The sequence below is a fragment of the Rhodanobacter fulvus Jip2 genome (genome assembly GCF_000264315.1).
Taxonomy (GTDB): Bacteria; Pseudomonadota; Gammaproteobacteria; order Xanthomonadales; family Rhodanobacteraceae; genus Rhodanobacter; species Rhodanobacter fulvus.
Genome location: NZ_AJXU01000029.1, coordinates 1 through 111823 on the forward strand (window position 1 = coordinate 1; position 111823 = coordinate 111823).

Below are 111823 nucleotides of genomic sequence, written 5' to 3' on the forward strand. Positions count from 1 at the left end.
GTCAAAGATCGTTCGCTTGGTACCGGTTTTCCCGGTACCGCCCCAAGACGTTTCGTCCTAGGTGAGCCGCCCATCTTACATCGATTTTCCTGACCGTCAACACCCTTGAAACAAAATCTTTCGCGGTGATTTGTGTTGCGGAAGGCCTTCGCGAATGGCGTCTCGTCGAAGGGGCGTGAATCATAGCGCCGTGCCGCCCATCTGTGAAGGGGCCGGTAAACTTTTCTTCCGAATCGTCGTTCGGCAGCACTGCTGTGCACCGCTAGACTGCCTGCTCTGCCTGCGCGAGCGAAGCGATGAAAACATGGTTTTTTGCGGTACTTGTCCTGCTTGCCGGTTGCGCCAACGCGGCGTCATCCGTGCACACGTCTGTCACGGTGGCGTTGCACGGACAGCGTTTCTCGGTGGAACTGGCCACCGACAACGCGCAGCGGCAACGAGGACTGATGATGCGGCAGTCGCTTCCTGCCGATCGAGGCATGTTGTTCGTGTTTCCGCGTACGGAGCCGCAGGCGTTCTGGATGAAGAACACGCTCATTCCGCTGGACATGCTCTATTTCGATGCCGCGCGGCAGCTGGTGTCGATGCAGTTGAACGTGCCGCCGTGCCGGGCAGATCCCTGCCCGGTCTATCCCAGCGAGGGCCCGGCGCGCTACGTGCTTGAGCTTTCGGGCGGGACGGCGCGACGGATAGGGGCGCAGCCTGGCGATGAACTGAAGATCGAGGGCGAGATCGGCCCCGTGCGTTGATCTGAAGGCCGCGAATCCAGCAGCCCGACGCGGTAGGGGATCAGATCCTCCGGCCGCAGTGTTTCCAGCATGTCCCATTCATCTTCGAACGGTATGAACTGTTGCATGGGGATGCTCCCGGCAAAGTCGTACGCGGCGCGTACTTGAGGAACATCAGAGCAGGCGGCCCGGCGGTTTTGCTGTCCGGATCGGGCCGATTGCTGGCAGAACGCGGACGTCAGTCCAGCTCGATCATCTCGAAGTCGTCCTTGGTGGTGCCGCAGTCGGGACAGGTCCAGGTGTCCGGCACGTCCTCCCAACGCGTTCCGGGGGCGATCCCCTCCTCCGGCACACCCTCCGCTTCGTCGTAGATATAGCCGCAAACAACGCACATCCATTTGCGCAAGGCCGTGGCCTGGTTGGAACTGGCACTCATGATAGGAATTCTTCGATCGTGACTGGATTCGCCATTCTCGCAACTCGTCCCACGATGCGAAAGCGCACTGCGGCCCGATTGCATCGACGGGTCGCCTGCGTTGCGTGTCAAAACGTCACGCCAATGGCACGGCGGCTGGCGATGGATCGCCGCACAACGGAGAATGGTCGGCCTGATGGCCGCTCCGGCGGCATGTAGCGCCTCCCAGCGCATCGCCCTGCTCCCCACTTTCCGGAATTTCACATGACCACCAACCAAGAGCTGTTCCATCGTGCCCAGCGGCTGATGCCCGGCGGCGTGAATTCGCCGGTGCGTGCGTTCAAGTCGGTGGGCGGCGAGCCATTCTTCACCGCAAAGGCCGACGGCGCCTATCTGTGGGATGTCGAAGGGCGGCGCTACATCGACTATGTCGGTTCCTGGGGTCCCATGATCGTGGGCCACAACCACCCGGCCGTGCGCGAGGCGGTGGAACGCGCAGTAAAGGATGGGCTGTCGTTCGGCACGCCCTGCGCGGCCGAGGTGACCATGGCCGAGACGATCACCCGGCTGATTCCCTCGATCGACATGGTGCGCATGGTCAACTCCGGTACCGAGGCCACGATGTCGGCGATCCGGCTGGCACGTGGCGCCACCGGCCGCAGCAAAATCGTGAAGTTCGAAGGCTGTTACCACGGGCACGGCGACAGCTTTCTGGTGAAGGCCGGTTCGGGCGCGCTCACTTTCGGCGTGCCTACCTCGCCCGGTGTGCCCAGTGCGAATGCCGATCTCACGCTGACCTTGCCGTTCAACGATATCGATGCGGCGCGGACACTGTTCGCCGAGCACGGCGCCGATGTCGCCGCGCTGATCATCGAGCCGGTCGCCGGCAACATGAACTGCATCCCGCCGAAGGACGGCTACCTCGCCGCGCTGCGCGAACTGTGCACGAATCACGGCACGGTGCTGATCTTCGACGAAGTGATGACCGGATTCCGCGTGGCGCTTGGCGGCGCGCAGGCGCATTACGGCGTTACGCCCGATCTCACCACGTTCGGCAAGATCATCGGTGGCGGCATGCCGGTGGGTGCGTACGGCGGCAGGCGCGACCTGATGGAACAGATTGCCCCCAGCGGTCCGATCTACCAGGCCGGCACCCTGAGCGGCAACCCGGTGGCGATGGCCGCGGGCCTGGCGATGCTGGAGCTGATCCAGGCACCAGGCTTCCACGAGCAACTCGCCGCCCGTACCCGCCTGCTCACCGATGGCTTCCAATCCGTAGCTGATGGCGAAGGCGTGCCGTTCAGCACGAATCGTGTCGGCGGCATGTTCGGCTTGTTCTTCAGCGCGGCCAAGGTCGAGAGCTACGCACAGGCGACGGCGGCGGACAGCGCCCTGTTCAACCGCTTCTTCCACGGCATGCTGGAGCGCGGCGTGTATCTGGCACCTTCGGCGTTCGAGGCCGGCTTCATGTCCAGCGCGCACAGCGACCAGGACATCGCCGATACGCTGGAAGCCGCACGCGGCGCGCTACGCCAGGCGCGCGGCTGACGAAGACGCGCGCCGCATGGGCGTCACCAGACGCCCGTGTTCGGCATGGATGCCCACGGTTCGCGCGGTTCCAGGTGTCCGTCCTGCAGCAACTCGATCGAGATGAGGTCGGGCGAGCGCACGAAGGCCATGTGGCCGTCGCGGGGCGGGCGATTGATGGTGTAACCCATTGACTGCAGGCGTTCGCAGGTGGCGTAGATGTCGTCCACGCGAAACGCCAGGTGGCCAAAATTGCGCGCGGAACCGTAGTCGTCGTCCACGCGAAACGCCAGGTGGCCAAAATTGCGCGCGGAACCGTAGTCCTCGTCGGCATCCCAGTTGTAGGTCAGCTCCACTTCCGCGTCCGGGCTTTCGGCCGCCGACAGGAACACCAGCGTGTAGCGCCCGGTGGGCACTTCCATGCGGCGCACTTCGCGCAGGCCCAGCCCTTCGCAATAGAAACGCAGGGAGGCGTCGAGGTCGCGTACGCGAACCATGCTGTGCAGATATTTCATCGCAGCTCCGTAGGGTGATGAAAAAAACCATGGTGCAACGCGGCCGGTGAGCGGCCGGTGCAGGTGTCGATCAATGATCGAGTCGCGCCTTGAGCGTGCGCGCGATGGCGGCGCGCTGATCCGCATCACTCTGCGGCGGCACACCCTCAGGATACACCCGCAGCAGACCGTCGTCGACCCGGCGCGGGTGCACGTGCAGGTGGAAATGGAAGACCTCCTGCCCGCCCGCTTCGCCGTTCGACTGCCACAGGTTCAAGCCCGGCGGGTCGTACGCGGCACGCAACGCGCGGGCCACCCGCACGGCCGCCTGCATCACCGCCGCGGCCTCGTTGTCGGCCAGCGCGTAGATATCGGGCACATGCCGGCGTGGTATCACCAGCACGTGGCCCGGCACCGCCTGGCGCCAATCCATGAAGGCCAGCACCTTGTCATCGTCCAGGATCACGCTGGCCGGCGTCGCGCCGGTGGCAATCGCGCAGAACGGGCAGGCGTCATCCATCAGGCGGACGTCAGCTCCCGCACGGCCAGGCGCAAGCGCGACAGCCCTTCGACCACGTCGGCGCCGCCGATGTTCAGCGGGGGCACCAGCCGCAGGACATCCGGCCCGGCCTGCAGCAGCAGCAACCCATGTTTCGCCGCGCATTCCAGGATTTCGCCGGCGCGGCCCTTGTAGGCGTCAGCCAGGACCGCACCCAGCATCAGCCCACGACCACGGATGCTGGCGAACAGGCCGCTTTCCTCGCCGATCGCGGCCAGACCCGCACGGAGCGCCGCACCCTGCTTCTCCACATTGGCCAGCAACACCGGCGACGCCAGTTTGCGCAGCGCGACGCGCGCCACCGCGGCCGCCATGGGGTTGCCGCCGAAGGTGGTGCCATGTGCGCCGTACTGCATGACCTCGGCCACCTTGGGCCCGGCCAGCATCGCGCCGATGGGGAAGCCGCAACCCAGCGCCTTGGCCAGGGTGACGATATCGGGTGTTACGCCGTCTTGCGGGTGGGCAAACAAGGTGCCCGTGCGACCCATGCCGCACTGGATTTCGTCCAGCACCAGCAAGGCGTCGTGCGCGTCGCACAATTCGCGCACCCGCTTCAGGAAGCCCGGTGCGGCGGGCATGACACCGCCCTCGCCCTGCACCGGCTCGACCATCACCGCAGCGATGTCATTGGCGGCAAATGCCGCCTCCAGCGCCGACGCGTCGTTGAAATCCAGGTAGCGGAAACCGTCCGGCAACGGCTCGTAGCCCTGCTGGTATTTCGGCTGCGCGGTGGCGGTAACGGCGCCCAGCGTGCGGCCATGGAAGGAGCCGCGGAAAGTAACGATCACCCGCCGCTCCGGTGGCCGGCCTTGCGCGGTGGCCCACTTGCGCACCAGCTTGATCGCCGCCTCGTTTGCCTCGGAGCCGGAGTTGCACAGGAACACGCGCTCGGCGAACCCCGACGCCGCCACCAGTTCCTCGGCCAACCGCAGCGGTGGCTCGGTATAGAACACGTTGCTGGCGTGCCACAACTTGTGCGCCTGCGCAGTCAGCGCGGCCAGCAGGTCCGGGTCCTGATGTCCCAGCGAGTTCACCGCGATACCGGCGCCGAAATCCACGTAATCGTTGCCGTCGGTATCCCACAGACGCGAACCCCTGCCGTAGTCGAGCACCATGGCGCGCGGTCGATACAGCGGCAACCAGTAGTGGGCGAGGTCGATCAGGGATGCCGTGTTGGGGCTGGGCGATTGCATGAGTGGCTCCAGACTTCGCCATCGGCGAAGCCTCGTGGAATCGGAAGGGAAAGGTGTCGGTCCACCCGCAAGCGGGTGGCTTCCCGTCAATTATCCACGTACGGCGCCGGAACCTGAAGCCGTGGCCCGCAAGGTCACCCGTCGCGCCCCCGCACACCCGCTCGCGGCCAGCGGATCAGCGCATGTCCTCCAGCTGCAGCTGGTGCTTTTTGCACAGCCGGTAGACGGTGACCCGGGAGATGCTCAGCCGGCGCGCGCATTCGCTGATGTTGAACTGGCTCTCGCGCAGGCAGGCGACGATGGCGTCGCGTTCGGCCGCCACGCGTGCCAGGCCAAGACTGCGATGGATCATGCCGACGTTGGTGCGCAGATCCAGATCCGCCGGGCCGATCAGTGCATCCTCCGCCACGACGGCGGCACGCTGCACCCGGTTCAGCAATTCACGCACGTTGCCGGGCCAGGAGTAGCTGCGCATCGCACGCCGCGCGGCACTGCTGAAGCCACGCGCGTAGCTGCAGTGCTGCTCGCGGAAGTGATCCAGAAAATGCTGCGCCAGCAGTTCGACATCGCCACCGCGTTCGCGCAGCGGCGGCATGTGCAGGCGCAGGACATTGAGGCGGTAGTACAGATCCTCGCGGAAGCTGCCTTGCGCCACCGCCTTTTCCAGGTCGACATGGGTGGCGGCCAGCACGCGCACGTCGATGCTGATCGGCTGGCTGCTGCCCACGCGCTCCAGCGAGCCTTCCTGCAGAAAACGCAGCAGGTTGGTCTGCGCTTCCAGCGGAAGATCGCCCACCTCATCCAGGAATACGGTGCCGCCGGCGGCGCTCTCGATGTGTCCGATACGCCGCATGTTGGCGCCGGTGAACGCGCCGCGCTCATGGCCGAACAGCTCCGACTGCACCAGGTTGGGCGCCAGCGCGCCGCAGTTGATCGGCACGAACGGCCCGGCGCGGCGGGCCGACATGCGATGCAGCGCGGCGGCGGCCACTTCCTTGCCCGTGCCGGTCTCGCCGGTGATCAATACGGGCAGCTCAACGGGGGCAAACTTGTGCACGCTGGCCACCGTGGTGACCATCACGGGGCTGCGACCCACCATCTCCGCCAGATGATCGCCGCCGGTGACGTCCTGCCGCGCCGCGTTCCCTGCCCGCCGCAACGCTTCCAGCAGCCGCGGCATGTCGACCGGCGCCATCAGGATCTCGCGGCCGCTTTCCAGCACGCGTTTCGCCGACGGCTCCCGCGCGGGTGTTTCCGGTGCGCGCAACACGATCCAGGGGATGCCGCTGTGCTCGGCCATCAGTCGATCCATCGATGCCAGCGCCGGCGCGTCGCAGTGGCGCATGTCGGCCAGCGCGACGACGCCGTCACCCTGGTGCGCCCCCGTATCCACGCCAATCGCGGTACCGACCCGGCGAATCTGCCAGCCGGCCCGGATCAGGATGTCACGCTCATGTTCGGCGGGGTGGCCGAACCACACCACACAACCCCGGCTGCCATTGACCATTTGCCGCTCCCGCCCAGGCTCTGGCGTGCACCAGAAACCTCGGTTCAGGCAACCCGGCCCCCTTCCGCAGCTGCTCCATGTCCTTGTCGCATCCGTGATGCGCCCCGCACGCTATCCAGCCGTTCGGAACGCACCACACCGAGCGCCAATAATGCACCCTGGTGGCGTGAAGAATCAGTGTGCTTTCAGCCAGTTGGACACTGGCCTTACGGCCTGCCCCAATCGGCCTACGTGGCCTAGGATTTCTGGAACCGGGGCAGCACGTCGCGCAGTTCGGCGAGCCGCTGCAAGGGGTCGGTCAGTTCCAGCATGTGCTGCTGCTCCTCCACGTCCAGCGGCAGCAGTTCGGCAAGGCGGAACCCTACCCAGCCGGCATCGTCGTACATCGAACGCGGCGCGTGGCGGGACTGTGGCGTCATCGTTTCCACCAGTCGCTCGGCGATGCTTTGCAACAGCGCGAATTCCACCGGGACCTCCTTTCGCGGTTCGGGCGGCCACATCGCCACGCTGCCACGCAGCAGCCCGTCGGAGCGCGCGCGGGTGCGGTCGACACGGAAACGCGCACCGCCCTCGACCACGATCGTCAGCAGCCCGTCGCCGCCGGTATGGAAATCGGTGATGCGAGCAATCGTGCCCACCGCAGCGGGAATCGCCGGCGCGCCCGTCTCGCGCCCCTGCAGGATCAGGCAGATGCCGAAGCCGCTGTCCTGCCGCGCACATTCGCGCACCATGTCCAGATAGCGCGGCTCGAAAATGCGCAAGGCCAGCTGCCCGCCGGGAAACAGCACGGTGCGCAGCGGAAACAACGGCATATCGGGGAGGGGAGCGGGGCCGGCCATGCGTTCGAGTTAGTCACAAGCCATCGCGTGAACGCAAGCCACGGGCACGCGGAGGCGCGGGCGAAAGTTACTGCCTCGCCATCCGCTCGACAAAGCGGTGCGGCGCGTTGTCGAAGCCGCCGTTGGACATGAACACCACCTGGTCGCCAGGTCGCGCCAACGCCTGCAGATCCGCCAGCAGTGCGTCGACGCTGGAAGCGGTGGTTCCGCGGCCCTGCAGCGCGTCGGTGACCTCGGCCGCATTCCACGGCAGGTCGGGGCGCTGCAGGAAAACCACCGCGTCGGCATCGGCCAGCGACGGTGCCAGCGCGGCGGCATGCGCGCCCTGGCGCATGGAATTGGAGCGCGGCTCCAGCGCCACCAGAATGCGCCCTGCGCCGACCTTTGCGCGCAACCCCGCCAGCGTGGTGGCGATGGCGGTGGGGTGGTGGGCGAAATCGTCATAGACGTGCACGCCACCGGCTTCACCGACCAGCTCCATCCGCCGTTTCACGCTGCGGAAATCGGCAAACGCCGGCAACAGTGCGCGTGGATCGGCACCCGCCGCCGTGGCGGCAGCCAGCGCGGCCAGCGCGTTCATCACGCTGTGGTTGCCCAGCAGGGGCCAGCGGATTTCACCGATCAGTTCGCCTTTTCGATGCACGGCAAACGCCGAGCCGTCCGCCTCGATCAGGCTGGCCTGCCAGTCGCCGCAACCGATGCCGAAGGTTTCCACCGGCGTCCAGCAGCCCATCGCCAGCACGTCGGCCAGGCGTTCGTCGGAAGCGTTGACGATGAGCCGACCGTTGCCGGGCACCGTGCGCACCAGGTGGTGGAACTGGCGCTGGATCGCGGCCACGTCGGGGAAGATGTCCGCGTGGTCGTATTCCAGGTTGTTGAGGATCGCGATGCGCGGCCGGTAATGCACGAATTTGCTGCGCTTGTCGAAAAACGCGGTGTCGTATTCGTCCGCCTCAATCACAAACGGCGCAGCCAAAGGCTGCTCCACCCTAACGTCCCCCGCTCGCGGGGGAAGGAGACGCGCAGCGCCGGAAGGGGGGCTCTGGGCGCCGCGCGGCTCCATCCCGCCCAGCCTCGCCGAGACCCCGAAATTCCCCGGCACCCCGCCCACCAGAAATCCGGGCGCCATTCCCGCGCTTTCCAGCAGATGCGCCAGCAGGCTCGTGGTGGTGGTCTTGCCATGCGTGCCGGCTACCGCCAGCACGTCGCGCCCGGCCAGCACCGTCTCGCCCAGCCATTGCGGGCCGGAAACGTAGCGCAGGCGCTGGTCGAGCATGTATTCCACTGCGGGGTTGCCGCGGCTCATCGCGTTGCCGACCACCACCAGATCAGGCGCCGGCTGCAGATGCTTCGCGTCGTAGCCACGCATCAGCTCGATGCCGAGGGCTTCGAGCTGGTCGCTCATCGGTGGGTAGACGTTGGCGTCGGAACCCTCGACCGTGAGGTCGAGCTCGCGCGCCAGGGCGGCGACACCGCCCATGAAGGTGCCGCAGATACCGAGAATATGCAGACGCATGCCGGGCTTCCTGAAAACCCTTCCCGACGGGAAGGGGAAAACTCAGCCGTTGGCCACTACCGGGGCGCGGTGCAGTGCCTGCTTGATGCGCACGGTGACTTCGTCCAGCTCACCCACGCCATCGACCACCTGCAGCTTGCCGCGGCGGGCGTAGAAATCGGCGACCGGCGCGGTCTGCTCGGCAAAGATGCCCAGCCGGCGGCGCACGGTGTCGGGGTTGTCGTCGGCGCGGCCCTCGGCGGCGAAACGGATTTCGCAGCGACGAATGATGGCTTCGTTGGGCACTTCCAGCTTGATCACCGCATCCAGCGGCTGGCCGATCTTTGCCAGCAGCTGATCCAGCGCATCGGCCTGGGCCAGGTTGCGCGGGTAGCCGTCGAGGATGAAACCCGCCTTGGCATCAGGCTGGGCCAGGCGGTCTTCCAGCATGCCCAGCAGGATGTCGTCGGAAACCAGCTGGCCGGCGTCCATCACCGCCTTGGCCTTGAGACCCATCGGCGTGCCGGCGGCCACGGCCGCGCGCAGCATGTCGCCGGTCGAGATATGCGGCACACCAAGATCCGTCTTCAACCGGGCGGCTTGTGTACCTTTGCCCGAGCCGGGCGCACCAAGTAGGACGAGTCGCATAATGCTCCACAAGTTCGACGGGCCGCCGCACACTGCCGCCGCCCGAACGTATCCCGAAAACCAACCGTCAAATTAACGTCTGCACCCGTTTCCGTCAAACCGTGCATGCTGCCGCGTCACGCCGCCGGGCGCTGGCGGCCCGCACCGGTTGCCGCCTTGAAGTCACCCGGCGACACTCCGCTTTTGCCGTTTTCCGAGGACAGCCATGAGCCCCGCCCGTCGTTCCTCCGCCACCACCGGAAACCTGTTGTACGCCCAGTCCGGCGGCGTCACCGCCGTCATCAACGCCACCGCCGCCGGCGTCATCGAGGCGGCGCGTGCCAGGGGCGTCAAGGTTTACGCCGCGCGCAACGGCATCCTGGGCGCGCTGCGCGAGGATCTGATCGACACCACAAAGGAAACCGCCAGCGCCATTGCCGCCCTGCGCCATACGCCGGGTGGCGCGTTCGGCTCGTGCCGCTACAAGCTGAAGTCGCTGGAGGACAACCGCGCCGAGTACGAGCGGCTGATCGAGGTGTTCCGCGCCCACGACATCCGCTGGTTCCTCTACAACGGTGGCAACGACTCGGCCGATACCGCGCTGAAGCTGTCGCGTATCGGCAAAACCCTGGGCTACGACATCCGCTGCATCGGCGTGCCCAAAACGGTGGACAACGACCTGGCCGTCACCGACTGCTGCCCGGGTTTCGGCTCGGTGGCCAAATACACCGCCATCTCCACCCTGGAAGCCAGCCTCGATGTGGCCTCGATGGCGGAAACTTCGACCAAGGTGTTCATCCTGGAAGTGATGGGCCGCCACGCCGGCTGGATCGCGGCCGCCGCCGGGCTGGCCGGCGAAGGTCCCGACGCGGCGCCGCATATCATCCTGTTTCCGGAAAACGCGTTCGACGAGGCGGCGTTCCTGGCGCGGGTGAAGGCCACGGTGGAACGCGTGGGCTGGTGCACCGTGGTGGCGTCCGAGGGTGTGCGCAACGCGGCGGGTCAGTTCCTGGCCGAAGCAGGCACGCGCGACGCGTTCGGCCACGCGCAGCTGGGCGGCGTGGCGCCGGTGCTGGCGGCGCTGGTGAAGGAGAAGCTGGGCTACAAGTATCACTGGGCGGTGCCCGATTACCTGCAACGCTCGGCCCGGCATGCGGCCTCGAAGGTGGACGCCGACCAGGCTTTCGCGGTGGGTCGCGCCGCGGTCGACTACGCACTGGCCGGCATGAACGCGGTGATGCCGGTGATCGTGCGCAGCGCCGACGCGCCGTACCGCTGGAAGATCGAACCGGCACCGCTGGCGAAGATCGCCAACCGCGAAAAGAAAATGCCGAAAAGCTTCATCACCCGCGACGGCTTCGGCATCACTGCCGCCGCGCGCCGCTATCTGTCGCCGCTGATCCGTGGCGAGGCACCGTTGCCCTATGGCAAGAACGGCCTGCCCAACTACGTGAGGCTGAAAAACACGGCGGTGACCGCCCGGCTGCCCGCGTTCAAGCCCTGAGATCGACGACCGAGCGCTTGCTGAGTGCCGGCTGAAAAGCCAAAACCCCGCACGTGCGGGGTTCAGCTGCGCGTTTCTACGATTCACCCATCCGCTGCGACAGCCATCGTGCGTCGAGCGCTTACCGAGGGAGAACGCCATGAAACTTGTCAGTCGTTTGCTTATTGCCGTGGCCCTGCTGGCTACCGGCAACCTGGCGCTGGCCCAACACGGCCCTCGTGACCATGACCGGCGCGGTCAACATCATGAACGCAACGACCATCGCTACGACGGGCGCCGCGGCGGTCATGACCGCCATGATGTCCGCCGTCACGACGACCGCCGCTACAACCGCACGCGCGTGGTCATCCACGAAGATCACCGCCGCTATGGCTACGACCGTCCGCACTACCGTCATCGCTGGCAGCGCGGCCATCGCTATGGCGGGCCGATTTACGTGGTGCGCGATTACCGCCACTACCGCCTGCGCCCGCCGCCGCGTGGCTATCACTGGGTGAGGGCCGACAACAGCGATTACCTGCTGGTCGCCATCGCCACCGGCATCATCATGGATGTGGCGTTGCACTGATCACACGCCGTTGCGATAACCGAGGCCGTGCATTCGTGCACGGCCTCTTCGTTTCCGCCCCCGGAAAGACGCTGCGCCGCACAACGCTCCGCGCGCCAACCTCTGCCTATACTCGATGCGACCGCCCGTCCGGACGGCCACTGACAACTCAAGGGGAGGCTCCGATGCTGCAGCAGTATGGCTGGTGGATCGTTCTGGGGTGTGCCGTAGTGGCGGTGTTGTACGGCGCGTTGTCGGCACGCTGGATCCTGGCGAAATCGCCAGGCAATGAACGGATGCAGGAAATCGCGGCGGCAATCCAGGAAGGCGCCCGCGCCTACCTCAACCGCCAGTACACCACCATCGCGATGGTCGGCGTGGTGCTGCTTCTGCTGATCGGTTTTTTCCTCAGCTGGCCGACGGCGATCGGCTTTCTGCTGGGCGCCGCACTGTCCGGCGCGGCCGGCTATATCGGCATGAACGTTTCGGTACAGGCCAACGTGCGCACCGCCGAGGCGGCGCGCGGTGGCTTGAGCAAGGCGATGGATGTGGCGTTCCGCGGCGGCGCCATCACCGGCATGCTGGTGGTGGGGCTGGCGTTGCTGGGCGTAGCCGGTTACTGGCTGATCCTCAACCGCATGGGCATCACCGGCGAGCCGGCGCTGCATGCGCTGGTCGGCTTTGCCTTTGGCAGCTCGCTGATCTCCATCTTCGCGCGGCTGGGTGGCGGCATCTTCACCAAGGGTGCGGACGTGGGCGCGGACCTGGTCGGCAAGGTCGAGGCCGGCATTCCCGAGGATGACCCGCGCAACCCCGCGGTGATCGCCGACAACGTGGGCGACAACGTGGGCGACTGCGCCGGCATGGCCGCCGACCTGTTCGAGACCTATGCGGTCACGGTGATCGCCACCATGCTGCTGGGCAGCCTGATGGTGAGCGAAGTCGGTGCCAACGCGGTGCTGTATCCGCTGCTGCTGGGCGCGGTGTCGATCATCGCCTCGATCATCGGCACGCTGTTCGTGAAGGTGAAACCCGGCGGCTCGATCATGGGCGCGCTGTACAAGGGCGTGGTGGTGTCGGCGGTGCTGGCGGCGGTGGCGTTCTACCCCATCACCACGCGCCTGATGCCCGATTTCAGCCACGGCGCGATGAACCTGTGGGGCTGCACCCTGATCGGCCTGGCACTGACCGGCGCCATCGTGTGGATCACCGAGTACTACACCGGCACGCAGTACAAACCGGTGCAGCACATCGCGGCGGCCTCCACCACCGGCCACGGCACCAACATCATCGCCGGCCTGGGCGTGTCGATGAAATCCACCGCGTGGCCGGTGATCGCGGTATGCGCCGCGATCTGGGGTGCGTTTGCGCTGGGTGGCCTGTACGGCATCGCGATCGCCGCAACGGCCATGCTTTCCATGGCCGGCATGATCGTGGCGCTGGATGCCTACGGCCCGATCACCGACAACGCCGGCGGCATCGCCGAGATGGCCGACCTGCCACCGGAAGTGCGCGGCGTCACCGATCCGCTCGATGCGGTCGGCAACACCACCAAGGCGGTGACCAAGGGTTACGCGATCGGTTCAGCGGCGCTGGCCGCGCTGGTGCTGTTCGCCGATTACACGCACAACCTCAGCCAGCACTTCAATGGCGCCATCGTGAGTTTCGACCTGTCGAACCACTACGTGATCATCGGCCTGCTGATCGGCGGCCTGATCCCGTACCTGTTCGGCGCGATGGCGATGGAAGCCGTCGGCCGCGCGGCCGGTGCGGTGGTGGTGGAAGTGCGCCGTCAGTTCCGTGATATCCCGGGCATCATGGCCGGCACCGCCAAGCCGGAATATTCGCGCGCGGTGGATATGCTGACCAAGTCGGCGATCCGCGAAATGATCGTGCCCTCGCTGTTGCCGGTGCTGGTGCCGGTGCTGGTGATCTTCGGCTTCAAATGGCTGGGCGGCCCCGAAGCCGGCGCGCAGGCGCTGGGCGGCGTGCTGATCGGCACCATCGTCACCGGCCTGTTCGTGGCCATCTCGATGACCACCGGCGGCGGCGCCTGGGACAACGCCAAGAAATACATCGAAGACGGCAACCACGGCGGCAAAGGCTCGGAAGCGCACAAGGCCGCCGTCACCGGCGACACCGTGGGCGACCCGTACAAGGACACCGCGGGTCCCGCGGTGAACCCATTAATAAAAATCATCAACATCGTGGCGTTGCTTCTGATTCCCTTGCTGTAATCGAAGCAACGCCTGCCCGGCACCTTCGCCCCTCTCCCGCTTGCGGGAGAGGGGTTGGGGAGAGGGAACTCGAGCGCGTATCAGCTCCCAAACATCGCGTCTCCCGCTACCAATCCAGCCAATCTCCAAACGAACCCCGCCCATGCGGGGTTCGCCTTTTTCCGGCCGCGCCCACTCACCGCACTGACTTTAGTCACGCGTGCCCGGCGGGGCGCAATGGCACACTGGCGACGGATCACTTATCGCAGGACCTCCCATGACAATGAATCGATCGGTCTGGCTGATGCTGGCGCTGGGCGTCACACTGGCGGGCATGAACGACACCCATGCCCGCGACAAGACCACCGCCCAGCCCGCCACCGCGGCGGCCACCGACGATCCCTTCCTGTGGCTGGAAGACATCCACGGCACGCGCCCGCTGGCGTGGGTGGAAAAGGAGAACGCGAAGACCGCCGCCCGGTTCGCCGACGGCGCCAGGTTCGAGAAAACCCGCGACAGCATCCTCGAGGTGCTCGACTCCGACGCGCGCATCCCCGACGTCAACCGGCGCGGCGACTACCTGTACAACTTCTGGCGCGACAAGGCGCACCCGCGCGGCGTATGGCGGCGCACCACGCTGGCCGAATACCGCAAGGCGAACCCCGACTGGGAGGTGCTGCTGGACGTGGACGCGCTGAACCGGGCCGAAAACAAGCGCTGGGTGTTCAAGGGCACGCAATGCCTGAAGCCGGATTTCAATCGCTGTCTGATCTCGCTGTCGCCCGACGGCGGCGACGCGGTGGCCGTGCGCGAATTCGACATCCCCAGCAAATCATTCGTGAAAGGCGGCTTCGACCTGCCGGTGGCAAAAACCGAAGCCGGCTGGATCGACGACGACACGCTTTACGTCGGCACGGATTTCGGCCCTGGCACGATGACCGAATCGAGCTATCCGCGCATCGTCAAGGAGTGGAAGCGCGGCACGCCGCTGTCGGCCGCCACTATCGTGTATGAAGGCAAAGCCAGCGACCTGGCCGTTGGCGCCTACCACGACCGCACGCCGGGCTTCGAGCGCGATTTCGTCTCCGTGGCGAAGGACTTCTTCCACAGCGAGCTGTACCAGCGTATCGACGGCAAGCTGGTGCGCGTGGACGTGCCCACCGACGCCAGTGCCGACGCGCATCGCGAATGGCTGCTGGTGCAGACGCGCTCGCCATGGACGGTCGGCGGCACCACCTATCCGTCCGGCGCGCTGCTGGCGGCGAATTTCGATGCGTTCATGGCCGGCAAGCCGCAGTTCACGGTCTTGTTCAAACCCGATGCGCACACCTCGCTGGCCTCGTACGACTGGACCCAGCACCACCTGATCCTCGACATCCTGGATGACGTGAAGAGCCGGCTCGAAGTATTGACGCCGCAGGCGGGCGACTGGAAACGCGAAAACCTGCCCGGCGCGCCGGCCATGAGCACCATCAGCGTGGTCAGCACCGACCCCGACCACAGCGACGAATACTGGCTCGACGTCACCGGCTTCCTGGCGCCCACCGCGCTGCAACGTGGCGTGCTGGGCAGCGAGCCGGCCACCACGATCAAGCAGGACCCGGCGTTCTTCGACGCCTCGGCGTTCACCGTGAGCCAGCATTTCGTGACCTCGAAGGACGGCACCCGCGTGCCGTATTTCGAGATCGCCCCGAAAAACATCAAGCTCGACGGCAGCAATCGCACGCTGCTGTATGGCTACGGCGGTTTCGAAGTCTCGCTGCAGCCGCACTACAGCGGCAGCATCGGCCGCGCCTGGCTGGAACGCGGCGGCGTCTATGTGATCGCCAACATCCGCGGCGGCGGCGAATACGGCCCGCAGTGGCACCAGGCCGCCTTGAAGGCGAACCGCCCGCGCGCCTACGAGGATTTCGCGGCGGTGGCCGAGGACCTGATCAAGCGCGGTGTCACCTCGCCCAAGCACCTGGGCGCCGAGGGCGGCAGCAACGGCGGCCTGCTGATGGGCAACATGCTCACCGTGTATCCGCAGCTGTTTGGCGCCATCGCCTGCGAAGTGCCGCTGCTGGACATGAAGCGCTACTCGCACCTCTCCGCCGGCGCGTCGTGGATGGCCGAGTACGGTGACCCGGACACCGCGGACTGGGACTTCATCAAGACCTTCTCGCCGTACCAGAACGTGAAAAAAGCGGTCGACTACCCGCCGGTGCTGTTCTACACGGCTACCAGCGACGACCGCGTGGGTCCGGTGCAGGCGCGCAAGATGGCCGCGCGCATGCAGGCGCAAGGTCACCCGAACGTGTGGTTCTACGAGAACCTCGAAGGCGGCCACGGCGCCGGTGCGGACAACCGGCAATCCGCACACATGCACGCCATGGCCTACGATTTCCTGTGGGATCAGTTGAAGTAGCGGAAGGCCAGCGCCGGGGTATCGCGACCTGCCGGCGGTCTGGCGGGTAAGCTTTGCGCCTCCTCGATCAGCCCGACTGCCATCCCATGTACCCACGCGTCACCATCACCCCTGAACTGCGCGAATGGATTCTCGCGACCACCCGGGCCGGCCATGGCGTCGACGACGTCCTGCGCCTGATGAAGGAGAACGGCTACGACCCGCGGCAGAGCCGCAGCATCGTGGCCGAGGTGATGAAACTGCCGCTGGCCGCCCTGCACGCCAGCACCGGCAAGCCGGGCGGCTTGCGCACGACGCACCCGGAGGCACCGGAAGTCGTCGTCGACGGACGCACCATCGGCATCCCGCTCAGCGTCGACGCGCCGGCGTTGCGCGTGCTCGACGGCCTGCTGTCGGAACGGGAATGCGCCGACCTGATCGAGCTGGCACGGCCGCGCCTGCAGCGCGCGCTGACCGTGGACAGCGACGGCAAACAGCAGATCGATCAACGGCGCACCAGCGAGGGCATGTTCTTTCGCGCGGGCGAAACGCCTCTGGTCGCCGCCATCGAGCAGCGCCTGGCGCAGTTGCTTGGCGTGCCCGCCAGCCACGGCGAGGGCCTGCAGATCCTGCATTACGGCCCCGGGCAGGAATACGAGCCGCATTACGACTGGTTCGATCCGGCCCTGCCCGGCTACGACAAGCTCACCGCCCGCGCGGGGCAGCGCATCGCCAGCGTGGTGATGTACCTCAACACGCCCGAACGTGGCGGCGGCACGGCATTCCCCGAGATCGGGCTCACCGTGACGGCGCGGCGCGGGGCGGCGGTCTATTTCGCTTACGAAGGTGGCGATCAAAGCTCGCTGCACGCCGGCTTGCCGGTGCTCCAGGGCGAGAAATGGATCGCCACCCACTGGCTGCGCGAACGGCCCTTCGGGCAGGGTTCGAAGCGCTGATGCGGCGCCCGCCACGCCCCCTGCGGCAGCCTCGGTCGCTGCGATGCAGCAAGGTTTGGCGTATCCTAGGCGGCTGACTTTCCCCTCTCTTGCCTAGGACACCCCATGGGTCTGCATCTCGTCCCCGCCGGTCGCAACGTGCCGGAAGAAATCAACGTCATCATCGAAATCCCCAAGGATGCGGAGCCGGTGAAGTACGAGGTGGACAAGGAAAGCGGCGCGATCTTCGTCGACCGCATCCTGTCCACGCCGATGCGCTACCCGTGCAACTACGGCTACGTGCCCGGTACCCTGGGCGGCGACGGCGACCCGCTGGACGCGGTGGTGATCCTGCCGATGCCGCTGACCGTGGGCTCGGTGATCCGCTGCCATCCGGTCGGCATGCTGAAGATGACCGACGAGGCCGGTGCCGACGAAAAGCTGGTGGTGATCCCCTCGCCCAAGGTGTTCCCGGGCTACGCGCACATCAACGACATGAAAGGCGTCTCGCCGCATTGGCTGGAGCGCATCGGCCACTTCTTCGAGCACTACAAGGATCTGGAAAAGGGCAAGTGGGTCAAGGTCGAAGGATGGGCCGGTGCCGAGGAAGCGAAGGCCGAAATCGTGGCCGGCATTCAGCGCTACAAGGCCAGCCAGCCCAACAAGGCCTGATCAGCTGACACATCGACGGCGCGTCGCCTTGCGGTGACGCGCCGTTTTCATGTCCGCGCCATGCGCAATGGTTCAGCCGCGCTTGAGCAACTCGCGCAAGTCGATCAGCGCCGCATTCGCGCGCGACACGTAGTTCGCCATTACCAGTGAATGGTTGGCGAAGAAGCCGAACGGCGAACCATTGAGAACCATCGGGCTGTGCAGCGGACGCTGGGCATCTTCCAGCTCGCGAATCACCTGTTGCAGGCTCACATCCGCATGCTTGCTGCGCAGGATGGGACCGAAATCGTGCTGCATGGCCTTGAGCTGCTCCAGCAGCGTCCAGGTGTAGCCGCGCGCCTCGTAGAAGTTGTCGTCGATCTTCGTCCAGGGCGTTTTCACCAGCTGGCTGCGGGCGGGCGCACGCGTGGCGCTGCTGCTGGCGCTGGCCGGCTGGTCCGCGCCCGCCTCACCGATGCGCATCTGGCCCACGCTGGCCGACAACCGCTGCGACAACGAGCCCAGTCGCGACGACACCAGCTGCAGGTAATCAGCCAGGTTGTCGGCGCGGGCGTAGAAATGCGCCGACGCCCCCTCGTCGTCGCCCAGGCGCGACAGATAGCCGTCCAGATGGCCAATCGCCTTGCTGTACTGGCTCTCGGAACCGGGCAGCAGCCAGCGGTCGTTCGGGCTGTTGAGCAGCGGATCGGCTTCGGCCAGGTCCTTGTCTTCGGTGGACTGCGCCTGTGAGCGGCTGAAGTCGTTGCGCAGTGCGCGCACCAGGTCACGCGAGGCGGTGAGCGAGCCGAATTCCCAGTTTGGCACGTTGTCCATCCACGCGCCCGGCGGCAGCTTGTCGTTGCTGAGATAGCCGCCGCGCTTGTCCAGCAGGGTGCGCACCGATTCGATCAGGGTGGCGGTGGTGGTGGCGCCGACGCTGGCGGGCCGCTTCAGATCCCGCAACTGGGCCTGGGTGACGGCGGGTGGATCGAACAGCGGCGGCTCGGCGTCCCACCACCACATCAGCGCCAGCACCAGCAGCAACACCAGCGCAATGGCGGCGGCGATACCGCGCAACAGGCCGCGGCGCGGCGGATTCGTTGTGTCCGGAGTGGGCATCGGGATTCCTGTGGCTGGGCGGGGATACCGCAAGCTTACAACGCCGCTCAACACTCCCACGGCGGATGGTCGCCGAACCGTCCGGCCAGGAAATCGATGAAGGCCCGCACCCGCGGCGGCACCAGCCGGCGCTGCGGCATCACCGCGTAGATGCCGGTGGCATGGATGGGATAGTCCGGCAACAGCAGCTGCAACCGGCCACTGCGCAGTTGCTCGTGCACATGCCACAGTGAATGCATCGCGATGCCCAGCCCGGCTACCACCGCATCGCGCAACAGCGCGCCCTGGTTGCTCTCGAAACGGCCTTGCACCCGTTGCGCGATGTCGCGCCCCTTGCGGTCGGTGAAGTGCCACACATCCTGCCGGCCCTGGCTGCCGACCAGCAGCAGGCAATCGTGCCTGGCCAGATCCGCGGGCGTGCGTGGCAACCCATGCGTCTGCAGGTACGCCGGCGAGGCGCACAGCACGCGCCGATTGCTGGCCAGCCGGCGCGCCACCAGCGACGAGTCGCCCATTTCGCCGACGCGGATGCCCAGGTCGAAACCGGAGCCGACCAGATCCACGATCTGGTCATCGAGGTTCACGCTCAGCTTCACCCGCGGATGCAGGCCAAGAAACTCCGGCAGCAGCGGCGAAACGTATTGGCTGCCGAACGCAGCAGACATGGTGACCCGCAGCGTTCCGCTGACTTCGGTGGCGCTCTGGCGCAGTCCGCCGGTGAGCGATTCCAGATCCTCCACCAGCGCACGGCCCTGCTCGGCCAGTTGCATGCCCTCGGGCGTGGCATGCAGCTGGCGCGTGGTCCGGTGCAAAAGGCGCACCCCCAGTTCGCGCTCCAGCCGCTTCAGACGTTGGCTGGCCACCGCCACCGAAAGATCCAGGCTGCGCGCGGCGGCGCTGATCGAACCCAGGTCGAGCACGCGCAGAAACAGGCTGAGGTCGCCGATGCGGTCCATGACTATCAATTATTTGTTGAAAATGATTAGCCATCTTGATGGTTACGGAATAAAACGCAACTGCCTAAGCTGCCGCATCGTTTCTTCAGGACTGTCGCCATGCGCTCCCTTTCCACCCGGCCACGCACGCCGCTGGCGCTGTACGCGCTGACCGCCGGCGCGTTCGGTATCGGCACCACCGAGTTCGTGATCATGGGCCTGCTGTTGCAGGTGTCCGCCGACCTGCACGTGAGCATCGCCACGGCCGGCTTGCTGATCTCCGGTTATGCGCTGGGCGTGTTCGTGGGCGCGCCGCTGCTGACGGCGGCAACCAGCCGGCTGCCGCACAAGACCGCGCTGATCGCCTTGATGATCATCTTCACCCTCGGCAACCTGGCCAGCGCACTGGCGCCGAGCTACGTGATGCTGATGATCGCGCGGGTAATTACCTCGCTGGCCCACGGCACCTTTTTCGGCGTCGGCGCCGTGGTGGCGACCGGGCTGGTGGCGGAGGATCGCAAGGCGTCGGCGATCTCGATCATGTTCACCGGGCTGACCGTGGCGACCCTGCTCGGCGTGCCGGCCGGCGCGTGGCTTGGCCTGCACTTCGGTTGGCGCAGCACGTTCTGGGCGGTCAGCGCGATCGGCGTGCTGGCCACGGTCATCATCGCCACGCTGGTGCCCGCCGACCGCGGCGAGCACGCGCCGATGAAATTCGTCGAGGAACTGAAGGGCATCGCGCATCCGCAAGTCCTGCTCGGCCTGCTGATCACCGTGCTGGGCTTTGCCGGGGTGTTTGCGATGTTCACCTATATCCAGCCCATCCTCACCCGGGTCACCGGCTTCGCCGACAGTGCGGTGTCGCCGATCCTGCTGGTGTTCGGCGGCGGCATGGTGGTGGGCAACCTGCTCGGCGGCAAGCTGGCGGACAAGCATCTGGTGATGACGCTGCTGGGTTCGCTGGTCGCGCTGGCGATCGTGCTGGGCGCAATGACGTTCGCGCTGCACAGCAAGCCGGCGATGATCGCGTTCAGTGCGTTGTTCGGCATCGTGGGGTTTGCCACCGTGGCGCCGCTGCAGTTGCGCGTGCTGCAGAAGGCCACCGGCGGCCAGGTGCTGGCGTCGAGCTTCAACATCGCCGCGTTCAATCTCGGCAACGCGATCGGCGCCTGGCTGGGTGGCGTGGTGATCAGCCACGGTCCCGGTCTGGGCGCCGTGACCTGGGCCGCCGCGTTGCTACCTTTGCTCGGACTGGCCGTGGCGGTTTACAGCGTGCGGCTGGACGCAAGGCCATCGCGACGGATGGCCACCGCGGCGTGCGTGGAAGTTGCGCCCTGACTTTCCAGAGGACATCACCGTGGAATACCGCTATCTGGGCAACTCCGGCTTCAAGGTGCCCGCACTCGGTTTCGGCACCGGCACATTCGGCGGCACGGGCCCGCTGTTCGGCGCCTGGGGTCGAACCGACGTGGCCGAGGCGACCCGGCTGGTCGACATCTGCCTCGACGCCGGCGTCAACCTGTTCGACAGTGCGGGCGTCTATTCCGCCGGCGCTTCGGAATCGATCCTGGGCGCGGCGCTGAAAGGCCGGCGCGATCGCGCCATCATCTCGACCAAAATCAGCCTGCGCGCAGGCGATGGCGCCAATGATGTCGGCGCCTCGCGCCACCACCTGATCGGCGGCGTCGAGCGCGCGCTGAAGCGGCTGGACACCGACTACATCGACCTGCTGCAACTGCACCATTTCGATGCGATGACGCCGGTGGAACAGGTGATGTCGACGCTGGATGATCTGGTGCGCGCGGGCAAGGTGCGCTACCTGGGCGCTTCGAATTTCTCCGGCTGGCAGCTCATGAAATCGCAGGCAATCGCCGACCGCCATGGCTATGCGCGCTTCGTGGCGAACCAGGCCTACTACTCGCTGATCGGCCGCGACTACGAGTGGGAACTGATGCCATTGGGGCTCGACCAGGGCGTCGGCGCCGTGGTGTGGAGCCCGCTGGGTTGGGGACGTCTCACCGGCAGGATCCGCCGCGGCCAGCCCTGGCCCGAAGGCAGCCGCCTGCACGACACCGCGGGTTTTGCGCCACCGGTGGAAGAGGAACGGTTGTACCGCGTCGTCGATGCGCTCGACGCCGTGGCCGCGGAGACCGGCCGCAGCGTGCCGCAGATCGCGTTGAACTGGCTGCTGCAGCGGCCCACGGTGTCCAGTGTGCTGATCGGCGCCCGCAACGAAACCCAACTGCGGCAGAACCTCGATGCGGTCAGCTGGCAACTTGCGCCCGAGCAGATCGCCGCGCTCGACGCGGCCAGCGCCGTCACGCCACCTTACCCTTATTACCCCTATTGGAATGGTCCGTTCGCCGAACGCAATCCGCCGCCGGTGTGAACCGCGCGCCGCACGCCGAATCCTCACACCCGAATCACTGGAGCCCCGCATGAAAGCCGTTGCCCTCACCCGCTACCTGCCCATCGACGACCCCGCCTCCCTGGTCGACGTGGAGTTGCCCATGCCCGAACCGGGCGAACACGACCTGCTGGTGCGGGTGGAGGCGGTGTCGGTGAATCCAGTCGATACCAAGGTGCGCTCGCCCAAGCCACAGGTGGAGGCGCAGCCGAAAGTGCTGGGTTATGACGCGGCCGGTGTGGTCGAGTCGGTGGGCGCCAGCGTGGAAGGGTTCCGCCCCGGCGACCGCGTCTACTACGCCGGCGACGTCACCCGCGCCGGCAGCAATGCGCAATACCAGGCGGTGGACGCACGGCTGGTCGGGCACGCCCCGACATCGATCGAGCTGGCGGACGCAGCGGCGCTGCCACTGACCACGCTTACCGCGTGGGAGTTGCTGTTCCAGCGCATGCCGTTCGACAGTGAGCGCGGCGGCGAAGGCAAGACCCTGCTGATCATCGGCGGCGCCGGTGGCGTGGGTTCGATGGCGATCCAGCTGGCGCGGCGCGCGGGCTTCTCCGTGATCGCCACCGCATCGCGCGACGAAACCGCGGCGTGGTGCCAGACGATGGGCGCGCAGCATGTGATCAACCATCGCGAACCACTGGCGCCGCAGTTGAAGGCGCTGGGGATGAGCCAGGTCGATGCGGTGTTGAACCTCGCCGATACGGATCGCTACTGGGAAACCGTAGGCGAGCTCATCGCCCCGCTGGGCCATGTCGGCCTGATCGTGGAGCCTGCCGGCGCGCTGCGAATCGGCGACCCGTACAAGGCCAAGGCCGTCGGCATCCATTGGGAAATGATGTTCACCCGGTCGCGTTTCAAAACCGCCGACCAGGCCGAGCAGGGCCGTATCCTCGACCGCGTGGCCGCCCTGATCGATGCCGGGGAATTGCGCGGCACCCGCACCGAAACGCTGACGCCCATCCATGCGGCCAACCTGCGCGAGGCACACCGCCGCCTCGAATCGGGCACCACGGTAGGGAAGCTGGTGCTGGCCGGCTGGTGAACGAATGAGGGGTGGCAAGCGCCACCCCTCGAAGCTCAGCCACGCTTGCCGGCGGATTTCCCGGGCGACGGCTTGGCCGGCTCGCCTTTCTTGCCGAAATCCTCCATCAGCGTCTTCATGTCCTCGGCATGCTCCTCTTCCACCGCCAGGATGCCCTCGAGCATGCGCTTGGTGGTGGTGTCCCGATCGCCCACGTAGTTGATGATTTCGCGGTAGCTGTCGATCGCGATGCGCTCGGCGACGAGGTTTTCCTCGATCATGCCGGCGAGGTCGTCCGGCACCACGAACTCGGCGTGGCTGCGGGTGGACAGGCCGTCGGGCTCGAAGTTGGGCGTGCCGTCGAGCTGGGTGATGCGCTCGGCAATCTGGTCCGCATGGCCCTGCTCCTCGTTGGCATGTTCGAGGAACTCGGCCGCCACGCTTTTGGCATTGATGCCCGACGCCAGGTAAAAGTGCGCCTTGTAACGCAGCACGCAGACGATCTCGGTTGCCAGCGCCTCGTTCAGCAGCTTCAGCACTACATCGCGATCAAGCGTGTAGCTGTCGGTGACCGCGCCCCGCTGCATGTGCTCGCGCGCACGCCTGCGGATGGTCTGGATATCGGAAAGAAAGGGTTGGTTCTTGGCGGCCATGCAGGTTTCCTCGTTGCGTCGAAACGCGTATCCGGGGAGATTACGCCCCGCCTGCGTGGTGATCGTGTAAACGCGGCCGGACGCATGCCGCGATGCGCCCAACCAGTGACTGACCACGCCCGGTCCAAAAACAGGGCGCGCCAGGGGCAGCGCACTCAGCGCGGAACGTACGCGCGCAGGAAGGTATTGACCCCGGTGCGCGCCATCGCCTCGATCTCGGCGGCGGCGGTCTCCGGGCATTCGTCGCAGCCGAACAGCCGGCGCAGCAGCATGTCGCCCTTGATCAGCGAGAAGAACTGCACGCTGGCGGTTTTCACCACCGGAATATCCAGCGCGCCGTGGTCGACCGCCTGTTGCAGCAGGTTTTCCATCAAGCGGTGCATGCGGGCCGGACCCTCTTCCCACAGCAGCTTGCCGTAGCGCGGATTGCCCTGGCGGCAGTCGCTGAGGATCGCGCGGAAGGTGCCCACGTGCTCGGCCTGGCAATCGATGTGCATGTGCGCCTGGGCGATGGCGTGCAGGGTCTGTTCGATACCCACATGGGGGTCGAACTGGTAGATGTCCTCGGGCAGCAGGTCCTCGATGCGGGAGCGGATCACTTCGCGAAAGAGGTTGTCCTTGTCACCGAAATGGCTGTACACGGTCAGCTTGGAAACCTTCGCCTCGGCGGCGATGGCATCCATGCTGGTACCGGCAAACGCATTGCGTATGAACAATGCCTTCGCCGCAGCGAGGATCGCCGCCCGTTTTTCCATGTCCTTGGGGCGGCCCGGTCCCTGTGGCTTTATTTGCGCGCCGCTAATCATGCCCGCACCTTCACAAATGAGAGTCTGCCCTTTATTATACGCGGCGGTACAATTATTTTCCAGACGCCATTCTCCCGCGTATGTCATATGCGCTCAATGACGTGCGTCAACCATTCGCGATGACTTCCGGCACTACGTGGCGGCGGGCGACGCCGTCACGCTGTGATTGTCGGAATGCGGCCAGACGCTTATTCTTCCTCACCTTTTCCGACTCACGGGACACCAGTTGAAATGGCAATGAACTTCGAGCAGGCACGACTGAACATGGTCGAGAACCAGGTCCGCCCGTGGGAGGTGCTGGATGGCCGCGTGCTGGACGTCATCGGCCGCGTGCGGCGCGAGGATTTCGTGGCTGCCGAACACCGCCAGCTGGCGTTTGCCGACCTGTGCCTGCCGCTGGGCCATGGCGAAGTGATGATGAAACCCGTGGTCGAGGGCCGCGTACTGCAGGCGCTGGAATTGCTGCCCACCGACCGTGTGCTGGAAATCGGCACCGGCTCGGGCTTTCTCGCCGCCTGCCTGGCCGGGCTTTCGGCGCATGTCACCAGCGTGGATATCCATGCCGATTTCACCGCGGCCGCCACCCGGCGGCTGCAGGCGGCGAACGTGACCAATGTCAACCTGGCCACGGGCGAGGCCGTTGTCGACTGGCAGCCCGATGAGCAGTTCGACGCACTGGTCGTCACCGGTGCGGTCGCCACCATCCCGCCGCGCTGGCTGGGCTGGCTCAAGCCCGGCGGCCGCGCGGTGATCGTGCGGGGCAAGTCGCCGGTGCAACAAGTCGTATTGCTGACGCTCGAGGGCGAAGGTCGTTTTCGCGAGGAAATCCTGTTCGAGACCGACCTGCCCTACCTGAAGCACGCCGAGCCGCTGCAACCTTTCGTTCTCTGAATTTCCGCCCCCGACTTCCCCTACGAGGCAACCCATGCGTTTGAAGCTGCTCACACTGGCCCTGGCGATGGCCGCCGTTTCACTGCCCAGTCATGGCGAAGACCTGCTGGATGCCTACCGTGAAGCCCGCGCCAACGACCCGGTGCTGATGCAGGCAGACGCCCAGCGGCTGTCCATCGGCGAGAATGTCGACCAGGCGCGCGCGTTACTGCTGCCGCAGATCTCGGCGGGGCTGACGCTGCAGCAGACCAACGGCGGCAACCACGAGGTGGTGCAGGATCCATCGAATCCCAACCAGACGATCAACACCAGCCAGTTCGGCCACACCCGCACGCGCAGCGTGAACGCCCAGCTCAGCCAGACGGTGCTGGACTTCAGTGAATACGCCAACCTCAAGGCCGCGCATTCCGCCGCCCAGGCGCAGGACGAGCTGTACCAGTCCGCGCTTCAGCAGCTGTACGTGCGCGTCACCGAGGCTTATTTCGGCGTGCTCACCGGCGAGGACCAGCTGGCCTACGCCAAGGCCAACGAAGACGCCTACCGCCAGCAGTACGAGCAATCCAACCAGCGCTTCAAGGTCGGCCTTTCGGCGATCACCGACGTGTACCAGGCCAAGTCGTATTACGAGGCAGCCAAGGCCAACACGATCGCCACGGAAAACGCGCTCAACGATGCCCGCGAGGCGCTGACCGAGATCACCGGCAAGCCCACCGGCGAGCTGAAGAAGCTGCGTGAAGACCTGCCGATGCAGCCACCCACCCCGAACGACCCGGACACCTGGGTCAAGCAGGCACTGGAAACCAACCCCGACCTGCTGGCCCAGCGCAGCAACGTGGAAACCACCGAGCACAACATCAGCGCGGCGCGTGCCGGCCACCTGCCCACCATCACCGCCAACGTCAGCTACGGCAAGAACACCAGCTGGTACCAGAACATCGGCAGCGGTCGCCAGGACAACCGCGGCGCCACCACCATCGGGCTGACCTTGAACGTGCCGATCTTCTCCGGCGGCGCCACCCAGTCGCGGGTGCGGCAGTCCATCTACCAGCGTGACTCGGCCCAGGACGCGCTCGAGTCGCAGCGCCGCCAGGTGGTGCGCACCACGCTCAACAACTATCGCTCGGTGATCGCCGGCATCTCGCAGGTCGAGTCGACCCGCGCGGCGGTGGATTCGGGCAAGAAGGCGCTGGAAGCGACTCGCGCGGGTTTCGACGTGGGCACGCAGACGATGACCAACGTGCTGATCCAGATCCAGAACCTCACCCAGGCCGAAAGCGAGTACTCGCAGGCGCGCCACCAGTTTGTGCTGAACAAGCTGATGCTGAAGCAGTCCTCGGGCACGGCGGACATCAAGGACATGGAAGCGATCAACACGTTGCTGCAGTAAGCCGCGGCAAGGTCACGCAAAAAAACGGCCGCATGCACGGCCGTTTTTTTGTGTCCGCCGCCGTCGGATGCGCGACGCAATTCACTCCTGCAGCAAGGCGTCCACCATCTGCGTGACGCGCCGCACGGCGCCACGCTCGCGATCGAATACCTGGTGCGCGACGCGCCCCATCTGGGCGCGCTTCTCGTCATCGAGCAACAGCCGCAGCACATCGGCGCCAAGCTGGTCGCTGCTGTCCACGCATTCGGCGCCGCCCTCGCGAATCAGGGTGAGCGTGATCTCGGCGAAATTGAACGTGTGCGGCCCGACCAGGACCGGCCGGGCCAGCGCGGCCGGCTCCAGCACATTGTGGCCGCCGATGGGTACCAGGCTGCCACCCACGAAAGCCAGGTCGGCCGCCGCGTAGAACGGCATCAGCAAGCCCATGGCGTCGATCAGGAACACCTGGTGCGACGCCGCCGGCAGCCCGTCGGCACTGTGCGTGGCCATCGAAAAACCCAGCGTGTGCACGGCATGCTCCACCAGCTTGAACCGTTCCGGATGGCGCGGTGCGATCAGCAGCAGCGCGTCGGGAAACTGCTTGAGCACCTGCAGATGCGCATCCAGTACCGCCAGCTCCTCGCCCTCGTGCGTGCTCGCGGCCATCCACACCGGTCGTTCGCAGCCCCATTGCCGGCGCATGCTGGCGCCTGCAGCGGCGGCATCGGGTGGTATGCGCATGTCGAACTTCATGTTGCCGCTGACCACGATCTGCTGCGGCTCGGCACCCAGCAGGCGATAACGCGCTGCATCGGCCACCGACTGCGCCGCGATCACCTGCACGCAGCGCAACGCCGAGCGCACGGTGCCGCGCAGGAACCGGTACCCCCGCAGCGAGCGATCGGACAGGCGCGCGTTGACGATCATCATCGGCACCCCGCGCTTGTGGCAGGCGTGATACAGGTTCGGCCAGATCTCGGTTTCCACGATCAATGCCAGCTGCGGCCGGATCCTCTGCAGGAACCGGTTCACCGCGAACGGCAGGTCGTAGGGCAGATAGACGTGAAACACCGCGTCGCCAAACAGCTGGTGCACGCGCGCCATGCCCGTCGGGGTGACGGTGCTGATGACGAGGGGCGCGTTGGGGTAATCCTTGCGCAGCGCCTTGATCAGGGGCTCGGCCGCATTGACCTCGCCCACCGACACGGCGTGCACCCACAGGCTGCCGTTGAAACCCGGCGCATCGAAAAAGCCGAACCGCTCCGACCAGCGTCGATGGTAGGGCGGCGAGCGCACCCCGCGCAGCAACAGGCGCAGCACGATCAACGGCATCGCCAGGTACATCGCGAAGGTGTAGAGATAACGCACGCGCAACTCCGTGGTAGCGCCGCAGTATACGAGAGCGCGGAAGGGCGCGAAGGCGAAAGCGACCATCAGCCGTTCGGGCTGGGCGTGGCCGGCCAGCGGCGAAGTCGAAGCCGCGCCGTGTACACCCTTCGACTCCGCCGCTGCGCGGCTACGCTCAGGGCGATCGGTGGAAGTGCGCGATGCCTTCCCGATTCCCGATTCCCGATTCCCGATTCCCGATTCCCGCTTCCCCTTTCCCGGCCAATTACACTAGCGCCAATGCCTGGTGCTTCCCGACCTCCCTTTACCCGCTCCCTGCTGTCGCCGCGTCACTGGCCGGCATGGCTCGGTGTGGGGGTGATCCGGCTGATCGCGCGCCTGCCCTATCCCGCGCTGCTGTGGCTGGGCCGGCGCCTGGGCGCGCTGGTGCAGTGGCTGCCCTCGCCGCGGCGGCACATCGTGCAGGTCAATATCGGGCTGTGCTTCCCCGAACTGGGTGCGGCCGAGCAGGCGGCATTGATCGACGCCAACCTGCGCGACGTGGGTCTGATGCTGGTGGAATTCGCACTGGGCTGGATGGGCAGCGACCGCCAGATCGCGCGGATTCCGCTGCAGGTCGAAGGACTGGAGCATCTCGCAGCGGCACGCGCCCAGGGCAAGGGCGTGCTGCTGGTGGGCGGCCACTTCTCGCATCTGGAACTATGTGCGCGGCTGGTATCGCAGCGTATCCGCATTGCCGGCATGTATCGGCGCATGGATTCGGACGTGTTCGAGTGGAACGTGCTGCGCGCGCGGCTGGATTATGCCGATGCGATGTTCGAGAAGGAGGACCTCCGCGGCACGGTGAAATATCTGCGCAACGGCGGCACGCTGTGGTACGCGCCCGACCAGGACATGCGCAGCAAGGACAGCGTGTTCGTGCCGTTCTTCGGCGTGCCCGCGGCCACCATCACTGCCACCCATCACCTGGCGCGGATGTCCGGCGCGCTGGTAATTCCCTTCTTCCACCGTCGCCTGCCGGGCAGCGAGGGCTACGTGCTGCGGCTGGGTGCACCGCTGCGGGATTTCCCCGGCGCCGACGTGCACCACGACACCGCCCGCATCAACGGTTGCATCGAACAGATGGTGCGCGAGGCGCCGGCGCAATACCTGTGGGCGCACAAGCGCTTCAAGACGCGCCCGCCGGGGCAGCCACCGGTCTACTGATTGGGGCGCTGGCGCCGCGACTCGTACAGCTTGGCGTATTTCAGAAACGCATAGAAAGCGTGGATGCGCGCGGCAATGAAACCGGCCCAGCCCGAGCGCCAGTGCCCGCGCAAAAGATAAAAGCGCAGAAAGGCCACCGTGGGATACGCCACCATGCGCAGGTGCAACCAGCGCACCCGCCGTCGGGCGAGGTCGCCCAGTTGCAAGCTCGAATAGCGATCCGCCTTGGCCACGCGCCCCGCGATATCGCGCTCGCCATGGTGATCGATGGTGACGTCGAGCACGCCGACGGAGCCGTCGACACACACTTCCTCATGCACCGCGTGACCGCTCATGCGCGCGTGTTGCCGATCGAACAAACGCACGTAGTGGTTGAGCCGCGCACGGCCCGACTGCCAGCGCCAGAACTGCCACTCCCGCCGCCACAACTGGTACGCCACGTGCGTCGGCGCACGCAGCGCCTGCTGCAGCGGCGCGGCAGCGGCCTCGTCCAGCGACTCGTCCGAATCGAGCAGCAGCACCCAGCGGTGGCTGGCCAGGTCGATCGCCGCCTGCTTCTGCGCGCTGTAGCCGGCAAACGGCTGCACGTGCACACGCGCGCCGTAATGCGCGGCGATCGCCGTCGTGGCGTCGGTGGAGCCGGAATCCAGCACCACGATCTCGTCCGCCCAGCGCACGCCGCGCAGACAGGCATCCAGCGTGGCGGCGCTGTTGAAGCTGGTCACCACCACCGACAGCGGTTCGCGCGCGGCCGTCATCGACGGCTCGCCCCGTCGACGTCCGCCACCACGTACAGCGCCGCGCACCAAAGCCCCAGCAACCAGGCAAACAGCAGCCCCCACCAGGCCGAATAGAAGGCCAGACTGGTGTTCAGCGGAAACAGCATCACGCCCAGCGCCAGCGTGACGGGGAAGGCCCGCGAGCGCGCCGCCGCACCCACGCTGCGCCATGCACGCCACGCCAGGGCCACCGCCGCCAGCCACAGCAGCAGGCCCAACGCGCCGGTTTCGGTGAGGATCTCCAGCACGATCTGATGCGCATGGCAGGCGCCCATGCCGGCGCCACAGGGTTCGGCCACCAGGAAGTGGTCGTCGGGTGGTGCGTAATGCGGGTAGGCGTAGCGAAACGCACGCACGCCCACGCCATTGATCGGATGATCCGCGATCATGCGCGCGCTGGTTTCCCAGATATCCAGCCGGCCGCTGAGTGCGGCATCCAGCGAACTGTCGGTGCCGTGCAATGCGAGCAAGGTGCGATCCATCCGCACCTGGAACCGCGGTGAGGTTTTCCACGCCACCCCACCGGCCAGCGCCAACAACGCCGCGCCCAGCAGGCAGAACAGCGCAAACCGCCGCAGCGAGCGCGCCTCATGCCAGGCAAAGCCCAGCGCCACCAGCGCATAGCTCAACCACGCGGCACGCGAACCGGCCAGCAGCACCGGGCCGAGCACCAGCGCGAAGGCGATCAACAGCCCGCGCAAGCCCCAGCGCCGCCGCGCCGCCCACAGCGCAAACGGCGACAGCACCGCCAGGGTCGGGCCCAGCTTGAGATTGTCCGCACCGAAGATGCCCGACACCCGTTCGGCCTCGGCACGGCCGCCCAGACTCCAGCCGGTCAGCGCCTGCACCCAGGCATCCAGCACCCACAGCGCCAGCACCAGCGCCACGGCGACAAACAGCGATTGCAGCTTGCTGTCCCGCCGGATCGCGAAACAGGCGTACAAGACCAGCGGAACATAGCGCAGCTGGCCCGCCACCGTGCCCCAGCTTTTCCCCGGCGCGTACGAATCGAACGCCGACAACAGCGCCGCGGTGATGAACGCCCCCAGCAGCCACAGCGACATCCGGGCACCCGCATGTTCGCGCAACGCATCGCGCTGGCGCGCGAACAGCAGCACCACGCCGAGCAGGCACAGGAACGTCCCCAATTCCGCGCTGCGGCCAAACGGCAGCAGCGCGATCACCAGCCAGAACGGCAGCAAGGGCGAGCGCAGCGCGGCACCCAGCGTGGTTCCAAGGGAGGTCATGCGCCAGCCTGTGCGAGAGGGAAAACGCATTGTAGGCGAGCGCGTCGCGGCGGTGGCGTGCGCGCACCCTCCGTGGGAGCGGCTTCAGCCGCGATGCTCCTGGCTTTGAGGTGATTCGGGGGGAAAAGCATCGCGGCTGAAGCCGCCCCCACAAGAACACAGGCCGCTTAGCCGGCCACCTCGTGGTACAGCGCCAGCGTGGTTTGCTGCATGTCCACCAGGCGGTAGCTGTGCAGCAAGGGGATGGGCGGGGCCACCCGCAGCAGTTCGGCGGCGCGTTCGACCAGGCGTTCACGGTCACCCGGCGGCACGCGGCCGGCGGGGTACAGCTCGGCCAGCAGCTCGCCCACGCCGCCGTGCGCATAGCCGAGCACCGGCCGGCACAGCGACAAGGCCTCGACCACGGTGCGACCGAACGATTCGGGCTGGTTCGACAACTGCAGGATCAGGGTGGACACCGCGTAGATGTCACGCACGTCGTCACGCTGCGGGGTCAGCACCACCTGGGCGCCGACGCCGCGCGCGCGGATCAGCTCGTTCAACTCCGCCACATAGGCTTCGCGGCCCGGCTCGATCACGCCCAGCAACAGCAGGCGGGTGTCGATGCCGCGACCTTTCAGGTCGGCGACCAGCTCGATCGCATCGTGATGCCCCTTCAGGCGCGTGCCGCGGGCGGGCAGCGTCAGCAGCGGCGCACCCATCAACGAGGGGTATTCGGAGAAGAACGAGGTCTTCCAGCCGTCGTCGGCGCGATGGCCGTAGGGGAATGCCTCCGGGTCGATACCGCGCGGGATCACCCGCACCCGGCCCGGCTCCAGCCAGCGATAGTGGCTGAGCACGTAATCGCGCAGCGTCTGCGAAACCGCCACCACGCGTTCGCCGCGCAGCAGGATGGCGCTGTAGCGCGAGGGCGAGTTGAGCCCGTGCACGGTGGTAATGAAATGCGGGCGCGGCGACAGCCCCTTCATCGCCCACCAGCCCAGCCACGCGGGCAGGCGCGAGCGCGCGTGCACGATGTCGGGGCGAAGCTGGCGCAGCACGCGCCGCAGCTTGCCCAGCCGCAGCAGGGTGAGCAGCGATTTGCGGCCGATATCCAGGGTGATGTGCTCGCCGCCCTCGGCCAGCAACTGCGCCACCAGCCGGCCGCCGGCGGAAATCACCACCGAGCGGTGCCCGGCCTGTACCAGGGCACGGCTGATCTCCAACGCCGACCGCTCCGCGCCACCCGCGTGCATGGCGGGAATCAGCTGGACAACGGTCAGCAGCTTGTCGGGCGCGGCGGTGCTGGACATGGGCTCATGTTTCGGGGCGTTGATCGCAGGAGACAAGCAGAAACCATGCCGCCGATCGCATCACGCCGCGCCCGTGGTCAGTCGCGCAACACGTAATGGGCCGCGCAGTAGGCGCAGGTTGACTCGCCGCCGTCATCGACGATCGGCAGGTACACCTTGGGATGCGAATTCCACAACGCCATGCCGGGCATCGGGCAGGACAACGGCAGGTCCGCGCGCGTCACTTCGTAACGATTTTCGGCATTTGCCGGTATCAGCGGGACGGCCGCGGAAAGGGGGCGCGACATGGACGAAACTCCAGACAGACCATCAAGCCGCAAATGGTAGCAGGCACGGCCAACCACAGGCTGACCGGCATGCATTTGGGGCGGCCATGCGACAAGGGCGGCCGAAGCCGCCCCGTCACTGGCCCATCGCTGCCGGCTTATTTCGCCTTCGGCACCGAGCCTTCGGTAGTGATGCGGATGGTGATCTCGTCGCTGACGCTGGGCACGTAGGCGCCCACCCCGAAATCGGAGCGCTTCAGGCTGGCAGTGGCGTCGAAACCGATCGACTGCGCCTTGCTCATCGGATGCACGCCGACCTTGTTCAGAGTGGCGTCCAGCACGATCGGGTGGGTCACGCCATGCACGGTGAGATCACCGGTGACCTTGAACTTGTTGCCGCCCAGCGGCTGCACCGCCGTGCTCTTGAAGGTCACCGTCGGGTATTTCCCCGCGTCGAGGAAGTCCGGCTTCTTCAGGTGCTCGTCCAGCGCCGGCACGAACGTGTCGAGCCGATCCAGCGGCAGGGTCACCTGCACGCTCGATTGCGCCGGGTGCTGCTCGTCGTACACCAGGGTGCCCTCGCCCAGGCCCAAATTGGCGGAGGGGTCGGAGAACCCGAAATGACTCCAGGTGAACAACACCATCGTGTGGTCAGGATCGAGCTTGTAGGTCACCGGGGCAGCCTGTGCCGACACGGCGGCGCCGAGCAGGCAGGCCACAACGAGATAACGAAATGCGCGCATGGTGAATCTCCAGGTAGGTATCAGATGCAAGGGAAAGGATCAGGCGATCCGGCAGGCCTCGTCGAACGACAGCCGCGGGCTGCGCGGAAACAGGTTGCGGCTGCCATCGCCGTAGCCGATGGCGATCAGGAAGTTGGATTTGACCGCGGTGCCCGCAAAGAAAGCCGCGTCCACGCCGGCCTGGTCAAACCCCGACATCGGGCCGCAATCCAGCCCCAGCGCCCGCGCCGCCATCAGCACGTAGGCACCCTGCAGGCTGGCATTGCGAAAGGCGGTGGTATCGATCAGCGGCTGGTTGCCGACGAACCAGCTGCGCGCGTCGGCGTGCGGAAAGAGTTGCGGCAGACGCTCATAGAATTCGTGGTCGGTGCCGATGATGGCGGTGACCGGCGCCTCCATCGTCTTGGCGCGGTTGCCGTCGGACAGGTGCGGCGCCAGCCTCGCCTTGGCTTCCTCGGATTTCACGAAGACCACCCGCATCGGCGAGGCGTTGGCGCTGGTGGGGCCGAACTTGGCCAGCGCGTAGAGCTGATGCAGTTGTTCGTCGGTCACTTCCTGCGGCGACCAGGCGTTGAACGTGCGCGCCTCGCGAAACAATTGATCCAGCGCCATCTCCGAAACCGAATCACTCATGGGTATCCTCCAAGGCATGCGCACGCCAACGGGGCGGCGCGATCGCGAATAAAGAGTGTAATGGTGGCCTGGCGCGATCGGACCACGGCCGAGGGGAACGCACTGTGTACGCCAGCGAAACAATCTCCCACAAAACGCCGCCATGCTGACGCCAGGCGAATGCTGGGTGATCACGGACAACGCCGCCGGCAACCAGCGCCAGGCGCTTGCGCTGGCCGAACACATGCAGCGGCCGGTGCGCCACCTGCGCCTGCGGCTGCGGGCGCCGTGGTCGTGGCTGTCGCCGCGTTTCACGCTGGGAAACACGCGGGCCTTGCCGGCGGCACAGCGATCGCTGTTCGCGCCACCGTGGCCCGAGCTGGCAATCGGCTGCGGCCGCTCCGCGGCGCTGCTCACGCGGATATTGCGGCCGCTTTCCGCGGGGCGCTGCTACACGGTGCAGATCCTGGACCCGCGCATCGACCCGCGCCATTGGGATGCGGTAATTGCGCCACGGCATGACGGCCTCGACGGCGCCAACGTGCTGCGCCCGCTGGGTTCGCTCAACACGGTGGACGCGCGCTGGCTGGCCGACGGACGCGACGCCTGCCCCCTGCTGGGCGAGCTGCCGCAGCCACGGGTCGGCGTGTTGCTGGGCGGGCCACGTCGCGGCATCGATCTGGATGATGACTACGCCGGCCGCTTGCTGGGCCATCTGCTGGCCCGCCACCGGCGCGAGGGCGGCAGCCTGCTGGTGCTCGCCTCGCGCCGTACGCCTGCGGAACTCATCGAGCTTTTCCGCGCGGCGTTGCGCGACGTGCCCGGCATCGTCTGGGCCGGCGCCGACGATGGCCGCAACCCGTTCCCCGGCGTGCTCGGCTGGGCCGATCGGCTGGTGGTAACCCCCGATTCGGTAAACATGCTGTCCGAGGCCTGCGCCGTGGGCTGCCCGGTGCACACCCTCGCCACGGCGCCCTTGCCGGCCAGGATCGCCCGCTTCCATCAGGCATTGCGCGCGGCGAACCTGCTGCACGACATCGACGACACCACCGCATCGACGCAACCACCACTACGCGAAACGGCCGCCCTCGCCGGGCAGTTGCTGGCGCGCATGGCGCAACGCCGGGGCGACTGAGCCCTACTTCGGACGACTGGCGCCGCGGATGGCGCTGCCCAACTGGATCGCCGTGACACCCGCCACCTCGCGCAGCGCGTCGGTCAAAGCGGTCATCCGGGTACTGTCCACGCCATGTTCGAAGATCAGGATGAGCTGGTCGTCGGCATCTTTGCGGCAATTCAGGATCAGCTTGAACAGCGGCAGCTGTTGCGCCGCCACCACGGCTTCCACGCCGGCCACCGCACCATCGTCAGCCAGGCTGAGCAGCACCCGCGGACGCAGGTTGTGGCGCGCAAACAAGCGTCGCTGCAACGGTTTGAGCAGTACCAGGATCACCCAGATCAACGCGGTGGTCATGGCTGCCGCCGCATACAGGCCGGCACCCGCGGCCAGGCCGATCGACGCCACCGCCCACAACCCGGCGGCGGTGGTCAGGCCACGCACCACCTGTTCGCGCTGCATGAACAGGATGGTGCCGGCGCCGAGGAAGCCGATGCCGCTGACTACCTGCGCCGCCACGCGCGACGGGTCCAGCACCACGCGCGGGTTTTTCAGCGCATCGCCGAAACCGTAGGCCGACACGATGATCGCCAGCGCCGCGCCCACGCACACCAGCATGTGCGTACGCAGGCCGGCGGCCCATTCACGCCGCTCGCGGTCGGCGCCGATGACCGCGCCGAGCACGGCCGCCAGCACCAGTCGCTGCAGTATTTCCCACGTATCAAGCATGCCCGCCTCCCGTGATCCATCGGACGTCGCGACCCGCACCGATCCCACCCAGGTCGGCGGTCATTCGTCGAAGCTGAAACCCAGCGCCGCGGTGACCTCGCGCACGCTGGCGCAAAGCGTCGCCAGCGCCTCGTCACGCGGCGCGATGCGCGAGCGCAGGTCCATCGTGCAACGCAGCGCGCGATGCAGCAGCTCGGCATGGGCGGCACCGAGCACGGCGGCCTGGTTGGCATTCACCAGGCCGGCGTCGTGGCAGGCGCCGATCACCGAGGCATTGGCGGTGATCTCAAGCAGGCCCGGCCGCTGGGCGTGCGCCAGCACCAGTCCCTGCAGCGCGAACTCGATGTCCAGCAGGCCGCCGTGGCCCTGCTTCAGGTCGAATTGCGCCGCATCGGAGCGGTCGCGTTCGGCACGCCAGCGCTGGCGCATGCTGCTGACCTCGGCCAGTACGGCGACCGGATCGCGCGGCACGGCAAGGATTTCGCGACGGACTTCGGCGAGCTGAGCGGTGAGCGCGCGGTCGCCGGCCACGGGGCGCGCACGCAGCAAGGCCTGGTGCTCCCAGGTCCAGGCGCGGCCGCGCTGGTAGGCCACAAAGCCGTCGAGGCTGCTGACCAGCAAGCCCTTGGAGCCGTCCGGCCGCAGGCGCGTATCGACCTCGTACATGCGCCCGCCGCGGGTCAGCACGGTCAGCCAGTTCATCACCCGCTGCGCCAGGCGCTGGTACCAGCGCGCGCCTTCCAGCGGGCGCGCGCCGTCGCTCATCGCCTGCGCGCGGCGACCGTCATAGACGAAGACCAGGTCCAGATCCGAGGCGAAGCCCAGCTCCTCGCCGCCCAGGCTGCCATAGCCCAGCACGGCAAAGCCGGAGCCCTCGCCCGGCAGCCGGCCGTGCTGCACGGCCAGTTCGCGCTCGGCCAGCGAGGTGACCGTGGCGACCACCGATTCGGCCAGCGCGGCCAGCCGGCGCGCGGTGGCCACCGCGTCGGCGCGGCCATCGTTGAACGCCAGCCCCAGCCGGAAGGCGGTGCTGGCCTTGAACTCGTTGATGCGCTCCAGCTCCGCCTCGGCCTCGCGCTCGTCCAGCGTACCCAGCACGCGGGTGATCTCGGCGCTGATGTCGGCGCGCTTCAGCGGCAGCTGATCGATACGCGGATCGAGCACGTCGTCCAGCAGCAGCGGCTGCATGATGACCCGCTCGGCCAGGAACGCGCTGTCGCCGAACAGCCGGGCCAGCCGCTTGCGCGCCAGCGGTTGTTCTTCCAGCAACGCAAGATAGGCGGAGCGGCGCGCCACCGCCTGCACCAGGCGACACAGCCGCAGCATGCACGCCACCGGCGCGGCGCTCTCGCGCGCCACACCGAACAGCTGCGGCATCAGCCGATCCAGCCGTTCGCGCGAGCGCGCCGACATCGCACGCACCGGCGAGGCTTGCGGCAGTTTCAGCAGCGCGTCGGCCAGCTCGGCGCCGGGCACGAAACCCGATGCCTCCAGCGTGCCCGCCTCCAGCGACTCGTCGCAGGCGCGCTGCCACAGCACGTTGTCGGCCGCGGGCACCTTGGCGGCGCGCCCGCCCTGCGGCATCAGCACGGCGGCAAACTCCTCGCTGACATGGGCGCGGTGGTGCGCCAACGTGGCGTTCAGGGTGTCCCAGTCGGGATGGCCCAGACCCAGCGCGATGCGCTCGCGGCTCAGCGCGTCGTCGGGGATGTCGTGGGTCTGCGCGTCGCGCAACATCTGTACCCGGTTTTCCAGCCGGCGCAGGAACAGGTAAGCCTCGCGCAGCATGCGCGCCCGCGAGGCGCCGATATGCCCGCGCGCCTCGCAGGCGGTCAGCGCCGGCAACAGGCCGCGCACCCGCATCGAGGGTTCCCGGCCGCCGCGGATCAGTTGGGTCAGCTGCACGATGAATTCGATTTCGCGGATGCCGCCGGGGCCCAGCTTCAGGTTGTCGGCCAGGTCCTTGCGCGCCACCTCGGCGTCGATCAGTGCCTTCATCTCGCGCAGTCCGGCGAAGGCGGTGTAGTCGAGGTACTTGCGATAGATGAACGGCCGCAACAGCTCCTGCAACTGCTTGCCGGCCTGGCGATCGCCGGCCACCGGGCGCGCCTTGATCCAGGCGTAGCGCTCCCAGTCGCGGCCCTCGTTCTGGTAGTACTGCTCCATCGCCGCGAACGACAGCGCCAGGCGCCCGGCATTGCCGAACGGGCGCAGGCGCAGGTCGACGCGGGCGCAGATGCCATCCATGGTCGGCTCGTGCAGCAGCCGCACCAGTTGGCGTCCCAGCCGCACGAAATACTCGCTGTTGTCGAGCGTGCGCGCACCGTCGCTTTCACCGCCGTGCGGATAGGCCAGCACCAGGTCGATGTCGGACGAGAAATTCAGCTCGCTGCCGCCGAGCTTGCCAAAGCCCACCACCACCAGCCGCTGCACGGCGCCGTCGCCATCGCGCGCCTGGCCGTAGCGCGCCGCCATCCACCGTTCCGACCAGCCCAGCGCGGCACTCAGCAAGGCCTCGTACAACACGCTGGTGGCCGACAGGGTTTCGGGCAGTTCGTCCAGGTCGTTGACGTCGCGGAACACCAGCCGCAAGGCCTCGGCGTGACGAAAGCGCCGCAGCGTTTCCATGCAGGCCGCTTCGTCGTCGGGCAACTTCAACGCGGCAATGCGCGTGGACGCATCGCCGCCTGCACGCAGCCGTTGCAGGCCCGGCGCCAGCAGTTCCGGCTGGTGGCACCACACATCGAAGGCGAAATCGCTGGCCAGCAAAGTGTTGCGGATGCGCTCGGCCACACCGGCATCGTCGTGCAACGGGATGCCGGCGGCGCGGCAACGGGCCGCCAGGTCGCCATAGCGGTCGTCGATCAGCGCGCGCAGCGCGGGGGAAGGTTGGACAGGCATGCCCGCATTGTGCCGCAGTGCGGCGTGCAGCCGACACCGTTCCGGGCGAACGTGGTGAACCCATTGAAGCGCGCCCGTGCAGGCCCGAAACTGCGCGATCCGACCAACGTGCGGTTCATGTTGGCTTGATTACATTCGCTGCCCCCGCGATGACAGCAACAGGACTGCCATGTCGTTGAAACCCACCCGCCCTCCGCGCCGCTGGCATGCCCCGGTCTGGCGCACGCTTGCGCTGCTGGCCGTGGTGCTGGGTTTCGTGCTGCTGACCGGACTGATCGACGGCGGCGTCGGCGTGGTGCCCAGGCGCCTGCTCGACCAGGCCCGCTTCCCGTTCGCCAATGCCCTGCCCGGCCTGCTGCTGGCGGGCGTGCTGCTGCTGCTCACCCGCCGGCTGCTGCTGTCGTTCGGCATGGTGCTGCTGGTCGAAGGCGTGGTCTACGGGGTCAACGCGCTGAAGGTGGCGAACCTGGGCACGCCGCTGCTGCCGGCCGATTTCCAGATGGTGGGCCAGTTGCGCAAGGGCGGCATGCACCTGCTGTCCGGCTACCTGCCGCACAGCCCGTGGCCGTACCTGGGCTTGCTGGCCGCTCTGGCGCTGGTGATCGCGATGTGGCGTTTCGAGCCGCCGCTGCTGCCGCGGCGCACGGGCGGCAAACGCCTGCTTGCCGGCAGCGTGCTGGCGGCGGCGCTGCTCAGCCTGCTGCTGGGCGTGACCGCGTGGGAGCGTCTCTACAACGGTCGCGTGCTGTGGCTGGAGCCGTGGTCGGCGATGTCCACCGCCAACCACTCGGGGCTGATCAGCGGGCTGATCATGTTCGACCTGCACTACGGCCACGGCAAGAAGAAACCCGACCTCGCCCTGGCCAGGCAGCTGATTGCCGATTACGACCACCCGCTGCGGCAGCGCCTGCTGCAGCCCTCGGCGGGCGGCGCGCTGCCCGACATCGTGGTGGTGCAGAGCGAATCGTTCTTCGACCCAACCATCATGAAGGGTTACGAGCACAGCCACTTCACCCCCAACCTGCGCCGGCTGGCGCGGCAGGGGACCAGCGGCGAGCTGCACGTGCCGACCTTCGGCGGCGGCACCATCCGCACCGAATTCGAGATGCTGACCGGCCTGTCGTTGCGCTATTTCGACAACCTGCAATTTCCCTACCTGCAGCTGAGCCACGCCACCGTGCCCAGCCTGGTTCGCGTGCTGAACCAGCATGGCTACGACACGATTGCGCTGCACGGCAACGACCCCGCGTTCTGGAACCGCAGCGCGGCATTCAAGGCGCTGGGCTTCGACAGCTTCGTGTCGCAGGCGTCGTTCCCCGCCGATGCGCCAATGGATGGCAAATACATGGCCGACAGCGCCATGACCGACGAAATCCTGCGCCAGCTGAAGGACAGCGGCCCGCCGCAGTTCATCTTCGCCATCAGCATCGAGGCGCACGGGCCCTACGACATCGAGCCGGCCCACACTGCCGAGCGCGACGCCATCGCCGTACCGCAAGGCATCGAAGGGCGCGACAAGCTGGAGCTGCAGACCTACCTCTATCACATCGGCCACGCCGACGCCGAGCTGGGTCGGCTGGTGAAACAGCTGGCCACGCGCCGCCGCCCGAGCCTGGTGCTGTTCTACGGCGACCACCTGCCGGCGCTCAGCAACAGCTACCAGATCGCCGGCTTCGTCGACGGCAAGGACATGCTGAGCCAGGCCGGTACCTGGCTGTTGATCGAGCCGCAACATCCGATCAAGCCGGTGCACCTGGACACCGCCTCCTGGCTGCTTCCCGGCCTGCTGCTGGAACAGGTGGGCATCCACGATGACGCGTACTTCGCACTGACCCAATTGGTAGGCCCGGAACTGGCGGCGCTCACCGAGGCGCCCGGTGCACCGCCACCGACGGAAGGCACCGAGCAGCGCAAGCTGGACCAGGCCATGTCCAGCATCGACCAGCTGCGCATGGACGGGACACTCGACAGCCTGCTGCCGAAAGTCCTCGCGCCGATCAGCGGTGTTGCCCACGATGTCGCCCCGGCGCCGCCGCAGGCCGCCGCCGTCGGGTTTTAAGGTCCAGCCCACGGGCGGCCACCTCGCCGCGCCGCGCCGCCGGCTGGCGACGCGCCGGGCGGCTGAACACGGCTGGAATCCCGCCCACGACGTGCTTGCGCGAAGCTGCAAAACCGGGGATGGCGTTGTATCATCGCGCCTTTCTTTATCTTTCTATCCGTACAAAGGGATATAGCCGCGATGTCCAACTACCTGTTCACCTCCGAATCGGTCTCCGAAGGCCATCCGGACAAGGTCGCCGACCAGATCTCCGATGCCGTGCTCGACGCCATCATCGCGCAGGACCCGCGCGCCCGCGTCGCCTGCGAAACGATGGTCAAGACCGGCGTGGCGATCGTCGCCGGCGAAGTCACCACCAACGCCTGGATCGACCTCGAGGCGCTGACCCGCAAGGTGATCCTGGACATCGGCTACGACTCCTCCGACGTCGGTTTCGACGGCGCCACCTGCGGCGTGCTGAACCTGATCGGCAAGCAGTCGCCCGACATCAACCAGGGTGTGGATCGCAAGAAGCCCGAAGAACAGGGCGCCGGCGACCAGGGCCTGATGTTCGGCTACGCCACCAACGAAACCAAGACCTTCATGCCCGCCGCCATCCACTTCTCGCACCGCCTGGTCGAGCAGCAGGCCAAGGTGCGCAAGAAGAAGAACTCGCCGCTGCCGTGGCTGCGCCCGGACGCCAAGAGCCAGGTCACGCTGCGCTACGAGAATGGCGTGGCGGTGGCGATCGACGCGGTGGTGCTGTCCACCCAGCACGATCCGGGCGTCAAGCAGAAAGACCTCATCGAAGGCGTGCGCGAGCTGATCCTGAAGCCCGTGCTGCCGGAGAAGTGGCTGCACAAGGGCACCAAGTTCCACATCAACCCGACCGGCAAGTTTGTCATCGGCGGACCGGTGGGCGACTGCGGCCTCACCGGCCGCAAGATCATCGTGGACACCTACGGCGGCTGGGCGCGCCACGGTGGCGGTGCGTTCTCGGGCAAGGACCCGTCGAAGGTCGACCGCTCGGCTGCCTACGCCGCGCGCTACGTGGCCAAGAACATCGTGGCCGCCGGCATCGCCGACCGTTGCGAAGTGCAGGTGAGCTACGCCATCGGCGTGGCCCATCCCACCTCGATCTCGGTCACCACCTTCGGCACCGGCAAGATCAGCGACGAGCAGATCGAGAAGCTGATCCGCAAGCATTTCGACCTGCGCCCGTTCGGCATTCTGAAGATGCTCGACCTGATCCACCCGATGTACCAGCAGACCGCCAGCTACGGCCACTTCGGCCGCACGCCGCAGGAGCTGACCGACGCGAACGGCAACAAGTTCACCTCGTTCTCGTGGGAAAAGACCGACCGCGCCGAGGCGCTGCGCAAGGACGCGAAGCTGAAGTAAGCGTCTGCGCAGACTTGCCACTTCGACGAAAGGCCCCGCACATGCGGGGCCTTTTGCGTTTCGTGTTCGCGACAGCCGAGCCGCATGTCTCCTTCCCACCTGCGGGGGAAGCGCCCGAAACTCAGGGCGTGAGCATGCGGATGGCCTCGTCGCGCACGCTGCGCATGCTGGCGTTGAGGTTGGCCGGGTTCATGGCGATGACGGGATCCAGATACTCCTGGCGGACATTTTCGGCGGCATGTTGTGCGCCCAGTTCGGCAAGCGCGTAATGCAGGCGCGACGCACTCTCGATCGTATGCGCATCGCGCGGCCCAAGCAGCTTCTCGCGCCCGGTCAACGCCTGCCGGTAGGCCACGCGCGCCGCCTTCCAGTCGCCCGCATCGCTGTTGATATCGCCGATCAGTGTCAGCGTGCCGAAGATGATCGGATGATCGTCACCCAGCGCACGGCGCTGCCCCGCCAGCGTGAGCTCGGCCTCGGCCAGCGCCTTCCGGTGCTGACCGGCGGCGTTCAGCAGGCTGGCCAGGCTGCCGTGGGCCATCAGCGTGTGAGGGTGGTTCGGCCCCAGCATGCGTTCATGCGACGCCAGAATCCTGCGCTCCAGCGCAATGGCTTTCGCGTAATACCCCTGCGCGATCGCCGGGTCATCGGCAAAATGCCCCTGTTTGGCCACCAGCCGCACCATCACCGTGAGTGACGCCATCGTGTCCGGATGATCCGGGCCGAGCAGTCGCTCGCGCGTGGCCACCACCCGATCCAGCAGCGCATGCGCCTGCTTGAACGCGGCCGGATCCTGCGCCAGGTAGACCTCGTCGGTGGCGACCATGTTCTGCGCGCGCAGCGTCTCGGGGTGATCCGCGCCCAGCTTGCGCTCGCGGATGGTCGCCACTTCGCGCGCCAGCTCCAGTGATTTCTCGTACTCGTGGCGGTAGTGCAGCAATTTGGCCAGCACCACCATGGCCTTGAGTGTTTCGGGGTGCTCCGCGCCCAGCTTGCCGCGGTCCAGCGCCACCAGCGCCTCGGCCTGCTTGCGCGCTTCGTCACGCATGCCCAGGCCGATGAGGGTGGTCACCAAGTCCTGCCGCAGTTCCATCACACCGCTGTCGGTGGCCGGCAACGGCAGCTGCAGTTGCGCATACAGCTTCTGCTGCAGCGCCAACGCCTGCTGCAGATGGCCTTGCGCCGCCAGCACCCGACCGCGCCCGGCTTCCGCCGCAACGCGCAACGGCGCGGTCACCGGCAGCGAGGACGATTCCCTGCCCGATTGCTTGAACAGTTGCGCCGCGGCATCCAGGTCGCCCTTGCGATACAGGGCCTGCGCCAGGTCGATCTGCGTCGAAAGCCGCGCCTGGTCATCGGCGGGCGCGTCGTGGTCGCGGGTCGCCAGCACCTTGCGCAATTCGGTGACGGCGTGCGGGTAACTGCCGATGTTCACCAGCACGCGGGCCAGGGACTGGCGCATGTCGGCGGCGAGTGTCGGTGCATCGGCAAACGCCGCGTCCAGGCTGTCCAGCGCGTGCGTCACCACGTAGGTATCCAGCACGTTGCGGGCGGTGTCGGTCGCCGAGATGCCGGCGAAGGCGCGCTGCAATTCCTCGACCGCGCCCTTGTCCGGCGCGGGCCCGTCCTTGCCGCTCGAGAGCATGGCGGTCAGTTGCCGCTCCTGATCGCGCTTGATCGCATGACCCATCGCGTCGATGTCCACGCTGTCGAACATCGACTGCTGGAAGTGCACGATGCGCTCCAGTTGCTGTTGCCGATGTTCGGCCAGCTGCTGCTGGGTGCGCGCCTGGCCAAGCGCATACAGCGATGAGCCCAGGCCGGACAGCACCGCGATCAGCAGCACCGACGCGGCCGCCAGCGGCCAGCGGTTGCGCTGCACGAAGCGGCGTACGCGATACAGCCGCACGCCGCGCCGCGCGTGCACCGGGTGGCGCGCCAGAAAACGCCGCAGGTCCGCCACCATTTCGCCCACGGTGGCGTAGCGTTCAGCCGCATGCCGACGCAGTGCTTTCAGCACGATCGCATCGATATCGGCCGGCACCGAGAACCCGGGCGTCTTCTCGCCGTTGAACTCTCTTGCCGCCGCCTTCGCGACACGGCTTGGCGCCACCACGGCGCCGCTGATGATGGCGTTGGTCAACAGGTGCGGCGTCACCAGATGCTGGAACGGCCGCCGCCCGGACACCAGCTGGTAAAGCACCACGCCCAGCGAATAGACGTCCGCGGCGGTGGTCAGCGGCTGGCGTTCGATCTGTTCCGGGCTGGCGTAGGCCAGGGTCAGCGCGTGGGCGCCGGTGGCGGTGTCGGCGACCTCAACGTGCTCGTCGATGATCCGCGCGATGCCGAAATCCAGCAGTTTCGGCTCGCCATATTCCGTTACCAGGATATTCGCCGGCTTGATGTCGCGATGGATGATGAGGTTGCGATGGGCGTATTCCACCGCCGCGCATACCTTCAGGAACAGCAACACGCGCTCGCGCAGGTCGGCCCCATGGTGTTCGCACCAGGCATCGATGCGCTCGCCCTCGACGTACTCCATCGCCAGGAACTGCTTGCCATCTGTCAGCACGCCGCCATCGAGCAGATGCGCAATGCCCGGATGCTCCAGCCGCGCCAGCACCTGCCGCTCGCGGGTGAAGCGCTCCAGCAGCACCGGCGAGCCTTCCGCCGACGCCTGCAGGAATTTCAGCGCCACCTGCTGCACGAAATCACCGTCGGTGCGCTCGGCCAGGTAGACCGTACCCATGCCGCCTTCACCCAGGCGGCGCAGCAAGCGGTATTGCCGCGGCGCCGAGGCCTGCGCGTCGTGGCCGCTGAGGTCGGCCGTCTGCATCTGGTCGCCCGGCATCGGCGCGGTGTGGCTGCTTTCGATGGCGCTGATCATCCAGCGCACTTCGCGGCCGAGCTCCTCGTCGCCGGCCACCGCCGACGCGATCATTTCCTCGCGCGCATCCATGCCAAGCTCGATCGCCGCCATGGCGATAAGCTTCGCCTCGCGATAGCGATCCGTCAGTTGCCTGGTCATCCCCCACCCCCGTGTTGGCCAGTCAGTATAGACGCCTGGCGGTCGACAGCGCTTAGCGGGTGCGGAGGGGAACGGCCCAGCCAGCGCCTGCGATCAAACGGGCCCGACGAAACCCGGCCAGTGGCACATCACGTCGCGACAGGACTTTCGCGACCAGGGGATTTGCCGCCATCGCTATCGCGCCGCGCCCTTATCCACCGATGGCCTTGCGCAACTGCGCCGCAACCGATATCCCGGCGGTTGCCGCATCCGTCGCCATCACGAACACGCAGCGTCCTTCGCTGGCGGCGGCCCAAACGGCGCCGATGTCGCGCTTTTCCTTCGAGTCATCGTTGCTGTAACGATCGCCGCCCTTGTACTCCAGCGCGAACAGACGGCCGTCGGTGAGCTCGGCGACAAAGTCGGGGTAGAAGCGGTCGGTGGACGTCGGCAGCCAGAACGAGGCATCGGGCTGGCGTTCCAGGTTGCGTACCCAGTGCTTCACGATTCCCGCCTTCGCAGGAATGACGAGACGGGTTGTTCTTCAGCGCTGCTCATCGCGTTCCTCGGATGGGCTCTCGATCGCCTTCAGCACGCCGCGCGCAAGGTACTGGCGACCCCACTGACGGCCGCTGGTCTCGGCGATCAGGCCCGCGCGTTCCAGCTCGGCCAACGCCGCGCGGGCGGTGGGGTCGGAGACGCCCAGCAACCCTTTCACCCGCGCCGCATTGATATGCGGGTTGGCGAACAGTTCGTCGACCAGCGCCAGCGCCTTGGGTGACTCGGCCACGTTGCGGCGCATGCTTTCGCGCAGATCCATCAGTTCGCGCGCCTGCCGCGCAGCGCGGCGGGCGCTCCATTGAACGCCCGCCAGGAAGTAATGCAGCCAGCCGCTCCAATCGCCGTGGGTGCGGATGCGCTGCAGGCTTTCGTAGTAGCCGCGCCGCTCGCGCTCGATGTACTCGGATAGGTACAGCAACGGCTGGGTCAATCGTTCGCGCTCGATCAGGAACAAGGTGATCAGCAACCGGCCGACACGGCCATTGCCATCGAGAAACGGATGGATCGCCTCGAAGTGTTCGTGCACCAGCGCGCACTGGATCAGATCGGGCAACTCGTCGCGCCGGTGCATGAAACGCTCCCAATCACTGAGTGCCTGCTTCATCTCCTCCACGGGAGGCGGCACGTAAAAGGCGCTGGCAAGCGTGCTACCTGGCGGACCGATCCAGTTCTGGCTGCGGCGAAAACGGCCTGGCGTGGCGGTTTCGCCGCGCACCCCGTGCAGCAGCTTTTCGTGCAGCTCGCGCACCAGCCGCAGCGACAACGGCAACGAATCCAGCCGTTGCACGCCGTACTCCAGTGCGGTGACGTAATTGCGTACTTCCAGCACATCGTCGGCTGGTGCCTGCGGCGATTGTCCGGCTTCGTCAGCCAGCAGATCGGTGATGCTGGCTTGGGTGCCTTCGATGCGCGACGACAACACGGCTTCGCGGCGCAGATAAGGCGCGATCAGCAGATGCGGGTTGGGCAGTTGTCGACCAAGCCCGGAAAGTTCGCTGAGCGCGGCATCAGCGCGCGACAGCGCCAACACCAGGGCATGGTCGAAGATCACCGATGGCGGCAATGCCGCCGGCACGAACGCCAGAGGTCCCTGTGGTGTACGCACCAGCCGACCAGCTTCGGTGGATAAAAAGTCTGCGGTGTCCACGATCTCCATCCCTTGGACAGGCGTTAGCCGAGCCTCGACTTTAGTTAGCTTTGAAAGAAATCGCAATAAACTTTCAAAAAAAGAAGAACTCCGAAAGGCGGCTTTCAAAGCACCGCCCGCTACAATGGGCGGATGTCTCTTATCCAATTGCAACGCGTCGACTTCAGCATCGGCGGCCCCCTCCTGCTCGAACATGTCGATCTGTCGATCGAGGCGAACGAGCGTGTCTGCATCGTCGGTCGCAACGGCGAAGGCAAATCCACCCTGATGAAGCTGATCGCCGGCGAGCTGCAGGCCGACGACGGCGAGGTGCGCATTCAGAACGGCATCGTGGTGGCGCGGATGGCGCAGGAGGTGCCGCAGGGCACCGAGGGCAGCGTGTTCGACGTGGTCGCCGAGGGGCTCGGCGACCTGGGCCGGCTGCTGGCGCGCTATCACCACCTGCTCGACACCGGCGACTTCGACGCACTGGGCGACGTGCAGCACCAGATCGAGGCGCAGCACGGCTGGGACCTGGACCGCCGCGTCAGCGAGGTGATCACCCAGCTGGAACTGCCCGGCGAGACCGATTTCGCGGCGCTGTCCGGCGGCATGAAGCGGCGCGTGCTGCTGGCGCAGGCGCTGGTGCGCAAACCCGACGTGCTGCTGCTGGACGAGCCGACCAACCATCTGGATATCGAAGCCATCGGCTGGCTGGAAACCTTCCTCAAGCAGTTTGCCGGCAGCATCATCTTCGTCACCCATGACCGCAGCTTCCTGCGCGCGCTGGCCACCCGCATCGTGGAAATCGACCGCGGCGCGCTCACCGACTGGCCCGGCGATTACGACAACTACCTGCGCCGCCGCGAAGAGCGCCTGCACGCCGAAGCGCAGGCGAACGCGCTGTTCGACAAGAAGCTGGCGCAGGAAGAGGTGTGGATCCGCCAGGGCATCAAGGCCCGGCGTACCCGCAACGAAGGCCGCGTGCGCGCGCTGAAGGCGCTGCGCAACGAACGCGCCGAACGGCGCAACCTCAGCGGCAACGTGAGGATGACCGCCGCCAACGCGCAGTCTTCCGGCAAGAAGGTGATCGACCTCAAGCACGTGCACCAGGCCTACGGCGGCCGCGTGCTGATCGACGACCTCAGCACCACCATCCTGCGCGGCGACCGCATCGGCATCATCGGTCCCAATGGCGCCGGCAAGAGCACCCTGCTGAAGATCATGCTGGGCGAGCTGATTCCACAGCGAGGCACGGCGGAGCTGGGCACGTCCATCCAGATCGCCTACTTCGACCAGCACCGGCTGCAGCTCAACGACAAGCTCAACGCGCTGGACAACGTGGCCGAGGGCCGCGAGTACATCGAGCTCAACGGCCAGCGCAAGCACATCATCGGCTACCTGCAGGATTTCCTGTTCTCACCCGAGCGCGCGCGCGCGCCGATCACCCGCCTCTCCGGCGGCGAGCGCAACCGCCTGCTGCTGGCCAAGCTGTTCGCGCAGCCGTCCAACCTGCTGGTGATGGATGAACCGACCAACGACCTCGACGTCGAGACGCTGGAGCTGCTGGAAGAACTGCTGACCGACTACCAGGGCACCCTGCTGCTGGTCTCGCATGACCGCGCCTTTCTCGACAACGTGGTCTCCAGCACCCTGGTGCTGGAGGGCAACGGCCAGATCGGCGAGTACGTGGGCGGCTACAGCGACTGGCTGCGGCAGAAACCCGGCCCGCGCACGGCCGGCCACGCGGCGAAGCCGGCCGCCGCCCCCGCGCCGGCAGCGCCGGTTGCGGCGAAGCGCAAGCGCAGTTTCAAGGAGCAGCACGAGCTGGATCAGCTGCCCAGGCGCATCGAGCAACTGGAAAGCGACATCGCCACGCGCAGCGCCGCGATGAACGAGCCAGCATTTTTCCAGCAGGACAGCGCGGCGATCGTCAAGGCGAACGAGGCCCTGGTGGCCGTGCAGGCTGAGCTTGATGCGGCGTATGCGCGGTGGGCGGAGCTGGATGGCTGATTCGCGGGGCGGCGGAAAAGCTGCCCCCATCCGCCCTGCCGGGCACCTTCCCCCGCAAGCGGGGGAAGGGAGCTGGCTGTTTCGAGGAGCCCGTCCGCTTCCTTCCCCCGCCTGCGGGGACAAGATGGCAGGATTGCCATCTTGAGCAGCGAAGCTGCCCGCAGGGTGGATGCCATGGATAGCATCCGTTCAAGGTGCCCGAAGGGCGGAAGGGGGCGCTCTTCCGCCGTATCATCTCCTGACCTCATTCGCGGACACGCCCATGTACACGCTCTACTACGCCCCCGGCTCGGCCAACCTGCTAGTGCATCTGGCGCTGCTGGAAATCGGCGCGCCACACGAGCTCAAGCGCATTGATCTCGACAAGGGCGAGCAGCGCAGTGCGGCGTATCTGGCGATCAATCCGAATGGTGTGGTGCCGACGCTGGTGATCGACGGTGTGCCACACAGCGAAGCGGCGGCGCTGGCGATGCTGCTGACCGAACGCCATCCCGAAGCCGCGCTGGCGCCGGCGACTGGCAGCGTCGAACGCGCGGACTACCTGCAGTGGATGCTGTACCTCGCCAACAACCTGCAGCCGCTGTTCCGCCAATGGTTCTATCCCGGCGACCATCTGCCCGAAGGCGCCGACACGATCAAGCAGGCCGCCCGCGCCGGCATCGAGAAGTGCTGGACGAAGATCGATGCCCACCTCGCCGCACACGGCCCATACATGCTCGGCGGCACCTTCGGCATGGTCGACCTGTACGCGCTGATGCTGATGCGCTGGTCGCGCAACATGCCAAAGCCGGCGACGGAATGGCCGCAGCTGGCGGCCCTGGCCACGCGTCTCAAGGCACGCCCGTCATGGAAACAGGTCTGCGAGGCCGAGGGCCTGGTCGAATGGGCCTGATCGAGTGGGCCTGATCGGGTGGAATTGAGCCCATGAGCGACGCCCCCGGCGCCACCGCCTGGGCCGTCTACCTGCTGGAATGCGCCGACGGCCGTGTCTACACCGGCATCGCCCGCGATCCCGGGCAACGCTACGCGAAACACCTGGCCGGCAAGGGTGCGCGCTTCACACGCTCCAACCCGCCGAAGCAGATGCTGGGTTGGGTCTGGGTCGCCAGCCACGGCGAAGCGTTGCGGCTGGAGATCGCCTGGAAGCGCCTGCCGCGGGCGCAGCGCATCGCCGCGTTGCATGAACGCATGTCGCTGGCGAACGGGTGCGGCGCGCGTGCTAGCATCGTCCACGAAGGGGAGTAGCTCCCAGTCGCTGTCGCCGTCAATACGGGCTTTTGTCCCGGTGCAGCAGCAAGCCGGCAAACGGTTTGCGAGCAAGACCTTCGCCGATCCACGGCGAAGGTGCGTCCATCACAGATGCCCCGCAGCCGTGGCCCATGAGCCTCGCCGGAGCAGCCGTACGCCCATGAAACTTGCTTCCCCGTAGCACCGCGCCGCATTCGCCGGCGACGGTCGAACCGCTGTCAACCTCTTCACCGCCGCCATTCGCTGACGGCGGCATGCTTTACCCCGGTGGCGAACCCTTCGCCGCCTTCATCCACCCGAGAGATTCCCATGGAAGCACTGGCCAATCCCGAAATCTGGATCGCCCTCGCCACGCTGACCGCCCTGGAGCTGGTCCTTGGCATCGACAACATCATTTTCATCTCGATCCTGGCCGGCAAATTGCCGATCGAGCAGCGCGACAAGGCGCGCCGCCTCGGCATCATGCTGGCGGCGATCACGCGGTTGGGCCTGCTGCTGGCGATCGCCTGGATCGTGGGGCTGACCGCGCCGCTGTTTTCGCTGTTCGGCCACGCGTTTTCGTGGCGCGACCTGATCCTGGTCGGCGGCGGCCTGTTCCTGATCGCCAAGGCCACCCACGAAATCCACCAGAAGCTGGAAGGCGCCACCGAGCAGGTGACGGCGGGCACGGCAGCGGCGACGTTCGGCGGGGTGATCGTGCAGATCATGCTGCTGGACGTGGTGTTCTCGCTGGACTCCATCATCACCGCGGTGGGCATGGTCGATCAGCGCTGGGTGATGGTCACCGCCATCCTGGCCTCGATCGGTTTCATGCTGGCGTTCGCGCGGCCGCTGGGCGAGTTCGTGGAGCGCCACCCCACCGTCAAGGTACTGGCGCTGAGCTTCCTGATCATGATCGGGCTGGTGCTGATGGCGGACGGCTTCGGCCAGCACATTCCCAAGGGCTACATCTACGCCGCGATGGCCTTCTCGGTATTCGTGGAGCTGATCAACCTGTGGATCCGCCGACGCGCCGCCAACCCGACCGCACCGGTGGCGCTGCATGAGAAATACCGCGGCGAGCCGGGCTGACCCGGCGGAACGGTGGCGCGCCGCGTGTGCACGCCGCCGTCCCGGCCATCAGCCCGTGTTCTGCAGACCCTGCGACACGCCGTTGACGCAGGCGACCAGTGCCTGCAGCAACGCGTCGTCGGTGCCGTTGCCCGCGCGCCAGCGGCGCAACAGGTCGACCTGCATCAGGCTCATGGGATCGACGTACGGGTTGCGCAGTCGGATCGAGACGGCCAGCCGCGGCGAGTCGTTCAACAGCGTGCCGGTGCTCTTCAGGCGCAGCAGCCAGCGCCGGGTGCGTTCGAACTCGTCGCGGATCAGGCTGAAGAACTCCTCGTGCAGCGGCCCGGACAAGGTGGAGAACGCCTCGGCGATGTCGAGATCGCACTTGGCCAGCACCATCTCGACGTCGTCGAGCATGTTGCTGAAGAACGGCCAGTGCCGCGCCATTTCCGCCAGGGTGTCCTCGCCGAACTGCTCGACGCCCTGCTCCAGCGCGCTGCCCAGACCGTACCAGCCGGGCAGGATCGAGCGGCACTGGGTCCAGGCGAACACCCACGGGATGGCGCGCAGATCCTGCACGCCGCGCATGCTGCGGCGGCTGGCCGGGCGCGAGCCCAGGGTCATCTTCTCGATCACGTCGACCGGCGTGGCGGTGCGGAAATATTCCACGAAATGCTCGCGGTCCACGAAGGCGCGATAGGTCTTGCGGCTGGCGGCCGACAGCGCCGTCATCACCTCGGACCAGCGCACTTCGCGCGGGTCGGTCTGCCGGGGGCGCAGCGAGGCGCGCAACACCGCGCCCACGGTCTGCTCCAGCCCGCGCAGGGCCAGCGCGCGGATGCCGTACTTGCGATGGATCACCTCGCCCTGCTCGGTGACGCGCAGCACGCCGGCCACCGCGCCACGCGGCGAGGACATCAGCGCTGGGGTGATGCGGGCGCCACCACGGCTGGCCGAACCGCCGCGGCCATGGAAGAACGCCAACTGGATGTCCGCTTCGCGCGCCACTTCCAGCAATTCGCCCTGTGCCCGTTGCAGGGCCCATTTCGAGGCCAGCGTACCGGCGTCCTTGCCGCTGTCGGAGTAGCCCAGCATCACCCACTGCTGATCGCCGCGCGCCGCCAGGTGCTGGCGATACACCGGATCATCCAGCAGCGCCCGCAGCGAGGCCGGCGCGTTCTGCAGGTCGTCGACTGTCTCGAACAGCGGCGCGATGTCCAGCGGCACGTCGTGCGGCTGTTCCGGCGACACCAGTCCGCCGCGCCGCGCCAGCGCCAGCACCGCCAGCACGTCGGCGGCCGAGCGCGCCATGCTGATGATGTACAAGCCGGTGGCATCGAGGCCGTAGCGCTGGCGGCTCTCGCGCAGGGTGATGAAAACCGACTGCAGGTTTTTCGCTGCGTCGTCGTCGCAGTCGCCAAACGCCTGCGCGCCGCTGGCATACGGGCGCAGCCGATCGCCACGCTCCAGCTTCGGCCGGCTGGCCCAGTCGGGGTCGTTCAGCAGGGCGCCGAGCGCGTCGTCGTGCACCCGCGAATCCTGGCGCAGGTCGAGCCGGGCCAGGTGGAAGCCGAAGCTGCGCACGCGGCAAATCAGTCGTTCCACCGCATAGGCGCCGGCATGCAGGCCCAGGTTGTCGAACAGGCTGTCGGCGATCAGTTGCAGGTCGTCGGTCAGTTCCGCGGCGGACGTATAGCCGTCTTTCTGGTCATCGCGCGTGGCTTCCAGCCGCGCGCCGATCAGCACCAGGAAACAGCGATACGGCATATCCAGGTGGCGCGGCCGGATCTTCGCCGCCGCATCCGGAAAGCGTTCGCGGTAATCAGCGAGCCGGGTGCGCAGGCCGCGCGCCACGCCCACCCGGCCTTCGGTCTGGCTGAGCTGATGGGCCAACGCGTTGATGTCTTCAAGATAGCGCTCCAACACCTGGGCACGCTGCGAGGCCAGGCTGGAGGCGATGGTGTCGGAGCCCACGTTGGGGTTGCCGTCCATGTCGCCACCCACCCAGCTGGCGAAGCTCAGCAGCCGCGGCAGCTTCACCGCTACGCCGTAGACTTCCTGCAGCGAGCGGGCCAGCGACTCGTACAGCGCCGGCACGATGCGGTAGAGCGGATTGGCCAGGTAGTAACCGACGTGCTCGTATTCGTCCTGCACGCTGGGCCGCACCGGCGACGCCTCGGCGGTTTGCCAGCCGGCGGAGAGCGCCATGTAGATGCGGTCGTCGTCCTCGATGCGCTCCTGCGGGGTGCGGTTGTGGTTGAAGTTGTCCACCAGCGACTTCACGATCGCCTGCTCTTTTTCCAGCAGCGAACGACGCACCGCCTCGGTGGGATGGGCAGTGAACACCGGCTCGATCCACAGCCGCTCCATCCAGCCCAGCAACTCGTCGGCCTGTACGCCATCGGCCTTCAGCTGGCCCAGCACGTCGAGCAGGGATTCCGGCTGCGGGGTGCCGCCCTCGCGCTGGTAATCGCGTCGACGGCGGATGCGATGGACTCGCTCGGCGGTGTTCACCGCCTGGAAGTAGGTGGCGAAGGCACGGGCCAGCGTCTCGGCGTCGGCCGCGTCCAGACCTGCCAGCGAGTCGGCCAGCTCGTCCACCGACGCGCCTTCGCGCCGACGTCGGATCGCCGCGGTGCGCACCTGTTCGACACGCTCGAAAAAGGCCGGGCCTTCCTGCTCGGCCAACATCAAACCCACCATCGCACCCAAGCGACTGACGTCCTCGCGCAGCGGGCCGTCATGCGGCAAAAACTCGAGTTCGCGGTTGTCTTGCATGGGTACGCTCCAGCCGAATCAGTGGGCCAGTTTAGCGAATTGTGCAGCGCAGCGGAAAATTTTCGTTTTGGACGTCTTTACCGCCTTTCGCCATGAACACGGCGGCGCCGCAACCATCGGCCGGCTCGCTGCGCCGCGTGTCGGCCCTCGTGGTCGGGTCGAACATGGAACGGGCTTGCGCCCCTGACAACGCCGGCGTGAAGGCTGCCGTTCCGCACGCCGATGGGTGCGATTCGCTGATTCGCCCAGGCTGCCGACGCTCCCAAGGCAGCAGAAACGCTTCCCGCCCCGACGGATTCATGCCGGCGGGGCTTCCGGTTACAATGGCCGCTTCGCTTGCCCGCCGAGGGGCGCTGCGACCGTTTGTGAGCGCGAATGCGGATGCCTCCGCGTCTCACGGAAAACGGCCAGGCTCGGCGCGGCACGTTCCACAACGGCGCCCGGTTGTTTTACGCGAGTCCCTTCGCGAAAGACCGGCCATCCATGGCCGGACTCTTCACAAGAACCTCGCACTAACCGGAGATATCCATGAACGCCGCACTCAAAGAAAACACGCACGATTACAAGGTCGCCGACCTGTCGCTGGCCGACTGGGGCCGCAAGGAGCTGGACATCGCCGAGCACGAGATGCCGGGCCTGATGTCGATCCGCAAGAAGCACGCCGCCGCGCAGCCGCTGAAGGGCGTGCGCGTGACCGGCTCGCTGCACATGACCATCCAGACCGCGGTACTGATCGAGACGCTCAAGGACATCGGCGCCGACGTGCGCTGGGCCTCGTGCAACATCTTCAGCACCCAGGATCACGCCGCCGCCGCCATCGCCGTCACCGGCACGCCGGTGTTCGCCTGGAAGGGTGAAACGCTGGAAGAATATTGGGACTGCACGCTGGACGCGCTGTCGTTCCCCGACGGCAAGGGCGGCTTCCTCGGCCCGCAGCTGGTGGTCGATGACGGCGGCGACGTGACGCTCTTGATCCACAAGGGCTACGAGCTGGAGAACGGCAGCAAGTGGGTCGACGAGAAGGCCTCCTCGCACGAGGAGCAGGTGATCAAGAACCTGCTCAAGCGCGTGGCCGTCGAGCGTCCGGGTTACTGGCACACCGTGGTCAAGGACTGGAAGGGCGTCTCCGAGGAGACCACCACCGGCGTGCATCGCCTGTACCAACTGGCCGAGGCGAAGTCGCTGCTGATCCCGGCGATCAACGTCAACGACTCGGTGACGAAATCCAAGTTCGACAACCTGTACGGCTGCCGCGAGTCGCTGGCCGACGGCCTGAAGCGCGCGATGGACGTGATGCTGGCGGGCAAGGTGGCCGTGGTCTGCGGCTACGGCGACGTCGGCAAGGGCTGCGCGCATTCGCTGCGCGCGTACGGCTCGCGCGTTGTCGTCACCGAGATCGACCCGATCAACGCGCTGCAGGCGGCGATGGAAGGCTTCGAGGTCAACACGGTCGAATCCACCCTGGGCCGCGGCGACATCTACGTCACCACCACCGGCAACAAGGACGTGCTGACGCTGGATCACCTGAAGGCCATGAAGGATCAGGCCATCGTCTGCAACATCGGCCACTTCGACAACGAGATCCAGGTCGATGCGCTGAACACGATGGCCGGCGTCGAGAAGATCAACATCAAGCCGCAGGTGGACAAGTACGTGTTCGCCGACGGCCACGCGCTGTTCCTGCTGGCCGAAGGCCGCCTGGTGAACCTGGGCTGCGCCACCGGCCACCCGAGCTTCGTGATGTCCAACTCGTTCGCCAACCAGACCCTGGCCCAGATCGAGCTGTGGGCGAACAAGGACAAGTACGAGAACAAGGTCTACATCCTGCCCAAGAAGCTGGACGAGGAAGTGGCCCGCCTGCACCTGGAAAAGATCGGCGTGAAGCTGACCACGCTCAGCGACGAGCAAGCGAAATACCTGGGCGTGCCGGTGGAAGGCCCGTACAAGCCGGATCACTACCGGTACTGATGTAGCCGGGATTCGGGATTCGGGATTCGGGATTCGGAAGATTACAGAACGGGGCGCAGCGATGCGCCCCGTTTTTTTTTGTGGGAGCGACTTCAGTCGCGATGCTCTTGCTCCAGCTCCAAAGCCATCGCGGCTGAAGCCGCTCCCACAAGCGACGGACCCTGCCGCTCTGCTCCCTCCCCTGCTCGCAGGGGAGGGCTGGGGAGGGGTTGCTCTTGATCCATCGCTTCATCGCGAAACAAAGATATACTTGCCCGTACCACGACAGGGAGCCATGCGATGCCGGCCGTCAGTTTCGAATTTTTTCCGCCCAAGACCGATGAGCAGCGGGCGCAGTTGGACCGCACCGTCGCGGCGCTGAAGGCGTACCAGCCTGACTACGTGTCGGTGACTTTCGGTGCCGGTGGCTCCACGCTGAGCTATACCGGTGAAACCGCGCGGCACCTGCATGAACAGCACGGCCTGCCCGCCGCGCCGCATCTGTCGTGCGTGGGCGGCAACCGCGCCGAGCTGGCCGCCTTGCTGGACGATTACCGCGCCGCCGGCTATCGCCGCATCGTGGCGTTGCGCGGCGACCTGCCCTCGGGCATGGCCACGCCGGGCGACTTCCGTTACGCCGCCGAGCTGGTGCGTTTCATCCGCGAGCACAGCGGCGACCATTTCCACATCGAAGTGGCGGCCTATCCGGAAACCCACCCGCAGGCCGACGACGCCCTGCGCGACCTGCAGCACTTCAAGGCCAAGATCGATGCCGGCGCCAACGGCGCGATCACCCAGTATTTCTTCAACGCCGATGCCTATTTCCGTTTCGTCGACGACGTGCAGCGCCTGGGCGTGAACGTGCCAATCGTGCCGGGCATCATGCCGATCACCAACTACAGCCAGCTGCAGCGCTTTTCCGACATGTGCGGCGCGGAAATCCCGCGCTGGATCACCCAGCGCATGCGCGCCCACGGCGACGACGCCGACGCCGTGCGCAAACTGGGCACCGAGGTGGTGACGACGCTGTGCCGGCGCCTGCTCGATGGCGGCGCGCCGGGGCTGCATTTCTATACGCTGAACCGGGCCAAAGCCACCGAGGCGGTGCTGAAGCAACTGGCGTAGGGGAAGCCTCAGGCAAGCCGTCATCCCGACGAACGCTGGAATGACGGCAACGAACGGATCGGACCATCTCTGGCGGCAAGCTATGCTGGCTGCCATGCGCTTGCCTTTCGCCCTGCTGGCCGTTGCCCTGCCCGTCGTGGCGGGGGCGCAGACGGCCATCCATCACTGCATCGGCAGCAGCGGAAATCCCGTCTTCACCGACCAGCCCTGCGCCAGCATGCAGGCCTCGCCGGTGCGCGCATCGCCCATCCCGGAAGGCGCACCGTCATCCGCGCCCATGATGTTGTGCGCCGCCACCCGCGACGACTTGCGCCAGGGCGTGATCGAGGCGTTCGCGCAACAGGACGCCAACCGGCTGGCCGGACTGATGCTGTGGAACGGCTACGGCAAGGGCGCCGCCATCGCCGACATCGAAATGCTGGCCGGCCTGGTACGGCAACCGCTGCTGGGTATCGATTTCCCCGGCACCCCGGCGCCAGCGCGCAGTGCGGCAGCCCCCTATCCCGCGACGGTATCGGCCGCACCTCCCGCGCCCATGCTGGTGCTGGACGTCGCCGACCGCACGGGTACCGGCGCACGCCAATGGCACTTCGACCTGGTGCACCGCGCCGGTTGCCTGTGGCTGCGCAACGCGGACTGATGCCGCCCGGGCCATCGCGGCGGCCTTGAGCAGGCGGCGTTATGATGGTTGTTCCCCACGGAGGAACGACCATGGCGCAGCAGCAATACCCCGACTGGATCTGGCAGAACGGCAGCATCAAGCGCTGGCAGGACGCAACCGCCCATGTGATGTCGCACGCGCTGCATTACGGCTCCTCGGTTTTCGAGGGCATCCGCAGTTACGCGACGCCCGACGGCGCGGCGATCTTCCGGCTCACCGACCATCTGAACCGGCTGTACCAGTCGGCCCGCGTCTATGACATGACGATCCCGTACAGCGTCGACGAGCTGGCCGCAGCCTGTCGCGACGTCATCGGCAAGAACGGCCTCGACGCCGCCTACCTGCGCCCCGTGGCCTATCGCGGGCTGGGCGGTTTCGGCCTGTCCGCCGAAACACCGATCGACGTGGCCGTGGCCGCCTGGCCGATGGGCCCGTACCTGGGCGCCGAAGCGCTCGAGAACGGCATCGACGCTTGCGTGTCCAGCTGGCAGCGCTTCGCGCCCAACACCATCCCGGCCGGCGCCAAGGCCGGCGGCAACTACCTCTCCGGCCAGCTGATCGCACGCGAGGCGCGCCGGCTGGGTTTCGGCGAGGGCATCGCGCTGGCCTCCACCGGCCTGCTCAGCGAGGGCGCGGGCGAGAACCTGTTCCTGGTATTCGACGGCGTGCTGCACACGCCACCGGCCAGCGCCTCGCTGCTGGCGGGCATTACCCGTCACACGTTGATAACGCTGGCCCGCGAGGACGGCATCGAGGTGATCGAACGCGACCTGCCGCGCGAATACCTCTACCTCGCCGATGAAATCCTGATGTGCGGCACTGCCGCCGAAATCACCCCGATCCGCTCCGTCGACGGCAAGCAGATCGGCACCGGCAAGGCCGGCCGCGTCACCCTGCGCCTGCAGGAACTGTTCTTCGGCCTGTTCGACGGCCGCACCCACGACAAGTGGGGCTGGCTGGAGCAGGTGTAATCGCCATGCTCCCTCCCCTGCTCGCAGGGGGAGGAGCCGAGCACGTCAGCTGAACTTGATGCAGGCCACCGCGCCGTTGCCGTCGTCGCGCGGGCGCATCGAAACATCCCAGCCGTACAGCTCGCACAGCCGGCGCACGATCGCCAGGCCCAGGCCCGCGCCGCTGCCGCCGGCGCCTTCGCCGCGCACGCCGCGCTGGAACAGGCGCTCGGCGTCCTCGGGCTTGATGCCGGGGCCGGTGTCGATCACCTCGATGCGGCCATCGCCCACCTCGACCCGCACGGTGCCTTCCAGGGTGTACTTGATGGCGTTGCCGATCAGGTTGGTCAGCGCCACCGCCAGCACGGACGCGGGCGCGTTCACGCTGACCGCCTGGTCCTGCACGGCCAGCTCGATCGTCAACGGTTTGCCGCGCACCTGCGGGCGCTGGCTTTCGATGACGTCGGCGGCCACCTTGCCCACCTCGGTGGTTTCGCCGCGGGTGGGGCCGCGCCGCTCGGCGCGCGACAACAGCAGCAGCGCCTCGATCAGTTCGGTGGCCTGGCGTGAGGCGCGCTCGATCCGCTTCAGCCGTTCGCTCAGTTTTTCGGTGAGATCGGGCGATCCCTGCAGCAATTCCGTGGTGCTGGCGATCACCGCCAGCGGCGTGCGCAACTCATGGCTGACATCGGAGTTGAACTCGCGGTCGCGCTCCACCATCGCGGTAAGCCGCACCGAATATTCATCCAGCGCGTGCGCCAACTCGCCCACCTCGTCGTCGGCGAAATACGGCGCCAACGGTTCGGCCTTGCCCACCTTGCGGAAGTCGCGCAAACGATTGGCCAGCTCGGTCACCGGCTTGAGCACCTTGCGCGAAAGCCAAAGGCCCAGCACCAGCGACAGCAGGCCGAACAGAAACACGGCGCCGATCACGCTGATCAACAGTTGCTGCTTGCCCAGGTCGTCGCGGCTGACGTCGTATTTGACGAACGCGATCAGACCATACTTCCGGCTGACCGCGAGCTTGTAGTGCCGCGTTTCACCATCCTGATCGGTTTCGTAAATGTCGTGCACGCCGCTGGGCAAGGCCTGCCACGACAAGGGCGCTTTGTAGAGCGTACGGTCGCTCCAGCCCCAACCCGTCATCAACTTGGAATAGAAGGGCTGCCCCGGGGACTCGTGCATCTGCTGGACGTAGCTGTCCGCATCCCGCTGCAACGAGGAGACCACCAACTGATCCTCGACCTTGGCCCGCACGTACAACGCCGCCACGGCAAACAGCGCGCTGAGGCCAAAGCCGAACAGCGCGAAGGAGACGATCAATCGAAAGCGAAGCTTACGCCTGGATCGCATCCGGCTCGACCATCCGATAGCCAATGCCGTGACGGGTGTGGATCAGCGGCTTCTCGAACGGCTTGTCGATGGCCGCGCGCAGACCGTGGATATGCACGCGCAGCGAATCGCTGTCCGGCAACTCCTCGCCCCACACTTTCTGCTCCAGATCCTGGCGGGTGACCACCGAGGGGCTGGCCTCCATCAGCGCCTGCAGCAGCTTCAGGCCGATCGGGTTCAGCTGGATCGACTTGCCTTCGCGGTTCACCGTGAGCGTGTCCAGGTTGAAGGTGAGGTCGGCCACTTTCAGCACGCGGCTTTGCGGGCCCTTGCCGCGGCGGGCCAGCACTTCCAGCCGCGCGGACAACTCCTGCAGCGCGAACGGCTTGGTCATGTAGTCGTCGGCGCCGGACTCGAAACCGGTCAGCTTCTGCTCCAGCGCATCGCGCGCGGTGAGCATCAGGATCGGCGTCTGCTTGTGCGCCTCGTGGCGCAGCTTGCGTGCCACGTCGAGGCCGTCCATGCCCGGCAGGGTGAGGTCGAGCACGATCACGTCGAAGTCGTGCACCACCGCCAGATGCAGCCCGGTGACGCCGTCGCCGGCGAAATCCACCACGTGGCCGCGGTCTTCCAGGTAATCGCCGATATTGGTGGCGATATCGGTGTTGTCTTCAATCACCAGAACGCGCATGCGTCACTCCGCTACGCAGCCGGCGACAGGGGCCGGACTGAGGGTTGCAAGCTTAACAAAGCTTGGATGAAGGGCGCTTGCACTCCCGGCTGAAGGCAAGGCTCCAGGCAAGAAAAAGGCCCAAGTGAAACGACTCGCCGTCGCCGCACCTGGGCCCAAGCTACTGCCCCGATACCGTCATCTGTCGCCACCGCCTCGCGGTTGAGGTGCCAGACAAAAACAGTGGGATCGTTATAGAGGTTCGAAAGTTACAGAGCGGTTAATCCGGCGTGTTTTCGCGTCACCGAACAGAAAATCACTTGCCCGCGTGCTGCTCCAGGTGCTGGATGATGTGGCCGGAAACATTCACGCCGGTGGCCGCTTCGATGCCCTCCAGCCCGGGCGAGGCGTTCACCTCCAGCAACAGCGGGCCACGGTTGGAACGCAGCAGGTCGACCCCTGCGATGCCCAGCCCCAGGGTGCAGGCGGCGCGCACCGCGATGCGTTTCTCGTCGGCGCTGAGCGTGGCCGCCACCGCGCTGCCGCCGCGATGCAGGTTGGCGCGGAATTCACCGGGGCTGGCCACGCGCTGCATCGCCGCCACCACTTTCTTGCCCACCACGAAGCAGCGCAGGTCGCTGCCGTTGGCCTCGGCGACGAACTCCTGCACCAGGAAGTTGGCGTACAGGCCGCGGAAGGCCTCGATCACGCTTTGCGAGGCGCTGCGCTTTTCCGCCAGCACCACGCCGGTGCCCTGGCTGCCCTCGTTGAGCTTGATCACGTGCGGCGGCTCGCCCAGCATCGCCAGCACGTCGGCGGTGTCGTCGGGGTTGTCGCCGAACACCGTCACCGGCATGTCGATGCCCTGCGCCGCCAGCATCTGCAGGCAGCGCAGCTTGTCGCGCGCGCGCAGCACCGCGTCCGAGGGATTGGGCGTGTACACGCCCATCATCTCCAGCTGGCGCAGCACGGCGGTGCCGTAGAACGTGCTGGAGGTGCCGATGCGCGGAATCACGCAATCGATATCGCGCACCGCCTTGCCCTGGTAGCGGATCGCCACCGCACCCGGCGCGATGCGCACGTAGCAGCGCAGCGGGTCGAGCACGCGCACCACGTGGCCGCGCTCGCGCGCCGCCTCGACCAGCCGCTTGGTGGAATACAGACGGGTATTGCGCGACAGGATCGCGATCTTCATGCAAAGGTCATCGGGAAAGGTCCGCTGCCGGCAGCGTCGGCCGCGGCTGGGTATAGGAACGGGCCGGATCGACCACAAAACGCCCCACCAGGGCGCTGCGGCCGAGCAGCATGGGAAACAGCATGTGTCGGCGATCCACGAGGTTGATATCGATACTGAATTGCTGGCCGGCCAGTTGTACTGCGCTGCGGATGAACCAGCGCTCAGTGCGCCGTCCGCCGGTGTCGGTCACCACGCGCCGGTCCAGCGCCGGCGCCTCGCAAAGGACTTCGTGTGGTTGCCGGCGCCCCACATGCATGCCGAAACGCAGCCACGTCGTGCCGTCGCGATCGAAGGTTTCCAGCGTATCCACGTGCAGCGCGCTGCTGCGCGCACCGGTGTCGAGCTTGGCCTTGAGCAGGCCGATGCCCAGCTGCGGCAGGCAAACCCGCTCGCGCCATCCCAGCACCAAGAGATCCGCGGTGATCATGCAGGTTCGAAGACGTCGACAAGGACCACGGGGATGGAGCGGGTGAAGGGAATCGAACCCTCGTCAGTTGCTTGGGAAGCAACAGCTCTACCATTGAGCTACACCCGCATGGGTCGAGGGATGGTAACCCGGGATTCGCGCGGTTGGAACTGCCGGCGCCATCGCCGGCTCGGCAAACGGCGGCACTCGCTACAATGGCCGGCCATCACCCGGGGTTTCCGATGGGATGCCGCGCCACGTCGCGTCATCGGCTGAAACCCTCTCCATGCCGCACCCAACGACCCGCATGACCGACACGCCTCACGACAACGCCCATTACATGCGCCGCATCCGCAGCTTCGTGCTGCGCGAGGGACGCATGACGCCCGCGCAACAGCGCGCGTTCGACACGCTGTGGTCGCGCTTCGGCATCGACTACCGCGGCGCGCCGCATGATTTTTCGGCCAGTTTCGGGCGCGCGGCGCCGCTGGTGATGGAGATCGGCTTCGGCAACGGCGAAGCGCTGGCCTGGGCCAGCGAGCATGACGCCGGGCGCGATTTCATCGGCGTGGAAGTGCACGGCCCCGGCGTGGGCCGGTTGATGAATGCACTGGCCCAGCGCGATGCCACCAACGTGCGCCTGTACAAGCACGACGCGGTGGAGGTGCTGGAACACGAGATCGCCCCCGGCACGCTGGCCGAGGTGCGCATCTGGTTCCCCGACCCATGGCACAAGGCGCGTCACAACAAGCGGCGCCTGATCCAGCCCGAATTCGTGGCCCTGCTGGCGTCGCGGATGGCACCGGGCGGTCTGCTGCACCTGGCCACCGACTGGCAGGCGTATGCCGAACACATGCTGGCGGTGATGGAGTCGGCGTTGGACTGGCGCAACGACCTGGCGCCCGGCCAATACGCGGAAAAGCCCGCCTGGCGCATCGAAACGCATTTCGAGCGGCGTGGGTTGAAGCTGGGGCACGGGGTCTGGGATTTGTTGTATCGGAAGGTTTGAGAACAAGAGCTTTACCCCTCCCCAACCCTCCCCTGCAAGCAGGGGAGCGAGAACCGCCGGCTTTGCTCCTCCCCCTGCTGGCAGGGGGAGGTTGGGAGGGGGTCAAGCTTCTGACTTTTCCTCCAGCACCCGAAAAATCTCCCTCATCACATCGTCCGTGCGCAACAGCACATCGTCGTTCCAGAACCGCAGCACGCGATAGCCTTCGCGTTGCAAAGCCGCACTGCGCCGTTCGTCGTATTCGATGGCGTCCAAATGCTGGCCACCATCCAGCTCGATCACCAACCGTGCCGGCACACAGATGAAATCCACGATGTAGCCGGCCAGCGGATACTGCCGGCGGAACCTGTGGCCAGCCAATTGACGGCGACGCAGGAAGTACCAAAGGCGGCGCTCGGCGTCGGTGCTGGCGTTGCGCAGTTGGCGGGCGCGGGTCCATTGGCGCTGCATGGCGAATCCTTTCGCTGTTTGTCGTGCGGAAAAGCGTAACCCCCTCCCAACCTCCCCCTGCAAGCAGGGGGAGGAGCAAAGCGCCGTGCTCCCTGGCACCTGCAGACTGCGCGCCTTGCTCCCGTCCCCTGCTTGTCCCAAAGAGACTTCCTTCGGTCGCAGGGGGAGGGCTGGGGAGGGGTCGCTCTTGGCCTCCAGTTCACCAGCAACCGCTCCGCGCCGCTTATACTCACGCGATCCATCCAGGGACGAATCGTCGCAGCGTGAAGCTTCCACTGCCATCGCCTAGCCACTTGCGCGCAACGCCAACGCGGGACGCACGCTGATGGGTCTGTCGCTCACCCCCGACATGATCCTGGTGCTGGGTCTGGTGGGCTTCACCATGATCATGCTGGTGCTGGAGTGGATCCGCGCCGACATGGTGGCGCTGCTGGTGGTGGTGGTGATCGGGTTGACCGGGCTGATCCCGGCCGACCGCGTGTTCAACGGCTTCGCCGGCAACGCGGTGATTGCGATCATCGCGATCATGATCATGGGCGAGGGGCTGGACCGCGCCGGCGTGCTCAACCTCACCGCCAACTTCGTGATGCGCATGGCGCGCGGGGCGGAGTCGCGCCTGGGCGTGGTGATCAATCTGGTGGCCAGCCTGTTCAGCGCGGTGATCCCCAGCCAGGCGCTGGCGGCGATCATGATCCCGGTCAGCAGCCGGTTGTCGGCGCGCACCGGCGTGCCGTTGTCGCGGTTGTTGCTGCCGATGGCGTTCTGCATCCTCACCGCCACCAACACCACGCTGATCGCGAACTCGCCGCTGATCGTGCTGAACGACCTGATCGCCAGCGCCAACGCCAACCTGCCGCCGGGCGCGCACACGATCCCCAAATTCGGCCTGTTCAGCGTGACCCCGATCGGCCTGGCGCTGGCGTTCGTGGGCGTGGGCTACTTCTATTTCTTCGGCCGCAAGCTGCTGCCCGGGCACGAGGACGAGCGGCTGAAGGTGACGCCCGGGCGCACCGAGAGCTACTTCGCCGAGACTTACGGCATCGGCGGCGAGACGGCCGAGCTCACCGTTACCGCGGAAAGCCCGCTGGTGGGCATGAGCATCGGCGAGGCCGAGCAACTGCACGAGGCGCCGCTGATCCTGGCGATCAAGAGCGGCAATGACGCGCGCATGGCGCCGCCGGCCGACCACGTGATCTGGGTGGGCTCGGTGCTGGGCGTGCTGGGCCCGCGCGAACAGCTCAACCAGTTCGCCAACAACCAGCTGTGCCGGCTGTCGCCGCGCATGCGCCAGTTGGGCGAGCTGTTCAACCCGACCCGCGCCGGCATTTCCGAAGTGGTGATTCCGCCGGTGTCGCGCTTCATCAAGCAGACCATCGGCGACCTGCGGCTGCGCAAGCGCTTCGGCATTTCGGTGCTGGCGGTGAACCGCGGCGACCAGGTATTTCGTGACGACGTGCGCGCGGTCACGCTGCGCGCCGGCGACACCGTGGTGCTGCACAGCAACTGGCGCGACCTGTCGCTGGCGGCCGAGGACAAGGACCTGGTCGTGGTCACCGACATCCCCAAGGATGAGCAGCGGCCCGGCAAGATCTGGCAGGCGGTCGGTTTTTTCGTGATGGCCAAGTGCCTGGCCCTGTTCACCAACCTCGACCTCTCCGTGGCGATGATGACCGGCGCCATCGCGATGCTGTTGTCGGGCGTGCTGAACATGGACGAGGCGTACAAGGCGATCAACTGGAAGACGATCTTCGTCACCGCCTGCCTGATCCCGCTGGGCTGGTCGATGGATTCCACCGGCACCGCCGCGTGGCTGGCGCAGCAGGTGCTGCATTACCTGGGCAGCGCCTCGCCGTATGTGCTGCAGATCGTGCTGGGCGTGTTGACGCTGCTGTTTTCGCAGGTGATGTCGAACGTGGGCGCCACCGTGATGATGGTGCCGATCGCCATCAGCGTGGCGGTGGCCACCGGCGGCAACCCGTCGGCGTATGCGTTGATCGTGGCGGTGTCGTCATCCAACACCTTCCTGCTCAGCTCGGGCCATCCGGCGCTGATGATGGTGACCGGCCCGGGCGGCTATCGCAGCAAGGATTTCCTGCGCGTGGGCCTGCCGCTGACGGCGCTGGTGCTGCTGGTGACCATCGTGGCGATCAACCTGGTTTTCCGCTGAGCGGTCTCAGGCCAGCCACACCTCGTCGCCCTCGACCCGCAACGTCACCGCACGCAGGCTTTCACCGCGGCAGGGGCCGGCCATGCACAGCCCGACCTGGCGCTGGAAGGTGGCACCATGGACGGCGCAGATCAGGGTGTCGTCCTTGAGCAGGAATTTGCCCGGCGCGTAGTCGAGGCGACGGCCGGCATGGGGGCACACATTGCGATAGCCGCGCACCTCTTCACCATCACGCAACAGGATCAGGCTTTGCTCGCCATCGGCCAGCAGCGCATCGACGGCGGTCGCCCCGCCGTCGGGAATATCCTGCAGCCGGCACAGCGGCAAAACGGTGGTGATTGTGTCCATCGGCACTTGCCTCGGAGGCCGGTTGGCCCCATGGTTACGCCCGCAAGTCATTGATTTTACCACACGGATTTTTAACACATGCACTTTTCACTCCCCTCCATGCGTCGCTCCCGCCACCCGCTGGCCCGCGCCCTGTCGCTGTTGCTGGGCGTGGCGTTGATCGGTTTGCTGCTGGTGTTCGGCTTGGTGGTGGCAGGGGTGCTGATGGTGGGCGGCATGGTGTTGCTGGCGTGGCGTTACTGGACGAACGGCCGCAAGCTGGCGCCGGGTTCAACCCCGCGCGCGCACCAGCCGGAAGTGCTGGAAGGCGAATTCGTGGTGCTGCACCACCACCGGCCGGTGGCTCACTGAGCCCACCCGCAAACGCGCAAAAGGGTGGCGAGAAGCGGATAATCCAGCGCCGTCTCCGGATAACCCCACCCCACCATGTCCGACCTTTCGACCTGCGCCGCGGCTGAATCGCCGCGCTCCCTGGCCGATCCCCGCGTACTGATCCCGCTGGCGCTGTTCGCGCTGTTCGTGATCTGGGGGTCGACCTACCTGGGCATCCACTTCGCGCTGGAAAGCTACCCGCCGTTCCTGCTGGCCGGCGTGCGCTTCCTGTGTGCCGGCGTGGTCATGTACGGCTTCCTGCGACTGCGCGGCATGGCCGCACCCACGCTCCCGCAATGGCGCAACGCGGCGTTCACCGGCCTGTTGCTGCTGGGTATGGGCAACGGGCTGGTGTGCTTTGCCGAAGAACGGGTCAGCTCGGGCATCGCCGCCGTCTCGGTGGCCAGCATGCCGTTGTTTGCGGCGCTGTTTTCCGGCATGTACGGGCAGTGGCCCAACCGGCGCGAAACCATTGGCCTGGCGATCGGTTTCGCCGGCGTGATCGTGCTGAACCTGGGCAGCAGCCTGTCGGGCTCGCCGGTGGGCGCGCTGGCCTTGCTGGTGGCGGCCGCCTGCTGGGCGTTCGGCTCGGTCTGGAGCCGTGGTCGCGACATGCCGCCGGGCCCGATGAACACCGCCGCGCAGATGCTCTGCGCCAGCGTTGCGCTGCTGGTGGTCGGCTACGCCAGCGGCGAGCACCTGCCCGCGAACCCCACCCTGCACGCGACACTGGCGCTGGCGTATCTGGCGGTGTTCGGTTCGATCATCGCGTTCAGTGCCTACCTCTACGTGCTCAAGCACGCGCGCCCTGCCCTGGCCACCAGCTACGCCTACGTGAACCCGCCGGTGGCGGTGTTGTTCGGCGTGCTGCTGGCCGGCGAGCATGTGGGGCCGTACGACCTGGCCGGCATGGCGATCATCCTGGTCGGCGTGGTGGCGATCACGCTGGCGAAGCAGAAGCGGTAGCCTCGCTGCTTGCTCCCTCCCCTGCAAAGCAGGGGAGGGTTGGGGAGGGGGCGCTCTTGATCTTCACGTCAAAAGCGTTCCCCCCTCCCAACCTCCCCCTGCAAGCAGGGGGAGGGGCGAACGGAACGCCGCCGTTGGCGGCGTTGGCGCTGTTTCATTAGAGCGGGGGGTGCGCAGCATGAACACACGGCAAGAAGGATGGATGGCCCGCGCGGCCCTGCGCAGCGCCGCGTGGGCGGAACGCTGGTTTCCCGATGCCTGGGTGTTTGCCGCATTGGGCGTGGTCGTGGTGGCGCTGGCGGCTTTCGCCTTCGGTGCCACGCCGACGGCTACCGTCAACGCATTCGGCAGCGGCTTCTGGAGCCTGATCCCGTTCACCATGCAGATGGCCTTCGTGGTGATCGGCGGTTACGTGCTGGCCACCGCGCCGGTGGTAGCGCGCTTCATCGACGTGCTGGCGCGGGCGCCGCGCAGCGGGCGCGGCGCGATCGTCTACATCGCCCTGGTCAGCATGCTGGCGTCACTGCTTTCCTGGGGCTTCTCGCTGGTGTTCGGCGGGCTGCTGGTACGTGCGCTGGCACGTCGCACCGATCTGCACATGGATTACCGTGCCGCCGGCGCGGCGGCATATCTGGGCCTGGGCGCGATCTGGGCGATGGGTCTTTCGTCGTCGGCGGCGCAATTGCAGGCAAACCCGGCCAGCATGCCGCCGGGGCTGCTGGCGATCACCGGCGTGCTGCCTTTCAGCCAGACGATTTTCCTGTGGCAGTCGATCGTGCTGACCGCGGTGCTGATCGTGGTGTCGCTGCTGGTGTGCTGGTTCACCGCGCCGTCGGATGCGAACGCACGCACCTCGAACGACTTCGACATCGGCGAAAGCTCCACCCCGCCGCTGCCACCGCGCACACGCCCCGGCGAATGGCTGGAATACAGCCCGCTGCTTTCGCTGGCGATCGGTCTGCTGGGGTTGGGCTGGCTGGGCCACGAGTTCGCCAGCAAGCCGGCCGTCACCGCGATCGCCAACCTCAACACCTACAACTTCCTGTTCCTCACCCTGGGCATCCTGCTGCACTGGCGGCCGCGCAGTTTTCTCGACGCCGTGCATCGCGCCGTGCCCAGCACCGCCGGCGTGCTGATCCAGTTTCCGCTGTACGGCGGCATCGCCGCCCTGCTCACCCACGTGCCCGGCGCCGATGGCGCGACGCTGGCGCACCGGTTGTCGAACCTGTTCGTGCACATCGCCGGGCAGGAAAGCTTTCCCGCGGTGATGGGTGCGTACTCGGCGATCCTGGGCTTCTTCGTGCCGTCCGGCGGCGGCAAGTGGCTGGTCGAGGCGCCGTACGTGATGCAGGCGGCGAATGACCTGCACGTGCACCTGGGCTGGGCGGTGCAGGTGTACAACGCGGCCGAGGCGCTGCCCAACCTGATCAACCCGTTCTGGATGCTGCCGCTGCTGGGCGTGCTGGGGCTGAAGGCGCGCGACGTGGTCGGCTACACCTTCGTGCAGCTGGTGGTGCACGTGCCGCTGGTGCTGGGCATGCTGTGGCTGCTGGGCATGACACTGGACTACGTGCCGCCGGTGATGCCCTGAAACACGCACGGGAACGCACAGCGTGCGTTCCCGTGGATCGTTCTACAGCTCCCGCAACGCCGTGGTCACCGGCAGCCGGGCGGCGCGAACGGCGGGGAACAGGCCGCCGACGAAACCGATCGCCATCGCCCACTTGATGCCCAGCCACAGCAGCTCCGGCGACACCTTGAACTGGAACACCACCTGGCTGAAGTTGGCGCCCAGGGTGGAGGCGGTGTAGCCGTTGAAGATCAGCCAGCTGATCAACCCGCCGAGCACACCGCCGAGCAGCGCCAGCAACATGGTTTCCATCAGCACCGAGACCACCACCGGCAGGCCGCGGAAACCGATCGCGCGCAGCGTGGCGATTTCGCGCGCACGCGAGGCGATCGCGGCGAACATGGTGTTGAGCGCGCCGAAGATCGCGCCGATCGCCATGATCACGCCCACGGTGATGCCGACGATGCGGATCACCTTGGTGAGGCTCTCGGACTGCTTGCTGAAGTACTCGCGAGTGGTGCTGACATCGACCTTCAGGCGCGGGTCGCTGGACAGCGCGGCCTTGAACGTGTCGAACGCCTGCGGCGAGGTCAGCCGCACGGTCACCGATTGCGCGCTGCTGCCGCGGCGATAGGCCGAGGCCACCGTCTGCGCGTCGCCCCACAGCTCCGAGTCGTGCGAATCGCCCGACGCGAACTCGCCCACGATGGACCACTCCTGCCCGGCCAGCCGCAGCCGGCTGCCCACGTCCAGCCCGGCGAACTGGCGCATCGCGCCCTGGCCCACCACCAGCTCGCGCAGGCCGGGCTTGAAGCGGCGGCCCTGCACGATCTTCACGTTGGGCCGCAAGGTCCACGCTTCGTCGCCCACGCCGCGGATCGGCACGTTCGCCTCGACGCTGGCGTCGCTGCGCTTGGGCAGGTTGGCGACTACCGACTGTTCGGCCGATGCCACCGGCTTGCCGTCGGCGCTGCGCGCCACGCCCGGCGCCTGGAGAATGACGTTGATGCTGTCGCGGTCGAGCACGGAGTTCAGCTCCGCGTTGGAGCCGCCGCGCAACACGATCGCGGTGTCGTCCGAGCCGGTCTGCTGCAAGGTGCTCTGGAAACCCTCGCCCATCGCCAACATCGCCACCAGCACGCCGACCACGCCGGCGATGCCGACCACCACCACCAGCGAGGCGCCGATGCGCTGGCGCAGGCTGCTGATGCCCACGCTTGTGATCGATAGCGTTTGCCGACCACGCCGGGTCAGCACCAGCCACAGCGCCAGCACCACCACCAGCGCCAGCACGGCGGTCCACGGCAGGCGCGACCAGATGAGCAGGCCCGCGATCACGATGACGACCAGGCCCAGGCCGCGCAGGAACGACTTGAATGTGCGCATATCCGATTCTCCTCAGCGACCGGCCAGTGCATCGACGATGTTCAACCGCATCGCGCGCCACGCCGGCAACGCGCCCACCACCAGCCCGATCAGCACCATCAGCCCCACGCCCATCGCCCAGCTGCCGGCACCCACCGGCGGCAGGTTGATCATGCCGCCGCTGCCCTTGCCGATGGCAGGCGCCAGCACGGCGGCCAGACCCAGCCCGATCACGCCGCCGATCAGCAACAGCAGCACCGATTCGGCCAGCACCAGCGCCAGCACGCTGCGGCTGGAGAAACCGATCGTCTTCAGCACCGCCAGCTCCGACGTGCGTTCGCGCACCGCCTGCGCCATGGTGTTGGCGGTCAGCAGGATCAGGGTGAAGAACACCGCGCCCATGATCGAGCCCACGATCAGGCCGATGTCGCCCAGCTGCTTGGCGAACGAGGCGCTGAAGGCCTGCTCGGTCTGGGTCTTGGTTTCATGGTCGGAGTTGGCCGACAGCGCGTCGATCGCATGCGCCACGCGGTCGCCCAGCGCCGGGTCGGTGAGCCGGTCGACGTACCAGCCGACCGTGCCGTTGCCGAACGCATTGGCTTCGTCGAAATATTTCCAGTGCAGCATGAACAACTGGTCGAGCCCGTTGGCCGCATCCTTGTCCACCGTGTAGATGCCCTCGATGTCGAAGGTCCAGGTCTTGGAGCCGTTTTTCAGCGGGAAGATGGTCGACTGCAGCGGGATCTTGTCGCCCACCTTCCAGCCGTATTTCTGCGCCAGCTTGTCGCCGATCACCGCACCGGTGCGGTTGCCGTCGAAGGCCTTGCGCTGCTCGGCCGACAGGTGGATCTCCGGATACAGGTCGAGGTAGTTCGGGCTCACCGCGTAGCTGAAAACGAAGTTCTTCGGATCCTGGTAGATGCCGCCGAACCAGTTCGCGTGGCCCACGTCGCGCACGCCCGGGATCGTGGCGATGCGCGCGCCCAGCGATTCGGGCAAGGGCTGGATGATCGAATACCGCGACGAGGTGACCAGCCGGTCCACGCCGACGATGCCCTGGCTGCCCGAGTCGAACGCGGTGCGTACCGCGTCGAGCATGCCGAACAGCAGGAACGCGGCGATGATCGACACCAGGGTCAGCACGGTGCGGGTCTTGCGCCGGAACAGCGCCGCCCAGATGAGGTGCAGGTATTTCATGAGAGGACCCTCTGCGAATCAAGGGATGCTGTGCTCCCTCCCCTGCTTGCGGGGGAGGGCTGGGGAGGGGTCGGCTCTTGATCTTGTTCGCCCGCCCAAGCCACCCCCTCCCAGCCTCCCCCTGCGCGCAGGGGGAGGAACAGAGCGCGATGTTGGCGGGACAACGCAGCGGCACCCATCACGCAAACGCGCCTTGCTCGACCAGCGCGCCCTTGTCCAGATGCAGCGTGTGGCTGGCGTATTCCGCCGCCTTGGGATCGTGGGTGACCATCACGATGGTCTTGCCGTGGTCGCGATTGAGCTGCTGCAGCAGGCCCAGCACATCCTCGGCGGACTGGCGGTCCAGGTCGCCGGTGGGCTCGTCGCAGACCAGCAGCGCCGGGTCGGAGACGATGGCGCGGGCGATCGCCACGCGCTGCTGCTGGCCGCCTGAAAGCTCGCTGGGCTTGTGGCTGGCGCGATCGGCCAGGCCCACCAGTTGCAGCGCGATGGACGCGTTTTTCTTGCGCTGCGCCGCTGACAGTTTCGTCAGCAGCAGTGGCAGCTCCACGTTGCGCTGTGCCGACAGCATCGGCATCAGGTTGTAGAACTGGAAGATGAAACCGACATTCGACGCGCGCCATTTCGCCAGCGCGCCGCCACCGAGCTGGTCGATGCGCTGGCCACCCACGCTGATACTGCCGGCGCTGGGTGCGTCGAGGCCGCCGATCAGGTTGAGCAAGGTGGTCTTGCCCGAGCCGGAGGGGCCCATCAGCGCCAGGAAATCGCCTTCGGCGATGGTCAGGTCGACGTGGTGCAGCACTTCGACTTTCTGTTTGCCGCGGGTGTAGCTCTTGGCGAGATTCTGGATATCGATCAGTGTGGCCATGGCTTTCTCCGACGATGTGCTGGCGTTTGTGGGAGCGACTTCAGTCGCGATGCTTCTGCTTCTGGAAGCCCCGGGGAAGAGCATCGCGGCTGAAGCCGCTCCCACCGGGATATGAAATCTAGGGTTTCGCTGTCTGGACGTCCAAACCATCCTTCAATGCCGGTGGCGGCGACACCACCACGCTTTCGCCCGCGCTCACCGCGGTGGGCAGCAGGCGCAGGTCGCCGTAGGTCTGGGTGGCCGGCGTCACCGTGCGTTGATGCACCTGCTCGCCATCGAGCACGAACACCACGCTGTGGCCGTCGCGCTGCACGATCGCCGTGGCCGGCACCAATACGCCTTGCGGCGCGGCGGCGCCCGCTTTCGCCTTTTCTTCCAGGAACGACACCCGCGCGCCCATGTCCGGCACCACGCGCGCGTCTTTCTGCTCCAGCGCCACGCGCACCTTGATGGTGGCCTTGCCGCGGTCGGCGGTGGGCACGATGGCGACCACGTGGGCGGGAATCTTCCAGTCCGGGTACGCGTCCAGCACCGCGTCGGCCGGCATGCCCGGCTTGATCCGGCCGATGTAGGCCTCGTTGACGTCGACGTCGATCTCCAGCGAATCCATGTCCACGATGGTGCCCACGCCGGTGCGGGTGAAGCCGCCGCCGGCGGACAGCGGCGAGATGATTTCGCCCACCTGCGCGTCCTTGGTGGTGACCACGCCGCTGAACGGCGCGCGCACCACGGTGTAGTCGAAATTCACCTTCGCCACCGCCGCCTGGGCGTCGGCGGCATGCGCCTGCTGGCGCTGCGCGGCGAGCTGGGCGCGCAGGCTGGCCACCTGGGTTTGTGCCTGCTCGGCACTTTGCCGCGACACCAGCCCGCGCTCGACCAACTGCTGCTGGCGCTTCGCGTCGTGTTCGGACTGGTTCAATTGCGACTGGTACTGCGTCACCAGCGCATGCGCCGCATCGGCCTGCGCCTTCACCGCGGCAAGCGTGGCCTTGTAGCCGCTGTCGTCCAACCGCGCCAGCACCTGGCCCTTGCTGACGCGGTCGCCCTCCTCGATCAGCACCGCGGTGAGCGTGCCGGTGATCTGCGCCGACACGGTGGCCTGGCGGCGCGCGGTGACGTAGCCGGTGGCCTGCAGCACCGCGCCGGATTCGCCCGCGGCGGCGGGCGCCACGGCGATGGCGGTTTTCACCGGCAGCGGCCGCAGGCCCAGCCACAGCCAGCCCGCGCCGCCAAGCAAGGCGAGCAGCACCAGCACGCCGGCGACGATCCACGGCCAGCGGCCCGGGCCGCTGTCGTGCGCCTCGCGCTGGGCGCGATCGATGCGCAGTTCCTTCAATAGCTCGGCGTTGTCCACCCTCACTCCCCGACCGGTTTGCCCGGTGTGCGATGCATGCAAGATTGATCGATCGACCGCGGCGTGGTCAGGGTGCGGCATCAGCCATCGTCGATGACAGCTGTCACCCGGTTCCGAACGTCGCGTTGCACTGCGGTTTGCTACGCTTGGCGGATGACCTACATCATCGATCCGCCCGCCATTCCCAGCCTCCCCGTCATCGGCAGCGACCAGCGTTTCGCCGTCCGCCGCATATTCTGCATCGGCCGCAATTATGCCGACCATGCCGCTGAAATGGGCGGCACGGTGGATCTGGAACAGCCGATGTTCTTCTGCAAGCCGGCCGACGCCGTGGTCAGCGACGGCGCCGACGTGCCGTATCCGTCGGCCACGACATCATTGCACCACGAGGTGGAGATGGTGGTGGCGCTGGCTGCCGGCGGTACCGACATCGAAGCCGACAAAGCGACGGCGCTGATCTTCGGCTACGGCGTCGGGCTGGACCTGACCCGCCGCGACCTGCAGGCGCAAGCCAAGAAAAAGGGCCACCCGTGGGACGTGGCCAAGGGGTTCGACCATTCCGCCCCGGTGTCCGCCTTGCGCCGCGCGGCGGAAGCCACGCCGGGGGCGGGCACCGTGCTGCGGCTGGAGGTCAACGGCGAGCCGCGCCAGCAGACCACGCTGGAGCACATGCTGCATGGCGTGCCGCAGATCATCGCCGCGCTGTCCCGGCTGTTCGAGCTGAAGGCCGGCGACCTGATCTTCACCGGCACGCCGGCTGGCGTGGCCGCGTTGCAACGCGGCGACCGCTTTCACGCCGAGCTGGTTGGCGTGGCCGAACTGGATGGTCGGATCATCTGATTCCACCGGGCCAAGGCCGCGGGGTTTTCCTGTCCGTACACGCGACGAGGGGTTAAAGTCGCCATGCCATCCGGCTCGACAAGGGAGTATCCGCAGCATGAGCATGCTTAGTGAGTTCAAGACGTTCGCCATGCGTGGCAACGTCATCGACCTGGCGGTCGGTGTGGTGATCGGTGGTGCCTTCGGCAAGATCGTCACCTCGCTGGTGGATCAGATCATCATGCCGCCGATTGGCTGGCTGACCGGCGGCGTCGATTTCAGCAACCTGAAATGGGTGCTGCGGCCGGCCGACGCCACCGACCCTGCGCACAAGGTGGCGGAAGTGGCTATCCAGTACGGCGCGTTCATCAACACGCTGATCCAGTTCCTGATCATCGCGTTCGCGATCTTCCTGGTGATCAAAGGCATCAACAAGCTCAGCCGCAAGCAGGAAGAAGCCCCCGCCGCACCGCCGGCCGATGTGGCGCTGTTGACCGAAATCCGCGATCTGCTGAAGAACCGCCAGTAAGGTAGCCCACTCTGAGGGAGCTACTTCTGTGGGAGCGACTTCCGTCGCGATGCTTCTGCTCTGGAATTCCAACAAAAGCATCGCGGCTGAAGCCGCTCCTACAGTGACTTTTGGCCCAAGCGTGGCCAGTTCACCACGCCATAATCGGGGTTTCATCCGCGGAGTTCCCCGATGCGCCGTCTTCCCTTCACCTTGCTCGCCGCCAGCCTGCTGCTGGCCAGCGGCATCGCCAGCGCCGCCACCACCATTCCCGCAACAGCCGTAAAGACGGCCGAACAGTTGCGCGACCGCGCCCTGCACGACGACACCGGCTACCGCATCGTCGCGTCGCTGACCACCGAGGTCGGCGCACGCATGGCGGGCAGCGAAGCCGACCGGCGCGCCCGCGACTGGGCCGTCGCCAAGTTCAGGGCGCTCGGCTACGACAAGGTCTATACCGAAGCGGTGACGTATCCGAAGTGGGTACGCCGCAGCGAACGCGCCGCGATCGTGGCGCCGTTTCCGCAGCCATTGGTGGTAACCGCGCTGGGCTATTCGCCGGGCACATCCGCGGGCGGGCTCAGCGCGCAAGTGGTGAAGTTCGACAGCCTGGACGCCTTGAAGGCCGCCGACCCGGCCAGTGTGAAAGGCCGCATCGTCTACGTCGGCTATCGCATGCAGCGGGCGAAGGACGGCCATGGTTACGGCATGGGCTCGGCGGTTCGCACCGCCGGGCCGGTGATCGCCGCGGCCAAGGGTGCGGCCGGCTACCTGCTGCGCTCGGCCGGCACCGATGCGCACCAGCGGATCGCGCACACCGGCGTCACCGGCTTCCGCGACCCGGCCAAGGCGATTCCCGCCGCCGCCCTTTCCAACCCCGACGCCGACCAGCTGGAGCGCGCGCTGGCCTACGGCAAGCCGGTGACGGTGAAGCTGGATCTGGACTGCGGCCTCGACGGCGAATACACCGGCGCCAACGTGATCGGCGAGATCACCGGCGGCAAACATCCCGAGCAGGTGGTGGCCATCGGTGGTCACCTGGATTCGTGGGACCTGGGCACCGGCGCGATCGACGACGGCGCCGGCGTGGCCATCGCGATGGCGGCCGGCAAGCTGATCGGCGACCTGCCGCAGCGTCCCGACCGCACCATCCGCGTCATCGCGTTCGCCAACGAGGAGATGGGCCTGTGGGGCAGCCGCGCCTACGCCGACAAGCATGCCGCCGAGGTCAGCCAGTTCCAACTGGGCACGGATTCCGATTTCGGCGCCGGCCCGATCTGGCGCATGAGCGCCAGCGTGAAGCCCGATGCGCGCGCCGCCATGGCGCAGATCGCCAAGGTGCTGGCGCCGCTTGGCGTGGCCTACGACGCCAAGCGCCCCGGCGGCGGCGGTTCGGACCTGTCGCAGATGCACGCCAAGGGCATGGCCGCGCTGTCGCTGACCCAGGACGGCACGAAGTATTTCGACTGGCACCACACCGCCAACGACACGCTGGACAAGGTCGACCCGCAGGAACTGGCGCAGAACGTGGCCGTGTACGCCGCGTTCTCCTATATGGCCGCGCAGGCGGATGGCGATTTCGGCTCGGCGCCCGGCGCCTTTGCCAAAGACGATGCGGACGAGTGACGGCCGCTGCCTTGACGTAGCGGTCAAAGCCCCCCTCTCACCAACCCTCTCCCCCGGCGTTGCCGGAGGAGAGGGGGCCAAAAGCGACCAGTTGCGCGCTGTTGCTCCCTCTCCCCCGAGCGCAGCTTGGGGGAGAGGGTTGGGGAGAGGGGGGGCTCTTGACCTTCACTGCAACCAGGGAAAGTCTCAAGTGCGCCACACGCATGCCGCGACGCTTGCGACAGGGTGGGTCGCTACCGCGCCCTCGCGCACAACTCAGTCACCGCCTTCCGGAAGCGCATCGCGGGCGTGAGGCTGCTGCACGAAACGCAGCCGCAACCGGTCCATGTAGATATAGATCACCGGCGTCAGGTACAGCGTCAGCACCTGCGAGAAGATCAAGCCGCCGACTACCGCCAGGCCCAGCGAGCGACGTACTTCGGCGCCGGCACCGATGCTCAGTGCGATCGGCAAGGTGCCGGCCATTGCGGCCATGCTGGTCATCATGATCGGCCGGAAACGCACGCGGCAGGCCTCGAAGATCGCCTGTGCCGGTGGCATGCCTTCCTCGCGTTGCCGCTCCAGCGCGAAGTCGATCAGCATGATCGCGTTCTTCTTCACGATGCCGATCAGCATCACGATGCCCACGAACGCGAACAGGTCCAGCGAGGCCTGGAAGATCACCAACGTCAGCAGCGCGCCGACCGCCGCGGCGGGCAGGCCGGACAGGATCGTCAGCGGGTGGATGAAGCTCTCGTACAGGATGCCCAGCACCAGGTAGATCACGAACACCGCCAGCAGCAACAGCATGCCCATGCCCTGCATGGATTGCTGAAACGCCTGCGCGGTGCCCTGCACGCTGCCGGTGATGGTGGCCGGCAGGCCCATCGTCTGCATCGCGCCGTCGATGCTGGCCACCGCATCGCCGAGGCTGTAGCCCGGCGCCAGGTTGAACGACACCGTCACCGCGGGCAGCTGGCCCTGATGGTTCACGGTGAGCGCCTGCGGCTCGCGCTTGAAACTGGCCACTGCATTCAGCGGTACCAGGGCGCCGCTGCGGGAGGTGACGTACAGCCGCGACAGCACCGCCGGATCATTCTGCAGCTTGCGATCCACCTGCAGGATCACCCAGTACTGCGTGGCTGAACCGTAGATGGTGGAGATCTGGTTTTCGCCGAAGCCGATGCCCAGCGCGGTCTGCACCTGCGCCATGGTGAGCCCCAGCGGCGCCAGCTTGCTGCGATCCACATTCACCACGATCGAGGGGCTGTTGAGATCGAGGTCGTTGGTGACGTCCTCGAACCCCGGCAGCGCCGCGAACGCGCGCGTGACCTTGCCGCTCCAGTCGTACAGCGCCGGCATGTCGATCGACTGCAGCGTGTACTGGTATTGCGACTTGGACTGGCGGCCGCCGATGCGGATCGCCGGCGTGTTCTGGATATACGCGCGGATGCCGGGAACCTCGGCCAGCTTCGGCCGCAGCTCCTGGATGATCTGCTCCGGATCGAGCTTGCGCTCGCTGGCCGGCTTCAGCATCAGCAGGATCGAGCCGTTGTTGACCGTGCTGCGCGAGCCACCGGCGCCGATGCTGGACATGTAGCCGGCGATGTTCGGGTCCTTCGACACGATGTCGACCAACTGCTGCTGGCGCGCGCCCATGCCCTCGAAGGAAATATCCTCCGGACCCTCGGTGTTGACGCGCAGCTGGCCGTTGTCGCCGGCGGGAATGAAATCCTTCGGCGCCACGTAGAACAGCAACGCGGTGGCCAGCAGGCTCAGCCCGAACGCGGCCAGCACGATGCGCGGGCGATCCATGCACCAGCGCAGGCTGTCCGAATAGCCGCGCTGCACGGCGTTGAAGCCACGGTCGAAACCGCCTACCAGCCAGTTTTTCCGCGTCTGGTCGTGGCCTTTGACGAAGCGGCTGCACAGCATCGGCGTCAGCGTGATCGCCACGATGCCGGAGATCAGGATCGCCACGCTGATCACCACCGCGAACTCGTGGAACAGCCGCCCCACGATGCCGCCCATGAACATCACCGGGATGAACACGGCGATCAGCGACAGCGTCATCGAGAAGATGGTGAAGCCGATTTCTCTGGCGCCCTGCAGCGCCGCCTCGTACGGCGGCACACCCGCTTCCATGTGGCGCACGATGTTTTCCAGCATCACGATCGCGTCGTCCACCACGAAACCCACCGCCAGGGTCAGCGCCAGCAGCGAGAGGTTGTCGAGGCTGTAACCCAGCGCGTACATCACGCCGAACGTGCCCAGCACCGAGATCGGCAGCGCCACCGCCGGAATCAGCGTGGCTGACAGGCTGCCCAGGAACAGGTAGATCACGAACACCACCAGCACGCCGGCCAGCAGCAGGGTGAACTGCACATCATCCACCGAGGCGCGAATCGATTGAGAGCGGTCGTACAGGGTGGCCAGTTTCACCGACGGCGGCAGGCCGGCGCGGAAGCTGGGCAGCACCTCCTTTATGCGATCCACCGTGGCCACGGTGTTGGCGCCGGGCTGGCGCTGGATCGCCAGCACGATCGCGCGGGTGCCGTTGTACGAACTGGCCTTCTGGTCGTCCTGCACGCTGTCGCGCGCCACGCCGATATCGCGCACATGCACCGGCGCGCCGTTGCGGTACGCCACCACCACGTCGTTGTACGCCGCCGCGCGCTGCAGCTGGCCATCGCTGCGGATCGGCAACTGCTGGCGCGAGCCATACAGCGAGCCGGTGGACTGGTTGACGTTGGCGTCGGCGATCGCGTTCTGCACCTGATCGATGCCGATACCCGCGGCAGCGAGGCGATCGGGATTCACGCTGATGCGCACGGCATATTTCTGCGAGCCGTACACGTTCACCTGGGCCACGCCATCGATCATCGACAACTGCTGCGCCAGTTCGGTCTCGGCGTATTCGTCGACCTGGGTCAGCGGCATCGTCGAGGAGCTCATCGCCAGGTACAGGATCGCCGCGTCGGCCGGATTGACCTTGCGGAACGTGGGCGGCGTGGTCATTTCCTTCGGCAGCTGGCGCAGGGCGGAGGAGATGGCCGACTGCACGTCCTGCGCCGCCGCATCGATGTTGCGGTCCAGCTCGAAGGTCAGCGTGATCGAGGTGGAGCCCAGCGCGCTGGTGGAGCTCATCGAGCTGATGCCGGCGATGGTGGAGAGCTTGCCCTCCAGCGGCGTGGCCACCGCCGATGCCATCGTTTCCGGTGAGGCGCCCGGCAGCTTGGCGCTGATGCTGATGGTGGGGAAATCCACGTTCGGCAGTTCGTTCACCGGCAACTGCGGATACGCCACCAGGCCGAACACCAGTAGCGCCGTCATCAGCAGCGTGGTCATCACCGGGCGGCGGATGCAGAGCTGGGGGATGTTCATCGCGCGGCCCCGGGCAATCCGGCGCCAGCCGTATGGACGGCCATACCGACCTCAGCGCGCGGCGACATGCGCGCTCGCCCCGTCGACCAGCAGCATCTGTCCCTCGGTCACCACGTTCTCGCCGCCTTGCAGGCCCTTGTCGATCACGGTGCGTCCGGCACTGGTGGGGCCGGCGCTGACCGGACGCTGCTGCACTTTGCCGTCGGCGCCCAGCACGAACACGAAGCTGCCGTTGGTGGAACTCTGCAACGCGTGGACCGGCACGCTGACCACGTTGGTCAGCCGCGTGGTGGGCAGGCTCACCTGCACGAACTGGCCGGGCGTGAGGCGGTAGTCGGCGTTGTCGAAACGCGCCTTCAGCACGATGGTGCCGGTGCTGGCGTCCACCGCGTTGTCGACGAATTGCAGCGTGCCGGCCAGCGGCGCACCGTGGTCGCCGGACACCGTCACCTGCACCGGCACGTCGCCGCGCGCCAGCGCATCGCGCACGGCGCTCAGCGTGTCCTCGGGAATGTTGAATGCCACGCGCACCGGTTCGACCTGGTTGAGCACCACGATGTCGGTGCTGTCGGCGCTGATCTGCGCGCCCGGATACACCAGCGGCGCGCCGGTGACGCCGTCGAACGGGGCCACGATGCGCGCGTAATCGAGCTGCGCCTGGGCCAGCTCCTGCGCCGCCTGGTCGCTCTGCAGCGCAGCCTTGGCCACGGCCAGGTTGGCCTGGTACAGGTCGTAATCGGCGCGGGAGACGAAGCCCTTGCCCAGCATGTCGGCATAACGCTGCTGGTCGGCCTGCGCCTTCTGCAGTTGCGCGCGGTCGCGCGCCACGTTGCCGCGCGCCTGATCCAGCTGCGCCTGCAGCAAGCGTGGATCGATCTGCGCCAGCACGCTGCCCTTGCGCACGTGGGTGCCCGGCGTGAACGACAGCGACTCCAGCTGACCCGACACCCGCGCCCGCACGGTCACCGTGGACCACGCTTCCACCCGACCCACCAGTTGCAACGAAAGCTCGATATCGCCGCGCCGCGCGCTGGCCACCTCGACCGGTACCGACGCGGCGGCATGCTCCGCCGTCTTCCCGGCGCTGCCGACCGATTTCCCGAAATGCAGCGCCAACGCGATCACCAGCAAGACAGCGGCAATGAGGGCGACTTTTTTCCAGGACATGTGCGGTGGATTCTCGATCGGCACACCGCGGGGCGCGGCGGGGGAATGGCGGGACGACAGCGGTCGCCACAGCGGGGAAAGCGAACAACAGCACTACAACGCGGGCCCCCGTGCAACGGTTGACCGGGTATTCGCACGAATCCCCATTATGTCGTCGATCCGCCGCTGCCGGGCCACGACGGTTGGCACTGGCCGTCGGCGCGACCGGCGTCAGTTGCTGTCGTCGGCCTGTTCCAGCGCCAGCAGGTTGTCCTTGATGCGGCCGATCACCGCCAGCGCCTGCTCCAGCTCGCTGTGCGCGATGCCCTGGGTGGCATCCTTGCGCAGGCCGCGGGCGATCAGCTCCATGCCGCCGATGACTTCGCGCGATTGCTCGGTGACGTACAGCCGCCAGGCGCGGCGATCCTTCGGATCGGGGCGGCGTTCGACGAACCCGGCGGCCTGCAGACGGTCGATGACGCGGCCCACGGCGATCGGCTCCATCTCCAGGAATTCGGCCAGCTCGGTCTGCCGCAAACCCTCGCGGTGATACAACACCTTGGTGGCACGCCACTGCGCCCGGGTCAGCCCGAACGCTACCGCGCGCCGGTCGAAATGCTTGCGGAACAGCAAGGTCACGTCGCTGAGCAGGTAGCCGAAGGAGACGTCTTCTGTTTTTGCCATGATTTGCTGACCCTTCTTCACCCGACACGTACTTCGTTTGCAGCATACGTCGGGGCCATCCGCCAAACCAAGCCTTATGCCCATCCACGTCATCACCACCGATATCACCCGCCTGAGCGTCGACGCCATCGTCAACGCGGCCAACCCGGATCTGCTCGGTGGCGGCGGCGTGGACGGCGCCATCCACCGTGCCGCCGGGCCGCAATTACTGGCCGCCTGCCGCGCCCTGCCGGAGACGGCGCCCGGCGTTCGCTGCCCCACCGGCGAGGCGCGTATCACGCCGGGCTTCGACCTGCCGGCGCGCCACGTGATCCATACCGTGGGGCCGGTATGGCATGGCGGCCAACACGGCGAGCCGGCGTTGCTCGCGGATTGCTATCACCACGCGCTGCAATTGCTGCGCGAGCATCGGTTGCGCACGATCGCGTTTCCAGCGATCAGCTGCGGCGTGTACGGCTATCCCGCCGAGGCCGCCGCCCGCATCGCCGTGGCCAGCGTGCGCGCGGAACTGGCCGGCGATCCGGCCATCGAGGTGCAGTTGTGTGCCTTCAGCGCGGCGATGGCCGCCATCCTGCAGCGGGCGCTCAGTGAAGATTGAACGGATACAGCGGTGGCAGATCCTGATCGGTGGACGTCGGGCCTGACGACTGCCAGGCGAAGCCGCGCTTGAACACGGCCGCCAGATCGTCTGCGCCCGCCGCCGCACCGGCGTAGTGGCGTTGCTGCAGATGATCGATCGCACGGCGCTGCACATCGTCGGCCAGCGCGGCGGATAGATCGCCAAGATTCCGCAACAAGGGCCGCTCGGCACGCGCCCATGCCAGCAGGCTGTGCACCTGCGCCGCGGTGTCACTGCCACGGGCCGCCGCGAGAAACGCCAGCCGCAACTGCCGCGTCGTATCCGGGGCAGCGGCGGTCGTCGAAGCTGTCGTCGGTGTACGGCGCCAGCGCCACAGCAGCCAGCCCGACACACTCAGCAGCCACAGGCCGATGCTGGCCAGCGCCAGCCAGCGCCACCATGGCGCGGCACCTGCGGCGGTCGTGGACACCGGCGGCGATGCCGTTTCGGCACCTGCCGTGGTTGCCGATGGCGGCACCGCAGCCGCGCCCGCGGCCGGCAGCACGGTCACGCTGTGCGCGGGGATGCGCGCCACCGCCTCCGAGTGGGTCTGCACGTTCCACCATTTCAGCGTGGTGGCGGGCAAGGTCAGGGGGCCGGCGCGAGTGGGCACCACGGCGAACGCCTGCTCGCGATGTCCTTTCAGCCAGCGCCCGTCGTTGTCGGTGCCCGTCACCGGCTTGTCCGGATACACCGTGGCGCCGTCGATCCGGGGCAGGCTGAGCGCAGGCAAGGCTTCGAAGGGAATGCCGGTAGCCTGCAGTTTCATGCGCAGGTTGAGCGGTTGCCCCACTCGCACCTGATCGCTGCTGTCGGGCCACCCGCTCAGGGTCAGGGTCAATTCGCGCGCCGGCAGCCACGCGCTCTTGCCCCAGTCCGCCGGCGCGGCCTTGACCTCGACCGACGCGGCCGGCGCGCTCGCACTTACCGGTGTGCTGGCACCGAAAAAGCTGTTCGGGTCGCGCGGGTCGACCATCTCGCCCTGGAAACCCAGCGGCGGAATCTCGATGTGGCCGGCACGCTGCGGGGTCAAGGCAAAGCGGCGCTCCAGCACGCTGTAGGAGCGGCCACCACGCTGGGTGCTGTACTTCAGATCGTCACCCATGCGGCTGACCTGCACGCCGTCGATCTGCGGGCTGTCGAGCGAACCGCCACTGAGATCCACCGCGTAATACAGCCGCACCACGTAGCTCAACTGCTGCCCCACATAAGCCTGGCCCGGCTCGACCTGCGCCTCCATGAACACGTCACCCTGCGCACCACCGGCCGCATTCGGATCGGCGGGGTCCACCTGCAATTGCAACGGTGAGGTCTGCATGCCGGCCAGCGTCAGCGCGGGGATCTCCAGCGTGCCGGTGTGGCGCGGCCGCAGCGCCACGCCCAGAGTCAGCTCGGATGTGCGGCGGCCATTGATGATGCTGAGGCTGCGATTTTGCGACGTACCCAGGATGCTGAAATCCCGGTTCAGCGCACCGAGATCCGGTGTGGGCAGGTTGCCGTCGTAATCGTTGATGCGCAGGTTGAGCGTGACGGTTTCGCCCAGTTGCACGGTGTTTCGATTGAGCGTGGCCTGCACGCTGGCGGCGTGGCTCAACGCGGGCATCAGCAACCACGGCAGCAAGGCCAGCAGGTGACGGAATTTCACGGTTGGCCATCCTCGTTCGATGCGCCGCCATGGCGCTGCTGATATTCCAGTTCGAATTTCCGCCGCAGCAAGGCACCCGGGTCATCCGGTACCCGCTGCAACGCCTGGCGCAGATCGGCCGGCAACTTCGAGCTGGCATCCTCGTCGCCGACCGCGCCCAGCTGATGCGTCGGCGGCGAATCGTCTTTCTTCGAACCGGCCAGCGCGTCGTCCATCTGCTGTTTCAGCGCCTGTTGCGCCTGTTCCGCGCGCGCCTTCTGTTCGGCTGAGGGCGGCGATGCGGGCTTGTCCGGCGAGTTGTTGCCGGCATCCTTGCCCGCATCCTTCGTCTTGTCCTGCTGGTCCGATTTGCCTGCATCCGAATTGGCAGCCTGGCTGTCTTTTCCGGCTGACTTGGCGTCTTCCGGCTTCGACTTGTCTTGGTCTGCCGAACTCTTTTCCGACGACTTCGGCGACGGCTTTCCATCCGACCCTTGCGAGGAATCCGGGTGCTCCTGCTTGTTCTTGTCCCGACCGTCCTGGCCCTGCCCATTCTGGTTTTGGGAGGGCGAGTTCTTGTCACCCTGTTTGCCAGCCTGGGGCTGTGATTCGTCCGGTGGCGGCTTCTTCTGCTGTTGGCGCAGCCAGTCTTCCACCGCCTTGCGATTGGCCTCGGCATCGGCGTTGGCCGAATCGATTTTCAATGCCCGGTCGTAGGCCGCGATGGCCTGCGGATACTGACCCTGGCGCGCCAGCGCGTTGCCGAGGTTGTACGCCGCATCGCTGCCCGGCGCTTTTTCCAGCGCCTTGGCGGCAGCGGCGTAATCGCCGGAACGGTACGCGGCGGCACCGCGCCACTGCGGATCGCGGGCCAGTTGCTGCGCCTGTTTCGGCTTGCCTTGCTGCAGCGCCTGCGCCGCCTGCTGATCCGGTCGCTGCCACCAGTCCTGCCAGGTGCCGGCTTGCGCCGTGGTGGGCAGGCACGGCAGCAGGATCAACGGCAGCAGCAACAACCAGCCGCGACGGAACGCCAGCGCCGCGATCAACAGCAACGGCAACAACAGCCACGCGCCCTGATCCTGCCACTGGTCGCCCTTCTGGCTGGTCGGCACGGCGCCGGACGCGGTACGCAACAACCCCTGCAAGGCCCGCACATCGGCACCGTCGGCACTCATCGGTACATAGCTGCCACCGCCGGCGGCGGCCAGCGCGGCCAGCGCGCTGTCGTCGCGTTTGGCCAGCAGCAGATGACCCTGGGCGTCGTGCAGGAAACCATCGGCCAGCGGCACCGGGCCACCCTGCGTGGTGCCCACGCCCAGCACCGACACCCGCACGCCGGCCGCCCGCGCGGCGCGCGCCGCGGTTTGTGCAGCATCGTCGGCCTGATCGGTGACCAGCACCAGCGAGGCGTTCGCCACCTTCGCGCCCTGGACCAGGGCCACGCCGCGTTCGATGGCGCGCGCCGCATCATTGCCGTCGACCGGCATGGTGTCGGGCGCCATCGCGTCCAGCAGATCGTCCAGGCTGTGCACGTCGGTGGTCAGCGGGGCAACCACGAAAGCCTCGCCGGCGTAGCCGATCAGCGCGTTCAGCCCGTCGCGGTTGCTGGACAGCAGGTCGTGCACCTTGAAACGCGCCCGCGCGATGCGGCTGGGCGCAACGTCGTGTGCCAGCATGCGCTGGGACAGCGAGATCGCCACCACCTGCGCCGCACGCTTGGCATACAGCGGTTGCTCCACCTGGCTCCAGCTCGGGCCGGCCATGGCCAGCGCCGCCAGTGTCCAGCCCGCGGCAAACAGCCATAACGGCAGGCGCGACGAACCCGCGCGCCCCTGCAGCAGATGTGGCAACAGTTCGGCGTCGACCAGCCGCGCCAGCTCGCGCGACGCCGAACCGCGCCGCGCGCCCAGCCACCACCACAACGGCAGCAACAGCAACGCGGCCAACCACCACGGCTGCAGGAAATGGAAATGCTGCACGATCTGGTTCATGCGGCTGGCTCCAGCGGCCGCACGCTTCGCCGCGACGCCAGCGCCAGCAGCAGCAGGATCACTGCCGCGCCCAGCGGCCAGCGGAACCATTCGTGGCGTGGCCGTAGTGCGGGGCCGTGCTGGGGCATCGGTTCCAGTGCATCGATCGCCCGGTACGCGTCGGCCAGTTCGTCACTGTCGGTAGCGCGAAAGAAGCGGCCGCCGGTCTGTTTCGCCATCGCGGTGAGCATGTCGGCATCCAGATCGGCCGACGGATTCACCAGCTGGCTGCCGAAGAAACCGGGCACGCGCATCCGCGTGGCGCCGATGCCGATGGTGTAGATGCGCACGCCGGCAGCCTTGGCGGCGCGCGCCGCGTCGCGCGGTTCGATGCTGCCGGCGTTGTTGACGCCGTCGGTGAGCAGTACCAGCACGCGTGCCGGTTCGGGCAGCGCGGCCAATCGCTTCACCGCCACCGCGATCGCGTCGCCGATGGCGGTCTCGGTGCCGGCCAGGCCGACCGCGGCACCCTGCAACTGCGCGCGCACGGCACCGAGATCGTAGGTCAGCGGCGTCACCAGAAACGCCTGGCTGCCGAACAGGATCAAGCCCAGTTCGTCGCCGCTGCGACGGCTGATGAAATCACCCGCGATCGCCTCCACCGCGCCGAAGCGGCTGACCCGCTGACCGGCCAGTTCCATGTCATCGGTCTGCATGCTGCCGGACAGATCCACCGCCATCATCAGCGCGCGCCCGCTGCGCTGCTGCGCCTGCGGCGGGCCGATCCACTGCGGCCGCGCCGCCGCCGCCAGCAGGCACAGCCAGGCCAGCGCCAGCAGCCACGGCATCACCCCGCGTGTCGCCTGACCCGCGGCGCGCGACAGTTGCACACCCGGCTGCGGCAGATGCAGCGCCTGCACCGGCGCCGCCGCGCGCACGACGCGATGCAGCAGCCACGGCAACGGCAGTAGCACGGCGATCCACGGCCAGGCGAACTCAAACATGGCTCGACTCCGGCACAGGATCAGCCACCGCGCGCTTGCGGCGCTTCCAATATTTGTCGCGCAACGCCAGCCGCAACCATTCCCGGGCGGCATTCAGCGCTGCAGTGTGATCGAACGGGCCCGGCTGATAGATGTGCCGATCCAGCGTCACCAGCGTGTCCAATGCACCGGCATCCAGCGGCATCCGCGCCAGCGTCTGGCGCCACGCCTCACCGCGTTGTTGTGCGGCCATCGGTACGTGCAGACGCGCTACCCGTCGCAGCAATTGCTGGATGCCGCCGGCCAGTGCGGCGGCGTTGCCATCCTGCCCGTATCGCGTCGCCACCTGCTCCAGTTCGCGCAGAATGCGTTGACGTCGACGCGCCGTTTGCCGATGCCGACGCCAGCCCCATACCGCCAGCAACACGCCCACGAGGGCCAACGCGGCGAGCACCCACCATCCCGGCGCGGGTGGCCACCAGGAAGGCTCCGGCGGCAGGTGGATATCGCGCAGCGCGGGACCTTGCGTTGACGCCGCCGACGCGGGCGTGGCGATCAAGGCCATCATCTCGCCCCCTTCGCCGAACCCAGCACGGCGGACACGGCCGTCAACGGATCGGTCTGTGTATCCACGTTCCGCCAGCGCGTATTGGTGGATTGGGCCAGTTGCCCGAGCCGCGCACTGCCGGCGCCCAGCGTCTGCTGGAAGGCGCGGCGCTGGCGTTCGCCATGCAACACCACGTCGTAGCGTTCACCCGCGTGCTCAAGCGGGTAACGGCCCGACGGCGGCAGCGATTGCTCCAGGGCGTCGGCCACGACCAGCGCGCTGGCGCCGACGTGCTGGCGCAAGGCCAGCCATCGCTGGCGTGCGTCGGCATCGCAGCTGAAGCCGTCGCTGATCAGCAACACGCGGTTCGCGCCGTGCAGCAGCCGACTGATTCGCAACAGTGCATCGGACAAGGGTTCGGCACGCTCCGGCTGCTGTTCACCATGAACGTCCCATTCGGCCAGCGCGCCGCAGACTGCCAGCGCGCCGCGCGCGCCAGATCTCGGCCGCAGCAGTGCATCGACCTGGCCGAACGCCATGATCCCGACCCGTTCGCCCGCACGAGCCGCAACCCACGCGGCACACGCGGCCAGCCGCGCCGCCTGCACCGACTTGAAGCGCCGGCGGGTACCGAAACGCATGCTGGCATGGGTATCCAGCAGGATCATCAAGCAGCCTTCGCGATCCTCCTGGAACAGCTTGGTATGCAGTTTTCCGCTGCGCGCGGTCAGCCGCCAGTCCAGCCGCCGCACGTCGTCGCCGGCCTGGTAGACACGCGATTCGGCGTAATCCATGCCACGGCCGTATAGACGGCTGGACTGCTGTCCGCTGCGTGCCGCGTGGCTGGGCGTGGGCGCCATGCGTGCACGCCCGACCCGCGCCCGCAGCGCAATCAACTCGGCCAGCGACACGCTGCTGCGGCCGTCGCCATCGGGACGGTGTGCGGCGACGGCGTTCACGGCAGCGGCACGAGATCCAGCAGGCGGGCGATCACCTGGTCGGGCCGGATGCCCTCGGCCTCGGCCTCGTAGCTCAACAGTACCCGGTGGCGCAGTACTTCATGCGCGATGCCGTGCACGTCCTCCGGCAACGCGTAGTCGCGTCCGGCCAGCCAGGCACGGGCGCGGGCGCAGCGATCCAGCGCGATGGTGGCGCGCGGGCTGGCGCCCCAGGCGATCCAGCGTTTCAGTTCGGCGCCATAGCGGCCGGCATCGCGCGTGGCCAGCACCAGCTGGGTGAGGTATTCCTCCAGCGCCGCACTCATGTGCACGGCCATCGCCGCGTCGCGCGCGGCGAACACGTCGGCCTGGCTCAGCAACGCGGGCGTGGTGGCGACGGGATGCGCATGGCGGACGGCCTGCTCGCGCGCCAGCTTGAGGATGGCCAGCTCGGCAGCGGCATCCGGATAGCCGATGGTGACGTGCATCAGGAAGCGATCGAGCTGCGCTTCCGGCAGCGCAAACGTGCCTTCCTGCTCGATCGGATTCTGCGTCGCCATCACCATGAACAAGTCCGGCAGATGCCAGGTGGCGCGGCCCACCGTGATCTGCTGTTCGGCCATCGCTTCCAGCAGCGCCGACTGCACCTTGGCCGGCGCGCGGTTGATCTCGTCGGCGAGCACGATGTTGTGGAACAGCGGCCCGCGTTCGAATTCGAAGCTGCCCGTTTGCGGCCGGAAAACGTCGGTGCCGGTGAGGTCGGCCGGCAGCAGGTCGGGCGTGAACTGCACCCGATGGAAGTCCGCCTCGATCCGCGACGCCAGCGCCTTCACCGCGGTGGTCTTGGCCAGGCCCGGCGCACCTTCCACCAGCAGATGCCCATCCGCCAGCAAGGTGACCAACAGGCAGTCGATCAAATGCGGCTGACCGATGATGCAGCGCTGCAGGTCTTCGCGCAGTTGCGCAAAAGATTGCTGCAAGGGGTTCAGTGCGGGCGTTTCGGGCATATCCATCATCGATTCCGTTTTTTGCTGGCTTGGATGCCTGCGGCAGGCGGGAGCAGGGCCGATGGCCTCGTATCTGCACGATTGAACCGCGTTGCCGTTCAAGAGGCGCGAACGGCGTTGCCTTTGCCGGTGGGGTTCGGTACGCGGCGGGGAATGCAACGCCTGCAGGCGCAGGCGTGCAACTGACCACGAGGATGGCCGGAAGTTTAATCGACACGGACAACCGGCAAGAAAAAGGCGGCCGAAGCCGCCTTTTTCCATGCGTGGGCAAGCCCGCTTTACTGCAAGGTCTCGCTGAGGATGCGCGGCGTCACGAAGATCAGCAGCTCGGCCTTGCTCTCGTTGCGCGACGTCTTGCGGAACAGTACGCCAAGACCAGGAATATCACCCAGGCCCGGAACCTTGGACGTGGAGTTGGCCTTGTTGATCTCGTAGATGCCACCCAGCACCACGGTCTGCCCGTTGTCCACCAGCACCGAGGTGTTGATCTCGCGGGTGTCGATGGTCGGGATCTGGCCGCCGCCCGGTACCGGCACGTAACCGGCGATGGCGTCCTTCTTCACGTTGATCATCAGGTAGACGCGGTTGTCGGCGGTGATCGTGGGCGTCACCTTCAACTCCAGCACCGCATCCTTGAACTGCACCGTCGCGGTGCCGCTACCCGAACCGGCGCCGGCGCCACCGCTGTTCTGGAAGGTCACGTAGCCTACTTCCTGACCCTGGCGGATCACCGCTTCCTGCTGGTTGGCGGTAATTACGCGGGGACTGGAGATGACTTCGCTGCGACCTTCGGTCTGTGCGGCCGACAACTCCAGGTCCAGCGCATAGTTGGCACCCAGGATGGCCAGACCGAAGCCACTGGTGGCGCCGCCCGCAGGCAGGTTCACGTTCATGCCACCGGCCGGCAACGTGACCGAGCCCATATGCGGAGGCGCGCCATTACGACCGTTCGCTATCCAGTCGTTGACGGCATTGTTGTAGTTGACGTTGCGGTTGTTGATATCGACGCCGTACTTCTGCGCCTGGGCACCCGAGCCGCCCAGCGTGATCAGGTTGTTGCTGTTGGACTGCGAGCCGGATACGCCCCACTTGGCACCCAGTTCGCGAGTGAAGTCGTCGTTGGCCACCACGATGCGCGATTCGATCAGCACCTGCTGTACCGGACGATCCAGCTTCGCGATCAGCACGTGCAACTGCTCGAGCTTCTCGGGCGTGTCGTTGAGCAGCAAGGTATTGGTGCGTTCGTCGTACGACACGCTGCCGCGGCGCGAGAGGAAACCTCGCGAGTTGCTGGCGCCGCCGCTGCTGCCGCCGCCACCCTGCATGCTGCCGGTGGTGAGCAGCTTGGCGATGTCGGCCGCCTTGCCGTAGCTGATCGGGATGTAGGTGGTGACCAGTTCGGCGTTGTCCTGCGCCTTCAGGCGCGCCTGGGCCACGTCGTCCTCGTATTTGGCCAGCTCCTGCTGCGGCGCGATCCAGACCACGTTGCCATCACGGCGCTTGTCCAGGCTCTTGGCCCGCAGGATGACGTCCAACGCCTGATCCCAGGGCACGTTGACCAGCCGCAGCGTGACGCTGCCGCCCACGCTGTCGGATGCGACCAGGTTGAGGCCCGAGATGTCGGCGATCAACTGCAGCGCCGAACGCACCGGGATGTCCTGGAAATTGAAGGTGACGCGCTTGCCGTTGTACACCGGCGGCGCGCCCGCCTTGCCCAAGGCATCGGGTTTGGTTTCGGCACGGCGCGGAGCGACCTGGACGACGAACTGGTTGCCACTCTGGTAGGACGATGTCTCCACTTCACCCTTGACCGCGATCTCCATGTGGACACCGCCCACCTTGCCGCCCCGGGTGACGATGGACTGCACCGGCGTGGCGAAGTCCAGCGTATCCAGCCGCTGGGCCAGGTTGGAGGGCAAGGTGGCGTGGTCGATGTCGACCAGCACCTTGTCACCCTTGCGCACCATTTCGGCGTTGGCGCCGCTGCCGCTGAAGGTGATCAGCACCTTGCCCTCACCGTCGGGGCCGCGGCGGAAATCGATGTTGCTGACCGCCGGACCGTTCATCGACGATGGCAACGCCTTCGACGGATCGATGGTGGCCGCAGTGGTGATGGACTGGTCGGCGGTACCGTTGTTGATGGTCAACAGCAGGCTGTTGCCCTTGACGCTCGACCGATAGGTGGATGCCTGCATCAACTCGACCACCACCCGCGTGCGGCCACCGGCCGACACGGCGGTGACGCCCGAGGTGGATCCCTTGCCGATGGCCAGATGCCGCTGCGCCGCGTTGTCGGTATCGGCAAAATCCACGGCGATGCGCGGTGGCGTATCGGTGGTGAAGAACTTCGGCTGCGGCACGGCGCCGTTGGCAAAGTTGAGGTGAAGCTCAACCGCACCGCCCGGCAGGGTGTCGTAGCTGATGTCCTTCAACGTGTTGCTGGCCGCCATGGCCGTGCCGGCCCAGGTCGTGCCGGCTAGCAGAAGGCCGGTCAGCAGGTAGCGAGTGGCATGGCGCATTACACGGCCCCGGACGGATTGGATTTCGTTGGTCATTGGCATCAGCCCCTGTATTCCTATTGCTCGCCGAGCGCGATGCTGGCAGGACGTTCCATCCAGCCACCATTGCCATTCGAAATCAGCTCGACCAGTTCGATGTGGTCCTCGCTGATGGCGGTCACGCGTCCGTAGTTCTGGCCCATGTACTCGTTGCGGTGCACCTGATGGATCACCCGACTCGGATCCTTCACCAGTGCGATGGCGCCCGGCCCGGTACCGATCGTGCCGACCATCTTCAGGCTATCCAGGGCGAACGCTTCCAGCGGCTCCTTCGCACGGTCGGCATCCGGCCGCGGACCACTGCTGGCGGTGGCGCCGTTGCTTTCCATTTCGGTGGCGCTGGGACTGAAGGGGTCGCGCCGATCCTGGTCGTTGTACTTGAACGTCTCGAATGTCTTGATCACCGGCAACGGCTGGATCGGCTGACCCTTGCGCGCCTTTTCCTGGGCGACCCAGTCGCGCAGGTCGGACATGCCGCGGGTGCATCCGCTCAACACCAGCGCAGCGGCCAGCATCAGCAACACCCCTGCGGCCCGGCCCGGCTTGATGGCAGCAAACTTGGTCATTTCCGCCCCCCGGCCTTCTTCTTGTGCGTCGACTTGGCCTCGGCGCTTTCGTCATCGTCGAGATAACGATAGGTCTTTACCGTCCCCTGCAACACCAACTGGCCATCGGAGGCACCACCCGCCTTGGACGGGCTCTTCGGGGTAAGCGACACATCGTGCAGGGTGAGGATGACTACCCGTGGCAGCGAAGCCACACCGCTGATGAAGGCGCCGAACTGGTGGTAGGTACCGCTCATGCGCAAGGTGATGGGCTTCTCGGCGTAGAAGTCCTTCTTGGTTTCATTGCCTGGCTGGAACAACTCGGTCTGCAGGCCGGTCGACAGCGCGGTTTGCGAAATGTCGACCAGCAGTTCAGGCATCTCGGTCTTGCTGGGCAACTGGCGCAGCAGCTGCCGCAGCATGTCCTGCATCTCGTCGAGCTGCTGCTGCAGCGCCTCCAGATTGACGGCCTTGGCCTGCTTGGAAGCGAAGTCCTTCTTGAGCTGGACTTCCTTGGTGGCCAGTGCGGCCAGTTCGTCCTGCTGGTTGCTGACGGATACGTACCAACCGATGAACACGATGGCCACGAACAGCAAGCCGGTGAAGAAGATCTTTACCGAGGATGGCCAGCCGCCAACGTTGTTGCGGTCGAGATTGCGGATGTCGTTGAAGAACTTCATCAGTGAGTTCCTCCGGTCGCCGCTTTCTTGCCGGCTGGCGCGGGGGCGCTGGCGGCGTCGGCCGGCGCATTGTCACCGGCGGCAACCTCGTCGGTCTTTGGCCTGTTCAAGGCCACGGTCAGGCCGAAGTTGTAGGGCATGCGCGTGGCGTTGTGGCTGTTTTCGGTCTTGCTGAGGTCGGCGTGCCCCATCCAGGGGGATGCTTCGATGTTGCGCATGTACTCGGCGACGCTGGCATTGGATTGGGCCGCGCCATTGAGCGTCATCGACTGGCCACCCTGCTTGAGGCTGGTCAGGCGCACGCTGGCAGGGATGGTTTTCACCAGTTCGTCGAACAGGTGCACCATCTGCGAGCGATCGGCCTGCAGCTGCTCGATGATCTCCTTGCGCGCCAGCAGGCGCTGACGCACTTTTTCCAGATCCTTGATCTTGGCGATCCGTACATCCAGTTGCTTGATTTCCGTCTGCAGATAACCGTTGCGCTCGTTCTGGTTGTCGATGCGCTGGCCCATCCAGAACATCCACAACAGCACCACCAGCACGGCGGCCACGGCGGCGGCGCCCAGCTGCATGTAGAACTCGCGCTCGCGCTGCTTGCGACGTTCGGCGCGCCACGGAAGTAGGTTGACGTGTGCCATCAGTCGAAGCTCCTCAGTGCGAGGCCGACGGCGATCATCAGCGAAGGCGCGTCCTGGGCCAGCGATTGCGATTGCGACTGCACCCGCGGCGCCAGCGACATGCGGGCCAGCGGGTTGGCAACCACGCACGGCACGCCCAGCTGCTCCTGCAGCATCGGCGCCAGCCCCTCGATGGAGGCGCAGCCGCCAGCCAGCATCACCTGGTCGACCTTGCTGTACTCGCTGCCGGCAAAGAAGAACTGCATGAGCCGGCCAACCTGCTGCACCAGCGATTCCTTGAACGGGTCCAGTGCTTCGCTGGCGTACGACTCGGGCAGACCGCCCTTGCGCTTGGCGCGGCCGGCCTCCTCGTAGGAGAGGCCGTAGCGGCGCATGATTTCATCGGTCAACTGCTTGCCGCCGAAGACCTGTTCGCGCGAGTAGATGGTGCGCTGGTTGCGCAGCACCGACAGCGTGGTCATGGTGGCGCCGATATCGACCACGGCCACCAGTGCCTCGCGGCCCACATTCATCTGGTCGGCGACCATGGCGAACGCGTTTTCCATCGCGAACGCCTCGACGTCGATCACATTGGCGGTGAGTCCGCCCAGATCCAGCGCCGCCACCCGCATGTCGACGTTCTCGGTACGCGAGGCGGCCAGCAGGATGTTGTTCATGTCGGCGTTGTCGCGCACCGGACCGATGACTTCGAAGTCGAGGCTGACTTCCTCGATCGGGTAAGGGATGTACTGGTTGGCCTCGACCTGGATCTGCCCTTCCAGGTCGTCATCGGACAGTTCGGCCGCCATCGGGATGATGCGGGTGATGACCGCCGACCCCGCTACTGCCGCTGCCGCGTGCTTCACCTTGCTGCCGGAGCGGGCCATGGCGCGGCGGATGGCGTCGCCGACTGCCTCGACCTCGACGATGTTCTTCTCGACCACCGCATTGGGTGGCAACGGCTCGACCGCGTAATGCTCCACGCGGAAACGCCCGCCTGCCTGACTGAGCTGCAGCAGCTTGACGGCCGTCGAGCTGATGTCGACACCAATCAATGCCGGCTTCTTGGGTGTAAAGAGACCCACGGTGTTTCCCCCCTGCCCCTGACGCCCGGACCGGAATCCCGGTCGGTACGCCACGGCATTAAATCGAAAAATTTACGTAATGGCAACGGCCTACGCGAACTTTCTCAAGCAATTCTCGTGATAGGCGCCACAGTTGAGCCATCCCCCGGCAACCCCGGCTCTGCTTTGCGCCCCCGTGCCATCCTGCGGATCCCCCGGCCTGCCCGGCGCCGGAACGCCTTCAATACTGCAACATCTATACTCTGGCATGTTTTGACTCAAGTCTCGCTAACTGCATCCATGCATATTTTGAAGCGTCTGTTGCGCTGGGCACTGGTCCTGGCTTTCTCCGGTTTTCTGCTGGCCATCCTCGCCGTCGGCGTGACGTACTGGTTGATCGCGCCGCGGTTGCCCTCCGTCGAGGTGCTCAAGGACTACCACATGCAGGTGCCGCTGCGCGTGCTCAGCGCCGACGGCAAACTGATTGCCAGCTTCGGTGAAACGCGACGCATACCGGTGGATATCGGCAAGGTGCCCGACCGGCTGAAGCACGCCGTGCTGTCGGCCGAGGATGCCGATTTCTACCATCACCCCGGCGTGGACTGGCACGGCATCGTGCGCGCCGCCTGGCACGTGATCGAGACGGGCGGCGACAAGGGCTCGGGCGGATCGACCATCACCCAGCAGGTCGCCCGCAACTTCTTCCTCAGCCCCGAGAAGCTGTATTCGCGCAAGATCACCGAAATCTTCATCGCGCTGCGGATGGAGCAGGAGCTCAGCAAGGACCAGATCCTCGACCTGTACCTCAACAAGATGTTTCTCGGCCACCGCTCGTACGGCGTGGCCGCGGCCGCTTCGTACTATTACGGCAAGACGCTCGATCAGCTGACGGTGGCCGAATCGGCGGCGATCGCGTCCAGCTTCCAGTTGCCGTCGGCGGTCAACCCGATCAACAACCCCAAGCGCCTGCTGGCGCGACGCAACTGGGTGCTGAGCGAAATGCGGCGGCACGGCTACATCACCGAGGCGCAATACGAGCAGGCGCGCACCGAGCCGAACCACGGCGCGCCGCACGAGCAGCCGATCGAACTGGATGCGCCGTACCTCGCCGAGATGGTCCGGCGCCAGGTGCTGGACCGGCTGGGCAATGACGCGCTGACCGAAGGCTACGTGGTGAAGACCACCCTGCGCAGCGATCGCCAGCAAGCGGCGGTGGACGCGCTGCGCCGCGGCCTGGTGGCTTACGACCATCGTCACGGCTGGCGTGGCGCGGAGGCCCATCAGGACCTGCCCGCCAATGCAGGCCCCTCCGATTACAAGCAGGCGCTGTCGGGCTACACCGATATCTCCACCCTGGAACCGGGCCTGGTGACCGCCAGCAGCGCCCACGGCGCCACGGTTTACCTGCGCAATGGCGAACAGGTCGAGTTGTCGCTGGGCGCCGTCAGCTGGGCCAGACCACATCTGAGCGACAGCGGGGTCGGCGCCACGCCGACAGCGGTGGACAGCGTCATCAAGCGCGGCGACATCGTGCGGCTGTCCCACGATGACAACGGCGCATGGCAACTGGCGCAGATTCCTGCAGTGCAAGGCGCACTGGCGTCGGTGAGCCCCGAGGACGGCTCGATCCAGGCGCTGGTCGGCGGCTTCAATTTCATGCGCAGCAAGTTCAACCGCGCGGTGATGGCCGCGCGCCAGCCGGGTTCCAGCTTCAAGCCGTATCTCTACTCGGCGGCGCTCGACCACGGCTTCACGCCGGCATCAATCATCAACGACGCCCCGCTGGCCCTGCCCGATCCGTCCCGCCCCGGCGGCCTGTGGACGCCCAACAACGACGACGGCAAGTTCGCCGGCCCGATGCGGCTGCGCGAGGCGCTGGTGCAATCGAAGAACCTGGTCTCGATCCGGCTGCTGGCGGCCATCGGCGTGCGCTACACGCGCGAATACCTGACCCGCTTCGGCTTCGCGCTCGACGCCATCCCCGCCAACCTGTCGATGGCGTTGGGCACCGCGTCGGTGTCGCCGATGGGCATGGCGCGCGGCTACGCGGTATTCGCCAACGGCGGCTACCTGGTGACGCCGTACTTCATCAGCGAGATCGATGACCGCAGCGGCACGGCCATCTACGTGGCCAACCCGGCGCGCGCCTGCCGCGATTGCCAGGAGCGGCTGCTGGACACCAGCGTCGCCGGACCGCCGCCGGCCAACATGACCGCAACCCCGGCCAACGACGTGGCCCACGCCGCCTCGGCATCCGCCGCCAGCGAGGACGGCATCGATGCGGTAGGCGATGCCATCCTGCCGCCGGACGCACACGGCGACAGCAACCACCCGCCCATCCTGGCGCCGCGCGTGCTGGACCCGCGCAACGATTTTCTGATCACCTCGTTGATGAAGGACGTGATCCTGCGCGGCACCGGCTCCGCCGCGCGCGCACTCGAACGCGACGACCTGGCCGGCAAGACCGGTTCCACCAACGATCATCACGACGCCTGGTTCGTGGGCTTCAACGGCGATGTTTCCACCGCCGTATGGGTGGGCTTCGACAACTACGATTCGCTGGGCCGGGGCGAGTTCGGCGCCAAGGCCGCGCTGCCCATCTGGATGGATTACATGGGCAGCGTGCTCAAGGGCCTGCCATCGAATGCGCTGCCGATGCCGCCGGGCATCACGACGATCACGATCAACCGCGACAACGGGCTACCGACCGCGTCCGACGACCCCAACGGCGTCAGCGAGATCTTCAAGGTGGAGGATGTCGATCGCCTGCGCGCGCAAGCGCAGCAGCAGAAGGAACAGGAGCAGCAACGCGCCTACGACATCTTCTGACGGCGGGTGGTCGAAGCCGATGTCGCGCCGCGGTCGCGTATCGAGGCGCATACCCTCGCCCACGATTCAACCCGACACGCGGCGGTGGTACGGTAGTTTCGCCAGCGAGCGCGGCGGCGCACCACCGGCGCACGCGGCACGAACGAGCAGCGCGAACGAGCGGATGGAGCCGTCCACCACGCAACGGAGATGAGCATGACCCGAGGCGACCATCACCGCATTCATGCGCATGACCGCCTGCAGCGCAGCCGCCTGCTGGTTGCCCAGGAAGCAGCGCGGTTGATGAGCGAGCACGGCATCCGGGATTTCCATCGCGCCAAGACCAAGGCGGCCGAGCGACTGGGCATCCTGGAAACCCAGGCGCTGCCGCGCAACCAGGAAATCGAGCAGGCGCTGCGCGAACGCCAGCGGCTGTTTCTGGCCGACAGTCAGCCGCAGTCGTTGCAACAGCGGCGCGAGGCGGCGGTCGAGGCGATGCGGTTCCTGGCGGCTTTCGAACCGCGGCTGGTAGGCGCCGTGCTGGAAGGCAGCGCCGACGAGCACTCGGCGGTTTGCCTGCACGTGTTCAGCGACGATCCCGACGCGGTGGCCCTGTTCCTGCACGACCACGGCGTCCCGGCCGAAACCCAGACCCGGCGGTTGCGCGTGACCCGAATCGACCAGGCCGAGTACCCGGTGTTGCTGTTCGCCGCCGACGGCTTGCCGTTCGACCTCACCGTATTGCCGCGCAACGCGCTGCGCCAGGCGCCGCTGGACCGCATCGACGAAAAGCCGATGCGCCGCGCCTCGCTGGCGGCAGTGGAAGCCTTGCTGTCCGGGGACGACGACGGCGACCCGTTGGAGCGCATGCTGACCAACGCCAGCCAGCGCCGGTAGGAGCGCGCCTCCTCACCGCCCAAACACAAACGCCCCGGCAAGCCGGGGCGTTTGCTCATGCGATGACGCAGTTACTCAGCGCTTGTCGACGCTCACGTAATCGCGCACGTCGGCGCCGGTGTAGATCTGGCGCGGACGACCGATACGCGATCCCGGGGTTTCGTGCTGCTCGATCCAGTGCGCGATCCAGCCGGCGGTGCGCGCGATGGCGAACATCACGGTGAACATCTCGGTGGGGATACCCAGCGCCTTGTAGATCAGGCCGGAGTAGAAATCCACGTTCGGGTACAGCTTGCGCTCGACGAAGTAGTCGTCCTTCAGCGCGGCTTCTTCCAGCTTCAGCGCCACATCCAGCAGCGGATCCTTGACGCCCAGTTCGGCCAGCACCTTGTGGCACATCTCGCGGATGATCTTGGCGCGCGGGTCGAAGTTCTTGTAGACGCGGTGGCCGAAACCCATCAGGCGGAAGCTGTCGTTCTTGTCCTTGGCGCGCAGGATCGCCGACTCGACGTTGTCCGGCGTGCCGATTTCCTCCAACTGCTTGAGTACCGCCTCGTTGGCGCCGCCATGCGCCGGACCCCACAGCGCGGTGATGCCGGCGGCGATCGACGCGTACGGATTGGCGCCGGTGGAACCGACCAGGCGCACAGTCGAGGTGGAGGCGTTCTGTTCGTGGTCGGCATGCAGGATGAACAGCAGGTCCAGCGCCTTGGCGGCGACCGGGCTCATCTGCAGCGGCTCGCTGGGCACCTCGAACATCATGTGCAGGAAGCGGTCGACGTACTCCAGGTTGTTGCGCGGATAGCGCAACGGCCAGCCGATCGAGTAGCGATAACAGGCGGCCGCGATGGTCGGCATTTTCGCGATCAGGCGGATCGCCGCCATCTTGCGGTCGACCGGGTCATCGACATTCAGATCGTCGTGGTAGAACGCCGACAGCGACGCTATCGACGCGGCCAGCATCGCCATCGGATGGGCGTCGTGATGGAAGCCCTGGAAAAAATTCTTCAGCGACTCGTGCATCATCGTGTGATGCGAGACGTCGTGCTCGAACTTGTCGAAATCGGCCGCGTTGGGCAGTTCGCCATTGAGCAGCAGGTAGGCCACCTCGAGGAAGCTGGAGTTCGCCGCCAGCTGTTCGATCGGGTAGCCGCGATACAGCAGCACGCCCTGGTCGCCGTCGATGTAGGTGATCGCACTCTTGGTGCTGGCGGTGCTGGCGAAGCCCGGATCGAACGTGAAGTGCCCGGTGTCCTTGTACAGCGTGCCGATGTCGATGCAAGCGGGACCCAGCGTGCCATTGATCAACGGCAACTCGCTGCTGCGCTGATTCGATTCATCCAGCAGTTTGACGATCTTGGGAGTGGACACGGAAACCTCCTTCACAAACGTTCATCGCGAGGGCGAGCCGCAAAGCGACGCCTTTCAGCGGGGGAATGGTGGGCATCGCCTGGGATACGCATGCGATGCGGCAGACGCGGGGGCGTCAGGAAAAGCGCCATTATCGCACAACGATCCACGCACATCCGCAGGCGAACGGGGGAACGACGCGCACAAAAAAACACGGGGCGAGTCGATGCTCGCCCCGTGCCCGGCCTGACGAGTTGCCCATGTCGGCAACTCCGGCGGCATTACTCTTTGACGGTGCCCGCGTAGCGGCGACGGAACTTGTCGACGCGGCCGCCAACGTCCAGCGACTTCTGCTTGCCGGTGTAGAACGGGTGCGAGTGGCTGGAGATATCCACTTTGACGAGCGGATACTCGTTGCCGTCCTCCCACTTGATGGTTTCCTTGCTGGAAATGGTCGACTTGGTCAGGAAGGCAAAGTCGGACGACAGATCCTGGAACACCACCGGGGTGTAGTTCGGATGGATATCGGGCTTCATGGCGTGCTCAAAGCGGCGGAAGAAAAGAGCGGCATTGTAATAGGAAATCCGATATGGACGCAAGTAAGCGGCTCTGGAAACCGGATTGATCCGGCCTCGCCCATGGCCATCTATTTGGGAAACACCACTTTGCACACTGGAGCTGGCATTGCGCTTCAGCGCGAGACAACGCGATAGGGCGAGCCGTTGTAATCGACGACGAGTTGCAGCTGCTCACCACTTTGCGCAGCCACTTGGCCGTTGACCAGCAGTTCGGTACGCACGTTGTAGATGCCTTGCGATACGCCCTTCGGGAAGGCGAACGCAAAACTGTTCTCGTAACCGCCACCGGCCGTCGATTGCACGTCCTTGCGCACGCGCTGGAATTCCTTGCCGTTGGTGTCGAGCAACACGAGCTCTTCGCGCACGGAAGAAACGTGTTGTTGCGTGCCGTCGACGATCTTGAGGTTCGAACGGATTTCGACATTTTCCCCGGCCATCACCCGTGTGCCCGGTTCAATGCTGGTTTCGTAAGCGGTGACCGTGGGTACGGCCGGCAATGTATCGGCGTGCTGGCGACGGTACTCGGCTTCGACCGTGGCCGCGTCATGAGTCTGTCGCGAGCGGGCATTGACCGCCATGCAGGCCAGCGCGCCGACAGCCGCTCCAGCCATCGCTCCCTTGACTGCCATCGCGCTGTTCTTCGTGGCACCGAGCGCGCCTCCCACGAGGGCTCCGATAGCGGCACTCATTCCGGGGTTGCACTTGACCACGCCATGCGAGCCAGCAGCTCCACCGGTGGTGGCGCAGCCCGACATCGCCGTCGCCACAGCGAGGGTCAATGCGAGCGAGCAAACAGACGAAGACTTCATGACGGGATCCTGATTGGGTTCTGGGAAAAGACTGTGATGGAAATCAACGGATATTCATGCCCTGCAAGGCCTCGCGTTCACCGTCCTCGGCCTCGCGCAACAGGGCTTGCGCCGACCGGTTCCCTGGCGAAAGACGCAACGCGCTCTTGGCTGCACTCTTGGCCTCGGCGTAATTCTTGCGCTGCAATGCACGGCGTCCATCGCCAACGAGATCATCAAAAACGCTGTCAACTCGCACGGGGGCTTGCACAGGGGCTCGCGGCGTCCGCGTGACCGGCGGCTGCGTGACGACAACCGAGGTGACTGCGGGAGTGGAGTGGCTGACAGCCAGTGCTAGTCGAGCCTTGGCAAGGCTGCTGCGCAGCCCCTCTGCGCCGCTCACTTGTGCGTCGCTGCGCAGGGCGCGGGCGAGCATCGCATCGGCACCGTCCAGGTCGCCCGCATTTAGCCGGCCAAACCCGTCATTGACTGCCGTAGTCGCCAGCTCTATCTGGCGGGCACCGCGCTCGACAAGTCTGGTAATGGCCGGCTGGCTCGCACAGCCTCTCGGCGCCTTGACTACCCGGCCAGACACGTCACGTGGATGGCCGCTGCTGAGTGCCTTGAGCAGATTCTTCTCGAGCGCAACGCAGGCGGCAACTTGTGCCTTCAGGTGGCCCAACTGGGTTTCCAGTACTTCGACCGCCCCGCTTTGCTCTACGCCGCATACGCTCCGCACCCGGTCAATGCCGGACTCGGCCGCCACCGCGTCGCCGGCGGCAAGAGCAAGACGAGCCTCCGTCATGAGTGCATGGCACTGCGCGATAGCAACTGGCGATTCGTCGCGGCCATGTGGACGCAACCAGAAGAACGCGCCAGCCAATACCAACAGGCCGACAAGTATCGGCGACCAACGGCGGCGACTCTGCGCACCGACTGCCACGGGCGGAGACAAGTGCTGTTCCGCGGCGATCGGTGATTCCATGGATGGTGCCGGCGGCATGACCGGCGACGCCTCCGGAGGCGTGACGACAGGCACGATCGGGGGAGGCTCAGGCAGTTCTGCGGGCGCTGGCGCCACGGTCGGTGTAACCGCTACGGATACATGGGAAGCAGCAGCATCCGCCTTGCGCTCGCGCATGGCATCCGCTCCAGCTGCGGCGGTTGTCTGCACCATTCCGCAGAACGGGCAACAAGCCACCGGCGCTTGTAGCTGGCGGCCACAAGCGGGTTCCGCGCACGCATGGGGCTGCCAGCCCGGGTCGTCGGCCTTGCTACTTGCCATCGATCAATCCAGCGGCGGTGGAACAGCAACAGCGGCCGGAACAAGTTCCGTGCACTGCGCAAGCACCAGCCAGGCGGGGAACCCCTCACGCCAGACCTTCGTGACAGTCGGGTTGAGCTGCCCCGCCTGCAGCATGGATTGCACTTGCGAAGCAGGGTAAGGACCGTAGGTTTGACCATTTACTCCCACGTGGTACTGATGTTCCGTCAGCAGCGGCGGCATGCCGGGAATGCCGGGCAACGGCGGCGTGCCAGGAATACCTGGTGCCAGCGTGGCCGGCGATGCTGCTGTCGCTGTCCGGCCCAAGAGCTGCTGGATCAACGCCGACGTGTCCGCACCGCGGCGCATGGCGAACTTGAGCCGCGGATGCGTCGGATCCATCGGGCCGCGGACTTCCCATGCATAAGCGTCGCTGTCGGACTCGGGGATCGGTTCGGCCCACTGACGCAAGACATCGTCGTCGACCAGGCGCTCCGTGGCACGTTCCAGCTCAGCCCGCACGGCGCCCTTTCGCAACGCAAGTTCCTCGAGCTTGCGTTGCGCTTCGGTTGCGATCGCGCTTGCGAAACCCACGCGCACATCTTCGGCACCGGTGTCGAGCGCGATGAGCTGCGCGGTGTACACGGCCGATGCGTAGTAACCCGCCAGTGCCATCAGCGCGGTGCATTGTGCGGCATCGAGCTCGTCCAACGCCTGATTCACGCGCTCGACGATGGCCTCGCGGTAGTTCGCAGGGAGGCCGTTCAGGCGGATCGCGCGCTCGTTGCCGATACGGCGCACGTCACCCCGCGCCACGGCGAACTGGTACTGGCCTGAGGGTGTGGCGCGCTGCTTGCTGCGCTCCAGGACACCGAGCATGACAGCGAGCAGGAAGTGGCGGAAATCGTCTGCCAGTCGGTTCAGTTCGTCCATGCTCGGCGCGAGCGGGTGCGAGAACAGCGTGACATCAAGATGGGTGTGCGCAGGAATGCGCTCACTCTCCTTGCGGTAACTCGTGCGCCATGCCTCGAGCCCTCGCAACACGGTGAGTGGGATGCCCGAAAGCTCGGTGTAGCACACCGCCCGCCCTGGCACGCCGGTCTCGACGATACCGATCTGTGCCGCGGTGATGCCGATCCCTGCCGGCAAGGCACTTACCAGCTCGGGCTCGAAACGACGCCGGAAATCATCCGCGTGCCCCACGCCAATGAAGCATTTGTACTGGTCGGCGGCCGGCGTGAACTCGCGGGCGAGGTTCGCATCAATCCACGGCATGGCACGCTGCAGCAGCTCGGAGAACAGACGCGCCCGCTCAACCGGCGTTCGCTGCTCGAGTGCCTCGATCAAAGGCTCCTGGTCGTCGACCTCCCCGCTTCCCGTCAGGGCGATTTGGCGCTCGGCCATGCGCACGACCTTGCGCAACAGTTTCGGCTGTTCGTCGGGATCGGAAAGCATCGGGAACAACGTGCTCGAGCCGCCCAGATCCTTGAATGCCTCATCGGCCCATTCGCGCAGCGTGGTGGCCGGGGGCATGGTGAAGGGCGCTTCCGTGGCTTCGAGCGGAATCAGAGTCGCGTGTTCGCCACGCAAATCGTTCCGCAAGATCGTCACATGCCTGTCGAGGTTGAACAGCATCGTCTTCACCGCCTCGCGGCCGGCTTGGAATTCTCCCACCAGGCCGCTCCAGACTGACTGACCGTTGGCGTCCACCGTGCTCCTTTCACCGAGCCAGCGCGACAGCTCGCGCATGAGCAGCGCCGCCTCGCGCGCCGCCTTTGCGCGCAGGTGGAACTTCAGGCCGTTCGCGATCTCGGTCGTGAGTTGCTCCATCACCAATCGCGCCTGGCGCTCGCCGCCGCCGAACAGACCCCCAAGCACGCCGCCGTTCGTCTCCTCGAGATTGTGCATGAGACGCTCGTACTCGTGCGTCCGCACAGCTTCCTTGATCTCCTCGTAACGCGCGGCGTTCTGGTCGAGCACGGCACAGATGCCGGTCTCGGGATTCTCCAACCGGTCCTTGATCTGCTCGACCAGCGAAAGCACGTATCCGAGGCCGCCGTAATCCCGATTGTCGAGGTAGGCGAAGAGCTGATCGCGAACGACCTTGCGGACTTGGCCGAGGATCTCCCGTCTGCGACGGGCGATACGATCCTCGGTGGTATCGGCAGCAGAATCCTGGTCACGCATCACGTCGCGCTCGAGTTGCTGCACGCGCTCGCGAATCTGGACCGGCCACTCCTCACGATTGAAACTGGATTTGATCTCCTCGAGCCGCGTGCTGACGCGTTGTTGCACGCCGGCAACGAGCGCACCCTGGCGATCCTGCAGCAGATCCTCGACCACGAAGTACTCAAGGAACTCGCCACGCGAGCGCTTCAGTTCCACCTGACGGGAGGAGAATTCCGGAAAATCGCTGAAAGGTACAGGCTTGAGATACAAGTGCGCCGCCATGAATTCGTCGCGCTTCTTGTCAGTTGCGCGGTTGGCATCTGCATTACCTCCGGCGACACCGAAGAACGCCTTGAGCATGGCGCCAGCCAACGTGTGCGCGCGCTCATCGCGGCGGAATGCAAGCCGGGTATCGAGCACGGCCTGACCGAACGCGGAGAACGAGCGGGAAAAGTTGAGCTTCATGTCGCCGAAACGCCCTGCCGGTACCGGCGGGCTGAACGGGAGGATCTTGTGTTGCTGTTGGTTGACCGCGATCGAACGCTTGCGGTTGGCAAAGTCAGCCGAAGCGAAATCCTCGAACAGAGCGTCAGCCACCATGTGGTAGACGTCGTTCATCTCGCTGGTGTTTTGCCGCGCGAGGTTGCCCGAATCGACGAGATAAACCTCGCTGTAGGGCTTTTTCGACAGTGCCGGGCGGTCGTAGGCGTCCCAGCGTTCGACATAATGCGAATCGCCGAGCATCGCGGTTTCCAGTTCCATCAGCGCGGCATATCCGTTCGCTTCAGTGCGATCCTTGTTGGCCTTCGCGAAACCGCTGGGAAGAAACAGCATGAGTTCGACGTCGGCGCTGCCGAATTCTTCGCGCGCCAGCCAGCTCGCGAGCCAACCCATGTCGAGGAACGAACCCGAACCGGTACCGCCGGCAACCGAGCCCACCACCACCACTCGCACCTTGCTCTGATCGAGTTCGAGGCCGAGCTGTTTCAACTGGGCATCACGCGTCAACCCGGCCTTGAGCGCCTTGATCTTGAGCCGAACCTTGTCGCGGATCTTCGGGTACTTGTCGAAGAAGTACAGGCGCGACAGGGCGCGAATCTGGCCGGCACCCTTGGAAGGGTCAATCTTGAGGTCGCGGATCTTCGCCGGGTTGAGCGGCAGCCAGCTCTGGATATGCGGATAGCGCGAGAGTGTATCGTCGTCACGACTGTATTTTTCGATATCGAAGCTCTCGATGAGTTTTTCATCATCGGTGAACTTCAACAGGTCGTGCTGCAAGTCGCCCTTCTGCGACTTGCCCGACTCGATCAACGCACCCTGGTCGAGGTCGAACTGGATGAACTGTGCCACGGGGAAATCGGCAAGGCTCTCCACCCGGACGCCATCGCGCCAGAGCGTGTTGAGAATGCGTCGGCGCACGCGCAGCAGCACTTCCATGCCGGTGCCGCCAACGGCAACAAATAACGTCGGCCGCAACTTGACCGTTTTTTCGCTCTTCTTCGCTGCGCTGGGAGCGGAAAGGTTCTCGGATTGCGTATCAGCCATCACAAAACTCCATGGGACAAGGGTTGGCGCTCAGCGCCGGCTGGATACGACCATGAGAATGAGCGCCACCACGGCAACGCCCCCCAGGGGCGCGATGGTCAGTGGAGCGAGAAACTTGATCGGGTTGATCGCGGCCAGCACCACGGCCGTCGCGAGACTGCCGAGAAACACGAACAACCACCAGCCGGCCGCGTTGGCCTTCGCCGGCGCGACGCGCTTGCGCACCAGCATGTTCGCGTAGCCGGCACGGGCAAAAAAGAAGCCGATCAAGAGCGCAAGCAGGATCACCCCGCCAACCAGCATATCGCGCGGTGACGTCGATGAAATACCGAGATTTGGCGGCAACGAGATAGCCGCTTGCTGGGTCGTGGCCGCGCCAGCCGCTGGCGCCGCCGTGGCATTTGGCGCTTGGTTGCTACCGGGTGGAGGCAGAACAAAGCCGCCATCATTCTTTTCCTGCTTCTGGTCACTCATCGCGTACTCCGATCTGAAACGGAAGAAATGTGAAGTTGAGGGAAAACCATCATTCAAGGCTTGCGCACAGACACCGCGTGGCCCGGGACGGTGTCGATCACCCGCGGCGCACCCAGACCGCGCTTGATACGTCCCGCATAGACGCCATCCGGATCATTCAAATTCAACGTCGCAAAGGCTTTCAGCCCCACCTTGCGCGAGTAGCCATCGATCATGATCTCGAACCGCGCCGTACGCCCGGCCAACCAGGTGAGGCATGCAATTGCAACGATGAGCAAAAGGATCGCGCTCATCAGCAAGACGACCGGCAAGAGCGGGTACCGCACGCGGAACAAGACGGGCACCTCGGCAGTGGATGCCTCGATCGCTTGCGGTGGCACGAACACATCCGCCAGCGGGTCACCGGGGAAAAGCCGTGCGAGGTTGCTTCGAAATGCATCGGCAATACGCAATTGCTGGTGATCGAGCGTGATCTCTACTCGTGCGGGGACGAGAACCTCCTTGCCCATTGCCTTGATCGCGGCGAATGACCACGGCGAGGGAATGTGTTCCTGCGGTACTGGCAAATCCAATGTGACTTCGGCTTCCGCGCCCGGCGCCAGGCTGGTAATGGCCTGAGGAAGAACTGTCACAGCAAATTTGTTGTCGCCGGCGATGAGCCTCGCGCCGACGTCGGCACTGGTGATCTGGTAGGGATAGAAGAGGTTCTCGAGCGCGGCCGTAAGCCCGATCCGGGTCACCTCGTCCGAGGCGCCGATGTCGAACACCAGCGTGCGCCCGTCGGTGGCGAGCATAGCCGTCACGTTTGCCGAATTGCTCACTCCGCGCGGCACGATGCGCACGGCATCGCGATCCAGCGGTTTCAATCGCGCGGGTGCTGTAGTGAACACGCGGCGCAGCGTGCCGTCGTTCACCATTTGCTCCAACCGCGCAGCGGCCGGCTCGCCATAGGCAAGCGCGTAAACCATCATGCCGCTCGCACTGTAGTGCGCCCCCCTGACCCGCATCCGCAACGGAAACGCCAAGCTACGCGTGATGGAAGGATCCAGGTGAACGAGCTGATAGAACTCGAGGTTGCGCTTGGCGGTGTCCGGGTCATTGCCCGGGCTGTTGCGGTTGTTGGTGAAAATCCACAGGATGCCGGGCTTGGCCTGGAATGGACCCGTGATGGTGGCCAGGATCGCCTCGCGAAAATCGGTATCGGCTAGCGCTCCGGAAGCCTTCCGCGCGGGCTGGAGCGGGCCGAGAACACGGGCAACCTGCGCAGGATCGCCGCCGTTGTAGAGCAATTTCGGCGACACATTGCCTTGCCCTCCCTGGTTGAAGGCAGCGACTGTCAGGCGGTCGCCGGGGCGGCTTACGGTGGCCACCACTGCGCTGACCAATGGCTTGAACTGCGAACCTGGATCCGCGTAGAACGGCTCCATCCAACCCGAATTTTGCACCAGAAAAGCCTGCTGCATCGGTTCCGCACGAGCAATGAAGGGGGCGATGCCAAGAACCAGTGCGAACACCAGGGCAACCAGAAAATGCCTTGTCACGCGACAAGCTCCCAACCGACGATCTGCTTGAGTTCCGGATGCCAGAACCAGAGTTTGTGGTCATGCACGAATACGCGGCCAGTCCAGGGTTTGGGTACGTTCATTACGAACAGCCGTTGCTCAGCGACCCGGTCGCTCTGGATTTCCAGAACGGCACGCTGGCGTTCCTGGGAAAGAAGCACGGTTTCGAGGCCATCAGTGGTTTCCATGCGCAGGCCGATCGCGGCAGCGTCGACAACCGACTCGAGCAGAGGCACAAACAGAAACCGCGAATTTGCATCGCTTCCGTGCTCGGGGTCATCCCATGGCGCAAGTTTCATGCGCATCGAAAGCCGGTAATTGATCTGGCCGGTACACGCCCGCGGTGCCGAGGCGAGGCGAGGCTCGACTTCGCGGCCATCAAGCCGCAGGTAAGCGTAGGACCCATCCCCCTCGCTCCAGCACGTCTGCCAGAGCTGGCCATCACGCGAAAGATAGGGCGAGCCGAAATCAAACCTTGGCTCGATCCCCGCTGGCCAGAGCCGATACTCGGCAGAGAGTGAGCCATCGGCAGCAACTTCGAGCACAAGCTTGCCATGCACACCGGGCCAGATGATCTGGCGGGCTACGCATGTTGGTGCCGCGAAGGATTCCTCGCCAACCGTGCCGTCAACGGCGACCACCTGCCCAGCGCTACCACTCGAAGGGTCGGCCTCTTGCAGGTGCAACTGCCCGGACGGGCTACGCAGAACCGCCCAGATCCCGTTGCGCCAACGGATCGGAGCACCGCAGCAGGCGCCGCCGCCCGCGTAACCGACGCGGTAACCAAGCCGGAGCAGGTCCAGTTGCACACATGCAAGGCCGTGACTGGTGGGAAGGAATAGCCGCGACGTGGTGTCCCCGTCATGCGCTTTTTCACAGCGCCAGGCAGTGGGCGGCAAAGTGGATCCGGCAAGTAACCCGGCGTTGAGCTGTTCGAGTAACGCCCACTGGCCGCTCGTTGGCTGCCACCACTTGAGCATACTTTGCCCGGGATCAAGCGCGATGAGCTCCATCGAACCGCTCGCCGAGGGCAGGACAAGAAATTCATATTGCCCGGCTGACGGCGACAGCAAGCCGGAATCCGGATCGGAGGTTTCATCACGTTCGCCTCGATCTGCCAGAGCGAGGGCCACGGTGGTGCACTGCAGACCGCGAACGGTGCGATCGTCATCTCCACCAAACGGAGGCACCCACGGTGCGGCATGCGACGGCGTGAACGCCGCCAACGCTTGGCCGTTGTCCGGATCAAATGCGAATTCGGGAGGGTAATCCAAACCATCGAGATGACGGGCACCAGCGAGGCGCGAGGATTCAGCCACCCCAAGCTGCGGTGGGACAGGCCCACCATCAGGGCCATTCACGAGATGATATGAGGCACCTGGCGCGGCTCGCGTCCACCGCCCTGATGGCAAATCCCACGTGCCCCCTGTCTTGCGCGCCGATTCTTCCACACGTACACCTTCTCAACCGCTCTATCCATCCGTGGTGACGTGCCCTGCCACCCTGTCGTTATTCAATCGCGTGCGGTCCAGATATCAGCACTCACTTCTGTGACGTGCCCCTCAACATCATAGTCTGATACTACCGTCGTGACGCTGCGGCATCGCGGCCTGTTGGCGCCGTTCTTGATGTTACTGGATTGGCTTATCGGCCAGGAAACCCAAAACTTGAGGCGCCGTCGGGCACGCCGCAATCGTCAGGCAGCAAGGCCCAGCGCACGTCGAACCATGGCGGAAAAACGGACCTGATCCACTTCCAGCACGATCCGGGCATTGGCCAGCCCGCCTAGTCGTCCGGTCCAGTCCACCACGGTGGCGCCGCGGGTGAGCCGGCCATCGAGTTCCACCGCGACGGTGCGCTTTTCGCTGCGAATGACGATCGTGGGATCGATCGCCACCGCCATCGCCAGTGCATCGGCGACGATGATGCCGCGTCGATCGTGCTTGCGATTGAACGCTCGCGCGGTACCTGCGATACGGCCGTAGAAATCGGCGCGGTGATCGCCCGCCCGCAACCATGCGTCGAATGTCTCTTCGTCAAAGGCGTGGCGCAAGGTCGCCTCCCAGTCGACCAGGTCGAACGACGGAAACGCCTCGAACACCACATGCGCCGCCTCCGGATCGAAACCGATATTGAACTCGGCCGGGATGTTGCCGGTATTGCCGTGGCCGGTGACCGCGCCGCCCATCACCACCAGCCGCGCCACACGTTGCGGCAGCGTGGGATCGAGTCGCAAGGCCAGCGCCAGGTTGGTCAGCGGCGCCAGCGCCACCAGGGTCAGTTCGCCGGGCCGCTCGCGGGTAAGCCGAAGCAGGGCCTGCGCGGCGGGCTCATCGGCCACGACGGCCTTCGGTGCGGGAAAACCGATGTCGCCGAAACCATCCTCGCCGTGCACGAAGGCGGCATCCTCCGCCGGCGCGCGCACCAGCGGCGTGGCGCAGCCGGCAAACACCGGCGTGGCGCTGCCCAGCAGATCGACCAGAGTGCACGCATTGCGTACGGTATGCGCCAGGCCGACATTGCCGGCGGCGATGCTGAGCCCGGCGATGTCGGCATCGGCGTGCGCCATCAGGATCGCCAGCGCATCGTCCACGCCAGGGTCGGTATCGATCAGCAGTTGCGGTCGGGTCATGGGTGGCTTCATGAGGGGATTTCACAGTGTAGTGGGTGGTGATTTGGGGTGGATCAAGAGCGCCCCCATCCGCCTTCGGCACCTTCCCCCGCAAGCGGGGGAAGGAGCAAGTCGTGGCGTAGCTGGAAGGTGGGGCAGAGCGTCGTACCGCTTTCCTTCCCCCGCCTGCGGGG

At 66.4% G+C, this 111823-nt stretch carries 94 protein-coding genes, 1 tRNA gene and 1 riboswitch; of the genes, 36 read left to right on the forward strand and 59 right to left on the reverse strand.

Translation table 11 applies throughout. The annotated features are described in order from the left end of the window. Positions 1–296: 296 nt before the first annotated feature. On the forward strand, positions 297–749 hold the full coding sequence (locus UU9_RS07190) for a DUF192 domain-containing protein (RefSeq protein ID WP_007081073.1): 453 nt from the start codon (positions 297–299) through the stop codon (positions 747–749). 217 nt (positions 750–966) lie between these two features. On the opposite strand, the gene UU9_RS07195 is transcribed toward UU9_RS07190, so the two are convergent. Continuing rightward, complete coding sequence (locus UU9_RS07195; protein WP_040670504.1) at positions 967–1164, reverse strand: rubredoxin; 198 nt, start codon at positions 1162–1164, stop codon at positions 967–969. A gap of 243 nt (positions 1165–1407) precedes the next feature. Here UU9_RS07195 and hemL point away from each other — a divergent pair, with 243 nt between their 5' ends. Continuing rightward, the gene (gene hemL, locus UU9_RS07200) at positions 1408–2691 is read left to right on the forward strand and encodes a glutamate-1-semialdehyde 2,1-aminomutase (protein ID WP_007081075.1); all 1284 of its coding nucleotides are present in this window, start codon (positions 1408–1410) and stop codon (positions 2689–2691) included. Between the two features lie 23 nt (positions 2692–2714). On the opposite strand, the gene UU9_RS07205 is transcribed toward hemL, so the two are convergent. The 7 genes from UU9_RS07205 to UU9_RS07235 form a co-directional block, all read right to left on the reverse strand. After that, positions 2715–3185, reverse strand: coding sequence for a VOC family protein (locus UU9_RS07205; RefSeq protein WP_007081076.1), 471 nt, complete (start codon positions 3183–3185; stop codon positions 2715–2717). Positions 3186–3255: 70 nt separating this feature from the next. Continuing rightward, positions 3256–3684, reverse strand: a complete 429-nt coding sequence (locus UU9_RS07210) for an HIT family protein (protein WP_007081077.1) — start codon at positions 3682–3684, stop codon at positions 3256–3258. Then, a complete protein-coding gene (locus UU9_RS07215) occupies positions 3684–4916 on the reverse strand; it encodes an acetylornithine/succinylornithine family transaminase (RefSeq protein ID WP_007081078.1) in 1233 nt (410 codons plus the stop codon). Before UU9_RS07215 ends, UU9_RS07210 begins: the two co-directional genes overlap by 1 nt. 175 nt (positions 4917–5091) lie before the next feature. Next, positions 5092–6423 carry a sigma-54 interaction domain-containing protein gene (locus UU9_RS07220; RefSeq protein ID WP_007081079.1) on the reverse strand — a complete coding sequence of 444 codons (1332 nt, stop codon included), beginning with the start codon at positions 6421–6423 and terminating at the stop codon, positions 5092–5094. A 236-nt stretch (positions 6424–6659) separates the two neighbouring features. After that, positions 6660–7235 carry an LON peptidase substrate-binding domain-containing protein gene (locus UU9_RS07225; protein WP_007081080.1) on the reverse strand — a complete coding sequence of 192 codons (576 nt, stop codon included), beginning with the start codon at positions 7233–7235 and terminating at the stop codon, positions 6660–6662. A 94-nt stretch (positions 7236–7329) separates the two neighbouring features. Then, a complete protein-coding gene (gene mpl / locus UU9_RS07230; RefSeq protein ID WP_007081081.1) occupies positions 7330–8778 on the reverse strand; it encodes a UDP-N-acetylmuramate:L-alanyl-gamma-D-glutamyl-meso-diaminopimelate ligase in 1449 nt (482 codons plus the stop codon). 42 nt (positions 8779–8820) lie between these two features. Continuing rightward, the gene (locus UU9_RS07235) at positions 8821–9405 is read right to left on the reverse strand and encodes an adenylate kinase (protein ID WP_040670507.1); all 585 of its coding nucleotides are present in this window, start codon (positions 9403–9405) and stop codon (positions 8821–8823) included. Between the two features lie 205 nt (positions 9406–9610). Between UU9_RS07235 and UU9_RS07240 the strand changes: the two genes are divergently transcribed. From UU9_RS07240 to ppa, 6 genes are all read left to right on the forward strand, one after another. Further along, positions 9611–10888 carry a 6-phosphofructokinase gene (locus UU9_RS07240; protein WP_007081083.1) on the forward strand — a complete coding sequence of 426 codons (1278 nt, stop codon included), beginning with the start codon at positions 9611–9613 and terminating at the stop codon, positions 10886–10888. A 139-nt stretch (positions 10889–11027) separates the two neighbouring features. Beyond that, positions 11028–11456, forward strand: a complete 429-nt coding sequence (locus tag UU9_RS07245; protein WP_007081084.1) for an RcnB family protein — start codon at positions 11028–11030, stop codon at positions 11454–11456. A 164-nt stretch (positions 11457–11620) separates the two neighbouring features. Continuing rightward, on the forward strand, positions 11621–13672 hold the full coding sequence (locus UU9_RS07250; RefSeq protein ID WP_007081085.1) for a sodium-translocating pyrophosphatase: 2052 nt from the start codon (positions 11621–11623) through the stop codon (positions 13670–13672). A gap of 256 nt (positions 13673–13928) precedes the next feature. Beyond that, positions 13929–16058 (forward strand): prolyl oligopeptidase family serine peptidase, encoded by a 2130-nt coding sequence (locus UU9_RS07255; RefSeq protein ID WP_040670508.1) that lies wholly within the window; start codon positions 13929–13931, stop codon positions 16056–16058. A gap of 86 nt (positions 16059–16144) precedes the next feature. Continuing rightward, positions 16145–16993, forward strand: a complete 849-nt coding sequence (locus tag UU9_RS07260) for a 2OG-Fe(II) oxygenase (protein ID WP_007081087.1) — start codon at positions 16145–16147, stop codon at positions 16991–16993. A gap of 105 nt (positions 16994–17098) precedes the next feature. Continuing rightward, the gene (gene ppa / locus UU9_RS07265; protein WP_007081088.1) at positions 17099–17644 is read left to right on the forward strand and encodes an inorganic diphosphatase; all 546 of its coding nucleotides are present in this window, start codon (positions 17099–17101) and stop codon (positions 17642–17644) included. Between the two features lie 72 nt (positions 17645–17716). Here the strand turns inward: ppa and UU9_RS07270 are convergent, their stop codons facing one another. After that, the gene (locus UU9_RS07270; RefSeq protein WP_007081089.1) at positions 17717–18742 is read right to left on the reverse strand and encodes a DUF2333 family protein; all 1026 of its coding nucleotides are present in this window, start codon (positions 18740–18742) and stop codon (positions 17717–17719) included. Positions 18743–18789: 47 nt separating this feature from the next. Continuing rightward, positions 18790–19698, reverse strand: coding sequence for a LysR family transcriptional regulator (locus tag UU9_RS07275; RefSeq protein WP_007081090.1), 909 nt, complete (start codon positions 19696–19698; stop codon positions 18790–18792). 99 nt (positions 19699–19797) lie between these two features. On the opposite strand from UU9_RS07275, the gene UU9_RS07280 reads away from it, so the two are divergent. The 3 genes from UU9_RS07280 to UU9_RS07290 are packed head-to-tail and all read left to right on the forward strand — an operon-like array spanning position 19798 to position 23132. After that, positions 19798–21015 (forward strand): MFS transporter, encoded by a 1218-nt coding sequence (locus UU9_RS07280; RefSeq protein WP_007081091.1) that lies wholly within the window; start codon positions 19798–19800, stop codon positions 21013–21015. A gap of 19 nt (positions 21016–21034) precedes the next feature. Further along, on the forward strand, positions 21035–22066 hold the full coding sequence (locus UU9_RS07285) for an aldo/keto reductase (RefSeq protein ID WP_007081092.1): 1032 nt from the start codon (positions 21035–21037) through the stop codon (positions 22064–22066). 49 nt (positions 22067–22115) lie between these two features. Further along, positions 22116–23132 (forward strand): zinc-binding alcohol dehydrogenase family protein, encoded by a 1017-nt coding sequence (locus UU9_RS07290; RefSeq protein WP_007081093.1) that lies wholly within the window; start codon positions 22116–22118, stop codon positions 23130–23132. A gap of 35 nt (positions 23133–23167) precedes the next feature. On the opposite strand, the gene UU9_RS07295 is transcribed toward UU9_RS07290, so the two are convergent. Beyond that, the gene (locus tag UU9_RS07295) at positions 23168–23764 is read right to left on the reverse strand and encodes a ferritin-like domain-containing protein (RefSeq protein ID WP_007081094.1); all 597 of its coding nucleotides are present in this window, start codon (positions 23762–23764) and stop codon (positions 23168–23170) included. A 155-nt stretch (positions 23765–23919) separates the two neighbouring features. Continuing rightward, positions 23920–24570 carry a TetR/AcrR family transcriptional regulator gene (locus UU9_RS07300; RefSeq protein ID WP_193385296.1) on the reverse strand — a complete coding sequence of 217 codons (651 nt, stop codon included), beginning with the start codon at positions 24568–24570 and terminating at the stop codon, positions 23920–23922. A gap of 231 nt (positions 24571–24801) precedes the next feature. On the opposite strand from UU9_RS07300, the gene UU9_RS07305 reads away from it, so the two are divergent. Together UU9_RS07305 and UU9_RS07310 are read left to right on the forward strand one after the other, a co-directional pair. Then, positions 24802–25461, forward strand: coding sequence for a protein-L-isoaspartate O-methyltransferase family protein (locus UU9_RS07305; protein WP_040670509.1), 660 nt, complete (start codon positions 24802–24804; stop codon positions 25459–25461). A gap of 34 nt (positions 25462–25495) precedes the next feature. After that, positions 25496–26848: a TolC family outer membrane protein gene (locus tag UU9_RS07310; protein ID WP_007081097.1), complete on the forward strand. Its 1353-nt coding sequence runs from the start codon at positions 25496–25498 to the stop codon at positions 26846–26848. An 81-nt stretch (positions 26849–26929) separates the two neighbouring features. Here UU9_RS07310 and waaA read toward each other — a convergent pair whose 3' ends face one another. Then, positions 26930–28195, reverse strand: a complete 1266-nt coding sequence (gene waaA, locus UU9_RS07315; protein ID WP_040670522.1) for a lipid IV(A) 3-deoxy-D-manno-octulosonic acid transferase — start codon at positions 28193–28195, stop codon at positions 26930–26932. A gap of 258 nt (positions 28196–28453) precedes the next feature. On the opposite strand from waaA, the gene lpxL reads away from it, so the two are divergent. Continuing rightward, the gene (gene lpxL / locus UU9_RS07320; protein ID WP_040670510.1) at positions 28454–29380 is read left to right on the forward strand and encodes an LpxL/LpxP family Kdo(2)-lipid IV(A) lauroyl/palmitoleoyl acyltransferase; all 927 of its coding nucleotides are present in this window, start codon (positions 28454–28456) and stop codon (positions 29378–29380) included. Here lpxL and UU9_RS07325 read toward each other — a convergent pair. From UU9_RS07325 to UU9_RS07350, 6 genes are all read right to left on the reverse strand, one after another. Further along, positions 29374–30138 (reverse strand): glycosyltransferase family 2 protein, encoded by a 765-nt coding sequence (locus UU9_RS07325; RefSeq protein WP_007081100.1) that lies wholly within the window; start codon positions 30136–30138, stop codon positions 29374–29376. The genes lpxL and UU9_RS07325 overlap by 7 nt on opposite strands. Continuing rightward, a complete protein-coding gene (locus UU9_RS07330) occupies positions 30135–31406 on the reverse strand; it encodes an O-antigen ligase family protein (RefSeq protein WP_007081101.1) in 1272 nt (423 codons plus the stop codon). Before UU9_RS07330 ends, UU9_RS07325 begins: the two co-directional genes overlap by 4 nt. A gap of 167 nt (positions 31407–31573) precedes the next feature. Then, positions 31574–32698: a glycosyltransferase gene (locus UU9_RS07335; RefSeq protein WP_007081102.1), complete on the reverse strand. Its 1125-nt coding sequence runs from the start codon at positions 32696–32698 to the stop codon at positions 31574–31576. 77 nt (positions 32699–32775) lie between these two features. Then, complete coding sequence (locus tag UU9_RS07340) at positions 32776–32985, reverse strand: zinc-finger domain-containing protein (protein WP_007081103.1); 210 nt, start codon at positions 32983–32985, stop codon at positions 32776–32778. A 137-nt stretch (positions 32986–33122) separates the two neighbouring features. Further along, entirely contained in the window at positions 33123–33707 is a 585-nt protein-coding gene (locus UU9_RS07345; RefSeq protein ID WP_007081104.1) for a YceI family protein, read from the reverse strand. 39 nt (positions 33708–33746) lie between these two features. After that, positions 33747–34340 (reverse strand): malonic semialdehyde reductase, encoded by a 594-nt coding sequence (locus UU9_RS07350; RefSeq protein WP_007081105.1) that lies wholly within the window; start codon positions 34338–34340, stop codon positions 33747–33749. Between the two features lie 142 nt (positions 34341–34482). On the opposite strand from UU9_RS07350, the gene UU9_RS07355 reads away from it, so the two are divergent. Continuing rightward, positions 34483–35454: a mitochondrial fission ELM1 family protein gene (locus UU9_RS07355; RefSeq protein ID WP_007081106.1), complete on the forward strand. Its 972-nt coding sequence runs from the start codon at positions 34483–34485 to the stop codon at positions 35452–35454. A gap of 3 nt (positions 35455–35457) precedes the next feature. Here the strand turns inward: UU9_RS07355 and UU9_RS07360 are convergent, their stop codons facing one another. Both UU9_RS07360 and glnE read right to left on the reverse strand, forming a co-directional pair. Next, on the reverse strand, positions 35458–36165 hold the full coding sequence (locus UU9_RS07360; protein WP_007081107.1) for an MgtC/SapB family protein: 708 nt from the start codon (positions 36163–36165) through the stop codon (positions 35458–35460). A 60-nt stretch (positions 36166–36225) separates the two neighbouring features. Further along, the gene (glnE, locus tag UU9_RS07365; protein WP_007081108.1) at positions 36226–39066 is read right to left on the reverse strand and encodes a bifunctional [glutamate--ammonia ligase]-adenylyl-L-tyrosine phosphorylase/[glutamate--ammonia-ligase] adenylyltransferase; all 2841 of its coding nucleotides are present in this window, start codon (positions 39064–39066) and stop codon (positions 36226–36228) included. A 169-nt stretch (positions 39067–39235) separates the two neighbouring features. On the opposite strand from glnE, the gene UU9_RS07370 reads away from it, so the two are divergent. Further along, on the forward strand, positions 39236–41125 hold the full coding sequence (locus UU9_RS07370) for an LTA synthase family protein (protein WP_007081109.1): 1890 nt from the start codon (positions 39236–39238) through the stop codon (positions 41123–41125). A 180-nt stretch (positions 41126–41305) separates the two neighbouring features. Then, positions 41306–42505 carry a methionine adenosyltransferase gene (gene metK / locus UU9_RS07375; protein ID WP_007081110.1) on the forward strand — a complete coding sequence of 400 codons (1200 nt, stop codon included), beginning with the start codon at positions 41306–41308 and terminating at the stop codon, positions 42503–42505. A gap of 121 nt (positions 42506–42626) precedes the next feature. Here metK and UU9_RS07380 read toward each other — a convergent pair whose 3' ends face one another. The 3 genes from UU9_RS07380 to UU9_RS07390 form a co-directional block, all read right to left on the reverse strand. Then, positions 42627–45533, reverse strand: coding sequence for a serine/threonine-protein kinase (locus UU9_RS07380; protein ID WP_007081111.1), 2907 nt, complete (start codon positions 45531–45533; stop codon positions 42627–42629). 190 nt (positions 45534–45723) lie between these two features. Next, positions 45724–46017 (reverse strand): hypothetical protein, encoded by a 294-nt coding sequence (locus tag UU9_RS07385; protein WP_007081112.1) that lies wholly within the window; start codon positions 46015–46017, stop codon positions 45724–45726. A gap of 39 nt (positions 46018–46056) precedes the next feature. Continuing rightward, positions 46057–47229, reverse strand: a complete 1173-nt coding sequence (locus UU9_RS07390; RefSeq protein ID WP_007081113.1) for a Fic family protein — start codon at positions 47227–47229, stop codon at positions 46057–46059. A 123-nt stretch (positions 47230–47352) separates the two neighbouring features. Between UU9_RS07390 and UU9_RS07395 the strand changes: the two genes are divergently transcribed. From UU9_RS07395 to UU9_RS07410, 4 genes are all read left to right on the forward strand, one after another. Then, a complete protein-coding gene (locus UU9_RS07395) occupies positions 47353–49212 on the forward strand; it encodes an ATP-binding cassette domain-containing protein (protein WP_007081114.1) in 1860 nt (619 codons plus the stop codon). A gap of 262 nt (positions 49213–49474) precedes the next feature. After that, positions 49475–50104, forward strand: a complete 630-nt coding sequence (locus UU9_RS07400; RefSeq protein ID WP_007081115.1) for a glutathione S-transferase family protein — start codon at positions 49475–49477, stop codon at positions 50102–50104. A 32-nt stretch (positions 50105–50136) separates the two neighbouring features. After that, on the forward strand, positions 50137–50457 hold the full coding sequence (locus tag UU9_RS07405; RefSeq protein ID WP_007081116.1) for a GIY-YIG nuclease family protein: 321 nt from the start codon (positions 50137–50139) through the stop codon (positions 50455–50457). Positions 50458–50769: 312 nt separating this feature from the next. Continuing rightward, positions 50770–51531: a TerC family protein gene (locus UU9_RS07410; RefSeq protein ID WP_007081117.1), complete on the forward strand. Its 762-nt coding sequence runs from the start codon at positions 50770–50772 to the stop codon at positions 51529–51531. A gap of 48 nt (positions 51532–51579) precedes the next feature. Here the strand turns inward: UU9_RS07410 and ppc are convergent, their stop codons facing one another. After that, entirely contained in the window at positions 51580–54291 is a 2712-nt protein-coding gene (ppc, locus tag UU9_RS07415; RefSeq protein WP_007081118.1) for a phosphoenolpyruvate carboxylase, read from the reverse strand. 339 nt (positions 54292–54630) lie between these two features. Continuing rightward, positions 54631–54740, forward strand: a riboswitch (S-adenosyl-L-homocysteine riboswitch). Positions 54741–54819: 79 nt separating this feature from the next. On the opposite strand from ppc, the gene ahcY reads away from it, so the two are divergent. The 4 genes from ahcY to UU9_RS07435 all read left to right on the forward strand — a co-directional run bounded on the left by ahcY (position 54820) and on the right by UU9_RS07435 (position 58995). Next, positions 54820–56259 (forward strand): adenosylhomocysteinase, encoded by a 1440-nt coding sequence (gene ahcY / locus UU9_RS07420; RefSeq protein WP_007081119.1) that lies wholly within the window; start codon positions 54820–54822, stop codon positions 56257–56259. 279 nt (positions 56260–56538) lie between these two features. Then, positions 56539–57363, forward strand: coding sequence for a methylenetetrahydrofolate reductase [NAD(P)H] (metF, locus tag UU9_RS07425; protein ID WP_007081120.1), 825 nt, complete (start codon positions 56539–56541; stop codon positions 57361–57363). 94 nt (positions 57364–57457) lie between these two features. Then, on the forward strand, positions 57458–58003 hold the full coding sequence (locus UU9_RS07430) for a hypothetical protein (RefSeq protein WP_040670527.1): 546 nt from the start codon (positions 57458–57460) through the stop codon (positions 58001–58003). Between the two features lie 71 nt (positions 58004–58074). Then, entirely contained in the window at positions 58075–58995 is a 921-nt protein-coding gene (locus UU9_RS07435; RefSeq protein WP_007081121.1) for a branched-chain amino acid transaminase, read from the forward strand. 45 nt (positions 58996–59040) lie between these two features. Here UU9_RS07435 and UU9_RS07440 read toward each other — a convergent pair whose 3' ends face one another. The 5 genes from UU9_RS07440 to UU9_RS07460 form a co-directional block, all read right to left on the reverse strand. Then, positions 59041–60327 (reverse strand): sensor histidine kinase, encoded by a 1287-nt coding sequence (locus UU9_RS07440; RefSeq protein ID WP_040670511.1) that lies wholly within the window; start codon positions 60325–60327, stop codon positions 59041–59043. Continuing rightward, the gene (locus UU9_RS07445) at positions 60311–60997 is read right to left on the reverse strand and encodes a response regulator transcription factor (RefSeq protein WP_007081123.1); all 687 of its coding nucleotides are present in this window, start codon (positions 60995–60997) and stop codon (positions 60311–60313) included. The genes UU9_RS07440 and UU9_RS07445 overlap by 17 nt, the downstream gene beginning before the upstream one ends. Before the next feature lie 295 nt (positions 60998–61292). Then, a complete protein-coding gene (rimK, locus tag UU9_RS07450) occupies positions 61293–62171 on the reverse strand; it encodes a 30S ribosomal protein S6--L-glutamate ligase (RefSeq protein WP_007081124.1) in 879 nt (292 codons plus the stop codon). Positions 62172–62178: 7 nt separating this feature from the next. Next, a complete protein-coding gene (locus UU9_RS07455; protein ID WP_007081125.1) occupies positions 62179–62640 on the reverse strand; it encodes an ATP-dependent zinc protease family protein in 462 nt (153 codons plus the stop codon). A gap of 34 nt (positions 62641–62674) precedes the next feature. Then, positions 62675–62748, reverse strand: a tRNA-Gly gene (locus UU9_RS07460). A 178-nt stretch (positions 62749–62926) separates the two neighbouring features. On the opposite strand from UU9_RS07460, the gene trmB reads away from it, so the two are divergent. Next, positions 62927–63628, forward strand: a complete 702-nt coding sequence (gene trmB / locus UU9_RS07465; protein ID WP_007081126.1) for a tRNA (guanosine(46)-N7)-methyltransferase TrmB — start codon at positions 62927–62929, stop codon at positions 63626–63628. Between the two features lie 102 nt (positions 63629–63730). On the opposite strand, the gene UU9_RS07470 is transcribed toward trmB, so the two are convergent. Continuing rightward, on the reverse strand, positions 63731–64078 hold the full coding sequence (locus UU9_RS07470) for an endonuclease domain-containing protein (protein WP_007081127.1): 348 nt from the start codon (positions 64076–64078) through the stop codon (positions 63731–63733). Between the two features lie 325 nt (positions 64079–64403). Between UU9_RS07470 and UU9_RS07475 the strand changes: the two genes are divergently transcribed. Further along, positions 64404–66245, forward strand: coding sequence for an SLC13 family permease (locus UU9_RS07475; RefSeq protein WP_007081128.1), 1842 nt, complete (start codon positions 64404–64406; stop codon positions 66243–66245). A 6-nt stretch (positions 66246–66251) separates the two neighbouring features. Here UU9_RS07475 and UU9_RS07480 read toward each other — a convergent pair whose 3' ends face one another. Continuing rightward, positions 66252–66593: a Rieske (2Fe-2S) protein gene (locus UU9_RS07480; protein WP_007081129.1), complete on the reverse strand. Its 342-nt coding sequence runs from the start codon at positions 66591–66593 to the stop codon at positions 66252–66254. A gap of 78 nt (positions 66594–66671) precedes the next feature. On the opposite strand from UU9_RS07480, the gene UU9_RS07485 reads away from it, so the two are divergent. The 3 genes from UU9_RS07485 to UU9_RS07495 all read left to right on the forward strand — a co-directional run bounded on the left by UU9_RS07485 (position 66672) and on the right by UU9_RS07495 (position 69522). Next, positions 66672–66944, forward strand: a complete 273-nt coding sequence (locus UU9_RS07485) for a hypothetical protein (RefSeq protein ID WP_007081130.1) — start codon at positions 66672–66674, stop codon at positions 66942–66944. 75 nt (positions 66945–67019) lie between these two features. Beyond that, the gene (gene yedA, locus UU9_RS07490; RefSeq protein ID WP_007081131.1) at positions 67020–67931 is read left to right on the forward strand and encodes a drug/metabolite exporter YedA; all 912 of its coding nucleotides are present in this window, start codon (positions 67020–67022) and stop codon (positions 67929–67931) included. A gap of 202 nt (positions 67932–68133) precedes the next feature. Further along, positions 68134–69522: a short-chain fatty acid transporter gene (locus UU9_RS07495; RefSeq protein WP_007081132.1), complete on the forward strand. Its 1389-nt coding sequence runs from the start codon at positions 68134–68136 to the stop codon at positions 69520–69522. 42 nt (positions 69523–69564) lie between these two features. Here the strand turns inward: UU9_RS07495 and UU9_RS07500 are convergent, their stop codons facing one another. From UU9_RS07500 to UU9_RS07515, 4 genes are all read right to left on the reverse strand, one after another. Next, positions 69565–70887 carry an ABC transporter permease gene (locus UU9_RS07500; RefSeq protein ID WP_007081133.1) on the reverse strand — a complete coding sequence of 441 codons (1323 nt, stop codon included), beginning with the start codon at positions 70885–70887 and terminating at the stop codon, positions 69565–69567. A 12-nt stretch (positions 70888–70899) separates the two neighbouring features. Beyond that, positions 70900–72063: an ABC transporter permease gene (locus UU9_RS07505; RefSeq protein ID WP_007081134.1), complete on the reverse strand. Its 1164-nt coding sequence runs from the start codon at positions 72061–72063 to the stop codon at positions 70900–70902. Between the two features lie 178 nt (positions 72064–72241). Continuing rightward, positions 72242–72931 (reverse strand): ABC transporter ATP-binding protein, encoded by a 690-nt coding sequence (locus tag UU9_RS07510; protein WP_007081135.1) that lies wholly within the window; start codon positions 72929–72931, stop codon positions 72242–72244. Positions 72932–73049: 118 nt separating this feature from the next. Then, the gene (locus UU9_RS07515; protein ID WP_007081136.1) at positions 73050–74285 is read right to left on the reverse strand and encodes an efflux RND transporter periplasmic adaptor subunit; all 1236 of its coding nucleotides are present in this window, start codon (positions 74283–74285) and stop codon (positions 73050–73052) included. Between the two features lie 153 nt (positions 74286–74438). Here UU9_RS07515 and UU9_RS07520 point away from each other — a divergent pair, with 153 nt between their 5' ends. The 3 genes from UU9_RS07520 (at position 74439) to UU9_RS07530 (ending at position 77238) form a co-directional block, all read left to right on the forward strand. Continuing rightward, positions 74439–75125 (forward strand): fumarylacetoacetate hydrolase family protein, encoded by a 687-nt coding sequence (locus UU9_RS07520; protein ID WP_007081137.1) that lies wholly within the window; start codon positions 74439–74441, stop codon positions 75123–75125. Positions 75126–75222: 97 nt separating this feature from the next. Further along, positions 75223–75633, forward strand: coding sequence for a large-conductance mechanosensitive channel protein MscL (mscL, locus tag UU9_RS07525; protein ID WP_007081138.1), 411 nt, complete (start codon positions 75223–75225; stop codon positions 75631–75633). A gap of 171 nt (positions 75634–75804) precedes the next feature. After that, positions 75805–77238 carry a M20/M25/M40 family metallo-hydrolase gene (locus UU9_RS07530; protein WP_007081139.1) on the forward strand — a complete coding sequence of 478 codons (1434 nt, stop codon included), beginning with the start codon at positions 75805–75807 and terminating at the stop codon, positions 77236–77238. 255 nt (positions 77239–77493) lie between these two features. Here the strand turns inward: UU9_RS07530 and UU9_RS07535 are convergent, their stop codons facing one another. From UU9_RS07535 to UU9_RS07545, 3 genes are all read right to left on the reverse strand, one after another. Further along, positions 77494–80601 carry an efflux RND transporter permease subunit gene (locus tag UU9_RS07535; protein WP_007081140.1) on the reverse strand — a complete coding sequence of 1036 codons (3108 nt, stop codon included), beginning with the start codon at positions 80599–80601 and terminating at the stop codon, positions 77494–77496. Between the two features lie 51 nt (positions 80602–80652). Next, positions 80653–81768 (reverse strand): efflux RND transporter periplasmic adaptor subunit, encoded by a 1116-nt coding sequence (locus tag UU9_RS07540; RefSeq protein WP_007081141.1) that lies wholly within the window; start codon positions 81766–81768, stop codon positions 80653–80655. A gap of 210 nt (positions 81769–81978) precedes the next feature. After that, entirely contained in the window at positions 81979–82431 is a 453-nt protein-coding gene (locus UU9_RS07545) for a MarR family winged helix-turn-helix transcriptional regulator (RefSeq protein ID WP_040670530.1), read from the reverse strand. Between the two features lie 76 nt (positions 82432–82507). Between UU9_RS07545 and UU9_RS07550 the strand changes: the two genes are divergently transcribed. Next, positions 82508–83029: an O-acetyl-ADP-ribose deacetylase gene (locus UU9_RS07550; RefSeq protein ID WP_007081143.1), complete on the forward strand. Its 522-nt coding sequence runs from the start codon at positions 82508–82510 to the stop codon at positions 83027–83029. On the opposite strand, the gene UU9_RS07555 is transcribed toward UU9_RS07550, so the two are convergent. From UU9_RS07555 to UU9_RS07605, 11 genes are all read right to left on the reverse strand, one after another. Further along, positions 83016–84695, reverse strand: coding sequence for a BatD family protein (locus UU9_RS07555; RefSeq protein WP_007081144.1), 1680 nt, complete (start codon positions 84693–84695; stop codon positions 83016–83018). The genes UU9_RS07550 and UU9_RS07555 overlap by 14 nt on opposite strands. After that, entirely contained in the window at positions 84692–86665 is a 1974-nt protein-coding gene (locus UU9_RS07560) for a tetratricopeptide repeat protein (protein WP_007081145.1), read from the reverse strand. The genes UU9_RS07555 and UU9_RS07560 overlap by 4 nt, the downstream gene beginning before the upstream one ends. Continuing rightward, entirely contained in the window at positions 86662–87648 is a 987-nt protein-coding gene (locus UU9_RS07565; RefSeq protein WP_007081146.1) for a VWA domain-containing protein, read from the reverse strand. Before UU9_RS07565 ends, UU9_RS07560 begins: the two co-directional genes overlap by 4 nt. Then, entirely contained in the window at positions 87641–88195 is a 555-nt protein-coding gene (locus tag UU9_RS17290) for a DUF4381 domain-containing protein (protein ID WP_007081147.1), read from the reverse strand. The genes UU9_RS07565 and UU9_RS17290 overlap by 8 nt, the downstream gene beginning before the upstream one ends. Next, positions 88192–89133 (reverse strand): DUF58 domain-containing protein, encoded by a 942-nt coding sequence (locus tag UU9_RS07575; RefSeq protein ID WP_007081148.1) that lies wholly within the window; start codon positions 89131–89133, stop codon positions 88192–88194. Before UU9_RS07575 ends, UU9_RS17290 begins: the two co-directional genes overlap by 4 nt. Further along, positions 89130–90125 carry an AAA family ATPase gene (locus UU9_RS07580; protein ID WP_040670534.1) on the reverse strand — a complete coding sequence of 332 codons (996 nt, stop codon included), beginning with the start codon at positions 90123–90125 and terminating at the stop codon, positions 89130–89132. The genes UU9_RS07575 and UU9_RS07580 overlap by 4 nt, the downstream gene beginning before the upstream one ends. 272 nt (positions 90126–90397) lie before the next feature. Next, entirely contained in the window at positions 90398–92638 is a 2241-nt protein-coding gene (locus UU9_RS07585) for a type IV pilus secretin PilQ (RefSeq protein ID WP_040670514.1), read from the reverse strand. Positions 92639–92694: 56 nt separating this feature from the next. Beyond that, positions 92695–93243 (reverse strand): pilus assembly protein PilP, encoded by a 549-nt coding sequence (locus UU9_RS07590; protein WP_007081151.1) that lies wholly within the window; start codon positions 93241–93243, stop codon positions 92695–92697. Then, positions 93240–93902: a type IV pilus inner membrane component PilO gene (locus tag UU9_RS07595; protein WP_007081152.1), complete on the reverse strand. Its 663-nt coding sequence runs from the start codon at positions 93900–93902 to the stop codon at positions 93240–93242. Before UU9_RS07595 ends, UU9_RS07590 begins: the two co-directional genes overlap by 4 nt. Continuing rightward, positions 93902–94540 carry a PilN domain-containing protein gene (locus UU9_RS07600; protein ID WP_007081153.1) on the reverse strand — a complete coding sequence of 213 codons (639 nt, stop codon included), beginning with the start codon at positions 94538–94540 and terminating at the stop codon, positions 93902–93904. Before UU9_RS07600 ends, UU9_RS07595 begins: the two co-directional genes overlap by 1 nt. Continuing rightward, complete coding sequence (locus tag UU9_RS07605; RefSeq protein WP_007081154.1) at positions 94540–95604, reverse strand: pilus assembly protein PilM; 1065 nt, start codon at positions 95602–95604, stop codon at positions 94540–94542. Before UU9_RS07605 ends, UU9_RS07600 begins: the two co-directional genes overlap by 1 nt. Before the next feature lie 279 nt (positions 95605–95883). Between UU9_RS07605 and UU9_RS07610 the strand changes: the two genes are divergently transcribed. Both UU9_RS07610 and UU9_RS07615 read left to right on the forward strand, forming a co-directional pair. Continuing rightward, positions 95884–98412, forward strand: coding sequence for a penicillin-binding protein 1A (locus tag UU9_RS07610; protein WP_007081155.1), 2529 nt, complete (start codon positions 95884–95886; stop codon positions 98410–98412). 195 nt (positions 98413–98607) lie between these two features. Then, complete coding sequence (locus UU9_RS07615; RefSeq protein WP_040670536.1) at positions 98608–99288, forward strand: hypothetical protein; 681 nt, start codon at positions 98608–98610, stop codon at positions 99286–99288. A gap of 75 nt (positions 99289–99363) precedes the next feature. On the opposite strand, the gene UU9_RS07620 is transcribed toward UU9_RS07615, so the two are convergent. The 9 genes from UU9_RS07620 to UU9_RS07660 all read right to left on the reverse strand — a co-directional run bounded on the left by UU9_RS07620 (position 99364) and on the right by UU9_RS07660 (position 111650). Further along, complete coding sequence (locus UU9_RS07620; protein ID WP_007081158.1) at positions 99364–100659, reverse strand: citrate synthase; 1296 nt, start codon at positions 100657–100659, stop codon at positions 99364–99366. Between the two features lie 260 nt (positions 100660–100919). Beyond that, complete coding sequence (locus tag UU9_RS07625) at positions 100920–101174, reverse strand: type B 50S ribosomal protein L31 (protein ID WP_007081159.1); 255 nt, start codon at positions 101172–101174, stop codon at positions 100920–100922. Positions 101175–101329: 155 nt separating this feature from the next. After that, positions 101330–102025: a hypothetical protein gene (locus UU9_RS17295; RefSeq protein WP_156804229.1), complete on the reverse strand. Its 696-nt coding sequence runs from the start codon at positions 102023–102025 to the stop codon at positions 101330–101332. Between the two features lie 43 nt (positions 102026–102068). Continuing rightward, positions 102069–102989 (reverse strand): hypothetical protein, encoded by a 921-nt coding sequence (locus tag UU9_RS07635; protein ID WP_156804230.1) that lies wholly within the window; start codon positions 102987–102989, stop codon positions 102069–102071. A 303-nt stretch (positions 102990–103292) separates the two neighbouring features. Beyond that, positions 103293–106982, reverse strand: a complete 3690-nt coding sequence (locus UU9_RS07640) for a tubulin-like doman-containing protein (RefSeq protein WP_007081163.1) — start codon at positions 106980–106982, stop codon at positions 103293–103295. 30 nt (positions 106983–107012) lie between these two features. Beyond that, complete coding sequence (locus UU9_RS07645) at positions 107013–107456, reverse strand: hypothetical protein (protein ID WP_040670516.1); 444 nt, start codon at positions 107454–107456, stop codon at positions 107013–107015. Between the two features lie 53 nt (positions 107457–107509). After that, entirely contained in the window at positions 107510–108997 is a 1488-nt protein-coding gene (locus UU9_RS07650; protein WP_007081165.1) for a hypothetical protein, read from the reverse strand. Continuing rightward, on the reverse strand, positions 108994–110337 hold the full coding sequence (locus tag UU9_RS07655; RefSeq protein ID WP_156804231.1) for a hypothetical protein: 1344 nt from the start codon (positions 110335–110337) through the stop codon (positions 108994–108996). The genes UU9_RS07650 and UU9_RS07655 overlap by 4 nt, the downstream gene beginning before the upstream one ends. A gap of 377 nt (positions 110338–110714) precedes the next feature. Then, entirely contained in the window at positions 110715–111650 is a 936-nt protein-coding gene (locus UU9_RS07660) for a nucleoside hydrolase (RefSeq protein ID WP_040670518.1), read from the reverse strand. Between the last annotated feature and the right edge of the window lie 173 nt (positions 111651–111823).

Coding starts and splice junctions, on each gene's coding strand:
- UU9_RS07330 (WP_007081101.1), bottom strand. CDS start 31,406: ATGACCTCCCTTGGAACCACGCTGGGTGCCGCGCTGCGCTCGCCCTTG.
- UU9_RS07560 (WP_007081145.1), bottom strand. CDS start 86,665: ATGAACCAGATCGTGCAGCATTTCCATTTCCTGCAGCCGTGGTGGTTG.
- UU9_RS07485 (WP_007081130.1), top strand. CDS start 66,672: ATGCACTTTTCACTCCCCTCCATGCGTCGCTCCCGCCACCCGCTGGCC.
- mscL (WP_007081138.1), top strand. CDS start 75,223: ATGAGCATGCTTAGTGAGTTCAAGACGTTCGCCATGCGTGGCAACGTC.
- UU9_RS07540 (WP_007081141.1), bottom strand. CDS start 81,768: ATGTCCTGGAAAAAAGTCGCCCTCATTGCCGCTGTCTTGCTGGTGATC.
- UU9_RS07520 (WP_007081137.1), top strand. CDS start 74,439: ATGACCTACATCATCGATCCGCCCGCCATTCCCAGCCTCCCCGTCATC.
- UU9_RS17295 (WP_156804229.1), bottom strand. CDS start 102,025: ATGAAGTCTTCGTCTGTTTGCTCGCTCGCATTGACCCTCGCTGTGGCG.
- UU9_RS07300 (WP_193385296.1), bottom strand. CDS start 24,570: ATGATTAGCGGCGCGCAAATAAAGCCACAGGGACCGGGCCGCCCCAAG.
- UU9_RS07360 (WP_007081107.1), bottom strand. CDS start 36,165: ATGCTTGATACGTGGGAAATACTGCAGCGACTGGTGCTGGCGGCCGTG.
- UU9_RS07530 (WP_007081139.1), top strand. CDS start 75,805: ATGCGCCGTCTTCCCTTCACCTTGCTCGCCGCCAGCCTGCTGCTGGCC.
- UU9_RS07625 (WP_007081159.1), bottom strand. CDS start 101,174: ATGAAGCCCGATATCCATCCGAACTACACCCCGGTGGTGTTCCAGGAT.
- UU9_RS07240 (WP_007081083.1), top strand. CDS start 9,611: ATGAGCCCCGCCCGTCGTTCCTCCGCCACCACCGGAAACCTGTTGTAC.
- UU9_RS07310 (WP_007081097.1), top strand. CDS start 25,496: ATGCGTTTGAAGCTGCTCACACTGGCCCTGGCGATGGCCGCCGTTTCA.
- UU9_RS07470 (WP_007081127.1), bottom strand. CDS start 64,078: ATGCAGCGCCAATGGACCCGCGCCCGCCAACTGCGCAACGCCAGCACC.
- UU9_RS07410 (WP_007081117.1), top strand. CDS start 50,770: ATGGAAGCACTGGCCAATCCCGAAATCTGGATCGCCCTCGCCACGCTG.
- UU9_RS07205 (WP_007081076.1), bottom strand. CDS start 3,185: ATGAAATATCTGCACAGCATGGTTCGCGTACGCGACCTCGACGCCTCC.
- yedA (WP_007081131.1), top strand. CDS start 67,020: ATGTCCGACCTTTCGACCTGCGCCGCGGCTGAATCGCCGCGCTCCCTG.
- UU9_RS07445 (WP_007081123.1), bottom strand. CDS start 60,997: ATGCGCGTTCTGGTGATTGAAGACAACACCGATATCGCCACCAATATC.
- glnE (WP_007081108.1), bottom strand. CDS start 39,066: ATGCCTGTCCAACCTTCCCCCGCGCTGCGCGCGCTGATCGACGACCGC.
- UU9_RS07255 (WP_040670508.1), top strand. CDS start 13,929: ATGACAATGAATCGATCGGTCTGGCTGATGCTGGCGCTGGGCGTCACA.
- UU9_RS07350 (WP_007081105.1), bottom strand. CDS start 34,340: ATGAGTGATTCGGTTTCGGAGATGGCGCTGGATCAATTGTTTCGCGAG.
- UU9_RS07635 (WP_156804230.1), bottom strand. CDS start 102,989: ATGGAATCACCGATCGCCGCGGAACAGCACTTGTCTCCGCCCGTGGCA.
- UU9_RS07250 (WP_007081085.1), top strand. CDS start 11,621: ATGCTGCAGCAGTATGGCTGGTGGATCGTTCTGGGGTGTGCCGTAGTG.
- UU9_RS07500 (WP_007081133.1), bottom strand. CDS start 70,887: ATGCGCACATTCAAGTCGTTCCTGCGCGGCCTGGGCCTGGTCGTCATC.
- UU9_RS07355 (WP_007081106.1), top strand. CDS start 34,483: ATGCTGACGCCAGGCGAATGCTGGGTGATCACGGACAACGCCGCCGGC.
- UU9_RS07480 (WP_007081129.1), bottom strand. CDS start 66,593: ATGGACACAATCACCACCGTTTTGCCGCTGTGCCGGCTGCAGGATATT.
- UU9_RS07335 (WP_007081102.1), bottom strand. CDS start 32,698: ATGTCCAGCACCGCCGCGCCCGACAAGCTGCTGACCGTTGTCCAGCTG.
- UU9_RS07645 (WP_040670516.1), bottom strand. CDS start 107,456: ATGAGTGACCAGAAGCAGGAAAAGAATGATGGCGGCTTTGTTCTGCCT.
- UU9_RS17290 (WP_007081147.1), bottom strand. CDS start 88,195: ATGATGGCCTTGATCGCCACGCCCGCGTCGGCGGCGTCAACGCAAGGT.
- UU9_RS07495 (WP_007081132.1), top strand. CDS start 68,134: ATGGCCCGCGCGGCCCTGCGCAGCGCCGCGTGGGCGGAACGCTGGTTT.
- UU9_RS07370 (WP_007081109.1), top strand. CDS start 39,236: ATGTCGTTGAAACCCACCCGCCCTCCGCGCCGCTGGCATGCCCCGGTC.
- UU9_RS07220 (WP_007081079.1), bottom strand. CDS start 6,423: ATGGTCAATGGCAGCCGGGGTTGTGTGGTGTGGTTCGGCCACCCCGCC.
- UU9_RS07615 (WP_040670536.1), top strand. CDS start 98,608: ATGACCCGAGGCGACCATCACCGCATTCATGCGCATGACCGCCTGCAG.
- UU9_RS07600 (WP_007081153.1), bottom strand. CDS start 94,540: ATGGCACACGTCAACCTACTTCCGTGGCGCGCCGAACGTCGCAAGCAG.
- UU9_RS07430 (WP_040670527.1), top strand. CDS start 57,458: ATGCGCTTGCCTTTCGCCCTGCTGGCCGTTGCCCTGCCCGTCGTGGCG.
- ahcY (WP_007081119.1), top strand. CDS start 54,820: ATGAACGCCGCACTCAAAGAAAACACGCACGATTACAAGGTCGCCGAC.
- UU9_RS07305 (WP_040670509.1), top strand. CDS start 24,802: ATGGCAATGAACTTCGAGCAGGCACGACTGAACATGGTCGAGAACCAG.
- UU9_RS07345 (WP_007081104.1), bottom strand. CDS start 33,707: ATGCGCGCATTTCGTTATCTCGTTGTGGCCTGCCTGCTCGGCGCCGCC.
- UU9_RS07535 (WP_007081140.1), bottom strand. CDS start 80,601: ATGAACATCCCCCAGCTCTGCATCCGCCGCCCGGTGATGACCACGCTG.
- UU9_RS07210 (WP_007081077.1), bottom strand. CDS start 3,684: ATGGATGACGCCTGCCCGTTCTGCGCGATTGCCACCGGCGCGACGCCG.
- UU9_RS07475 (WP_007081128.1), top strand. CDS start 64,404: ATGGGTCTGTCGCTCACCCCCGACATGATCCTGGTGCTGGGTCTGGTG.
- UU9_RS07590 (WP_007081151.1), bottom strand. CDS start 93,243: ATGACCAAGTTTGCTGCCATCAAGCCGGGCCGGGCCGCAGGGGTGTTG.
- UU9_RS07405 (WP_007081116.1), top strand. CDS start 50,137: ATGAGCGACGCCCCCGGCGCCACCGCCTGGGCCGTCTACCTGCTGGAA.
- UU9_RS07640 (WP_007081163.1), bottom strand. CDS start 106,982: ATGGCTGATACGCAATCCGAGAACCTTTCCGCTCCCAGCGCAGCGAAG.
- UU9_RS07595 (WP_007081152.1), bottom strand. CDS start 93,902: ATGAAGTTCTTCAACGACATCCGCAATCTCGACCGCAACAACGTTGGC.
- UU9_RS07190 (WP_007081073.1), top strand. CDS start 297: ATGAAAACATGGTTTTTTGCGGTACTTGTCCTGCTTGCCGGTTGCGCC.
- UU9_RS07455 (WP_007081125.1), bottom strand. CDS start 62,640: ATGATCACCGCGGATCTCTTGGTGCTGGGATGGCGCGAGCGGGTTTGC.
- UU9_RS07215 (WP_007081078.1), bottom strand. CDS start 4,916: ATGCAATCGCCCAGCCCCAACACGGCATCCCTGATCGACCTCGCCCAC.
- UU9_RS07505 (WP_007081134.1), bottom strand. CDS start 72,063: ATGAAATACCTGCACCTCATCTGGGCGGCGCTGTTCCGGCGCAAGACC.
- UU9_RS07550 (WP_007081143.1), top strand. CDS start 82,508: ATGCCCATCCACGTCATCACCACCGATATCACCCGCCTGAGCGTCGAC.
- UU9_RS07195 (WP_040670504.1), bottom strand. CDS start 1,164: ATGAGTGCCAGTTCCAACCAGGCCACGGCCTTGCGCAAATGGATGTGC.
- UU9_RS07270 (WP_007081089.1), bottom strand. CDS start 18,742: ATGCCCACTCCGGACACAACGAATCCGCCGCGCCGCGGCCTGTTGCGC.
- UU9_RS07260 (WP_007081087.1), top strand. CDS start 16,145: ATGTACCCACGCGTCACCATCACCCCTGAACTGCGCGAATGGATTCTC.
- UU9_RS07390 (WP_007081113.1), bottom strand. CDS start 47,229: ATGGAGATCGTGGACACCGCAGACTTTTTATCCACCGAAGCTGGTCGG.
- hemL (WP_007081075.1), top strand. CDS start 1,408: ATGACCACCAACCAAGAGCTGTTCCATCGTGCCCAGCGGCTGATGCCC.
- UU9_RS07440 (WP_040670511.1), bottom strand. CDS start 60,327: ATGCGATCCAGGCGTAAGCTTCGCTTTCGATTGATCGTCTCCTTCGCG.
- metF (WP_007081120.1), top strand. CDS start 56,539: ATGCCGGCCGTCAGTTTCGAATTTTTTCCGCCCAAGACCGATGAGCAG.
- rimK (WP_007081124.1), bottom strand. CDS start 62,171: ATGAAGATCGCGATCCTGTCGCGCAATACCCGTCTGTATTCCACCAAG.
- metK (WP_007081110.1), top strand. CDS start 41,306: ATGTCCAACTACCTGTTCACCTCCGAATCGGTCTCCGAAGGCCATCCG.
- UU9_RS07325 (WP_007081100.1), bottom strand. CDS start 30,138: ATGACGGCCGCGCGCGAACCGCTGTCGGTGGTGGTGACCAGCTTCAAC.
- UU9_RS07510 (WP_007081135.1), bottom strand. CDS start 72,931: ATGGCCACACTGATCGATATCCAGAATCTCGCCAAGAGCTACACCCGC.
- UU9_RS07585 (WP_040670514.1), bottom strand. CDS start 92,638: ATGCGCCATGCCACTCGCTACCTGCTGACCGGCCTTCTGCTAGCCGGC.
- UU9_RS07280 (WP_007081091.1), top strand. CDS start 19,798: ATGCGCTCCCTTTCCACCCGGCCACGCACGCCGCTGGCGCTGTACGCG.
- mpl (WP_007081081.1), bottom strand. CDS start 8,778: ATGCGTCTGCATATTCTCGGTATCTGCGGCACCTTCATGGGCGGTGTC.
- UU9_RS07290 (WP_007081093.1), top strand. CDS start 22,116: ATGAAAGCCGTTGCCCTCACCCGCTACCTGCCCATCGACGACCCCGCC.
- UU9_RS07295 (WP_007081094.1), bottom strand. CDS start 23,764: ATGGCCGCCAAGAACCAACCCTTTCTTTCCGATATCCAGACCATCCGC.
- trmB (WP_007081126.1), top strand. CDS start 62,927: ATGACCGACACGCCTCACGACAACGCCCATTACATGCGCCGCATCCGC.
- lpxL (WP_040670510.1), top strand. CDS start 28,454: ATGCCTGGTGCTTCCCGACCTCCCTTTACCCGCTCCCTGCTGTCGCCG.
- UU9_RS07435 (WP_007081121.1), top strand. CDS start 58,075: ATGGCGCAGCAGCAATACCCCGACTGGATCTGGCAGAACGGCAGCATC.
- ppa (WP_007081088.1), top strand. CDS start 17,099: ATGGGTCTGCATCTCGTCCCCGCCGGTCGCAACGTGCCGGAAGAAATC.
- UU9_RS07400 (WP_007081115.1), top strand. CDS start 49,475: ATGTACACGCTCTACTACGCCCCCGGCTCGGCCAACCTGCTAGTGCAT.
- UU9_RS07610 (WP_007081155.1), top strand. CDS start 95,884: ATGCATATTTTGAAGCGTCTGTTGCGCTGGGCACTGGTCCTGGCTTTC.
- UU9_RS07245 (WP_007081084.1), top strand. CDS start 11,028: ATGAAACTTGTCAGTCGTTTGCTTATTGCCGTGGCCCTGCTGGCTACC.
- ppc (WP_007081118.1), bottom strand. CDS start 54,291: ATGCAAGACAACCGCGAACTCGAGTTTTTGCCGCATGACGGCCCGCTG.
- UU9_RS07580 (WP_040670534.1), bottom strand. CDS start 90,125: ATGGATATGCCCGAAACGCCCGCACTGAACCCCTTGCAGCAATCTTTT.
- UU9_RS07340 (WP_007081103.1), bottom strand. CDS start 32,985: ATGTCGCGCCCCCTTTCCGCGGCCGTCCCGCTGATACCGGCAAATGCC.
- UU9_RS07565 (WP_007081146.1), bottom strand. CDS start 87,648: ATGTTTGAGTTCGCCTGGCCGTGGATCGCCGTGCTACTGCCGTTGCCG.
- UU9_RS07275 (WP_007081090.1), bottom strand. CDS start 19,698: ATGGACCGCATCGGCGACCTCAGCCTGTTTCTGCGCGTGCTCGACCTG.
- UU9_RS07545 (WP_040670530.1), bottom strand. CDS start 82,431: ATGGCAAAAACAGAAGACGTCTCCTTCGGCTACCTGCTCAGCGACGTG.
- UU9_RS07225 (WP_007081080.1), bottom strand. CDS start 7,235: ATGCCGTTGTTTCCGCTGCGCACCGTGCTGTTTCCCGGCGGGCAGCTG.
- UU9_RS07395 (WP_007081114.1), top strand. CDS start 47,353: ATGTCTCTTATCCAATTGCAACGCGTCGACTTCAGCATCGGCGGCCCC.
- UU9_RS07380 (WP_007081111.1), bottom strand. CDS start 45,533: ATGACCAGGCAACTGACGGATCGCTATCGCGAGGCGAAGCTTATCGCC.
- UU9_RS07235 (WP_040670507.1), bottom strand. CDS start 9,405: ATGCGACTCGTCCTACTTGGTGCGCCCGGCTCGGGCAAAGGTACACAA.
- UU9_RS07660 (WP_040670518.1), bottom strand. CDS start 111,650: ATGACCCGACCGCAACTGCTGATCGATACCGACCCTGGCGTGGACGAT.